This is a genomic window from Paenibacillus sp., from assembly GCF_035645195.1.
In the GTDB taxonomy this organism is placed as follows: Bacteria; Bacillota; Bacilli; order Paenibacillales; family YIM-B00363; genus Paenibacillus_AE.
In genome coordinates this window covers 227382-342724 of the sequence record NZ_DASQNA010000039.1, presented here as the reverse complement: position 1 = coordinate 342724, position 115343 = coordinate 227382, and the positions used below count along the sequence as shown (strand labels likewise).

Below are 115343 nucleotides of genomic sequence, written 5' to 3'. Positions count from 1 at the left end.
GCGCCCGGAACTCGGCCATCCACCGGCGGAGCACCGCAAGCGGAGCGCCTTCCATCGTCTCCGGCTCCGCCGCGCCCGCTTGATACCGCCGCGCGCCGTTCAGATCGCCGGACAGCCACTCCGCCGGTTCCGCCCCCACGAACGTATACCGGTCGTTCTTGCCGCTCTCCAGCACGATCGCCGCTTCGCCGGCTTCCGCCCACAGCCGCTCCCAGCTGCCGATGTCCGCGTCACCGATCTCGACGGTCTCGAGATACGGCAGACAATTGTATTGTTCGTTCCATTGTATCCATCGTTCGAACGCTATGTTCAATCCGCATCGCCGCCATTCTTTACCTATTGCCCAAGTATACTCCATTTCCCGCGCGAGTTCACGGCAAACCCGGGATTTTCACACAATTGCAACGGCAAAAACCGCCGAACCCGGAAGGTTCGGCGGCCGTCGAAAAGCGCAGCGATTATTGGTTTTCTTCGAAGTTGTACAGCGGCGTGCTCAGGTAACGCTCGCCGTTGCTCGGAACGACCGCGACGACGCGCTTGCCTTTGCCGAGCTTCTTCGCCACTTGCAGCGCCGCGAAGATCGCCGCGCCCGAAGAGATGCCTCCGAGGATGCCCTCTTCTTTCGCCACGCGGCGGGACGTAGCGAACGCGTCCTCGTTCTCGACCGTGATGACTTCGTTGTAGATTTCCGTGTTCAAGATTTGCGGCACGAAGCCCGCGCCGATGCCTTGAATTTTGTGCGGACCCGGCTTGCCGCCGGAGAGCACCGGGGATGCCGCCGGCTCGACCGCGACGATATGGATGCCCGGGAAATGCTCGCGGAGCACTTCGCCCGCGCCCGTGATCGTGCCGCCCGTGCCGATGCCCGAGACGAACGCGTCGAGCTGCCCGTCATGGGACTTGATCGCTTCGACGATTTCCGGCCCCGTCGTGCGGCGGTGAATGTCGACGTTGTTCAAGTTGTTGAACTGCTGCGGCATGAAGTAGCTCGGGTTTTCCGCTTGGAGCTCTTCGGCGCGCTTGATCGCGCCTTTCATGCCTTCCGGACCCGGCGTCAGCACGAGTTGGGCGCCGTACGCGCGGAGCAGGTTGCGGCGCTCCATGCTCATCGTTTCCGGCATAACGAGGATGGCCTTGTAGCCTTTGGCCGCGGCGACCATCGCGAGGCCGATGCCCGTGTTGCCGCTCGTCGGCTCGATGATCGTGTCGCCCGGCTTAATGCGGCCTTCGCGCTCGGCGGCTTCGATCATGTTGATCGCGATCCGGTCCTTTACGCTTGCGCCCGGGTTTTGGAACTCCAGCTTCACGTACACTTCCGCGCTGTCTTCCGGTACGACGCGATTCAATTTCACGAGGGGCGTGTCTCCGATGAGCTGGGTGATGTTCTGGACTAATTTGGCCATAATCGAATGAATCCTCCTTATATCCGACCCGCCCGACAACCGGCAGAGGATAATCCCGAGTAATTAGGTCGGTTTTTACTCCATCTTATCAATCGGTGGACAGAAAGTCAACTGCGTTATACTTTTCGAGCAGGCTCGATTCGACGTCGAACAGCGAGGGCGCCTGCGCCAGCGCGAGCTCGCGGCGCAAATCTCCCCGCACGTTGGAATCGTCCAGCGGGTCGATCGTCCGTCGGCCGAGCAGCGTCACGATGCGCCACTGCCCTTCCGGGGTCGGGAGCGGCGGACTGACGTCGCCGACCTGCATGTCGGCGAGCGCTTCCGCGACCTCTTCGGGAATGAACGGGTCGTTCTCCGACACCCAGCCGGAGTCGCCGCCGTTCGCCGCCGTCGCCTCGTCCACCGACAAGTCCTGCGCCAGCAGCGCAAAATCGACCCCTTCGCCAAGCTGCTCGAGCACCGTCGCTGCGCGCTCCCTGGATTCGACGACGATTTGCGCGTACCGGACGTCATGCGTCGGCGCGAATTCTTCCGGATGCGCTTCGATGTACGCCTCTACGTCCGCTTCGGTGACCGAAACGCCCGCGGTGGCGATCTTCTCCAGCATGAGCCGGTACAGCGCGTCGTCCCGAAGCGCCTGCTCCGATAAGCCCAACTGCTCCCGCATCACCTTATAAAACTCGGCCTCGTTCTCGTAGCCGACCTGCATGCGGCGCAGCTCCTCGTCGATCTCGGCCCGGGAGACGTCGATTCCCAGCGCTTGCGCCTCCAGACGGACGACGGTCCGTTTCAGCCATTGCTGAACGTATTCGCGGCCGAAAGCTTCCTGAAGCCCTGCAATGAACTCCTCCTCGAGCAGCGCGACGGATCCCGCTTGCGCGATTTTGCGCTCCGGCGATGCGGGCGCATCACTTCCGCCGCCGCCCCCGTCCGCCGTCCCCCCCGGTTCGGACGAATCTCCGCCGGGGGGCTGACCGCCGGCCAGCATCACCGCGAGCGCGACGACGGCCGCGGCCAACGCGCCGCAAAGTCCCCACAGCAGCTTTTCTCTCGACATCGCTCTCCCACCGCTTCTTTTATGCGTCCAGACGCTGTCGCAGCGTCGTCAATTCCGGCTTGTCGAAGCCGTACTTTTCGTTGCAGAAGTGGCACACGACTTCCGCCGCGCCTTCTCCTTCGATGATGGCGTCGAGTTCTTCTTTCCCTAACGACACAAGCGTGTTGCTCACCCGCTCCCTCGAGCAGAAGCATTGGAACCGAAGCTCCATCCGCTCCACCGAAGCCAGCTCGTCGACGAGCTCGCGCATCATATCCTCCGGGGTGAGACCCCGCTCGAGCATCGCTGTGACCGGCGGGATGTGCTGCAGCCGCTTCTCCAATTCGCCGATTTCCTCGTCCGACAGGCCGGGCAGCAGCTGTAAAATCAAGCCTCCGGCTTCTTTGACCGAGTAGTCGACGTCGACCAGCACGCCGAGCGATACCGCCGACGGCGTCTGTTCCGATTTCGCGAAATAATACGTGAAGTCCTCCGCGAGCTCGCCCGATACAATCGGGATGCTGCCGCGGTACGGCTCGCGAAGCCCCAAATCTTTGATGACGTAAATGAACCCTTCGGTGCCGACCGCGCCGGCCACATCCAGCTTGCCGAGGCTGTTGCTCGGCAGATGCGTCTGCGGATTGTCCGCGTACGCGCGCACTTCGCCTTTCGCGTTCGCGTCTGCGACGATTTGCCCGAGCGGGCCGTCGCCTTTCACTTGAATCGTGACCTTCTCTTCGCCCTTCAGCATGGCGCCCATCATCGCCGCAGCCGTCGCCGTGCGGCCGACCGCGGCCGTCGCCGTCGGGAACATATCGTGACGGCGGCGAATTTCCTCCACAACATCGGTCGTTCGCGCGGCGAACAGCCGCACTTTGCCGCCGAGGCCCGTCGCCCGGACCAAATAATCTTTCAAAATCGTTCTCTCCTTCCGCCGGCGACGCAGCGATGCCGCCCGTGCTAACCGACATTTCTTTCGTATATAATTTGCAATCCTTGCAGCGTTAATAACGGATTGACCGTGTCGATCGTCTTCGATTCGCCCGCGATCAGCTCCGCGAGCCCGCCCGTCGCCACGACGCGAGGCTTCGTGCCGAATTCCTCCCGAATGCGCCCGACGATGCCGTCTACCTGCCCGGCGAAGCCGAAAATGATGCCGGACTGCATCGACGAAACCGTCGTGCGCCCCACGGTGCTCTTCGGCCGCACGAGCTCGATCCGCGGCAGCTTCGCCGCCCGTTGATAGAGCGCTTCCGTCGAAATGCCGATGCCGGGCGCGATCGCGCCGCCGACGTAATCGCCCTTCTCATCAATATAACAAAAAGTGGTCGCCGTTCCAAAATCGACGATGATCAGCGGCGGGCCGTACAGCTGAATGCCCGCCACGGCGTTGACGATGCGGTCCGCCCCGACCTCGCGCGGGTTTTCGTAACGAATGTTAAGGCCCGTCTTGACGCCGGGGCCGACGAACAGCGGCGTCCGGCGCACGTATTTGCGGCAGGCTTGGTCGAGCGTGGCGTTGATGGGGGGAACGACAGAGGAAACGATGGCGCCTTCCACCTCGTTGACGCGGACGCCCGCATGCTGAAACAAGGTCATGATCATGATGCCGTACTCGTCGGCGGTCGACGACCGGTTCGTCGCCACCCGCCAATGATGCCGAAGCGTCTCTCGCTCGTACAAGCCCAAGACGATATTCGTATTGCCGACATCGACGACCAAGATCATGCGCGCACCTCTTTTTTCTCGCCCAAATCGAGCGATATGTCGAGCGCCTTAACCGAATGCGTGAGGCCGCCGACGGAGATGACGTCGACGCCCGTTTCCGCGATGGCGCGGACGGTCGACAGAGTGACGCCGCCCGACGCCTCGACGACGATGCGCGGCGACGCGCGGCGAATGCGCGACACCGCCTCCGTCATGCGGGCCGTGTCCATGTTGTCGAGCATGATAATGTCCGCGCCCGCTTCGATCGCCTGCTCGACCTGCTCAAGCGACTCCACTTCGACCTCGATCCGCATCGTATGCGGCGCGTAAGCGCGGGCGCGGGCGACCGCTTCCTTCACGCCGCCGGCCGCTTTGATATGATTGTCCTTCAGCATGACGGCGTCGAACAACGCGAACCGGTGATTGTGTCCGCCGCCGACGCGCACGGCGTATTTCTCGAGCTGGCGCATGCCCGGCGTCGTCTTCCGCGTATCGACGATGCGCGGCTTCGGCTCGACGCCTTCGACCGCGTCGACGAACGCGCGCGTCGCCGTCGCGATGCCGGACAGCCGCTGCAGCAGGTTGAGCGCGAGCCGCTCCCCGGACAAAATCGACAGCGTGCTCCCCTCCACTTCGAGCAGCACGTCGCCGACGGCGAGCGCCGCCCCTTCGCGGGCGACGCGCTTCACGGCGAGGGAGGCGTCCACCTCGGCGAACACGGCTTCCGCGACCGGGAGGCCCGCGGCGACGCCGGCTTGCTTGGCGTGAATGACCGCCCGGCTCCGGTGCCCCTCGGGCAAAATCGCGAGGCTCGAAATGTCGCCCGGGCCGATATCTTCGCGCAGCCAAGCTCTAATCTGTTCCTTCAGGTACGCCGGATCCAAATGCATCGTATCAGCCATGTTGTAAGCTCTCCTCCGCCAATCCGAAATCTCGGTGGTGCACGATGTGCTTTTTCCAAACGATATCGTCCCGCTCCGGGAAGTCCTCGCGATAGTGCGCGCCTCGGCTTTCCTCGCGGCGCAGCGCGGCTAGCATCGTAAGCAGGCCGACGGTCAGCAGGTTCGCGAATTCGTACTGCTCGCGCCCCGACAGCTTCGCGTAGAAGACGGGCGACTGCCGGCGAAGTTCCTCGAGCCCTTTCTTCAGCCCCTTCTCGTTCCGAACGAGGCCGGCGTAGCGGAGCATCAGCTTCTGGAGCTTCAGCCTTTTCTCGATGACCGGCTGCATTACCGGCTCCGTGCGGCCGAGCTCGACGTGGAACTCGGGCTCTCGATCGAGCGGCGGCAGGTCGCGGATGCGCTCCACGATGCGGCGGCCGAACACGATCGCCTCCGACAGCGAGTTGCTCGCGAGCCGGTTCGCCCCGTGAACGCCGGTGGACGACACCTCGCCGCAGGCGAACAGCCGGCGGACGCTCGTCTCGCCGTGCAGATCCGTCTTCACGCCGCCCATCATATAGTGCGCGGCCGGCGCGACCGGAATCCAGTCGCTCGACAGGTCTAGCCCGTACCGCAGGCAAAACTCGTAGATCGTCGGGAATCGCGCTTTGACGGTCTCCTGCGACTCATGCGTTAAATCCAAGTAGACGAACGTCGACTTCGTCTTGTCGATTTCGCTCACGATCGCCCGCGCGACGACGTCGCGCGGCGCGAGCTCGAGCTGCGGATGGTATTGATCCATGAACCGCTCGCCGCGGATGTTCCGCAGCACCGCCCCTTCCCCGCGCACCGCCTCCGAGATAAGGAAGCGCGGCGCGCCCGGGTACGTCAGCGCCGTCGGGTGGAACTGGACGAATTCGACGTCCTGGACGTACGCGCCGGCGCGGAACGCCATCGCGATGCCGTCGCCGGTCGCGAGCTCCGGATTCGTCGTGTAGCGGTACAGCTGACCCGCTCCGCCGGTGCACAGCACCGTCGCCTTCGCCGTCACCAGCACGAGCTCGCCGCCCGGGCGCTGCACGATGACGCCGACGCATTCCCCTTCGTCCGTGACGAGATCGATGCAGAAGTGATCGTCCCACACTTCGATCCATTCGTTCCGCCGCGTCTTCTCCGCCAGCGCGCGGACGATTTCCGCGCCCGTGGCGTCGCCCTGCGCGTGCAGAATGCGCCGCTGACTGTGCGCCCCCTCCATCGTAAGGGCGTATTCGCCGTCCTCCTCGCGGTCGAACTGCGTGCCGAAGCGGACGAGCTCCTGCACCCCGTTCGGCCCTTCGTGCACGAGCACGTCGACCGCCTCGGAGGAGCACAGCCCCGCCCCCGCAATCAGCGTGTCTTGGCGATGGTACAGCGGCGAGTCCTCGTCGGAGATGACCGCCGCGATGCCGCCCTGCGCGTAGCGCGTGTTGCTCTCGAGCAGCGATTTCTTCGCGATCATCATGACGCGCATCCCTGCGTCGGCCGCTTTCAAAGCGGTGTATAAACCGGCAATCCCCGAGCCGATGACGGCGACGTCCGTCTCGACTCGGGGTAAATTCGCGATATCAATATCGATTAACGTCCTAGGAATCATGCCTGAAGTCCTGCCTTCCCCAATGTCCGTCGGGTGCCGACACGGATTGTTATTTCACCAGCAGCATCCGTTCGAGCGCGAGGCGCGCTTTCTCCGCGACGTCCGGCGCGACGTAAATTTGCGGCTGCATCGTTTCGAGGCAGCGAACCAGCTTCTTGAGATTATTCACTTTCATGTTCGGACAGACCAAGTATTTCGAAGCGAAATGAAACACCTTGTCCGGGCTGTCCTTCCGAAGCTGATAGCCGGTGCCGTCTTCCGTCCCGACGATGAACTCTTTATGCTCCGATTTCTTGCAATAGTCGATGATCGCCGTCGTGCTGCCGACGAAATCGGCCATCTTCACGACTTCCGGCCGGCATTCCGGATGTACGACGAACTGCGCGTTCGGGTATTGGGCGCGCATCTCGGCGACGTCCTTCACCGTCAGCATGTCGTGCGTATTGCAGTACCCTTCCCAGATGATCATCTTCTTGTCCGTAAACTTCGAGACGTAGTCGCCCAAGTTTTTGTCCGGCACCCAGATGATCTCTTCCGCGTCGAGCGATTGAATGACCTTCACGGCGTTCGCCGACGTGCAGACGATGTCCGTCTCCGCCTTGATTTCCGCGGACGAGTTGATGTAAGTGACAACCTTCGCGTTCGGATGCTTCCGCTTCAGCTCGCGCAGCCCTTCGACGTTGACCATGTCGGCCATCGGGCAGCCGGCGCGCTCGTCCGGGATGAGCACCGTCTTGTTCGGGGCCAAAATTTTGGCGCTTTCGCCCATGAAATGAACGCCGCAAAACACGATCGTATCCGCATCGGTCTCCGCCGCCTTCTGCGCGAGCAGGAACGAGTCCCCTCGGAAATCGGCGACGTCCTGAATTTCGTCACGCTGATAATAATGGGCTAGAATGATAGCGTTGCGTTCCTTCTTCAACTGCTCCAGCCGTTCGCGAAGCTCCCGATTCTGCTCCTGCTTGCGCGCAAGGGCCAAAGCTTCCATGGTAGCCGCAGTCATGCGACCCACTCCCTTTCCCCTTCGGGTTCAAGTCGATCATTCAACGGATGAGTCCTGCCATTAGTTTGTGAAAAAAAGTACGATTATATGAAGAATACATAAACTTTCATAACGTGTCAATTGGTGAAAACCCGCGATACGGCGCGAAAAAGGCGCTGCGTCGACCGCAGCGCCTCCATCATTTACTTCTCTTCGTCATCCTTATCGACCGTCAGCTTCTTGGCGTCGTCATGCTCCGCCTGCTTGCCGATGTTGACGCGAATGTCGTCCGTCTTCGGCGCCGTCTCGGCGCCGGCCGATTCGCCGGCTTCCAGCGAGCCGCGCTTGATCAGCGCCTCGATTTGCTCGAGGTCGAGCGTCTCCTTCTCGAGCAGCGTCTGCGCGATCAAATGCACCTCGCGCTCGTGCTTCTGAAGAATCGCTTTGCCCTTCTCGTAGCACTCGTTGATCATCCGCTGCATCTCTTGGTCGATCTCGTACGCGATCTGGTCCGAGTAGTTCTGTTCGTGCCCGATGTCGCGGCCGAGGAACACTTGGCCCTGCGTCGTGCCGAACTGCATCGGCCCGAGCTTGCTCATGCCGTACTCGGTAATCATCGAGCGGATAATCGCCGTCGCGCGCTGGAAGTCGTTCGACGCGCCGGTGCCGATTTCGCCGATGTACAGCTCTTCGGAGATGCGGCCGCCGAGCAGCCCCGTCACCTTGTCGAGCAGCTCGCTCTTCGTCATCATGTACCGGTCTTCTTTCGGCAGCATCATCAGATAGCCGCCTGCGCGGCCCCGCGGAATGATCGTGACCTTATGCACCATGTCCGCGTTCTCGAGATGATAACCAATGATCGTATGACCGGCTTCGTGGTACGCGACGATCCGCTTCTCCCGCTCGGAGATGACGCGGCTCTTCTTTTCCGTACCGACGATGACGCGGTCGATCGCTTCCTCGATTTCGGCCATACCGATTTCCTTCTTGTTGCGGCGCGCGGCGATAAGCGCCGCTTCGTTCAGCAGGTTCTCGAGATCCGCGCCCGTAAACCCGGTCGTATATTTCGCGATGTGGTCGAGTTTGACATCTTTGGACAGCGGCTTGTTGCGCGCATGCACCTTGAGCACCGCTTCGCGTCCCTTCACGTCCGGACGGTCGACCGTAATCTGGCGGTCGAAGCGGCCCGGGCGCAGCAGCGCCGGGTCGAGAATGTCCGGACGGTTCGTCGCCGCGATGATGATGATGCCTTCGTTGACGCCGAAGCCGTCCATCTCGACGAGCAATTGGTTGAGCGTCTGCTCGCGCTCGTCATGCCCGCCGCCGAGGCCTGCGCCCCGCTGACGGCCGACGGCGTCGATCTCGTCGATGAAGATGATGCACGGCGCGTTCTTCTTCGCGTTCTCGAACAGGTCGCGCACGCGGGATGCGCCGACGCCGACGAACATTTCCACGAAGTCGGAGCCGCTGATGCTGAAGAACGGCACGCCCGCTTCCCCGGCGACCGCGCGCGCGAGGAGCGTTTTGCCGGTGCCCGGAGGCCCGTTCAGCAGCACGCCCTTCGGAATGCGGGCGCCCACGGCGGAAAACTTCCGCGGATCCTTAAGGAATTCGACGACCTCGACGAGTTCCTGCTTCTCCTCGTCGGCTCCCGCGACGTCCTCGAACGTGACCTTCTTCTTCTCTTCGTTATATAAGCGGGCGCGGCTTTTGCCGAAATTCATCACCTTGCCGCCGCCGCCCTGCGCTTGATTCATCAGAAAGAAGAACAGGATGAAAATGATGATGAACGGAACGATCCCGGTCAGGAACGCGACCCACAGCGGTTCGCCCTCTTGCGGCAAATGTTCCTCGACGACACCGCTTTCGCGGAGCATTTCCAGCACGTATTCATCCAAAGGAGCCCGCGTTTCGAAGGAGGGATCTTCCGGCGCTGCCCCCTTATATTTTCCTGTAATCAAGTAGGAAAATCGGTCCGCCCGGACGGTTACTTCGGCGATCTTCCCGTCGGCCAACGCCTGCCGGAACTCGCTGTAGTTCAGGGTGTCCTGCTGGTTGTTTTGGTTGCTGATGAAATGCACGATTCCGACGGTTACTAAGAAAATAATCAGATAAAATCCGGTGTTCCGGACGATCTTATTCATTCCCTACCTCCTCTCAGGCGTGAATCTATTGTATCATAGCCGAAACCCGCACAACAACAAAGCCGGGACCCGGCGTAAGCCCTTACCGCACGCCTGTTACGCATGGCTCGAATACACTTCTGGCTTCAACACGCCGACATAAGGCAGGTTCCGATATCTCTCCGCATAATCGAGGCCGTAGCCGACGATGAAGGCGTCCGGAATGAGGAAGCCCTTGTAGTCCGCCTCGAGCTCGACGGTCCGATGATGCGGTTTGTCGAACAGCGTCACGACCTTGACGGAATGCGCGTTCCGCCGCTCCAATACGTCGATGAGGTACGAAAGCGTCAGTCCGCTGTCGATGATATCCTCGACGATGAGCACGTCGCGGCCTTCGACCGGCGCGTCGAGATCCTTGATGATCTTCACGACGCCCGACGATTTGGTCGCTTTGCCGTACGACGACACCGCCATGAAGTCGACTTCCAGCTTGAGATCGATGTTTTTGACCAAATCGGCGATAAACAAGAAAGCCCCCTTCAGCACGCAGAGCACGAGCAAGTTTTTCCCGGCGTAATCCGCCGAGATTTGGCGGCCCAGTTCGGCCACCTTTTGCTGAATCTCTTGTTCGGTGAATAACACTTCCTGAATGTCGTTGTGCACGTTTGTCCTCCCGTCGGCGTTTGACCGTGGTAGTATAACTATCGTATGTAGGTGCTTCCGGAACCATAACCCGTCAGTCGAAAATGTTCCCCTGAACCCGCAGCTCCATGGCCAAGATGCGGACCGTCGATGCGGTCACCGCCCCCGCCTTGGCGCGCCGAAACCCCGGCACCCACAGCAGGTCCCCTTCGCGGGAGGTCACGACCGGCCACGCCTCGCGGAGGCGCCGCGGCAATTTCCCGTCGACGAACATATCTTTTACGGTTTTGGTCCCGTTTAAACCGAACGGCTCCATTCGGTCTCCCGCCCGGCGCGACCGCACGATCCACGGGGGCGCCAGCGCGTCCGCGTCGAACCATGCGGCGAACGGATCGCCGGACGGGGGCGGCTCGAACCGATCCGCGGGAAGCAGCCGCCATGCCAGCTCGCCGTTCACGCCCCCGAGCGCCAAACGGCCGTCTCGGGCGACGTCGATCGCGAACTCGAACGGACCGGCCGGCGCCGGCTCGTCCCGCGCCCACTCGAGCGCGTCGTACGATCTGCGAAAGACGGTGCGCCCGTCGAGCCGAAGCTCGAGCGTCGTCGGCGCGTCGGCGGCGATCGCCTCGCGCATCCGCTCGATTTTCGCGAAATCGACCGAGTCTTCATCCAAATAAAGACTATTTAATATTATTTTAATCATTCGCCTTTGTAAAGCGATATGCGCCGCCAGGAAGGCGTCCCGGCCGAGCCGGATCGAGCTTTCTCCGCGCTTCGCTTCCGCCCTGACGCGCTCCCGGGCCAAAGCGTCGAGCAGGTCGTCTTCGTCCGCCGTCAGCTCGGCGATGCGCCGCAGCGACTCGCCGGCGCCGGACCGAAACTTCATTATATAAGGAAGAAGGTCCAGCCGGACGACGTTCCGGAAATAATCTCTCGACGCGTTGGACGAATCGAATCGGGGCGACAATCCGTGCCGTTCGCAATACGAGGCGAGTTCGATTTTATTTATACGAAGCAAAGGCCGCACGAGTTTCATTCCGTCCACGACATTCGTGAAACGAATGCCGCCGAGCCCGCCCGGTCCCGTGCCGCGGAGCATTCGCATCAGCACGGTCTCCGCTTGATCGTCGGCATGGTGGCCGAGCGCCGCCGACGAGCCGCCCCATTCCGCGGCCGCCGACCGGAGCGCGGCCAGCCGCAGCGTCCGGGCCGCGGCCTGCTTATTGTTGCCGTGCGCGGCGAGAGCGGCGTATACGTCGACCCTCCGAACGAAACAGGGTAAGCCGAGCCGCTCGCACAACTCCCGCACGTACGCCTCCTCCGCGTCCGACTCGTCGCCGCGCAGGCCGTGATTGACGTGGACGGCCGCAAGCGCCCAATCGAAGCGCGGCGCGAGGGCATGCAGCAGATGAAGCAGCGCGACGGAATCGGGGCCGCCCGATACGGCCGCGACGAATCGTTCGCCGGGCGCAAACAACGCCCGCTCCCGAATCAGCCGTTCGACCCGCCGCGCCAATTCGTCTTCCCCCATCGCATCCGCCTCCTCCCGTTTACCCTCCGCTCATGCGCCAGACGACGCCGACGAACGCGGCGAGCGCCCCCGCGAACCACATCGCCGGCCACCGTTCCCCGGCTGCGGGGCCGCGGGCGGCGGCCGCCCGCCAATCGGCGAGCGCGCGCTCCGCGTCCGCGTAGCCGCCGCGCAGCATGCGGCGGAGCACATCCGCCGCGCCCGCCAACCGGGCGCATTCGCCCGGCAGCTCCAGCAGCTCTCGCGCTTTGTTCCTCCGCGTAGAACCCGCGATCGCCCGCAGGCGCCTTCCCATGCCTGCGGCCTCCAGCATCGTCACCGCGAAGGCGAACAAATCGTACGCCGGGTCCGCCTTCCGATGGCCGAGCTTCCAAAAACCGCGGTCGTACAGCTCCGTAAACTGCTTCACCGCTTGCCCGAACTTCGTCGCGCCGCCGAAATCGACGAGCCGGGCTTCGCCTCCCCGGGCGATCAGCACGTTCGCCGGTTTGACGTCTCCGAACGCCCATCCGGCCGCATGGAGCTCCCGCAAACGCGCGAGCAGCCGCTCGCCCCAGGCGAACAGTTCCTCCGGCGAAGCGGCGGCGCCCGCCGCCTCGCCGAGCGGCACGCCCGGCACGAACGACATCGCGTAAAACGGGAATTCGGCGCCGCGGCACGTCCCGTCGTCCGATAGCAGCAATTTCGGAGCGCTTTCGCCTACCGTCTGCAGCGCGTTGATTTCGGACTGGAGCGCATAGGCGTCGTTCCCGACTTTTAACGCACAATGGGAAGGCCCGAGCGGATCCCGCGCCAAATAGACGCTGCCGTTCGCACCTTCCCCAAGCCAACGCTCGATCGCAATCGTCCTTCCGCTCCACCGACCGACGACGCGATCCCCGGGCCGAAGCCGCATCGGCCTGCCGACGGCTTCAAACAACGTAATCGCCCCAAGCGGCCTCGTCGACGCGGCTCGGCTTCGTCCGTTCGCCGCCTTCGAACAGCGCCAGCGCTTCCATGATCGCCGGACCTGTAGGAGTGGTTCCTTTTACGTTTAATTTATATAGAATCTGCTCGATTTTTGCAAGTTCCGACGTCCATTCCGTGTCGATTTGTATACCGCCCGCGCGATTTCCCGGGAAATGGATAACGGCAAGCTCGCTGCGGCCTGATCTAGCTTGCATGCTGAGCATTAAGTCGTATGCGGCATCGCGAACGGCGTCGAATTTATGCTTCATGCTGGCGCTCGCGTCGATCAGCAGGGCGACCCGCAGCGGCGCTGTTTCCGTCCATTCGTCGACCGAGCGGACGACCTGAGCCCGCTTCTCCGGCGGCAGCGTCGCGAGCGACGCTGTCTCGTCCTTGAAGATCGTCTTCAGCTCGGCGTTGACGACCTGCTGGATCGTCGCCACGACCGTCTGCCGCGTCATCATTTGCATCGTGGAAGCCAGCTTCGCCGGCGACACGATTCGGTACATGCCGCCGCCCGCCTTGGCGATCGCCGCGATTTCTTTCTCGCCCCGCATGCCCTGCTCTTCCCGGTCGACGACGCCGATCACGTTGACGACGACCCCTCTGGCGTACGCCTCCGCCGCCGCCGTAATCGGGCTGATGCCTTCGTTCGAATTGCCGTCGGTAATGACTATGATTTGCTTCAAAACAAGACGCTCCCCTTCCGACCGTTTCTAGTACTAGTTTCAAGTTCCTAGTTCTAGCATTGACAGAAGAGGAGCGTTATAGACTCCAAACCTCGCAAAATCGTGCGTTCAGCTCACCGTCCTCGGCCGCTCGATCGTCGTTTGCCCGTGCCAGCGGAACGTCGACCACTCCGGGGTATACTTATCGATTTTCGCCACGATGACCGTCATGTCGTCCACCACTTCGCCGTCGTGGTGGCGAATGACCGTCTCCAGCAGCTTGTCCGCGATGTCCTGCGGCGTGCCGTCGCGCATATCCCCCAGCACCCGCTTCATCCACAGCTCTTTGTTGGCGGCGTGGCCCGGCGCGTCGTACACGCCGTCCGTCATCATGATCAGCAGGTCGCCCGGGAGGAGCTGCTGCATCACCAGATCGACCTCGATATCTTTCAGGATGCCGATCGGCAAATTGCTCGCCGTGATCGGAATGACTTCGTTGCCGCGTTTGATAAAGCTCGGCGTTGAGCCGATTTTCATGAACGTCGTCTTCGCGCTGTACAAGTCGATGATCGCGAGATCCACCGTCGCGTATATTTCCTCGGACGAGCGGAGCGTCAGCACCGAATTGACCGATTTGATCGCCAGCTGCTCGTCCATGCCCGATTGGAGGAGCTGCTGCAGGATGGACAGCGCGTCGCTGCTCTCGGCGCGCGCCCGCTCGCCGTTGCCCATGCCGTCGCTGACGGCCACCGCGAATTTGCCGTTCCCGAGCTCCATCGTCGCGAAGCTGTCGCCCGACAGCCATTCCCCGCCCTTGGCCGCGCAGGCGATGCCCGTTTCCACCTCGTATTCTTTCGCGGAGGAGAACAGCACCGTCGTCAATCCTTCGCCGGGATCGTCCCACCGCTCCTGGCGCACCGCGATCGTCTCCCCGAGCACGTCGGAGAGAAGCGGCGCGATCATTTTGCGGCATTCGTCGAACCCGCGCCCGAAGCCGTGCACGATCTCGATTTCCACGTTGCCTTCTTCCAAGGAAATAATGTCGAGCCGCTGTACCGTCAGCCCCATGTCTTCGAGCACTTGGGAAATTTGCTCCTCCTGCAGGAACAATCCCTGCCCTTCGCGGCGGATTTCCTTCACCAGATCGTCCATGACCTGAGACACGCCGAACAGCTGCTCCGATACGAGTTTGCGGCTCTCCTGAATTTGCCGCGTCCAATGGCGGTCGTGCCGGTATTGTTCATACTGCTTTTGCAAAATGGTCAGCACCCGGTCCGTCTTATGGCACGCCTGCCGCCACTCCATGCGAATATCGTCCTTCGTGAACTCGGGATTCGTCTCCACCTCCGTCATCATATCGGTCATATATTTGTAAGTTTTATAAAACCCCCCGTCCCAGCATGTCGTTCGTTTGAAGCACGTCACGCACGCTTCGCTCGTCACCGCGTTCACGAAATGGCTCATTTCCGCTTCGTGCTGCAGCAGTTGGTTTTTTTCCGTCAGCTGCCCGAAGCTCTTGGACAGCTGCTTGAACACTTCCGAAAATTGATTGACCCGGTTGGCCGTAATGTCGCGGATGCGCCGCGCATAATCGTGCTGCGACTTGGCGTGCTCCTGCGTGCCGGGCACATATTTGGCGATCGTCCGGATCATGCCCTTCGGCAGGAACAGGAACAGCGCGACCGCCGCCACCGATTCGTACGTCGATTGCAGCACCTGCGGAGCGTCCCCCGTGTACAGCGCCAGAATCGACGTGCCGAGCAGCATGCCGAAGCCGACCGCCATCTTGCCGCCCTCCTTCAGCAAGCCGGCCAGCATGCCCGCGAAGGCGAGCAGGCTGATCTGGTGGATCGCCGACATGTCGGCGAGGCTGAGAATGAGCCCGGTCACGACGCCGACCGCCGCGCCGATCGGAGCGCCCCCGACGAAGGCGAGCACGAGAATGAGGAACCGCGACAGCGCTTGATCGATCGAGACGGAACCGACTTCCCAGTGCACCGTTCCGGTCATCACGGAGGCGAGCAGAATGATGAGGCAAATGATTTCTTCGTGGCGGAGCTGGTAATTTTTCCGCGTCAGCGTGAACACCGGCAGCGCCTGGAGGAAGATAAGCGTCAGCACGCAGCTGAGCCCCGCCTCCACGGACGTCATCATAACCGCGTACCACGTCAAGTTCGATGCGACGATGTCCGTAAACAAGCCGACGGTGAACGCGGATAAGAAGACAAGCACTGGCGCATGCGATAGATCCGCTTTCTCATAACGCGCCAGCCCCTTGTGCAGCAGGCCGAACACGACGAGCTGCCCGGCGATCGTCCCGATCTGCAGATGCGGGGCGAAAGCGCTGCCCGCGAGCAGCGCGACCGCCGTCATGCGCGCCATCCCCGGCCGCAAATAGACGAGCGCCGCGAGGAACGCGAGCGCGAACGGCGCGAGCTCCCCGAAGATCGTCGCCCGTCCGAGCAGGAAGGCGACGAGCATCAACACGAACGCCCAACGCTTGCCTACCGCCGCTTGCACCAACCGGTTGTGCATGAACCACGTCTTCGCCGAACGGCGCCATCGGTCGGTCGCGCCCGCGGCGTCCCAGCCCAGGCGCTGCATTACGTTTCGCTTTTCCATGTTCGAAGCCACCCCTAATTCGTATTTCCTTCCGCAGGAGAAATGAGTGGTTTCATTATAGGAACAACTCTATTAAAAAGTTTGTCACAATGCGTTGGTAGGGTTCATTTTTTTTCCGACAAATCCGGCGGATCGCGCGGAGCCTTGGCAAGCGGGCGATTCGGCAGGATCGCCTCGGAAGGCGATCCCCGGTTGCCGTCGATTCGTATCGCCGCGCTGTCGTAAGATGATGTCGAACCGAACGGCATGCCGTCAGAAGCGCGGGTACGCGCGAAATGTTCAAGAAAAATAAAGGTATATTTTTCGGAAACGCAAAAAACCGCGAGGCCTGATCGGCCTCGCGGTTCGTCTTCGTAAGGCTGCGCTATCCGGGTCAGACGCGTTTCGCGCCGCGCCCTCCGCGCTTGCCTTCCGTATTCTTTTTAAGGGAGGAAATCCGTTCTTCGCTGTCCTTCAAGAAACGGGACATTTTGTCCTCGAAAGTCATGCGTCCGCCGCCCGAGAATCCTCCGCCTTGCCGGCGATCGCCGCCCCGGCCGCCGCCGAAGCCGCCTCTGCCGCCGCCGCCGTATCCGCCGCCTTCGCGCGGACCTTCGCGGTGGAAGCTCGGCCGCGGCGCCTCCGGAGGCTTATCGACGGCTTTCTTGATCGAAAGCCCGATTTTCCCGTCTTTGTCCACATTGATCACTTTCACCGTGACTACGTCTTCCAGCTTTAAGTGATCTTTGACGTCCTTGACGTAGCTGTCGGCGATTTCCGAAATGTGCACCAGACCGGTTACGCCTCCGGGCAGTTCGACGAAAGCGCCGAAATGGGTAATTCCCGTTACTTTCCCTTCCAGCTTAGCGCCAACTTCAATGGTTGACATAAAAGAACCTGTTCCTCCCTCGATGATCGCATAAATGGATTAGCTGAATTATACAGAATCCGCAAACTTTCGGCAATGGACATTATTCCGCCGGCGGTGCGAACACTTTGTCGCCCGGGCGAGACATGCCGAAATCTTTGCGTACTTTCTGCTCAATATATTCAGGATCTTGAAGACGGGTGACTTCCGCTTGGTACGCCTCGTTCTCGGCCTTCACCTGATCGAGCCGCTGCTGGAGCGCCCTCAGCTCCGCTCGCTTCTCGTTCATGGCGAACGTCTGGTCCCACATCGCCACGACGGCCCATAACGTAAAACCGCCGACGAGCGTTAGGAACAAGCGCCGCCTTCTGCGGGCGCCCTTCGTGATGTTCGGTTGTTTCGATCCGGAACCCGCTGCCGTCCCCGCTGCCATTGCCGTCAACCCCCTGCTACTTGCGTGTCGTCCATCGGCGGATGATCCGCCATCCCTCTGCGGCGCGCCGGGCCGCGGGAGCGAGCCAGCGATCTCCGCGCACCAGCTTGTACAATCGAACAACCAGCGGCCTTACCAGCCAGACCGCGATTTTCCACAGAGGATAGAGCAATTGTATCACAAGTTTTCCAAGGAAAATAGACAAGGCCGCTAAAAATCCTAAAACGGCGATACACAAACGGTACAGGCCGATGACCGGACGCACGACCAGAACATCGAACAGCCAAATCGAAAACCGGATCAGTCTGCGGACGAGCTCGATCGCCCTTTGGATCGCTTGTACAAAAAAACCGCTGAGCAGGGCGAAATACATCGAGATGCCGAGCAGGAGCGCGAGGAATACGTAAATGCGCACCTCGCCTCCGTTGCTGAGGTACAAGACGCGGAACACCGCGGCCGTGGCGACGGCCCAGTACAGGATGTCCAGCGGCGGAAGCATCCAGCGCGGGAACCGGAGTTCGCCGGACAGCACCCGGTATCCGTCGTACAACAGCCCGAGCGCCGCCCCGCTGAGCACCATGGCGGCCATCGTCAAAAATTGAACGCTGAGCGTCACTTGAACAGCTTCCCGAGAAAGCCTTTCGTTTTGTCCGGACCCGCGCCGTCCAAATACGCGAAGGCGTTGACGGTGCCTTCGATGGAAACGAGACCCTGCTCGAGGTTCAAGTTTTTGATATGTAAATTTTGCCCCTTAACGTTCAAATACCCCAGCTCGGTTTCCAGCATAAATTCTTCGCTGTCGAAGCTGTCGACGTTCAGCACGCCCGTCACTTCCAAGAGACGGCGATTCAGCAGTCGGACCTCTTGACGTTTATTCTTCCCATGCTCCACCATGGCATGTACCCCTCCCTTATATCCTTACCTTATGGGGGAAGGGGGCGTTTTAGAACAAGCCGCCGCGGGCCAACGGCAAAAAAAGCCGTCCCCGGTCGGAAACGATTCTCCGAACGGGGACGGCTTCGCGCAGGCGGGAAAGCGAGTTAGAACAGCCCCTCGCTCGCGTGCGATTCTTCTTTGATTACGGTATACATGCCGGCCGCTTCATCCTTGCGCGTCGTCTCGGCGAGCCGCTCGATGCGAACCGTGACGCTCTTCGAACCGAATCGTACGGTCACCTCGTCGCCGGGCTTCACGGTGCTGCTCGGCTTCGCCTCTTTCCCGTTGATCCAGACTCGCCCTTGGTCGGACACGTCCTTCGCGACGGTACGACGCTTGATGAGCCGGGAAACCTTCAGGAATTTGTCGAGGCGCATCTTACTTCACGGCTTCTTTGAGCTTGTTGCCCGCTTTGAACGCCGGAACCTTCGACTCCGGGATCGGGAGCGTCGCGCCGGTTTGCGGGTTGCGGCCTACGCGAGCGGAACGCTTGCGCGTTTCGAACGTGCCGAAGCCGATCAATTGAACCTTCTCGCCGGAGGACAACGCTTCGGTTACTTCGCCAAGGAAAGTGTTCAATACAGCTTCGACGTCTTTTTTCGTCAAGCCGCTTTTCTCGGAAATGCTGTTGATCAGATCCTGTTTGTTCATGCTTACGATTCCTCCTAATCGATCCAACGTGAAAAATATAGCAATAACTTTGTATGTATTCTCTCGGATGCTAAGAAAATCCTGCTTTGCGACCGAACATTTTCAGCGAATTCGCAAAATATTCACGCGCGGGAAAGCGGCTCAGCTCCTTTTGGCATCCTGCCAATAACGTTCCATCTCTACGATATCAGTTTGGTCAAAGGATTTGCCTCTTAAACGTAGCTGCTCCTCGATATATTGAAATCTATGAATAAATTTTCGATTGGTAGCCGAGAGCGCCTCGTCCGGATCGATCTTCAGGAACCGGGCCAGGTTGACGACGGCGAACAGCAGATCGCCCATTTCGTCGAGTGTCCGTTCCCCCCGCTCCGCCTCGGGCAGCGCCAGCGCCTCTTCGAACTCGCGCAGCTCCTCCGCGATTTTGCCGATGATTTCGGCTGCCGCGCTCCAGTCGAATCCGACCTTCGCCGCCTTCTTCTGCAGCGCGACCGCCCGCTGCATCGACGGCAGACCGGACGGGACGCCGTCGAGCAGCGATGCCGGAGGCTCCTCCCCCTTCGCCTTGCGCTCCTCGGCCTTCACGTCCTGCCACGTCGACAGCACGTCGTCGACGCCCCCGACCTTCGCGTCGCCGAAGACGTGCGGATGGCGGCGGACCATTTTCTCGGCCAGCCCCGCGATGACGTCGTACACGGTGAACGTGCCGGCTTCCTCCTCGATTTGCGCATGGAGCATAATTTGCAGCAGCACGTCGCCGAGCTCGTCGCGCAGCGCGTCCATGTCATCGTTATCGATCGTCTCGATCGCCTCGAACGTCTCTTCGATGAAATATTTGCGCAGCGATTTGTGGGTTTGCTCCCGATCCCAAGGACAGCCCTCCGGGCTGCGCAGCTTCGCGATGATCGCGTGGAGCCGCTCGAACGTCCGGTAATGGACGTCGTCCCGCTCCGTCGGCGGCACGTACACGAGCGACAAATTGCCGAAGCCGCGGTCGCGGTCGAGCTCGTACAGCGGTACGCGCTCGATGCGCTCTTCCCCGTCGACGCCGAGCGCATGGCCGACGACCACTTCGTAATCGTCGGGGTACCGCTCCATCAGACCGAGCTTCACGTCCGAGGCGACGAAGCCGTCGTACACCTGCGTGATGAGGATATGATTGTGCGGATTAAGCCGCGCCGGATGGAAATCGGTCCCGTCCGCGAGCTGGAAGCCGTCCGCCGGGTCGAAGCCGAGCGCGACGAACGCCCGGTCGAGGAAGCTCTCTCCGCCGAGGATGCGCAGCTCGACGCCCGCCTCGGGGCAGCGGCGCCGGAGCAGCGCGACGGTCGTCTCCGCGACCGACGGATGCCCGGGGACGGCGTAGACGAGCTCGTCCCCGCTAGAGGCGCGGCGCACGAGGTCGTCCGCGATCGCCGCGTACACGTCCGCGAATTGGCCGTGCTCTTCGTATACGTTGTCGTACGTTTCAAATCGAATGCCCTGCTCGCGCAGCCAAGCGACCACCGGGTGCTTCTCCGTGCGCAGCAGCAGCCTCTCGGCCGCGCGCACCGCTTCCCACGCGCCCAGCGTCAGCCCGTCCGGCCCGCCGGGGCCGAGCCCCGCCACCGTTATGCGTCCCGTCATATGGCTTGTCTCCCTCCGCTTGTCGTCCGTCTATTGTCCTTCTAGCATACCGTTTCTTGCGCGCACATTCAAAGCGGGCGCGAAGCGCGAAGCGCCGCGCCATTGAAAAAGGCTCCCGCAGTTCGCGCGAGCGATGCGCGCGTGCCGCTAGAGCCTTCGATTGGATGTTACTGTTCCATTTGTTTCGCCAGGAAGCCGGCCGCCGTTTCGGCCATTTTCACTTCCATCTGGCTCATCTTCGCGCCCTCCTGCTTCGACAGCAGGATGACCGAGCCGATCGGATCGCCGCCCGCGACGATCGGGGAGCAAACGAACGATGTATACGTTTCGCTCATGTCTTTACAGATTTCGTATTCGCCGGTCGTCGTTTCCGTCGACGTCTTCCGGCTCTCCATGCATTGTTCGACGATGGAGCCGATCTGCTTATCCATGTATTCTTTCTTCGGCGCCCCGGACACGGCGATGACCGTATCGCGGTCCGAGATCATCGTGATATGCCCCGTGCTTTCGCTGAGGGACTCGGCGTACTCCTTCGCGAAGTCGCCCAGCTCCCCGATCGGGGAATACTTTTTCAATATAACCTCTCCGTCGCGATCGACGAAAATCTCCAGCGGATCACCTTCGCGGATGCGCAGCGTTCGACGAATTTCTTTCGGGATGACAACCCTGCCGAGATCGTCGATTCTTCGCACGATGCCTGTTGCTTTCATGTGTATGCCCTCGCTTTCTTGAAGTTTAATTGCATTGAAGTCTACCCAGCGGATTCGAGGGGGTGATGGCCTTGAGTTATATTCGACAATAGTATTTGTCGCTAACGATTCACTTATGCACCAGATCTTAGACAATCCGTCCAACCGGATGGTAAAGGGACCGGCCCCGATTGTCATTAGGTTTGCCAGTGAATTGAAAGCAAAACAGGATGTTCATAAGAACATCCTGCCATATTATACAACGTTTGTAGAGCGTTGTACGTTGTCCTTCAAAACTTCTCGGTACGCTCCAAGAAATTTCTCCAGCTCGTGGAGCGCATCCTCCATCGGCAGGCCTTTTCGGTTCATATGGATGACGATCTGCTTGCCCGGGACGAGCTTCACCTTCCGCTCGAATCGGTTGCTGAGATCGAACAGCTTCTGGCCGTCGATGCGCTCGTTCTGCTCCGGCTGGAACGTCAGCACGAGGTCGTCGCCTTTGGCCGCGATCGACTCGATGCCGTATTCCGCGCCGTACACCTTGAGGCGGGCCACCGCGAGCAGCGTCTGCACCGGCAGCGGCATATCGCCGAACCGGTCGGTCAGCTCGTCGGCGAGCTCGTTCTCTTCGGCGAACGAACGGATCGCCGCCACCTTCTTGTACACCTCGATCTTTTGCGCGCTGTCGTAAATATACTCGCCCGGCAAATACGCATCCAGCGTCAACTCGATTTGCGTCGTCACCGGCTTCGGCGCGCGCTCGACCGCTTCGCCCGCCTCTCCGTCCAGCTCCAGCTTGCGCTGTTCGATTTCCTCGGCGAGCATCTGCGAGTACAGGTCGAAGCCGACGGACGCGATAAAGCCGTGCTGCTCGCCGCCGAGCAAATTGCCCGCGCCGCGGATGGCGAGGTCGCGCATCGCGATTTTGAAGCCGGAGCCGAGCTCCGTGAACTCCTTGATCGCCTGCAACCGCTTCTCCGCCACTTCGTTCAGCACCTTGTCGCGCTGGTACGTGAAGTACGCGTACGCGATCCGGTTCGACCGGCCGACGCGGCCGCGCAGCTGGTACAGCTGCGAGAGGCCCATCTTGTCGGCGTCGTGCACGATGAGCGTATTGACGTTCGGAATGTCGACGCCCGTCTCGATGATCGACGTGCTGACGAGCACGTCGTATTCGCCGTCCAGGAAGTCGAGAATCGTCTTCTCAAGCTCCTGCTCGGACATTTGCCCGTGTGCCGCAACGACGCGCGCTTCGGGCACCAAGGCATGAATCGAGTCCGCCATCTGCTGAATGCCTTGGACGCGGTTGTACAAGTAGTACACCTGCCCGCCGCGGGCGAGCTCGCGCTCGATCGCGTCCCGGACGAGGGCGCCGCTGTATTCGACGACATACGTCTGCACCGGGAACCGGTTTTCCGGCGGCGTCTCGATGACCGACAAGTCTCGGACGCCGAGCATCGACATATGCAGCGTTCGCGGAATCGGCGTCGCCGTCAGCGTCAGTACGTCGACGTTCAGGCGCAGCCGCTTCAGCTTCTCTTTGTGCGTGACGCCGAACCGCTGCTCCTCGTCGATGATGAGCAGCCCGAGCTCCTTGAACTTCACGTCCTGCGACAGCAGCCGGTGCGTGCCGATGACGACGTCGACCGTGCCGGCGGCGATGCCCTTGATCGTCTCGTTCTGCTCCTTCTTCGAGCGGAATCGACTCAGCACGCCGATGTTGAACGGGAAGCCGCCGAACCGCTCGCGGAACGTCTCGTAATGCTGCTGCGCGAGAATCGTCGTCGGCACGAGCACGGCGACCTGCTTGCCGTCCATCGCCGCCTTGAACGCCGCGCGGATGGCGACCTCGGTTTTGCCGTAGCCGACATCGCCGCACAGCAGCCGGTCCATCGGCCGCGGCCGCTCCATGTCCTTCTTGATCTCGTCGATCGCGCGCAGCTGGTCCGACGTCTCGTCATACGGGAACATCGCTTCGAATTCCTGCTGGTACGGCGTGTCTTTGCCGAAGGCGTGACCCGGCGTCGCCTGGCGCGCCGCGTACAGCTTGATCAGCTCGTCGGCGATATCTTTGACCGCCGAGCGCGCCTTCGACTTCGCCTTCGTCCAATCGCCGCCGCCGAGCTTGTAAATTTTCGGCTCTTTGCCTTCTTCGGCGCCGATATATTTCTGCACCATGTCGATCTGCTCGATCGGCACCGACAGCTTGTCGCCGCCGGCATACAAAATATGCAAATAGTCCTTGTGGACGCCGTCGATTTCGATCGTGCCGATGCCGACGTATTTGCCGATGCCGTGGTTGACGTGAACGACGTAATCGCCGACCTTCAGCTCGGTATAGCTCTTAATGCGCTCCGCGTTTTCGATTTTGCGCTCGACCTTGCGCACCTTCCGCTGCTTCGCGCTGAACATCTCGCCCTCGGTAATCACGACGAGGTGGACGGACGGCAGCTCGAAGCCGCTCTGCAGATTGCCTTCGATCATCGTCTGCTCGTCGATGCCGTAATCGGCGAGCACCCGCTTCATCCGGTCCATCCGATCTTTGCTGCCGGCGAGCATCATGACGGTCGTCTTCGACTTCGACCAACGCTCGACTTCGGCTTTCAGCACGTTCATCTGGCCGTGGAACTGCTGCATCGCGCGGCAGATGACGTTCACGATGTTTTGCGGCTGCGTGTTCGGAATTTGGCGCAGGAACAGCGACAAATAGACCGTCTGGAACGGCTTGTGGAAAAACAGCGACTCGTAGCTCTTCGACAGCGCGAAGCTCGGAATCGTCTTGCCCTCTTGGAGCAAATGGGTCGTCCACTCCGCCTCGTCCCGCTCCAGCTGCTTCGTCGTCTCGAGCAATCGGTTCGGCTCGTCGACGACGAGCAGCGCGTCCTTCGGCAAATAGTCGAGCAGCGTCTGCCGTTCCGGATAGAGCAGCGCGACGTACTTGTAGATGCCCGTAAACTGCGCGCCCTCGCGCAGCTTGACGAGATCCGAGCCGATCTCGTCGCGCAGCTTGTCTTTGACGGTGCGGTCCGTCGTCTTCTGCAGCTGCTGCTCGAGCAGCTCCTCCGCGGCGTGGGCCGCGGCCGCGAACCGGCGCGGCTCGGCGAACAGCTCGCGGCACGGCAGCAGCGTCACCCGGTCGAGCTTCTCCTTCGAGCGCTGGTCGACCGGGTCGAACAGGCGGATCGAGTCGATTTCGTCGTCGAACCATTCAATGCGGATCGCGAAATCGCCCGCAGCCGCCTTCGTCTCCGCGACGGCCGACGGGAACACGTCGACGATGCCTCCGCGCACGCTCATCTCGCCGCGCCCTTCGACGCGCTCGACGCGTTCGTAGCCGAGCTCGGCTAGCCGCTCGAGCAGCGCGTCGATCGGCATCGTGTCGCCGACGGCCGCCGTCACCGACGCATCCCGGAACGTCTCCTTCGGCACGAGCAAGCGGCGCACGCCGGCGAACGGCACGACCAAGACGCCTCGGAAACCGTTTGCGAGGCGGTACATCGTTTCGATGCGCTGCGAGACGAGCTCGGGGCTCGATACGGCCGCTTCCGTCGCGATCGATTCGTTGGCCGGGTACGTCAGCAGCTCGCCTGGCGGCACGCATTCTTCCAAATCTTCTATTAATTTCTGAGCGGAAAACATATTATGCGTCATGACGACGATCGGGCGCTGCAATTCGGCTTGCAGCGCCGCTATAAATACGCTTCTGGCGGATCCGGTGAGACCGGAAACCAGCTGTTCTTTCATCCCGGACTGGATCCCTTTCGTGACCGACACGAGATCGGGATCCGCTGCAAGAGCTTCTAATAAGCGTCTCATCTTGAGAGCATGGCCACCTCTTTTCCCGCAACCAAAAGAAGCCTAGGCTGACAAGCCAAGGCCGTTCCTGTATCGTCCCGACGCCGCAAGCCGCCTGCGGTCACTGCAGCGGGCTGGACAAGAGCGAAAGCTCCGGATGGGACTGGAGCGCTTCGCGGCAATAGTCGCATACAAGCTTGACGGTAACGTCGCCGCTTGAATTATACGTAATTATATCGCTGCGTTCTTCGGGGGTCAAGAAATGAAACCCAAGCTGCGCCTCCGTCACGTGATCGCCCGAAATTTCCCCGAGCGGCATGCGGCAGTGCTTGCAAATGTACCGTACGGCCATGAATTGCCGTCCTCCTCCCGTGATCTTGCTGATCCTAGTATCGCCACGGGAGCGCCGGTTCCATTCAAGCGCCGTTAAATTTCGCCATCGTCTTCTCGAACGAGTTCGTCAAACAAAACTGCATCGCGTCGGCCGCCTTCTTCACGGTCGTCTGCAGCGCCTCCTGCTCCTCCTTGCGGAACGTCGACAGCACGTAGTTCGAAATGTTCGTGCCGGGCGCCGGCCGCGAAATGCCCATGCGGATCCGGTGGAACTCGTCGGTGCCGAGATGCGCGATGATCGACTTAATGCCGTTATGTCCGCCCGGACTGCCTTTCATGCGCAGCCGGATCGAGCCGAGCTCCGTATCCATGTCGTCGTACACGACGACAAGATCGGCGGGATCGGGTTTATAAAAGTCCAAGAACGCGCGCACGCATTCTCCCGACAAATTCATGTATGTGAGCGGCTTAATCAAATAAACCTTCTCTCCGTCGACGCGCCCTTCGGCGACGACGCCTTTGCATTTCTGCTGGGCGGACGTCATGCCCCAGCGGGCGGCCGCCTCGTCCAGCGCCATCCACCCGATATTGTGGCGCGTATCCGCGTATTCCTTGCCCGGATTGCCGAGCCCGACGAACCATTTCATGTGCCTCACTCCCGTTGCCATTATACCGCGCCGCGCGCGTCAAAAGAAAGAGCCGCTCCCTCGCGCGGCTCAGCGCAAGGAAGCGGCCCGTTCCGGGCGCTCGCGGTTATTGCTCGGCGGCCACGACGCGCTCCTCCGTCTTCTCCGCCACGTCCTCGTCGCGGAGCTCGTCGGACGCCTCCGGCAGCTCCTTCTGCGGCGCCAGCACCGTCGCGAGGATGTCGTTCTCGTCGCTGCGAATTTCGACGCCGGCCGGCGCGATCAGATCGCGCACGTACAGATGCTCGCCGATCGCAAGGCGGCTCACGTCCGCTTCGATCGACGCCGGCATGTCGCTCGCGAGGCAGCGCACCTCGACGGAGGCGTTCATCACTTGGAGGATGCCGCCTTCCTCGACGCCTTGCGGCTCGCCCGCAAATTCGACGCGAACCGTCGCCTTGACGGGCTCGCTCATGTCGATTTGGTGGAAATCGACGTGAAGAATGCGGCCCAGCACCTTATCCCGCTGAATTTCGCCGATCATGACCGGCTGTTCGCCGTGCGCCGGCAAATTCAGTTTCAGAATGGCGCCCGCGCTGCCGCGCAGCAAGCCGTGCAGCGCCTTCTCCTCGATGTAGATCGGCTGAGACGCCACCTTCTTGCCGTAGACGACGCCCGGAATTTTGCCGCTCTCGCGGTTCGTGCGCCGGTCGGATTTCGTCTCGCCGCCGCGCGCCAGCACGGATACGGCCGTATCGTTCATCATCGAAAAAACCTCCTCTGAAACGGTAAGTACTAAAATTCATAGTACCTACTGTTCCCTGAGGAGGCTGTTTTCATTACGGGCGGCGCCGGGGACTTCCGCTTAATCCTCGAACAGCTTGCTGATCGACAGCTCCTCATGCACGCGGATGATCGCTTCGCCCATGAGCGGGGCGACCGACAGCGTGCGGAGCTTCGTGCAAGGTTCCGGATGGTTCACGGGAATCGTATTCGTGATGACGACCTCTTCGATCGGCGATTCTTCGAGCCGCTTCATCGCCGGTCCGGACAGGACGGCGTGCGTGCAGCACGCGTACACCGCCTTCGCGCCGGCTTTCTTCAGCGCATTGGCGCCGAGCGTAATCGTGCCGGCCGTGTCGATGATGTCGTCGATGACGATCGCCGTGCGGCCGCTCACTTCGCCGATGATGTTCATCACTTCGGCGACGTTCGGCTCCGGGCGGCGCTTGTCGATGATCGCGAGCGGCACGTTCAAATAGTCGGCCAGCTTCCGCGCGCGCACGACCCCGCCGTGGTCCGGCGAGACGACGACGACGTTGTCCAGCTTCTTCTCCTTGAAATAAGCGCCGAGAATCGGCACGCCGAGCAAATGGTCCACCGGGATATCGAAAAAGCCCTGAATTTGCGTCGCGTGCAAATCCATCGCGATGACGCGGTGCGCGCCGGCCGTCTCGATCAGATTGGCGACGAGCTTCGCCGTGATCGGATCGCGGGACCGCGCTTTCCGGTCCTGCCGCGCATACCCGTAGTACGGGATGACGACGTTAATGCTTTTCGCCGAAGCGCGCTTCAGCGCGTCCACCATGACGAGCAGCTCCATGAGGTGCTCGTTGACCGGCGCGCTCGTCGATTGAATGACGTAGACGTCGCTGCCGCGGACGCTCTCGTCGATGCGAATTTGAATTTCCCCGTCGCTGAAGCGGACCGACTCGGAGACGCCGAGCGGGATGCCGATATAATCAGCGATCTCCCGCGCGAGCTGCGGATTGGAATTGCAGGTGAACACCTTCAGCTTGGGATCCCGGTAAGACATCGATTTGCTCTCCTCCAGCTTGATCTAGTATCTTGATTAGTTTCGGTTTTTTTGCGCTTTTAAACGCGCCTTCAACGTCTTGGCGTATCCCTTTTTCGTCGTCTGGCGTTCCCTTGCGATCGCCATATCGTCCTCGCCCACGTCTTGCGTAATCGTGGAGCCGGCAACGACGAACGCGCCTTTGCCGATGTTGACCGGCGCGACCAAGTTAACGTTGCTGCCGACGAACGCCCCGTCCTCGATGACGGTTTCGAACTTCGAGAAGCCGTCGTAGTTGACCGTGATGGCGCCGCAGCCGATGTTGACGTCTTTGCCGACGCGCGCGTCGCCGACGTACGCGAGGTGCGACACTTTCGACCCGTCGTCGATCGTCGAGCTCTTGATCTCGACGAAGTCGCCGATCTTCACGTCCTTGCCGAGACGGGTGCCCGGACGCAGGTTGGCGAACGGTCCGACGGACGTCCGCTGTCCGACCGCCGCTTTATCCAGCACCGAATGCTTCACCGTCGCGCCGTCTTCGATCGTCGAATCGAGAATGTCGCTGTTCGGGCCGATCGCGCAGTCGGAGCCGATGCGCGTGCGCCCGCGCAGCGCGGTGCCCGGATAAATGACCGTGTCGCTTCCGATCGTCACGCCCGCGTCGATATACGTCGAAGCCGGATCGACGATCGTGACCCCTTCCGCTTGATGCCCGCGGTTGATGCGCAGCCGCATGAGCCGCTCCGCCTCCGACAGCGCGATCCGGTCGTTCACCCCGAACGCCTCGTCGGGGTCGCTCGTGCAGTAGCCTTGCACGATGTCGCCGGCCGAGCGGAATAATCCGATCACGTCCGTCAAATAATATTCGCCTTGCGCGTTGTCGTTCGTCACCTTGGCCAGCGCCTCGAACAGCTTCCGGTTGTCGAAGCAGTACGCGCCCGCGTTGATTTCCTGGATGCCGCGCTCTTCAAGGCTGCAGTCCTTCTCCTCCACGATGCGTTCGATCGTGCCGTCCGCGCCGCGGACGATGCGGCCGAGCCCCGTCGGGTTGCCGAATACGGCGGTCAGCAGCGTCGCGGCCGCTCCCGATTCCCGGTGCAGCTGAAGCATGCCCTGGATGGAACGCGCCGTCAGCAGCGGCGTGTCGCCGTAGACGACGACCGTGACGCCGTCCTCGCCGCCGAGCAGCGGCTCCGCGACGCGCACCGCGTGGCCCGTGCCGAGCTGCTGCGACTGCATCGCGTATTCGACCCGATCGCCGAGCGCCGAGCGCACCGCGTCGGCTCCATGGCCGACGACGACGACCTTGCGGCCGACGCCGGATCCGTCGAGCGCGTCGAGCACATGCTCCAGCATCGGCTTCCCGCACACCGGGTGCAGCACCTTATGCAGTTTCGATTTCATGCGTTTGCCAAGGCCCGCCGCCAAAATGACGCCCATCACGTTCATGTCCGAGCAAACTCCCCTTTCCCCGAAGGCCGCTGTATTTATAAATTATGGAAAGTCGATCATCGAAAAGTTCATCGATTCGATATGCCGCTATTTCGTCAAGTTCCGATTTCCCACATGAAATCATATCTCACTTTGTGCAAAAAGAAAAGAGAGGGCCGTCGGCCCCCCCCGTCATATCCGTTATTTACGCTCCTTCTTCGATCACGTCGTCCTCGGATGCCGCCCGGTCATACTCCGCAAGAACGGCAGCTTGGATCTTTTCCCGAGTGGTCGAAGAGATCGGATGAGCAATGTCCCGGAATTCACCGTCCGGCGTCCTTTTGCTCGGCATCGCGACGAACATTCCGTTGTTTCCGTCGATCACGCGGATGTCGTGAACGACGAATTCGTTGTCGATCGTAATGGATGCGATCGCTTTCATACGCCCTTCGCTGTTCACGCGGCGGAGTCTCACATCGGTAATTTGCACGTTAGGTCACCACCTTATCATTTTCGAAAAAAAGGACATGGTGTAATATTCCACACTTCTGAGCAAATTCCTTCCAATTTCTTGAGACTCCCTCACTTTTTTTTATAAATATTCAGAAAGCGTTATATAATTCGCAAATTTCTGCGAAACGCGTAAATTACGCCTCCGGCAGCGCCAGCACGAGTTCGATTTCGACGAGGGCGTCTTTCGGCAGCCGCGCGACTTCGACCGTTGTGCGGGCCGGCTTGTGGCCTTCGAACATCTCTTCGTAGACGGCGTTGAATTCCGCGAATCGGTTCATGTCCTTCAAATATACCGTCGCTTTGACGGCTTGCGCCAGCGTGACGCCGCACGCCGCGGCGACCGCTTTCAGGTTCCGGATGACTTGGCGCGTCTGCTCCGCCATGCCGCCTTCGACCATCACGCCTTCCGCGGTCAGCGGAATTTGGCCCGACGTGAAGACGAGGTTGCCGACGCGCATCGCCTGCACGTACGGTCCGATCGCCGCCGGGGCTTCCTTCGTGGAAATGACGACAGGATTCATTCGTTCGTTCCCTCCTCGAAATAGTTTCCGGGCACCATCAAAATTTCCCGCGTCTTCGGATCGACGCGCGCGAGCCGCGCGAGCGACACGTAGTCGTCCACCAGCAGCTCGTCCTCGCCGACGCCGCCCGCCTCGACGAGCACGCCGACGCCTTGCACCGTCGCCTCGAACTCCTGCAGCAAATCCATCATGCCGCGAACCGTGCCGCCCGCGCGCATGAAATCGTCGACGATCAGCACGTTGGACTTCGACTTCAGCGCCCTTCGCGCCAGCGTCATCGTATGGATTCGTTTGTTCGAGCCGGAGACGTAGTTGATGCTGACGGACGAACCTTCCGTCACCTTCGGGTCGCGCCGCACGATGACGACCGGGAGATTCAAATGCGCCGCGGTCGCGTAGGCGAGCGGGATGCCCTTGGTCTCTACCGTCATGACGACGTCGATCGGCCGGTCGCCGAAGACGGACGCGAACGTCCGCCCGATCTCGTTCATAATGGACGGCTGCCCCAAGATATCCGACATGAACAAATATCCGCCCGGCAGCAGCCGCTCCGGCTGCTCCAGCAAGCGGCATACGCCGTTCACCAGCTGCAGCGCCGCCTGCCGCGGCATCTTGGGCACGAATTTGACGCCGCCCGCCGCGCCGGCGAGCGTGTGCAGCTCCCCGATGCCTTCGGTTTCGAATACCTCTTTAATGATCGTCAAATCTTCACTGATCGACGATTTCGCCGAGCCGTACCGGTCCGCAAACACGGTCAAGGGTACGAGGACATGAGGTTTGGACAGCAAGTACTGCGTCATCTCCACGAGACGAGCGCTTCTTTTCAACTTTTTCACCTCTATCCCCCCTTGAACTTTCCAGAAAAACTAGCAAATTCCGAACATTATAATGAAAATATATCACTTATGTCCGTTTTTGTTCAAGAGGGGCCGGCAAAAGTCGCACGACGTGCACTTCGCGGCAAAATCCGCGCAGCCCGTTGTACACCCGCGCCAGCTTCGATTCCTTCTGGACGAGCGCGAATACGGTCGGTCCGCTGCCCGACATCAGCGCCCCGTCGGCGCCGAGGCGAAGCATCGCTTCCTTGATGTAGCGGACCTCCGGATGGAGAGAGATGGTGACGTCCTCGAGCACGTTGCCGAGCGACGCGCACACGCCGGCGAAGTCTCCCCGCTCGATCGCTTGAATCATCGCCTGCGTCTGCGGGCGCCGCTTGATCTCGTTCACGCGGAAGCGCCCGTAGACGTCCGCCGTCGACACGTTGATCGGCGGCTTCACGAGCACGACCCAGCACGGCGGCGGCGCCGGAATCGGCTCGAGCTTCTCGCCCCGCCCCCGCGCGATCGCGGTGCCGCCCGTCACGCAGAACGGCACGTCCGAGCCGAGCTCTTCGGCCATGAGGCGCAGCTCGTCGTCCGTGAGGCCCAGCCGCCACAGCCGGTTCAGCCCGCGGAGCGTCGCAGCCGCGTCGGTGCTTCCCCCGGCGAGCCCCGCGGATACGGGAATTCGCTTATCTAGGTGGATGTACACGCCCTTGTCGACCCCGCATCGGTCCTTGACGAGCTTGGCCGCCTGGAACGCCAAGTTTTTCTCGTCCAACGGAATGTAGCCGGCTTGGCTGGAAATGATGATCGTATCCCTCGGCAGCTCTTCCATCTCCAGGCGGTCGGCCAAGTCGACCATCGTCATGATCATTTCGACTTCGTGATACCCGTCTTCCCTTTTGCGCAGCACGTCCAAAGACAAATTGATCTTGGCGGGAGCCTTCTCGTAAATTTTCAACTGCGCCGTCACCGCCTTCCTGATTCTGCATACATGTCCATAAGTGTACCACATGAGCCGGGATGCAAAAAAGGAGCGGCGGGGACAAGCCCCGCCGCTCCTTCCGTAGGTTTGAATTCGTCGCCTTACGAGCGATAGCGCCCCGCCGCCGGCGAGCCCGTCGCCGCGGCGCTTTGCGCGTACGCGGGCATCGGCTGCGCTGGAGACGACGCCGGCATCGGCCCCGTCGGCCGCGCGTTCGCCGTCGAAGCGAACGCCGTCGGCTGCGCCGCAGGACGAGTCGCGACCGCCGTCCCGCCGCCCTGCCGAGCCTGCTCCGCAAGCGTCTTCTCGGCGATTTGGAGCGCCCGCTTGACCATGTTGCCGGCGTCCTTCGCGCGAATGCCGCCCCAGCCTTCCTTCTGCACCGTATCGTAGAAGCCTAAGTCTTTCGCCAGCTCGTATTTCAGCTCTTCGGACATGACGCCTCTTCTTCTCCGTGCCATCGGTTCACCGCCTCCCTCGTGTCGGAATGGATCGCTTCCGAATTGTCTTACCGCTAGTATGCGTCGGCGTTCGACCGGACATGCGGCGCGGGGGGCGGGAACGGCTGGCCGGGAAGCGAAAAAACGGCAAGGTCCGGGATGTCCGGGCCTTGCCGTTTTCAAAAAAGAAACCAACTTTGGCGGCTATGCTTGGATGTAGGTGATGCGAACTTGTCCATCGTTATCGCCGCGCACGGTCACCTCGACGGTTTCCGTTAAAATGTCGGCGTAACTATAAGAGACACGTTTGAAAGCGTTCTGTTCTTGGTCCAGTTTGACAATGAACACGGAAGGGTAGGTTTCCTCCAAAACACCGGTGCGTTCGATCGTTTTCCGACGACCGCCGTTCGCGCGAAGCGTGATTTGCTGGCCGACGTGAGCCTCAAGGCTCTTCTTGATTTCCAACAGCGCATTCTTGGCCATTGTCAACTACCACCTCTTTCCTTAGGTATTATACCCCAAAGAGGTGGTCCTTGTCAAATGGACGGAATATTATATCAGCGGTATTTACGAATTGTCAACGGATATGCGAAATTTTTTTACGATTCCGAGCCGATTCGGGGCAAACCCATCCGGAAGTTGCCTCGCGTCTCGATGCCGCCCATCCCCTTGAGGCCGCTGACCGTGTGCGTAATCATATCGTAAATGTTTACCGTTTCGCGGACGGGCGTGAACGCCGATTTCGCGGCGATATACACCGGATCGAGCGCATGGATCAAGATGCGCGCCGGAGAGCTCGCGAAATTCGCTCCCGCTTGGAGCAGCGCTTCGAAGTGCGATTGGCAGGCGCCGGCGACGATCGTCATCATGTCGCGGTTCCGCTCGTACGCGCGCGCGACGCGCACCGCCTGAACGAAGTGCATCGAATTTTTATAATTGCGGATGTTGTGCTTGTCGCCGTCGAACCGATGCTTCAGAATCGCGTCATGGCCCGTGATGACGACGATGTCCGGCTGTACGCGCGGGAGCAGCTTCGTCAGCGCGTCGGCCATCTCCTCTTCGCGAAGATGATATCCTTCCGCGGGAATTTGAAGCTCGTTGTATACGGCGATGCTCTTCTTCAAATACGTGCGGTCTCCGTCGAGGTGCAGGACGGTGCCGGGCACGTCGAAGTACGGCTCTGCGGCGGGCTTGACGCCGGGCAAATTCAGCCGGTTACGCGGAAAGAGGGATCCTCCCCGAAATTCTTCCTCCTCGGGTTCTTTCGCCTCCTCCAAATCGTCGAGCGGCGCGTCCGCCAAGAGCCGATACAGCACGCCTTTCAAGACGGCTTGCCGGCCCGTGATTTCTTGAATCCGAAACAAGACGTCTTTCCCGTACGATTTGCGGACGACATAGTCGCCAATCTTCATGTTCATCCCTCCTACGCTATCCTATGGCCAGCGTAGGCATTTGGTGCGTTTCGCACCGGTTCGGCGCCGTTATTCCGCAGTTCGTCGATCCGCGAGCCGATTGGCGATCGTCGCGAACTCGGCGAGCGACAACGTCTCCCCGCGCCGCTCCGGCGCGATGCCGCACGACTCTAAGAAGGCGCGGCAGTCGTCCTTACCGCCGGCGTCCGCGAAAAACCGCTGCTGCAGATTGTTGAGCAGCGTCTTCCGCCGCTGGGCGAACGCCGCCTGCACGACGTCGAAGAATAGCTTCTCGTCGACAACGTCGGCGGCGGGCTTGTCCCGCATCGTCAGCTTCGCGACCGCCGAATCGACGTTCGGCTGCGGGATGAAGACCGAATGCGGTACCTTCATGACGACTTCGGGCACGGCGTAATACTGCACCGCGACCGACAGGCTGCCATAATCCTTCGTGCCCGGCGCCGCCGCGAACCGGTCTGCGACCTCCTTCTGCACCATGACGACGATCGATTCGAGCGGCAGCCGCTCCTCGAGCAGCTTCATGACGATCGGCGTCGTGATGTAATACGGCAAGTTCGCCACGACGGAGACCGATTCCATGCCTTCGAATTGGTCGCGGAACAGCGCCGCCAAATCGACCTTCAGCACGTCCCCGTGGACGACCGTCACGTTATCGTAGCCGGCTAGAGAGTCCTGCAGCATCGGCAGCAAGCGCTGGTCGATTTCGATGGCGACGACGCGCCCGCTTTGCTGCGCGAGCCGCTCGGTCAAGGCGCCGATGCCCGGACCGATTTCCAGCACGCCCTTCTTCGGGCCGAGCCGTGCCGCAGCCGCGATGTTCCGCAAAATGTTGCCGTCGATGAGGAAATTTTGCCCCAAGCTTTTCTTGAAGGAAAACCCGTATTTCTGCAGCAGCTCTTTCGTCTTGCGCGGCGAGCCGATGCCTTCTTTATCCGACCGTTCGACGGCGTCCGTCCGTCCGGTCAACTCCGTCCGCTCCGTCATGAGCCGAGCCCCTTCCTTTCGTCCTCGGAATCGCCGCCGGCGCCCGCGGCCGCCGTGCAAGCGGCCAGCGCGGCCGCCACCTCGGCCCGCGAAATGCCGAACATGGCGCATCGCTTAAGGAACGTCTTCGCGTTCGCGTACCCGATGCGCAGCCTCCGTCCGACGAGCAGACGGCGGCGCGCGGCCCCCTCCGTGCCCGCCAAACCGGCGGCGTACAAATCGGGCCAGCCGAAGTCGGTGCCGACGGCTTCCGCCTCCGTCCGCACCGCGGCGAGCGCCTCGCGTATGGCCTCCGGCTTCGCGTTCTCGATGCCGATATCGTCGTTCAGCATCGCTTCCTCCTGCGCGAGGAAAGCGTGCTTGCAGCCCGGCACCTTGCTCGAGACGATCGAACGAATGCGCTCTCCCGCATGGTCCGGATCCGTTAAAATAATGACGCCCCGTTTCCGCTGGGCCAGCTCGATCCGCGCCAATACGTCCTTGCCGACGGCCGAGCCGCCCGTCTCGATCGTATCCGCGTCGACCGCCCGCTTCACGGCCGTCGTATCGTGTTTGCCTTCGACCACGATGACTTCCTTGATCATGTTCCGCGCTCCTCGCATCTTGTCCCCTGTATTGTACCCCGTTCGGCCCAAAGACAAAAGGGCCGCTTCTGATAAGCGACCCTTTCGCGCATCGGCGAGCCGAATGCGTCCGAGTTTAAATCGGCTTCTTCGGTCCGATGACATATACCGTATAACCTGATTTCGTACCGAATTTGCGGGCGTGCGACTCGCTATCAAAGTACACGTCAATCTTCTTGCCTTTGATTGCGCTGCCGCGATCCTCTGCCCGGCGGAAACCGATGCCGTCGATATATACCCACCATCCCATCGGGATGACGCTCGTATCGACCGCGATCGTCCGGCCTTCCGTGACGGTCGTGCCGGAGGCGGTAATGCCGTATCCTTTGTCGCCCTTCTGTTTCCCAGTCGACGCGGGACCGGCCGAATACGCCGTTAACGTGACGTTCTTCAGAACGCCCTTGACACCGAATGTCATGCCGTTCAGCGAAACCTGTTGGGTTTCGGCCGACAGCACCGCGATCGCGTTCGCGACCGGCTTAGGCTCGACCTTCGTTCCGACGGCTACGACCTTCGCAAGGCTTTCTTGCTCGACCGTCTTCTCCAACACCTGCTCGGAAACGAGGACGCCGTCTTCATATATTTTCTCGATCTTTTTAACAAGCACGCCCTCCTGGCCCTGTTGGACAACTTTCTCCTTGCCCTTGGGGAGCGTCTTGTCTTCTTTCTTCACCGTGTCGAACGGAAGCTTATGCTCCGTCTCCTCGACGACCCGCTGAACGCGGACGATTTGGACGGTTGCTTCCGCGGTCAGATGCTCCGTCAACGCCGGCTCGACCTTATCGAGCGGACCGAGCTCGATGCCGGCTTCCTTCAACACGTCCCCTACTCGCGAAGGGGTCGTGTATATGTCGACGGATTTGCCGTCTACTGCAACGTTCACTGCGAACGCACGCTCGATTTCCACCGCGGCGCCGTTCTTCAAATCCGCCTCGGGCGGCAGCGACAATTCGTCGTGCTCCCCGACTTCGATGCCTTGCTCCCTTAACACTTCTGCCACGCTCTCCGCCGTCGTCACGACTTCGATCGTCTGACCGTCGGCAATAATGGATACACGCTTCATCTGCGTGCCGTACACCATCGCCGAGAAAAGAAATCCCGTCGCAAGAATGCCTGCGACGATTGACACGAAAGCCTTCTTATGAGCGCGAGCCCATCGCCATGCGTAAGACATGCCGGACAGACTTTCCTCATGGGTCTCCTTTACAGGAAGTGCTCCCATTACACAGTCCTCCTTACATAGTCCCGCCTTGTACGTGAGTTGTCATCTCAGGTGCAAAGGTCGACGCGACTAATATTTTAGTGTGAGGCAATCGCTCCGCCGAAAAATAAAAAGCCGGACGAAGAGGACTCGTACCCGGCTTTTCGATGGTCGAAAAGAGTGCTTGATGCAAGCACGGACGATTGCCTCTCTCGTAACGCTTACGAGGTTAGCTGTCGGATTCGGACCGGAGAGTGGCCCTATCTCGAGCTCGGGCATGGCGCCCGGATCGAAAATTCACCCCTAGATGCCCCTTGCGGAAGCATCCGATGCGGTTCCCCCGTTTCCCCTGGCGACGCGCTTCTGGCGAAGCCCGTCGGGAAACTCAGCGATACTGGAAATATGTTGCAAATCTTTTTGCATTCGGTGTCTGTTAAGTATCATAAAGGGAGCAAGCCTTGATTGTAAAGTGCACGTAAACCTCCGAAATCGATGGATTCCGCCGAAAAACGGACAAAAGTGTCCGTTTCAGCAATGGAAGCCACCCCGAACGCGCCAATTTAACCTATTTATCCGCTTCTCTCCCCCTTTCTTGTTTGGGACGAAATACATTAGCCGCATTCGCGGTCGTTTGGGCGGCGAATTGCTCCAACGTCATGCCTTTGATCTCCGCCGCCGTCTCCGCCACCAAACGCACGTACCCGGTTTCGTTCCGTTTCCCTCGGTACGGATGAGGCGTCAGATATGGGGCATCGGTTTCCACTAACAGCCTTTCAATGGGAGTCCTTGCCAGCACTTCCTTCGGCTGTTTCGCGTTCTTGAACGTGACCGGTCCGCCGAAGGAAAGATAAAAATTCATGTCCAAACAAAGCTGCGCCGTTTCCCAGCTTCCCGAAAAACAGTGCATGACGCCCCCTACATCATATGCTTTCTCCTCGCGCAATATGGCAACGACATCGGCATGCGCGTCCCGATTATGGATGACGATCGGCATGCCGAGCTTCCGCGCGAGCCGGATTTGTTCGCGGAACGCGCGATGCTGCACGTCCTTCGGCGTCGTGTCCCAATAATAATCGAGGCCCATTTCGCCGAGAGCGACGACTTTCGGGTGCGTTCTCGCCAGATGCTCGATGTAATCCAAATCTTCGGGTTTGAAATCGTACGCGTCCTGCGGGTGCCAGCCGACGACCGCCTCGACGCAGTCGTACGTTTCCGCGAGCGCCAGCGTCGTCGGAATCGTCTCCCGGTTGCAGCCGATATTAATGATGCGCGTCACGCCGGCTTCGTTCGCGCGTCGAACGATGTCGTCTCGCTCTCCCTCGAAGCTTGGGTGGTCCAAATGTGTATGCGTATCCGTAATCATGCGGTTGTCATTCTCCTTTCAGCCATGCTTCAGTTTCCGCCGTAATGAACGGGCTGCCGGGCGTCAGCATCGGCTCCGGCATATAAATGTGATGCTTCCCCGACTGCGTGCCGCTGATCGAGCGGACGATGTCGGACACCTCGCTGATTTCGACAAGCGAACCGTCGCGTTTCAACAAATAAATCGGTTTTCGGTGCGTCGAGCTTCCCGAACGATATACATCGTACGACAAATCTTTCGGGAAATCGACTTGGAGGTAATACGCCGGGTCATAGCCTTCCCGCCGGATGGACTCCCGCAGCCGGTCGAGCAGCTCGTCGTTCAGCTCCGCGGGCGTCGCGTATTTGAACAGCTTGCGCTGCAAGAATCGGCGGCACAAGTCGGACAGCACGGGATCCGGTTCGTTCATCCACATCGCGAACGCCGTCTGGGCGAGCGCCTCGTCGAGCATCAAATAATGCTCCGTGTCCAGCGCGCCTTCGAACAGCCTTCGCAGCGGATCCGGAAGAAAGCGGAACGAACGCCCTTCTTCATATAATTGTTTCGCTCGCGTGAAGATATTGCGGAGGACGATTTCCGAACTGCGCGTGACGGGATGGAAATACACCTGCCAGTACATCTGGTAACGGGACATCAAGTAATCCTCTACCGCGTGCATGCCGCTTTCTTTCACGACGATTTGCTCCCGGTACGGCCGGAGCACGCGCAAAATGCGCTCGAGGTCGAACATGCCGTAGTTGACGCCCGTGCAGTACGCGTCGCGGAGCAAATAATCCATTCGGTCCGCGTCAAGCTGGCTGGAGACGAGCGACACGACGATCTCCTTCGGATAAGTCTTGCAGATCACGCTGGCGACGCGGTCCGGGAACGACGGGTCGACGCTTCGCAGCACTCGGTTCACTTCCGTGTCGCCTTGCACGATGCGGCATGTCCACTCCTCGTGATGCTCCCCGAACACCGTCTCGATCGAATGGGAGAACGGTCCGTGTCCGACGTCGTGCAGCAGCGCCGCGCACAAGCACAGCAGCCGCTCCTCTTCCGGCCAATCCTCGAACCGGTTTCGTTCGAACTGACTAATAATTTTGCGGGTAATTTCATAGACGCCTAGGGAATGAGAGAATCGGCTGTGCTCTGCCCCGTGGAACGTAAAATAGGAGGTTCCCAGCTGCCGAATGCGGCGAAGCCGCTGAAATTCGCGCGTGTTGATCAAATCCCAAATGACGGGCTCTTGAACATAAATGTACTTATGTACTGGATCCTTGAAAACTTTCTCCTCCGGCCAGGCGTTCATCTCCGTACCTCCTCGTTTCATCCCTCAATCGACAGATTTCGACATGCCTTTCTGAACTTCTTGTCGAATGACGGTGTCGAAAAATATGAATTTTTGTTGCAAGAAATCCTCAAAAACCTTATATTAACAAGGACTAATTGAAACGCGTCATTCTTCGTTGACTATTATGGGAATGCTTGGTATCATAGTAGCAAGTAAGAATTATGTCGAATTATGACGATTTTATTTTTCTACGATATTTTTTAAAGTTTGAGAGGAGTATGCTATATGATGAAATCCACGGGTATTGTCCGAAAGGTTGACGAATTGGGCCGAGTTGTCATTCCGATCGAACTCCGCAGAACGCTGGGCATCGGCGAAAAGGACGCTTTGGAAATTTACGTGGACGGCGAGCGCATCATGCTCAAGAAATACGAGCCCGCATGCATCTTCTGCGGCAATGCCGACAACGTCACGTATTTCAAAGGCAAAATTGTTTGCAACGAATGCTTAAAAGAAATGCCTACCCCTGTGACAAAATAAGAAAAATAGGTTATAATAGCTTTACCGAACTTGTTAATTCTAACCTTTTTATATCTCCTTATTGGCCTATGATTCGTTCCCGAATCATAGGCAATTTTTTTTGTCGATCATTCGTCGCGTCCGCCCTGGTGAATCGCATTGTACAGCTCCCTCTTCGGCACGCCCCGATCCGTCGCGGCCAGCTTGAGAGCTTCCTTATGCGTTACTCCGTCGCGCTCTTCGTACGCGGCTACGTGTTCGGCCGGACTAAGGTCCGCCCACCACGCCGCCGCCGGCTCCTCGTCCGCGCCCGAATCGGCGGCTCCTTCGACGAGCACGCAATACTCGCCCAGCGGCCCGGTCTCCTCCACGTGGCGCAGGCAACTCGCGAGCGTCCCCCTCGCGAATTCCTCGTACCGCTTCGTCAGCTCCCGCGCCAGAACGCAGCGGCGGTCGCCCCACGCTTCTAGCATGAGCCGCAGCGTCGCGACGACTCGATGCGGCGCCTCGTAGAAAATCATGGTCGCCGGATGACGCGACCAACGGGCAAGCTCCGCCGCCGCCTTCTTCTTCTCGCGCGGCAGGAAGCCGACGAACGTGAACCGGTCCGTCGGCAGTCCGGACGCGATCAGCGCCGTCAACGCCGCGTTCGGGCCGGGAATCGGCACGACCGGGATGCCCCGTTCGATCGCCGCCGCCGCGACGTCGGCGCCCGGATCGGAAATCGCGGGCAGCCCCGCGTCGCTCACGAGCGCTACCGTTTCGCCGGCGAGCAGCTTCTCGATCAGCGACTCCCCGCTCTTCTCTTTATTATGTTCATGGTACGATACGAGTCGTCCGGGGATGTCGAAATGCGTCAGCAGCTTTCTTGTCTGCCGCGTATCCTCTGCCGCGATCCAATTCGCTTCCTTTAAAATACGCACCGCCCGAACCGACATGTCGTCCAAATTGCCGATCGGCGTTCCGACTAAATAGAGCGTACCGTACGCTGTTAGATCCCCGTCTTTGAAACTGCGCTGCACCCGCGCGTCCTGCTCCGAACTCGGCATGCCGTTTCCTCTCCTTCCTTATGTAGCTTGTCCGTCGTCCAACTGCCGTTTCCTGCCATAAAAGACATCGAGAAGCTCCTGCGTATACGTCCCGTCCTCCTCGTGCACGAACAGCGGCGGCAGCAGCCGCAGCTCCGGCTTGCCGTCCTTCAGCGCTTCGACGAGCACGATGTTCGCCTCCTGGCCGCGCTTCGGGTGAACGAAGCGCATCCGCTTCGGCTCGAGCCGAACGGCCCGGAATTCGCTGACGATGTCCGCCAGCCGCGACGGTCTGTGCACCATCGCCACCTTCCCGCCCGATTTGACGAGACGCGCGGACGCAGCCGCCACATCCGCCAGCGTCGCATGGATCTCGTGCCTGGCGGCGGCGATATAAGGGTTCTCTTTATGCTCCCCGGACGACGCCGGCAAATACGGCGGATTGACGGTGACGAGATCGAAGGCGCCATGCCCCGCCGTCTCGTGATACGTCTTCAAATCGCCGAGATCGATGCGCACGCGGCCTTCCAGACCGTTCAGCGCCACGTTCCGCTGCGCCATGTCGGCGAGCCGGGGCTGAATTTCGACCCCCGCCACGAAGGCGTTCGTCCGCGTCGTCAGCAGCAGCGGGATGACCCCGTTGCCGGTACATAAATCGACGATCGCGCCTCTCGGCGGAACCGAGCAAAATCGAGCGAGCAAGACGGCGTCCAACGAAAAGCTGAACACCTCGTCGCTCTGAATGATTTTCAAATCCTGCGTCAGTAAATCGTCCAGCCTCTCTCCCGGCTGCAGCATTACGCGTTCCGTCTCCATTACGCCATTCCTTCCTCCTCGCCCTCGAGTCGGCAAAATCGCAAAAAACCGCAGGCGCTTTACGTCCTACGGTTCTTCCGTTACTTATGAAAGAAAGATAAACAAAACAAGCAGTCGCCTTCCGTCCGAAGGTGTCCGTAGTACACATTGCAAATATGAAACCCTTCGTTATACAGCCGAGCCAAATTGTCGTAGCCTTCTCCGACGGAGCCGGACACGTCGCTCGACTGCGGGGGTTCCTGCGCCGGCGAAGGCGGGGCGGCGGCCGGTTCGTCCTCCGCCGCGCCGTTCTCTTTGCGCAGTATTTTGCGCAGCTGGCGATTTTCTATGCTGAGCCGCTTGTTCTCTTCGAGCAGCAGCACGATTTGCTTGCGAAGACCCGTCAATTCGGCGCCAAGCTTCGCGAACGATTCTTCCAAATGCGTCACTTGGTCGTACAGCTCTTTTCTCTCCTCCACCGTTCCACCCCTGGAATACGACAACCCTTACGCTTCTTGCTCCACGACGTCGTCAAGCGGAAATTCGTTCACTCGGTTGCCGGCTTCCGCTACCCGAACGCTGACCGTTCTCGCATTCGGGTTAATGCTGACGACGACGCCCGCTCCGAGCGACGTGATGACGCGCGCTCCGACCGACGGGAGATCCTGCTTCACGCTTTCGTAGTTGTCATGTTCGAATTTCAAGCAGCACATCAGTCTTCCGCACAGCCCCGAAATTTTCGTCGGGTTGAGCGATAAATTTTGATCTTTGGCCATCTTGATCGACACGGGCTCGAAATCGCCCAGCCAAGAGGAGCAACATAAGATGCGTCCGCACGGACCGAGTCCGCCGAGCAGCTTCGCCTCGTCGCGGACGCCGATTTGGCGCAGTTCGATACGCGTCCGGAACACGCCGGCCAAATCCTTCACGAGTTCGCGAAAGTCGACCCGGCCTTCCGCCGTAAAGTAAAAGATCACTTTATTGCGGTCGAACGTATATTCGACGTCGACGAGCTTCATCTTCAGCCCGTGCTCGCGAATTTTCCCGACGCAGATGTCGAACGCGTTCCGCGCGGCCGCCTTGTTGTCGTCGACGACCTTAGCGTCGTTGTGATCGGCGATGCGGATGACCCGCTTGAGCGGCAGCACGACGTCGGATTCGCGGACCGTTTTGCGCCCGATCACGACTTTACCGTATTCCACGCCGCGCGCCGTTTCCACGATGACGTTCTCGTGGTCTTCGACCGGCAGGTCGCTCGGATCGAAGTAATATATTTTGCCCGCTTTTTTGAAGCGGACGCCTACGACTTGGTAAGTCTCCATCATGTCCCTCCTTGCAACGCATATAAAAACCGTTCAAGGACAAGCTGGGGGTTTGCATGCGCGCGAAGGCGACGCTTGGCCCTCAGCGCTTCGTCCATGACCGCCACCCAATGCTGGGCGGGCTTCGACACGGCTTGCTTCGCATGAAACTCCAATTGATCTATGAACACGACCGAATCGGTCTGTTTCCGTTGCAGCAAAATCATATCCTTGCACCAAAGCGCGAATAGATCGAACAACGTATCGAGGTGCTCCGAAGTTTCGCCCTTTCCGGCGATCGCCTGTCCGGCCAGCATGGCCGCGGCAAAGCCGCGCGAAGACTCCTTAGCCAATTGTAACACTGCGTTTCTGATTTCTGCAAACCAATTTAATTGGATAAGCTCACGGGCGGAGTCCAGGCCCGATGCGAGGCGCACCGCCGGCTTTACGAGCGCCGGAGGCAGCCCTTCCTCGAGCAGCGCCCGCTCCATCGTCTCCGGCGGAAGCGGCAGGAAGACGAGCCGCTGCGCGCGGGAAAGAATCGTCGGCAGCAGCGCCTGCGCATTCTCCGTCAGCAGCAGCGCCACCGTCGCGGACGTCGGCTCTTCCAAAAATTTCAGCAGCGCGTTCGCCGCCTGCGGCGTGAGCCGTTCCGCTTCTTCTATTATATATACGCGCGGGTTTTCGCCCGTCGTCTTATATGCGAATTGCTTCTGCAAATCTCGAATTTGGTCGATCTTGACCGCCGCGCCTTCCGTATCGATGCGGATGACGTCCTGATGGTTGCCGCCCGCGATCTTACGGCATTCCGCGCAAACGCCGCAAGCGTCCCCGCCGCCTTCGCGGCAGTGCAGCGCCTGCGCCAGCGTCAATGCGGTCGCTCTGCGTCCCGTCCCTCTCGGGCCTTCGAACACATAGGCATGCGACAGGGTGCCGGCGCGCAGCGCGGATTGCAGCAGCGACTTCACCCGGTCCTGACCGGGAATATCACGAAATGGCATGTCCTGCGCTCGCTCCTAAAAAAACAAATTGATCAGCAGGCCTCGGATCTCGCCGACTTTGCCGAGCAGCTCGATCCGTCCCTGCTCGGTTGTCAGCAGCTCGTCCGCCATCGAAATCAGCGTACGGTCGATTTCATCAAGCAGCTGGTAGCGCTTCGTCCGGCCGCGGCGGTCCCAGCCTCTCGTTTCTTTGATGCCGACGCCTTTGCGCACCGTATCCTCCAGAAACCTCTGTACCATATGCTTGTATTCGCGCAGCTCTCTGACCGTCATCGAGCGGGCGAGCCGCTCGCCTTGCTGCGCGATGCGCTCCATCCGCCTCGACAGCTCGTCCTGCGCAACCGCTTCCCGCTCTTCCCGCAGAAAACCGGAGAACGGGCGAGAGGACGCCGAGGAGCCAAGAGCCCCTTCGTTGCGAAGGGGCTCCTTGCCGAACGAACGGATGCCGGGATTAATTTTCACGTGTATCCGCCCCCGTGTCCGATTGGTTCGTGTATTAGAAATGTTCGAATCGCTCTACCGGCATAATAAACACGGCCGCGCCGCCGACTTGCACCTCTACCGGGAACGGAATGTAGGAATCCGTCGTTCCGCCCATCGGCGTAACCGGGGTGACCAGTTGATCCCGAACCTTGCAATTCGCCTTGATGACCTCGAGCACGTCCTGCACCCGATCGTCTTCGATGCCGATCATGAACGTCGTGTTCCCCGCGCGCAGAAAGCCGCCGGTGCTGGCCATCTTCGTGGCGCGGATCCCCTCTTTGATCAATGCGTTCGACAGGCGGTTGCTGTCCTTGTCTTGCACGACTGCGATCACCAATTTCATCCTAATTCCTCCTCTGAGCGAATTCGTTCGGCGCGCGTCCGCCGAGCCTCCATGTTAACGCTTAGCAAGCAGTCGATCGCAATCCGCTTCGATGATCGCCGCGATGTCGTCCACGCCTTGGTTCGCGTCGACCCGCAGCACGCGGTGCGGCTCGTTGTTCGCTATCAGCAGGAATCCCTCTCTTACCCGTTCGTGATACGCGCTCTCTTTTTGTTCGATTCGATCCAGCGCCGCCCCTCCGGCCGCGCCGGCCCGCCGCAGCAACCTCTCCCGGCTGACGCTGACGGGAACGTCGAGCAAATACGTTCGGTCGGGCCGAAGGCCGCCGGTCGCGAACCGGTTAATGTCCGCCACCGTCTCCGGCTTCATGCCGAGTCCGTACCCTTGATACGCGATGCTCGCGTCGACGAATCGATCGCATACGACGATGTTTCCGGCTTCGAGCGCCGGCACGATGACTTCGCGCACGTGCTGCGCCCGGGACGCCGCGTACAGCAGCACTTCCGTGTGGTCTTCCATTTCCTTATGATCCGGAGACAAAATCAGCTCCCGGATCCGATCGCCGATCGGCGTGCCTCCCGGCTCCCTCGTGACGACGACTTCCTCGCCTTTCGCTTGCAGCCGCTCGACGAGCCTTCGCATTTGCGTCGTTTTGCCGGACCCGTCGGGTCCTTCGAATGTAATAAACAAGCCTTTCACTTGCAGGCTCCTAACATAGTATATTGCCTAGCTGTCAAATGGGTTCCTCCGTACGCGCAGCATTCGCAGCGTATGGTCCTTCGGCCCCTGTACCGCCGCGCCTTGTTCCCTTAACCGAAGCAGCGTCTCCGCCGCCTCGCGCGTGATCGTCTCGCCCGGGTACAGCAGCGGAATGCCCGGCGGATACGGTACGACCATCTCCGCGCTCGCCATTCCGACGGCATCCTCCAATCGGACTTCGACGACGTCGGCCGCGGCGGACGGCGAATTCTTGCCCCCTGCGTCGAAAAAGACGGGTATGGACGAAGAAATCGGCCCCCATGTGTATCTATTCGAGGAAAACGTCGCGTTTTCCTTCTTTTTCGCCGGATTTCGCAAATCAATTTCATCCAGCGCCGCGAGCAGCGCCGACATGTCTTCCGCCCGCGTCGCCGCGCTGCACGCGAGAACGACATGCCGCTCCGTGGCCATTTCCGTGTAGATGCCGAGCTCCGCCAACCGGTCCAGCAGCGCGTAACCGGACAAGGCGCCCGCCCGGTCGCTCAGCAGCGGCTTCATCGGATCGTCGGTGCGCAGCGAGGCGAACCGGCGATGTTGCGGCCGCAGCGCCTCGTGCAGCTCCTCGATCGCCCGCAGCGCGCCCTCGAACGCCTCGGCGCCTCGGACGTGGAGCTCCCGGCGTGCCCAATCTAGGGATGCAAGGATCGGGTAGGACGGACTGGAGCTCTGGAGCATGCGCAGCAGCGCCTCGATCCGCTCCGCCGGCAGCCGGTCGCCCCTTACGTGCAGCATCGCCCCCATCGTCAGCGCTTGAAGCATTTTGTGCGTCGATTGGATGACGACGTCGGCCCCCTGACGCAGCGCCGAGTTCGGGAACGCCGGGTGCATGCCGAAATGCGCGCCGTGCGCTTCGTCGACGATGAGCGGCTTCCCCCGCGCATGCGCCGCTTCGGCGATGGCGGCGATGTCGACCGCGTACCCGTAATAGTTCGGACTCGTGACGAACACCGCCTTCGCCTCGGGATGCTCGTCCAACGCACGAGCCACCCCCGCAGCCGACGGGCCGCGGGCAAGCCCCGTGCTTTCGTCGATGTCCGGCGGCACGAACGACGCTCCGGCGCCGCGCAGCATCAGCGCATGGATCGCCGATTTATGCGCGTCCCGCTGCATGACGATCAGCTCCCCCGGCCCGACGGCCGCCTGAATCGCCGCCAAATTGCCCGCCGTGCTGCCGCCGACGAGGAAATACGTCCGGTCCGCCCCGAAACAGTCCGCGGCGAGCCGCTGCGCTTCCGCGATCGCCCCCACGGGCGCATGCAGATCGTCCAAGCCCGGCAGCTCCGTCGCGTCATAGGCGCCTATCGCCTCCAGCCACGCCACAGCGGACGTCTCCGCCGCGAAAGCGGCTCCGGCCTTATGTCCAGGCACATGGAACGACGCCTTCCTCCCCGCCGCATACGCTTGCAGCGCTTCAACGATCGGCGCCCGATACGCACTTGCCTCGTCCATCCATCGATCTCCCTCTCTGAAACTCGTGCTTCTATCTTACCTTGTCCCCGTGCGAAAAAAAAGCCGCCCGATTCATGCCCGGGAGGCTCCTTTTTATGGGATATAGTCCGCATCGGTCAGGCGTCTTTTTTATACCAAACCCGTTTCATCTGCATAATGAAGAACGGGTACTTTTCGTCCTTCACGTCCGTCCGTACCATCTCCTGCTCGCAGTCCGCGCAGATGAATTGTCCGCAAATATGAATGCCTTCGGCTCGCGTTTGTTCGCAAATGATACAGGTGCAGGACATCGGCAGCTCTTCGGGTTGCAGCGCACTCATGGGCAGCTCACCTTTCCTTTTTTACTCCCAGTATTGCCTTTCATCCAAATCTCTAAACTTTTTTTTCGCAACTTTGCTATAATTGAGAATCGACAGGGCGTCAAGGCCCTTTAATTTCCTATATCATATGTGGGAGCGGCAAGCGAAGTGCATGAACCGCACCGCACAAGCGGAGGCAGCCGAGGTGCAGACGCAAACCGATAAAATCATCTATCAATACAAGCTATTAAAAAAAATTCGACGCCGTGCGCCGATTGCCCTGCTGTACGCCGGACTCCCGCTCGTTTGGCTGTCCGCCGCGTACGTCTGGGACGGACTCGTTCCTGTGGCGTTCTCCGTCCTCGCCCTTGGGCTATGGCAAGCGGTCTATTGTGTCGTGACCAAGCTGCTGCTGGCGCGCGAAAACGAAAGCGGCGCGGACACCTCACGGTACGGGTGGAGCCGGTCGTGGCCTTGGTACGGCTATTTGCCGACCGCCACCATCTCGTTCCGCCAGTTTCGCTCGATTCAGCTGCATTTGTTCGTCGTAGGCTTCCTCATCTCGGGCGTCTTCGCCGTTTGGCTGCCTCCTGTGTCAGCCGCGTCGTTGGCCGTTCTGCATAGCTGGTGGATGCTGCCCCGTATACTGCTCATTTCGTCTCTACAACGCTCCGCGGCCTCGGGCAGCCTGCTGACGCTGGGGGCGTCGGACGCGTCGCTGTACGCGCCCTGATCCTGTTCAACTCTCGTACGATTGGCTAGCCCACGTCCCTAACCGCACTATATCTGCGCCCTTTTACCTTAACAGCACAAGTACTGTGCTGGTTGTGGAGCCGCACCGCTGTCTCGCGACCCGTTACCGATCAATCCCGACTCACTAACGCTATTCCGCTCTGCCCAACCACACGAAGTTTGTGCTCTTTTCCCTGAACCGCACTAATTTTGTGCTGTTAGCAGAGCGCTTCGCTACCCCATGACCTGTTACTGCCGAATCCCGGCTCACTAACGCATTTCGCTCCACACCAACCGTACAAAATCTGCGCTCTTTTGCCTTAACAGCATAAATATTGTGCTGTTGATTGAGCGTTGCGCTGTCGCTGGCCCCGTAACCGCCGACTTCCAGCTCACTAACGCATTCCGTTCCTCCCCAACCGCACAACGTTTGCGCTCTTTTCCCTGAACCGCACAAAATTTGTGCTGTTGCCAGAGCGCTTCGCTGCCCCATGACCTGTTACTGCCGAATCCCGACTCACTAACGCATTTCGCTCCACACCAACCGCACAACGTTTGCGCTCTTTTCCCCGAACCGTACTAATTTTGTGCTATCTGTAGAGCGATGCGCGGTCGCAGGCCCCGTATCCTCCGAATTCCGGCTCACTAATGCATTCCGCTCCCCTTCAACTGCACAAAGTATGCACGCTTTTCTCTGAACCGCACTAATTTTGTTCCGTCGGTGGAGCGATGTGCTTCCGCTGGCCTCGTAACCGCCGACTTCCGGCTCACTAACGCATTTCGCTCCACACCAACCGCACAAAATCTGCGCTCTTTTGCCTTAACAGCATAAATATTGTGCTGTTGATGGAGCGTTGCGCTACCGCTGGCCCCGTAACCGCCGACTTCCGACTCACTAACGCATTCCGTTCCTCCCCAACCGCACAACGTTTGCGCTCTTTTCCCTGAACCGCACAAAATTTGTGCCGTCGCCAGCTTCGCGCAACATCATCGATGCAAATCTCACTCCGCCTAAAGCGCAAAACGGCATCAGACGCAAAAAAGAGCCGATCGGGCGAACCCGATCGACTCTTCTTATGTGTAACGAATTACTTTTGGATCGTTGCAACGGCGCCAGCGCCAACCGTACGGCCGCCTTCGCGGATAGCGAAACGCGTACCTTCTTCGATAGCGATCGGAGCGATGAGCTCAACCGTTACCGTGATGTTGTCGCCAGGCATAACCATCTCCGTGCCTTCCGGCAGGTTGATGATGCCCGTAACGTCCGTCGTACGGAAGTAGAATTGCGGACGGTAGCCCGTGAAGAAAGGCTTGTGACGGCCGCCTTCTTCTTTCGTCAGGACGTAGATTTGAGCCGTGAAGTTCGTGTGCGGCTTAACGGAACCCGTCTTCGCCAAAACTTGACCGCGCTCGATGTCTTTACGGTCAACACCGCGGAGCAGTGCGCCGATGTTGTCGCCCGCTTGTGCGGAGTCGAGCAACTTACGGAACATTTCAACGCCCGTAACGACCGTCTTGCGAGTTTCTTCGGCGAGACCGATGATCTCGACTTCGTCGCCGACTTTAACCACACCACGCTCTACGCGGCCCGTAGCAACCGTACCGCGGCCCGTGATCGTGAATACGTCCTCGACCGGCATAAGGAACGGCTTGTCCGTATCGCGCTCCGGCGTCGGGATGTACGTGTCGATTTGCTCGAACAGCTCGATGATTTTTTGAGCCCACTCGCCGTCCGGGTTTTGCAGCGCTTCGCGCGCGGAACCGCGGATGATCGGCGTGTCGTCGCCCGGGAATTCGTACTCGGACAGCAGGTCGCGGATTTCCATCTCGACGAGCTCGAGCAATTCTTCGTCTTCAACCATGTCGCACTTGTTCATGAATACGACGATGTACGGTACGCCTACCTGACGGGAGAGCAGGATGTGCTCGCGCGTTTGCGGCATTGGGCCGTCAGCTGCGGATACGACGAGGATTGCGCCGTCCATCTGTGCAGCACCCGTGATCATGTTCTTAACGTAGTCGGCGTGTCCTGGGCAGTCAACGTGAGCGTAGTGACGGTTCGGCGTCTCGTACTCAACGTGTGCCGTCGAGATCGTGATACCGCGCTCGCGCTCTTCCGGAGCTTTGTCGATTTGGTCGAATGCTACAGCGTTACCGCCGTACTTCTTCGACAATACCGTCGTGATTGCTGCCGTCAGCGTCGTTTTACCGTGGTCGACGTGACCGATCGTGCCGATGTTAACGTGCGGCTTATTACGTTCGAATTTTGCCTTTGCCATTAGTGAAATTTCCTCCTTAGAGAAAAATTAGTATAATTAGGCGCCCTTCTTCGAGATGATCTCATCTGCGATAGATTTAGGCACTTCCTCATAATGGGAGAGTTCCATCGCGAACACGCCGCGACCTTGCGTACGAGAGCGAAGCGTAGTCGAGTAACCGAACATCTCGGAGAGCGGAACCTTCGCACGGATGATCTGAGCGCCGGCACGGTTGTCCATGCCTTCGATCCGACCGCGGCGGGAGTTCAGGTCGCCCATAACGTCGCCCATGTACTCTTCCGGAACGGTAACTTCGACTTTCATGATCGGCTCGAGAAGAACCGGCTTACACTTGTCTTTCGCCGCTTTGAGCGCCATAGAGCCGGCAATTTTGAACGCCATCTCGTTGGAGTCGACGTCGTGGTACGAACCGTCGACGATCGTCGCCTTGATATCTACGAGCGGGAAGCCGGCCAATACGCCGTTCTTCATCGACTCTTCGATACCGTTTTGTACTGCAGGAATATATTCACGCGGTACAACACCGCCGACGATCTTGTTTTCGAACACGAATCCGGAGCCAGCTTCGAGCGGTTCGAATTCGATCCAGCAATGGCCGTATTGGCCGCGACCGCCGGACTGACGTACGAACTTGCCTTCGACTTTCGCCGGTTGGCGGAACGTTTCGCGGTAAGCAACCTGCGGCTTGCCGACGTTCGTTTCCACCTTGAATTCGCGCTTCATGCGGTCGACGATGATCTCGAGATGGAGCTCGCCCATACCCTGGATGATCGTCTGGCCCGTTTCTTCGTCCGTGTAGTAACGGAACGTCGGGTCTTCCTCGGCCAGCTTCGTCAAAGCGACGCCCATCTTGTCTTGGTCCGCTTTGGACTTCGGCTCTACCGCGATGGAGATAACCGGGTCCGGGAAGTTCATCGACTCGAGGATAACCGGGTTTTTCTCGTCGCACAGCGTGTCGCCCGTGATCGTATCCTTGAGGCCTACTGCTGCGGCGATGTCGCCTGCGTATACCTCTTGGATCTCTTCGCGGGAGTTCGCGTGCATCTGAAGAATCCGGCCGATCCGCTCGCGCTTGCCCTTCGTTGCGTTCAACACGTACGAACCGGAGTTGAGAATACCGGAGTATACGCGGAAGAACGTAAGCTTACCGACATACGGGTCCGTCATGATCTTGAACGCGAGCGCGGAGAACGGCTCGTTGTCGGCCGATTTCCGAACGACTTCCGTACCGTCTTCGAGAACGCCGCGGATATCCGGAACGTCCGTCGGAGCCGGCAAGTAGTCGATAACCGCGTCGAGCATCGGTTGTACGCCCTTGTTCTTGTAGGAAGAACCTGCGATGACCGGGAAGATTTTTACTCCTACCGTGCCTTTACGCAGAGCGACCTTCAGCTCGTCGACGGAAATTTCTTCGCCTTCGAGGTACTTCATCGTCAGTTCTTCGTCGAGTTCGGCGATCTTTTCGATCAATTGGCTGCGAAGCTCTTCGGCTTGTGCTTGATACTCCGAAGGAATTTCGCTCAATTGCTCCAAGCTGCCCATATCGTCCGTGAAGCGGTAAGCGACGTTACCGATCAAGTCGATATAACCGACGTAGTCCGCTTCAGCGCCCATAGGAAGTTGAATCGGAACTGCGTTCGCGCCGAGACGGTCTCTCATCGATTGGACTGCCCCGAGGAAGTCCGCGCCGATGATGTCCATCTTGTTCACGTACGCGATCCGCGGAACGCCGTAGCGATCCGCTTGACGCCATACGGTTTCGGATTGCGGCTCTACGCCTTCCTTGGCGGAGAACACCGCTACCGCGCCGTCGAGCACGCGCAGGGAACGCTCAACCTCGACTGTGAAGTCTACGTGTCCGGGCGTGTCGATAATGTTGACGCGATGGCCCTTCCATTGCGCCGTCGTAGCAGCCGACGTGATCGTGATGCCGCGCTCTTGTTCTTGTTCCATCCAGTCCATCGTTGCGGCGCCTTCGTGAACCTCGCCGATCTTATGGACGCGTCCGGTAAAGTAAAGAATGCGCTCGGTCGTCGTCGTCTTGCCTGCGTCGATGTGGGCCATAATGCCGATGTTGCGCGTGTTCTGCAAAGAGAACGCTCTTGGCATTCGCTTGCTCTCCCTTCTATCCAAACCTCTTGTGGTTTATTACCAACGGTAGTGGGCGAACGCTTTGTTCGCTTCGGCCATTTTGTGCGTATCTTCGCGCTTCTTGACCGACGCGCCCGTGTTGTTGCTTGCGTCGATGATTTCGGCTGCAAGGCGCTCCGTCATCGTCTTCTCGCCGCGGTTGCGAGCGTAGTTGACCAACCAACGAAGACCAAGCGACGTACGGCGCTCCGGCTTCACTTCGATCGGCACCTGGTAGTTCGCGCCGCCGACGCGGCGTGCTTTGACCTCGAGCACCGGCATGATGTTCTTGATCGCAGCCTCGAATACTTCCATCGGCTCGTTACCCGTACGTTGACGAATCAGTTCGAACGCGTCGTACAGAATCGTCTGAGCGACGCCGCGCTTACCGTCGATCATGATACGGTTGATAAGACGAGTGACCAACTTGCTGTTATAAATCGGATCCGGAAGCACATCGCGCTTCGGAACAGGACCTTTACGTGGCATAGTTATCCCCCTTTCCCAATCGGTTCATACTTAGTATAGGTTTTAGAGATCGGCGAGCCTGCGACTTGCTCGATCTCGGATCTTGCTCTCCCGCTGAACGCGGGCTGACTTGATATTACTTCTTCGCTTTCGGACGCTTCGTGCCGTACTTGGAACGAGCTTGCATCCGGTTGTTAACGCCGGCCGTATCGAGCGCGCCGCGAACGATGTGGTAACGGACACCCGGAAGGTCCTTAACACGGCCGCCGCGAACGAGAACGACGCTGTGCTCTTGCAAGTTGTGGCCGATCCCGCCGATGTAGGCAGTAACTTCGACGCGGTTCGTAAGGCGTACACGAGCGTATTTCCGGAGAGCCGAGTTCGGCTTCTTCGGCGTCATCGTGCCGACACGCGTGCAGACGCCGCGCTTTTGCGGTGCGCTCAGGTCCGTCTCTTCGCGTCTCAGAGCGTTGAAGCCCTTCTGAAGCGCCGGGGACTTGGACTTGACGACCTTCGCTTTGCGTCCTTTGCGTACGAGTTGGTTAATCGTTGGCATGTATGTTGCACCTCCTTCAATAACGTTTGTAAACCAATTTTTAAGTCCACAGATCCAGGTGAGTCATTTGTGAACAAAGAGAATGTTTTTGTCTTCGGAATCCCGGACAAAAACATGGTTTCACTCATTCACTATAGCAGCCATCGCCGCGCCGACTTCGATTCCGCAAGCTTTACCTAACAGCTTCATAGAATCGACGTACGCCACTTCGACGCCCATCTTCTTCGCCAGCGAAACAATCTTGCTCGTCAGCTTTGGATCTGCGTCTTTCGCCACAAACACTTTGGCGGCTGCGCCTAGCTCCACCGCTTTCGTCGTTTGCTTCGTGCCGATGCGCAGTTGTCTTCCACGCAGTTCTTCATCATAAGACATTGTTGAAATATCCTCCAAAGAACAGCTCGCATGAGACCAATTCTTTTTGGCACACTGTAACATATTATCACCGGGCTGCCGCCCGTGTCAAGAAGGAAATCATTGAGACCGATTCGAGCGGATCGCGCCCGCCGAAACCGCGGAAGCGGAGCGGCGGACGCGCCTCGAATCGCTATCGATTACTCGACGGCTACCGGCTGTTCGGATACGGCATCCGTGCCTTCTTCCGGCGCCGCGTTCGGGTCGACGACCCGAATGCCGCGGTAACGGGACATCCCCGTACCCGCCGGAATGAGCTTGCCGATAATGACGTTCTCTTTCAAACCGAGCAGCTGGTCGACTTTGCCCTTGATGGCGGCGTCCGTCAAGACGCGCGTCGTCTCTTGGAACGAAGCGGCCGAGAGGAACGAGTCCGTCTCGAGAGACGCCTTCGTGATCCCGAGCAGGACGGGACGCGCGACGGCCGGCTCTTTGTCCGCCATGAGCGCGACGCGGTTCGCCTCTTCGTATTCGTGGATGTCCACGAACGAGCCTGGCAGCAGCGTCGTGTCGCCCGCGTCGACGATGCGGATTTTCCGCAGCATCTGGCGGATCATAACTTCGACGTGCTTGTCGTTGATTTCTACGCCCTGGTTACGATATACGCGCTGGACTTCCTGCAGGATGTAGTTCTGCACCCCGCGGATACCTTTGATGCGCAGCATTTCTTTCGGGTCGATGGAACCGTCCGTCAGCTCGTCGCCCGCTTCGATCTGTTGACCGACCGTGACGCGGATACGCGAACCGTACGTGACGGAATACGTTCTGGATTCCGCTTCGCCGGCGACTTCGATCTCGCGGCGGTCTTTCGCTTCGCGGATCTCCTTCACGACGCCGTCGATTTCGGAAATGATCGCTTGGCCTTTCGGGTTCCGAGCTTCGAAGAGCTCCTGAATCCGCGGCAAACCTTGCGTGATGTCGTCGCCCGCGACGCCGCCCGTGTGGAACGTACGCATCGTGAGCTGCGTTCCCGGCTCGCCGATCGATTGCGCCGCGATGATGCCGACCGCTTCACCGATTTCGACGAACGCGCCGGTCGCGAGGTTACGGCCGTAGCACTTCTTGCAGACGCCGTGACGCGTGCGGCAAGAGAGCACCGAACGGATTTGCAGTTTCTCGACGCCCGCCGCGATAATCGCGTTCGCTTCCGCGTCGCGGATCAGCTGGTTGCGCGCGACGATGACTTCGCCCGTCTCCGGATGGCGCACCGTCTCGAAAGCGTAGCGGCCTTCGATCCGGTCGTACAAGTCCTCGATGACTTCTTTGCCGTCTTGGATTTTGCCGACGACGAAGCCTTTGTCCGTACCGCAATCTTCTTCGCGGACGATGACGTCCTGCGCCACGTCGACGAGGCGGCGGGTCAGGTAACCGGAGTCCGCCGTCCGAAGCGCCGTATCCGCGAGACCTTTCCGCGCGCCGTGCGTCGAGATGAAGTACTCGAGGACGGTGAGGCCTTCGCGGAAGTTCGACTTGATCGGCAACTCGATGATCCGGCCGGACGGGTTCGCCATGAGGCCCCGCATGCCGCCGAGCTGCGTAATCTGCGACTTGTTGCCGCGCGCTTTGGAGTCGACCATCATCGAGATCGAGTTGAACTTGTCGAGCGACTTCATCAAGATGTCCGTCAGCTCGTCTTTCGCCTTCGACCAGATCGAGATGACGCGGTCGTAACGCTCTTCGTCCGTAATGAGACCACGGCGGTATTGGTTCGTAACGACGCGGACTTTCTCTTCGGACTCGGCCAGAATGCGAGCCTTCTCCTGCGGCACGGTTACGTCGGACACGGCGATCGTGATGCCCGCGCGCGTCGAATACGTGAAGCCGAGCTGCTTGATGTTGTCGAGAATGATCGACGTCTGCGTCGTATGGTATTTACGGAAGCATTCCGCGATAATCGCCCCGAGATAGTCTTTGCCGACGGCGCCCTTGAACTGCGCGTTCATGATGAGCTCGCGAACGTTGGCGCCCTTCTCCATGATGAAGTAGTGATCCGCCACGCCGTTCAGGAGATTCGCCTTCGTCGGTTCGTTGATATACGGGAAGTCTTCCGGGAAAATCTCGTTGAAAATAATTTTGCCCACGTTCGTAATGAGCAGAGCTTTCTCCTGCTCTTCCGTGAAAGACGTCTTCTTCAGCGCCTTGACCGGGATGGCGACGCGCGCATGGAGCGCTACCGCGCCGCGCTGGTACGCGGACACGACTTCGTTCACGTCGCGGAAAATATAGCCCGTGCCCTGCGTCTCCGGATTGTCGAGGGTCAGATAGTACGAGCCCAAGACCATGTCCTGAGACGGCGTAACGACCGGCTTGCCGTCCTTCGGGTTCAAGATGTTGCCCGACGCGAGCATCAGGATGCGCGCTTCGGCTTGCGCCTCGGCGGACAGCGGCACGTGGACGGCCATCTGGTCGCCGTCGAAGTCGGCGTTGTACGCCGTACATACGAGCGGGTGCAGCTTGATCGCGCGGCCTTCGACGAGAATCGGCTCGAACGCTTGGATGCCGAGACGGTGCAGCGTCGGCGCGCGGTTCAGGAGCACCGGATGCTCTTTGATGACTTCTTCGAGAACGTCCCATACTTCCGGGGATACGCGCTCGACTTTGCGCTTCGCGCTCTTGATGTTGTGCGCGAGCCCTTTGTTGACGAGTTCCTTCATGACGAACGGCTTGAAGAGCTCGAGCGCCATTTCCTTCGGCAAACCGCACTGGTACATCTTAAGCGACGGACCAACGACGATAACCGAACGGCCGGAGTAGTCGACGCGCTTGCCGAGCAGGTTTTGACGGAAGCGTCCTTGCTTGCCCTTCAGCATGTGCGACAGCGACTTGAGCGGGCGGTTGCCCGGGCCCGTCACCGGACGGCCGCGGCGGCCGTTGTCGATGAGCGCGTCGACGGCTTCTTGGAGCATGCGCTTCTCGTTCTGTACGATAATGTCCGGAGCGCCGAGATCGAGCAGACGCTTCAGACGGTTGTTCCGGTTAATGACGCGGCGGTACAGATCGTTCAGGTCGGACGTCGCGAAACGGCCGCCGTCGAGCTGCACCATCGGACGAAGCTCCGGCGGAATGACCGGCAGGACGTCCATGATCATCCAGTCCGGCTGGTTGCCGGAATTGCGGAACGCTTCAAGCACTTCGAGGCGCTTGATCGCGCGGTTGCGGCGCTGGCCTTGCGCGGTTTTCAACTCTTCCTTCAGCGCATCGACTTCTTTGGAGAGATCGATGTCTTGGAGAAGTTTCTTCACCGCTTCGGCGCCCATGCCCGCTTGGAACGCGTAGCCGTACTTCTCGCGGTAGCTGCGATATTCCTTCTCGGAAAGAAGCTGCTTCTTCTCGAGCGGCGTATCGCCCGGATCCGTTACGACATAGGAAGCGAAGTAAATGATTTCCTCGAGCGAGCGAGGAGACATGTCGAGCGCGAGACCCATGCGGCTCGGGATGCCTTTGAAGTACCAGATGTGCGAGACCGGAGCGGCGAGCTCGATGTGGCCCATCCGTTCGCGGCGCACCTTCTGGCGCGTGACTTCGACGCCGCAGCGATCGCAGACGACGCCTTTGTAACGAACGCGTTTATATTTGCCGCAGTGACATTCCCAGTCTTTCTGCGGTCCGAAGATTTTCTCGCAAAACAAGCCTTCCTTCTCCGGTTTCAACGTCCGATAGTTGATCGTCTCCGGCTTCTTCACTTCGCCGCGCGACCACGAGCGGATTTTGTCCGGGGAGGCAAGCCCGATCTTCATAAACTCAAAGTTGTTGACATCCATCAAGGAGCAACCCTCCCTGCAATTGTTATCGATCTATGGACCGGACGGCCGCGGCGAACCGCGGCCTGCTCCGGCTTACGGAACGGAATCCGGGGCGGCTTACTCGATGCCGACTTCGGATCCTTCGAGATTGAGGTTCAGCTTGTCGTTGGACACGTCTTCGTCGTCGTCGAATTCTTTCATTTCGATCTCTTCTTCGTTCTCCGACAAAATCTTCACGTCCATGCCTAAGCTTTGGAGCTCCTTGATCAACACTTTGAACGACTCCGGCACGCCCGGTTCCGGCACGTTCTCGCCCTTGACGATCGACTCGTACGTCTTCACGCGGCCGACGACGTCGTCGGACTTGACCGTCAGGATCTCTTGCAGCGTATACGCCGCGCCGTACGCCTCGAGCGCCCACACTTCCATCTCGCCGAAGCGCTGGCCGCCGAATTGCGCTTTACCGCCCAGCGGCTGCTGCGTAACGAGGGAGTACGGTCCCGTGGAACGCGCATGGATTTTGTCGTCGACCATGTGCGCCAGCTTGATCATGTACATGACGCCGACCGTTACTTCGCGTTCGAACATCTCGCCCGTGCGGCCGTCGTACAGTCTCGTCTTGCCGTTGCGCTGCATGCCGGCTTCTTCCATCGTATCGAACACGTCGTATTCGCGCGCGCCGTCGAATACCGGCGTCGCGACATGAATGCCGAGGTGCTTCGCGGCCATGCCGAGGTGAACCTCGAGCACCTGACCGATGTTCATCCGGGAAGGAACGCCCAGCGGGTTGAGCACGACTTCGACCGGCGTGCCGTCCGGCAGGAACGGCATATCTTCTTCCGGCAGAATGCGCGCGATAACCCCTTTGTTGCCGTGACGGCCAGCCATCTTGTCGCCCTCGGAAATTTTCCGCTTCTGCGCGATGTACACGCGGACGAGCTGGTTGACGCCCGGCGGCAGTTCGTCGCCGTTCTCGCGCGTGAACACCTTCACGTCGACGACGATGCCGTCGGTGCCGTGCGGCACGCGGAGCGACGTATCGCGAACTTCGCGCGCCTTCTCGCCGAAGATCGCGTGGAGGAGACGCTCTTCCGCCGTCAGTTCCGTTACGCCCTTCGGCGTCACTTTGCCGACGAGGATGTCGCCCGCGCCGATTTCCGCGCCGACGCGGATAATGCCGCGCTCATCCAAGTTCTTGAGCGCGTCTTCGCCGACGTTCGGGATGTCGCGCGTAATTTCTTCCGGTCCGAGCTTCGTGTCGCGCGCTTCGGACTCGTATTCTTCGATATGGATCGAGGTGTACACGTCTTCCTTCACGAGCTTCTCGCTCAGGAGGATGGCGTCCTCGTAGTTGTAGCCTTCCCACGTCATGAACGCGACGACGACGTTGCGGCCGAGCGCCAATTCGCCCATTTCCGTGGACGGACCGTCCGCCAGAATGTCGCCCGCCTTCACGATGTCGCCTTTGCGAACGAGAGGACGCTGGTTGATGCACGTGCCTTGGTTGGAACGGATGAACTTGTGAAGCTTATACTTCACGAGATCGCCGTTCACGAGGCGGCCGTCCACCGTCTCTTGGCGGCGGAGCCAAATCTCGTTCGCGGTCGCCCGCTCGATGACGCCGTCGAATTTCGAGACGACGCACACGCCGGAGTCTTTCGCCGCTTTGTGCTCGAGACCCGTGCCGACGAACGGCGCCTTCGGGATGAGCAGAGGCACCGCTTGCCGCTGCATGTTCGAACCCATGAGCGCGCGGTTCGAGTCGTCGTTCTCGAGGAACGGAATGAGCGCCGTCGCGACGGACACGACCTGCTTCGGCGAGACGTCCATATAATCGACGCGGTCCTTCGGCAAGATAAGGTGTTCGTCTTTGTAGCGGACGATGAGCGAGTCGTTCTTGAACGAACCGTCGTCGTTAATCTCTTCGTTCGCCTGGGCGATGACATAGTTGTCTTCTTCGTCCGCCGTCATATATTGAATCTGATCGGTTACTTTGCACGTCTTCGGATCGACCCAGCGGTACGGCGTCTCGATGAAGCCGTATTCGTTGATCCGGGCGAACGTCGACAAAGAGTTGATCAGACCGATGTTCGGACCTTCCGGCGTCTCGATCGGGCACATCCGGCCATAGTGCGAGTGGTGAACGTCACGCACTTCGAAGCCGGCGCGCTCCCGCGTCAGACCGCCAGGACCGAGCGCGGACAGACGGCGCTTATGCGTCAATTCCGCCAGCGGGTTCGTCTGGTCCATGAACTGCGACAGCTGGGAGCTGCCGAAGAACTCCTTGATCGACGCGATGACCGGACGGATGTTGATCAACGCTTGCGGCGTGATCACGTTCGCGTCCTGAATCGACATCCGTTCGCGCACGACGCGCTCCATCCGGGAGAGGCCGATGCGGAACTGGTTCTGCAGCAGCTCGCCGACCGAACGCAGACGGCGGTTGCCGAGATGGTCGATGTCGTCCGTGCTGCCTACGCCGTAGAGCAGGTTCACGAAGTAGTTGATCGACGCGATGATGTCCGACGGCGTGATGTTCTTCACGTTCTTGTCGACCTGCGCGTTGCCGATCACTTTGACGACCTTCGCGTCTTCCGCCGGCGAGAAGATCGAAATCGTCTGCAGCGGAATCGAATCGTCTTCGGTGAGGCTTTGCGCGACGCGGTATTCGTTCAAGCCGATGCCCTTCTCGATGTACGGAAGCACCTTGTCGAGCAGGCGGCGGTCGAGCATTTGGCCCGCTTCGGCGATGATTTCGCCCGTTTCGAAGTCGATCAACGTCTCGGCGAGGCGCTGATTGAACAAGCGGTTCTTGATGTGAAGCTTTTTATTGATCTTATAACGGCCTACGTTCGCGAGATCGTACCGCTTCGGATCGAAGAAGCGAGCGATGAGCAGGTTGCGCGCGTTCTCGAGCGTCGGCGGCTCTCCCGGACGGAGACGTTCGTAAATTTCGATAAGCGCCTTCTCCGTAGAGTCGGTGTTGTCTTTCTCCAGCGTGTTGCGAATATACTCGTTGTCGCCGAGCAGATCGATGATTTCGGCGTCCGTGCCGAAACCGAGCGCGCGCAAAAGCACCGTCACCGGAATTTTCCGCGTGCGGTCGATCCGGACGTAGATGATGTCCTTCATATCCGTCTCGAGTTCGAGCCATGCGCCGCGGTTCGGGATGACGGTCGCGGTGTAGCTCTTCTTGCCGTTCTTGTCCAACTTCTTACTGAAGTAAACGCTAGGACTGCGCACGAGCTGGCTGACGATAACCCGTTCCGCGCCGTTGATAATGAACGTGCCCGTCTCGGTCATCAGCGGGAAGTCGCCCATGAACACTTCCTGTTCTTTCACTTCGCCCGTTTCCTTATTGATAAGGCGAACCTTCACGCGAAGAGGCGCCGCGTACGTGACGTCGCGCTCCTTCGATTCGTCGACCGAATACTTCGGTTCCCCGAGGCTGTAGTCGATGAATTCCAAAGCCAGATTTCCCGTAAAGTCTTGGATCGGCGAGATGTCCTGCAGCAGCTCTCGCAATCCGGTTTCCAAGAAACTCTCGTACGATTTCTGTTGGATCTCGATGAGGTTCGGGATTTCCAATACTTCCTTGATGCGAGCGTAGCTTCTACGTTCACGACGACCGAGTTGCACCACATGTCCTGCCAACTTACGTTCACCCCTCATGTCTACTGGACTGCCCAACGCGTTGCGAACAGCGCAAAAGAAGCAAAATTGAAACAAGAGGCGCCGAACAAAAAGCGTCTCTTATGATTAACGAAATGGGAAAAGAGAAAAAAAGAGCCCCGCCGCGAAGAACCCTTCGACTCGATCTACTTGAAAGAAGTAGGGAAAACTAAGCGGTAGCTGTAAATTTCCATATCATTTATCGTAGTCGGAAATCTTTGGCAATATACGTCAAAACGGAAAAAAACGAGGAAATTTTGTTTCGTAACGCGATGTCAAAAAAACTCTTGACATTTTCGTGCAATAAAGACAGTATAGGCATTTTAATGCTGACATTCTCTAATGCTACCATAACGAAGTTTCGAAGTCAACAAAAAGGCGTTGACAAATCGTCAATTTTGTTTTATGGCTTTAAAGATACGGTACCCCTTGTCTTTCGCGACTTCACGTACCTCGCCAAAGGTTTCCTCCAACTTCGCAAAGGCCGATGGCGCCCCTTGTTTCTTCTGAATGACGATCCACAGCGCGCCTCCCGGGCGCAGCCGCTCGAACGCCCCCTCGAAAATGCTGTGCACGATCGACTTCCCCGCGCGAATCGGCGGATTCGTCAAAATCGCATCGAACGTCTCGCCTGGCGCGAGCGCTTCGTACCGGTCGCTCAGCATGATCCGAACGTTCTTAATGCCAAGCCGCTCCGCATTTTCCTTCGCGGTCGCGACGGCGCGCTCGTTCACGTCGAGCATCGTGACCGTCCCTTCGCTCGCCAGCATGGCGGCGGTCAAACCGATCGGCCCGTACCCGCAGCCGACGTCCAGCACCTTCGCATCTTTCGGAAACTCCATCGTTTCGATCAACAGCCTGCTTCCGAAGTCGACTTCCCGTTTGGAAAAGACGCCCGCCTCGGTGACGAAGCTGTACGATTTGCCGCGCAGCGTCGCTTGAATCGTTTGGCGATTCGACGCCGTCGTCGGTTGTTTCGAATAATAATGTTCGTTCATTTCGGCAGGCACCCTCCCTAACGATTCGTGCTTCACCTTGAAGCAAAACCCCCTGCGAGCGCGATTTGCGTTCGCAAGGGGTTTTCAGCCGTAAGGCTTGCTATTACTTCACTTCTACCGAAGCGCCAGCTTCTTCGAGCTGAGCTTTGATCTTGTCTGCATCTTCTTTGGAGATCTTTTCTTTGATCGGCTTCGGAGCGTTGTCGACGAGTTCTTTCGCTTCTTTCAAGCCGAGGCCCGTGATTTCGCGAACGACTTTGATAACGTTGATCTTCGAAGCGCCTGCGCTTGCGAGGATTACGTCGAATTCCGTTTGCTCAGCTGCTGCTTCTGCTGCTGCGCCGCCGCCAGCCATTACCATCGGAGCTGCTGCCGTTACGCCGAATTCTTCTTCGATTGCTTTTACGAGATCGTTCAGTTCAAGAACGGTCATGCCCTTAATGGCTTCAATGATTTGCTCTTTGCTCATTTGGATAACCCTCCAATTATTTTATTAAAATTATGCTTGTTCTTTCTGCTCTCCGACCGCTTTAACCGCAAGCGCGAAGTTGCGCATCGGCGCTTGAAGCACGCTGAGGAGCATGGACAAGAGGCCTTCGCGGGACGGCAGATCTGCCAGCGCCTTGATTTGCGCCGCGTCGACGACTTTGCCTTCGACGACGCCCGCTTTCACTTTCAAGTTTTCGTTCTTCTTCGCGAAGTTGCTCAGGATTTTCGCCGGGGCGATGATATCCGAGCTGAACGCGATCGCAGACGGACCTGTCAGGTGAGCGTCGAGCTCCGTCAGTTCCGTTGCTGCCGTCGCACGGCGAGTGAGCGTGTTCTTGATGACTTGGAACTCGACGCCCGCTTCGCGAAGCTGCTTGCGCAGTTCGGTCACTTGAGCGACCGTAAGGCCGCGGTAGTCGGCAACGACCGTGCACGCGCTGTTGCGGAGCTTATCCGCCACTTCGCTCACGAGCTGCTGCTTTTCCGCCAACACTTTAGCGTTAGGCATAGGGACACCTCCTGTAAGAATGGGTTTGCTTTAGCAGGCAACAAACGAGAACAGCCTCCGTAGACACGAAGGCTGCATGACGACTTTCGGACGCGACGCGGCCACAAGGCCGCCATCGCGCGCTCGAGTCTTATCATAACACCTCGGCAGGAGATTAAGCCGGAGGTCCGGCGCCTGCTGTCTACGGTTGGTTTATTCAAGTTTAGAATGCCGGTGAAGTACGGTCTAACCCGCTTGTGCGGTATCGATTAGCGATACGTTTGCGTGTTGACGCGAGCGCTCGGGCCCATCGTGGACGAAACCGCGATGTTTTTCAGATACACGCCTTTCGCGGAAGCCGGCTTCGCGCGGTTCAACGCATCTACCAGCGCGCGGAGGTTTGCAACGAGCTTGTCGGCATCGAACGAAACTTTGCCGATCGGCGCGTGAATTTGACCCGCGCGGTCGAGGCGATACTCGATCTTACCTGCTTTGATTTCTTGAACGGCTTTCGCTACGTCGAACGTAACGGTGCCCGCTTTCGGGTTCGGCATGAGGCCTTTGCCGCCAAGAATCCGGCCCAGCTTGCCGACTTCGCTCATCATGTCCGGCGTAGCTACGCAGACGTCAAAGTCGAACCAGCCTTGCTGGATGCGGTTGATCATGTCTTGGTCGCCGACGAAATCGGCGCCTGCCGCTTCGGCTTCGCGCGCTTTGTCGCCTTTCGCGAATACGAGAACGCGCTTCGTCTTACCCGTACCGTGCGGGAGTACGACGACGCCGCGGACGGCTTGGTCTTGCTTCTTCGGGTCTACGCCCAGGCGTACTGCGACTTCGACCGTTTCGTCGAATTTCGCTTTCGCCGTTTGCTTTACGAGTTCGATCGCTTGTTCCGGATCGTACAACGTTTCTTTGTCAATCAGCTTCGCAGCTTCTTGATATTTCTTTCCTGGCATGTTGTTATCCTCCTAGAGTGGTGATAGCGGAATGTCCTCCCACTGTTCGGGAACGCATCAGTCTTCGATGACGATTCCCATGCTGCGAGCCGTGCCTTCGACCATCTTCATCGCCGCGTCGACGGACGCCGCGTTCAGGTCGGGCATTTTTTGCTCGGCGATTTGGCGCACTTTCTCGCGCTTAACCGTAGCGACTTTCTTCTTGTTCGGCTCGCCCGAACCTTTCTCGATGCCTGCGGCGACGCGCAGAAGAACTGCAGCCGGCGGCGTCTTCGTTTCGAACGTGAACGAACGGTCTTCGAAAACCGTAATCACGACCGGGATGATCAAACCTGCTTGATCTTGCGTGCGCGCATTGAATTCTTTACAGAACGCCATGATGTTGACGCCCGCTTGACCGAGCGCAGGACCGATTGGCGGCGCCGGGTTGGCTTTGCCTGCAGGAACCTGCAATTTGACCATTTTGATGACCTTTTTTGCCATGTGTGTTACACCTCCTTCAAAAAGTGTGGTGAAACGGGCCGCAAAACCCTCCCACAGGCAACGTCAACGCTGCCACGAGTGTCGGATAAGGGGACGGATAATCCGCTCCGTTATATCTTCTCCACCTGAGTGTAGTCGAGCTCAAGCGGCGTTTCTCTACCGAACATGTTGACGTGGACCTTCAGCTTCCCTTTGTCGGTCAGAATCTCTTCGATCGAACCGACAAAATTCGCGAACGGACCCACTTTTACGCGAACGGACTCTTTCAATTCGAAATCGTGCGTTTCGCGCGGCGCTTCTTCCATGCCCATATGCTTTAATATCGCTTCCGCCTCTTCAGGCATTAACGGTATCGGCTTAGAGCCGGAACCGGTAGAGCCGACGAACCCCGTCACTCCAGGAGTGTTTCGCACGACATACCACGAGTCGTCGGTCTGGATCATCTCCACCATGACGTACCCCGGGTACACCTTGCGCGTCACCGTCTTCCGTTTGCCGTCCTTCGTAATGACTTCGTCTTCCGTCGGAACGAGCACGCGGAAAATTTTGTCCTGCATCTCCATCGATTCGACGCGTTTCTCGAGGTTGGCTTTCACCTTGTTCTCATACCCCGAGTACGTGTGAACGACGTACCATCTTTTCTCCATGCTCGGAGTCGATTTCTCCATCATCTTCGGGTCACCACCGGGATCGATTAGTTATTCCAAAATCGCGCGGATTACGTTGGAAATCCCGAAGTCCAGAACGTAGAAATAGATCGTCACGAACACGCAGGCGAACAGGACGACGAGCGTGTAACTGATCAGTTCTTTCCGGGTCGGCCATTTCACTTTCTTCAGTTCGGCCCATGCCTCGCCGAAGAACGAGAAGGTAGACCCGAAGCTTTGCTTCAAGCGAGCTAAGAAAGCCACTAGAGCACCTCCAGAATTACCGCGTTTCGCGATGGGCCGTATGGGAATTGCAATACGGGCAGAATTTCTTCAACTCGATGCGGTCCGGATGAGAGCGCTTGTTCTTGCTTGTCGTGTAGTTCCGCTGCTTGCAGCTCGTGCAAGCCAATGTAACGATTACCCGCATGTGGAACACCTCCTGGACTAGCCTTCTAAACAGAAGCGTAATATTTCGGAACCTCTCGCGGTTTGCCCGCATAAAGGCTCACAACAAAAAAAGCAGCATATTTTTTGGGCTACCTGAACTACTTTATCACAGGGGGTTTCCCGTGTCAAGAAAATTGATTGACACGCTGCGAGCAGCCGGCTTCGGACGCGATCCGCGATGGTTCCAGTATCGGCAAAAGTCGCCGCGAATAAACCGGAATTTAACAAATCGCGTCGTCGTTTCTCCCTCAAACGAAAACGGACCTCGGCGACGCCTGGTCCGTTTCAGTAACTGATGTTGCGCACTTCCAAATAACGTTCAAGCTTCCGCTTGACGCGCTGCAGCGCGTTGTCGATCGATTTCACGTGTCGGTCGAGATCGACCGCGATTTCTTGGTACGACCGCCCGTCGAGATACAGCATTAACACCCGACGCTCCAAGTCGCTCAAAATTTCGCCCATCTTATCTTCCAAGCCGCTGAACTCTTCCTGATTGATGATGAGTTCTTCGGGGTCGGACATTTTCGAGCCGCAAATGACGTCCAGCAGCGTGCGATCGGAATCTTCGTCGTAGATCGGTTTATCCAAGGAAACGTAGGAATTCAGGGGGATGTGCTTTTGGCGCGTCGCGGTTTTGATCGCCGTGATGATCTGCCGGGTAATGCACAGCTCGGCGAACGCCTTGAACGACGCAAGCTTGTCCCCGCGAAAATCGCGGATGGATTTGTACAACCCGATCATGCCTTCTTGAACGATATCTTCCCGATCGGCCCCGATCAAAAAGTAGGACCGCGCCTTCGCTCGCACGAAGTTGCGGTACTTATTGATCAAATGCTCCAGGGCCTCGCTGCTTCCGCCGCGAACCGCCTCGACCACATCTTCGTCTGGAATCAGTTCATACTCGGACTTGGCTGACGCTCTGAAGTCGACGCTCACTACTATCCCTCCGGCCCGCTTAGAGCAGCCATCACAATACCGCTCGAAAGTTAAGACAAGTATACATGATGGTTTCGAGAACCGTCAACCTTCCAAATCCCGAGAACCCTTTATTTTACTGGCCTTTTCGCCATTTCTCGAACTTCTCCCGAAGGTCTCCGCTAAGGTGCTTGTCGAAGGTGTTCCGCTCGGACAACGGTTTTTCCTGCACGCGGGCGGACACCTCTTTCTGGCTTTCTCTCACTTTGACGAGCAATTCTCTCGCGGATACGCGCAGCGCGCCGCTGCCGAAAGCGACGTTCTGCTCGGTGAAATCGGATGTGGCGACGTAGATTTGGCGGCGCCGGCGCGTCAGCTGCTTGACGAGCCGCTCGATGCATTCGTCCGCCGTTTCCTTCTCCTTGGTATAATGCACCTCTACCTTGCGGAGGTTGTATTGACGGCCTAAGCCGGGAACATTATAAGCGTCGAATACGATAATGCATTTCATGCCGGAGTAACCTTGGTAGTCCGCGATCGCGTCGATCAGCAGATCCCGGGCTTCGTCCAGCCGATCGTCGCGCAGCTCGCGCAGCTGCGGCCACGCGCCGATGACGTTGTACCCGTCGACGATGAGAACGTCATCCATTCGTCCCGCGTCCCGCGGCCGCGGCGCCGAGCGCGCGGCGTTGGCGCACCGCCTCGTACAGCAGCAAGGACGCGGCGACCGACGCGTTGAGCGAGTTGATCCGCCCGAACATCGGCACCTTGACGAGGAAGTCGCACCGCTCCCGCACGAGTCTGCCGAGCCCTTTGCCCTCGTTGCCGATGACGATGGCGAGCGGCATCTTCAGATCGGTCCCGTACACGTCGCGCTCGGCGGAGCCGTCCGCTCCGGCGATCCAGACGCCGCGCTCCTTCAGCTCGTCGATCGTCTGCGCGAGGTTCGTCACGCGCGCAACCGGCACGTGCTCGATCGCGCCGGCGGACGTCTTGGCGACGGTCGCGGTCAGCCCCGCGGAGCGGCGCTTCGGCACGATGACGCCGTGCGCGCCCGCGCAGTCGACGGTTCGAAGGATCGAGCCGAGGTTGTGCGGATCCTCGATTTCGTCGAGCAGCACGAACAGCGGCGGCTCGCCGGACGCCTCGGCGGCCGCGAACAGATCTTCCAGCTCCGCGTACGCCCGCTCGGCGACCATCGCCACGATGCCTTGATGGCGGACGCCGACGGCCGCCTGGTCGAGCTTGCGCTTGTCGACCTGCTGCGTCACGATGCCGGCCGCCTTCGCCTCGGCGAGCACCGGGCCGATGCCCTGCGCCCCTTCGCCGAACATGATCTTATGAATCGTTCGCCCCGACCGGATCGCCTCGAGCACCGGGTGGCGTCCGGCAATAATTTCTTCACTCATCTGAATTCCTTCCTTCCCCAGCCTTCGCATCCGGCGCGAGATCCATCGCGAGGCGCAGCAGCGCTTCGAGCCGCTCGTAGCGGCGCGTCAAATACAAGTAGCCGATCAAACATTCGAAGCCGGTGCTGTGCCTGTAATCGAGCACGTCCGTATTTTTCGGCGCGGCGTGCGATTTCGCGTTGCGGCCTCGCCGCAGCATGTCCCGCTCTTCGTCGGTCAGCTCCGGCTCGATCCGCCGGACCGCCTGCGCCTGCGCCTTCGCGGAGACGAAGCGCGTTGCCTCGCGGTGCAGCTGGTTCGGGCGGCGGCTCGGCCGCGACAGCACGTACTGCCTCACGAACAGGTCGTACACCGCGTCGCCGAGGTACGCCAGCGCGAGCGGGCTGACGAGATGCGGCGGCTCCGGCGGCGCGAAAAATTGAAATCCTGCAAGGTCGTTTATCAACGGCGTTCGCCCTACTTTCGTTTCCAACGGATCCCCTGCGGCGTGTCCTCGAGCACGATGCCCTGCGCGGCCAGCAGGTCGCGGATTTCGTCCGCGCGCGCGAAATTGCGCGCCTTGCGCGCTTCGGTGCGCTCGGCGATGAGGCGCTCGATCTCTTCGTCGAGCAAATCTTCGCCCTCTTCCGTCAGTATGCCCAAGATCGCGTCCATTTCTTGAAACAGCTCATCGATTCGGCCGAGCAGCTTCGCGCTCGCGGTTCCGCCGGCGATTGCCGCGTTCGCCTCCGACACGAGCTCGAACACCGCGGTGATCGCGTCCGGCGTATTGAAGTCGTCGCTCATTTTCGCGTGGAACATGTCGCGGATCGCCTCGACGCGCGCAAGCGCCTCCGCTTCGCCCGCCGCTTCGCCGTCCGCATCCGCGGGAACGCTTTTCAAAGCGTGCTTCAGGTTCGACCGCGAATTGGCGATGCGCGTCAGGCCGTTCTGCGCCTGCTCGAGCCCTTCGTCCGTGAAATTGAGCGGGTTCCGGTAATGCGTCGACAGCATGAGGAAGCGGATCGCTTCCGGCTTATGCCGGCTCGCCAGCTCGCGCGCGTTGACGACGTTGCCGAGCGACTTCGACATTTTCTCGTCGTTCAAATTCAGGAACGCGTTGTGCATCCAGTAGCGCGCGAACGGCTTGCCCGTCGCCGCCTCGGACTGGGCGATTTCGCATTCGTGGTGCGGGAATGTGAGGTCCATGCCGCCGCCGTGGATGTCGATCGTGTCGCCCAAATACTTGCGCGCCATCGCGGAGCATTCGATGTGCCAGCCCGGGCGCCCTTCGCCCCACGGGGACGGCCAGCTGATTTCGCCCGGCTTCGCCGCCTTCCACAGCACGAAGTCGAGCGGCGACTCCTTGCGCTCGTCGACCGCGACGCGCGTGCCGAACTGCAGCTCCTCGAGGTTCTGATGCGACAGCTTGCCGTACTCCGGGAACTTCTCCGTGCGGAAGTAGACGTCGCCGCCGCTTTCGTACGCGAAGCCCCGCTCGACGAGCTCCGCGATGAAGGCGATGATCTCGTCCATGTTTTCGGTCACGCGCGGGTGGAGCGTCGCCGGCGACACTTTCAACGACTGCGAATCTTGGATGAAGTCGGCGATGTTGCGCTCGGCGAGCTCCGGCACGCTCGTGCCCGTCTCCTCCGCGCGGCGGATCAGCTTGTCGTCGACGTCGGTGAAGTTGACGGCGTACGTCACCTCGTAGAACCGCTGCAGGTAGCGGCGCACGACGTCGAAGAAAATGAGCGGGCGCGCGTTGCCGATATGGATGAGATCGTAAACCGTCGGACCGCAGACGTACATCGTTACGCGGCCGGGGACGAGCGGCTCGAACTTTTCCTTGCGCCGCGTCATCGTATTGTAGATGTGAATCGTCGGTACGTTCGTAGTCATAGTCTTCTTAACTCCTTCTCGATTTCAAACATGTTCGCGTTCCGGCTTCGCTGCGGCGGCTCCGATGGATTCGCGGGCTTCGGCCTCGCGCCGCTTCCGCTCCTCGGCCAGCTCCGCCCTCAGCCGTTCCACTTCCGCCCGCAGCTCGGCGACCTCGGCCGTCACCTGCCGGTGCAGCTCGAGCACCGGATCCGGGATATTGCCGTGGTCGAGCTTATCCTTCACCTTCTGCCCGTTGACGCGCACGACGCGCCCCGGGATGCCGACGACCGTGCTGTACGGCGGCACCTCCTGCAGCACGACGGCGTTCGCTCCAATGCGCGAATAATCGCCGACGGTGAACGAGCCGAGCACCTTCGCGCCGGAGGCGACGACGACGTTGCTGCCGATCGTCGGGTGGCGCTTGCCTTTCTCCTTCCCGGTGCCTCCGAGCGTGACGCCCTGATACAGCACCACGTCGTCGCCGATCTCGCATGTTTCGCCGATGACGACGCCCATGCCGTGGTCGATGAACAAGCGCCTCCCGATTCGGGCCCCGGGATGGATTTCGATGCCGGTGAAAAACCGGCTCACCTGCGAAATGAGGCGCGCGAGGCCGAACCACCGCCTCTTGTACAAAGCGTGGGCCACGCGGTGCGCCCAAATGGCATGCACGCCGGAGTACGTCAGCACGACCTCCAGCACGCTGCGGGCCGCGGGATCGTTATCGAAGACGGCTTCGATATCGGAGCGCATCGTTTGCAGCCAATTGAATCGTTTCCCCATGGCGTATCGACCCCCTGTCTCAAAGTAAATGCGGATGCAAAAAACGCCCCCGCAGCCGCAATTCGGCTGCAGAGGCGTCGGTAACATTCCTACGCGGTTCCACTCTGCTTCGGGTCGAGATTGTTTCGCGTCTCGACCGCTCTTGGGCGGTTTCGTAACGGGGACCACCCGGACGCGCCTACCGGGATCGGTTCGGCGGTCGGCTCGCAGGCGCACTTCGATCGGGGCGATTCGGACGGATTTCAGCGAGACCGTCCTCTCTGGGGAACCGCGGGCCGACGTACTTCTCCTGTTCGCAGCCTTTCATGATGTTTCCAGTATATCGAGTGCCGTGCCGTTTGACAACTCCCTCGGCAGTCCCCGGCGGAACTCGCCGCGGATCGAAAAGCGTGTCAGGCGCAAGCGCAGCCAACCATCGCGCGTCCCCGCAGCCCGTTTACAAACGCGCTTCCAAGCGGGCCAGCACCGTTTCTTTGCCGAGCAGCCACAGCGTCTGATTCAAGTCTCTGCCGTGCGTCTGCCCGGTGAGCGCCGCGCGGATCGGCATGAACAGCTGCTTGCCTTTGAAGCCTGTCTCCGTTTGCACCGTCTTGAGCATCGCCTTCACGGCGTCGGCCGAATACGCCTCATCCGGCGTCGCCTTCACTTGCTCCGCGAACGCGCGCAGCACCGTCGGCACCTGCTCCTCGGCCAGCACGGCCGCCGCTTCTTCCTCGACCGTCGGCGTCTCCTCGAAGAACATCGCCGACAGCTCGACGATTTCCGCGGCGTACCGCAGCTGCTCGAGATACAGCGCTACGAGCGCCGTCACCCACTCGCGCTTCTCCGGCGTCAGCTCGGCCGGAATGCGGCCCGCCTTGACCAGATGCGGAATCGCGAGATCGACGACGCGATCGAGCTCCGCCGCGCGCAGGTAGTGATTGTTCATCCAATTCAGCTTCTCCGTGTCGAACACGGCGCCGCTCTTCGAGATGCGGTCGAGGCCGAACTGCGCGATAAGCTCGTCTTTGCTGAAAATCTCCTGCTCTCCGCCCGGCGACCAGCCGAGCAGCGCGATGAAGTTCGTGATCGCTTCCGGCAAGTAGCCGAGCTCGCGATACTGCTCGATGAACTGGATGATCGATTCGTCGCGCTTGCTCATCTTCTTGCGGTCTTGGTTCAAAATGAGCGGCAGATGGCCGAACTTCGGCGGCTCCGCGCCGATCGCGGCGTACACCATCAGCTGGCGCGGCGTGTTCGACAAGTGCTCCTCGCCGCGGATGACGTGGGTGATGCGCATCAAATGATCGTCGATGACGACCGCGAAATTGTACGTCGGCACGCCGTCCGGGCGAACCATGATCCAATCGCCGATGTCGCTCGATTGGAATTCGACGCGGCCCCGGATTTCGTCCTCGACGACGTACGTCGCGTCCGCCGGCACGCGGAACCGGATCGTCGGCTTGCGCCCTTCCGCGCGGTACGCCGCTTCCTGCTCCGCCGTCAGCGTGCGGCAGCGGCCGCTGTAGCGCGGCATTTCGCCCCGCGCTTCCTGCGCTTCGCGCTCCGCGTCGAGCTCCGCCTCGGTGCAGTAGCAGTAATACGCATGGCCGCCTGCAATGAGCTTGTCCGCGTATTCTTTATAAATCGGAAGACGCTCCAGCTGGCGGTACGGACCGTACGGGCCGCCCACGTCGACGCTCTCGTTCCACTCCAGCCCAAGCCACTTCAGCCCGTTCAGCTGGCTGTCGATGCCCGTCTCCACGTGCCGCGACTGGTCGGTGTCCTCGATGCGGATGATGAATTCCCCGCCCTTGTTCCGGGCGTACAAATAACTGAATAATGCCGTACGCGCCCCGCCGATGTGCAGATGCCCCGTCGGGCTCGGCGCGTAACGCGTGCGTACCGTAACGTTGCCGGCCATGATCCACGCCTCCGAATGTTCGTATCGTATCGAAAATAAGTGCAGTTGCTTGCTTCTATCCTACTATAATAGCGGCTGCGGCGAAGGTTGCAAGCGCGCGTTCGCCGCAGCCCTTCGCGCCCTCGCCCCGGGCGTTTCGCCGCGGGCGATTACGCGCGCACGAGCAGCACGACCGCCTGCGCGGCGATGCCCTCTTCCCGGCCGGTGAAGCCGAGCTTCTCCGACGTCGTCGCCTTGACGTTCACCTGCTCCGGCTCCGCCTCTAGCGCCTTCGCGATGTTGCGAACCATCGCTTCGATATGCGGCGCCATCTTCGGCCGCTGCGCGATGACGGTGCAGTCCGCGTTGCCCAGCTTGTAGCCGCGCGCCTTCGCGAGGCTCCACACGTGCTCGAGCAGCTTGACGCTGTCCGCGTCCTTGAACGCCGGATCGGTGTCCGGGAAATGCTTGCCGATGTCGCCGAGCCCGAGCGCCCCGAGCACCGCGTCCGCCACGGCGTGCAGCAGCACGTCCGCGTCGGAATGCCCGAGCAGCCCTTTCTCGAACGGAATGTCCACGCCGCCGATGATGCATTTGCGCCCTTCCGCGAACGCGTGCACGTCGAAACCTTGTCCTACCCGAATCATCGTTTCTCCCCCGCCTTTCTCCGCCGCCGCAGAAGGGTTCGCACTCGCGCGCTCCCGCTCCCCCGGCGTCAAACCTTCCGCCTTCCGCTCCTCCAGCATCCGTTCCACGGCCCCGAGATCCTCCGGCGTCGTCACCTTGACGTTCCGGTAATCTCCTTCCGCGATGCGCACGCGCACGCCGAGCCGCTCCACGAGCATCGCGTCGTCCGTGCCGAGGAAGCCCTCCTCCGCCGCGCGGCGATGCGCCTCGAGCAGCAAATCAACGCGAAAAGCTTGTGGGGTCTGGACCGCCCACAAGCTGCTGCGCTCCGGCGTCCCGACGACGAATCCGCCGCGGTCGACCGCCTTGATCGTATCCTTCACCGGCACCCCGGGCACGGACGCCCCGGTGTCCGCCGCCGCCGCGAGGCTGCGGTCGATGACGTCCGGCGTCACGAGCGGACGCGCGCCGTCGTGCACGAGCACCCACGCCGCGTCCGGCCGCCGCGCGAGCAGCGCCTCGACGCCGCGCAGCACCGAATGCTGCCGCTCGGCGCCGCCCGCGACGACCGCGACGACCTTGCGCGCCCCGCATTCCGCGGCCAGCCGTTCGCCGAACGGTTCGTCGCCCGCGCCGACGACGAGCACGACCGCGTCGACCGACGCGGCCCGCTCGAACGCCTCCAGCGCATGCGCCACGATCGGCTTGCCGCCGACCGGTATGTATTGCTTGCTGACCGCCGCGTTCATCCGCTTGCCGACGCCCGCGGCGACGATAACGGCTCCCGTCGTCGCCATAACCTAACCCCTTACGTAACCTTCATTCCGTCTATGATACCACAAGCGACGGAACGATTTCGAGCGGGCCGGGCGATCCTGCCGTTCCGGCCGTCAGCCGTCCGGCGAACGCGGAGCCGCGAACCGCGCGTCGGAGACGTCCCGCCCTTACTGCGCCTTCTCCAGCAGCTTCGGCTTCGCGAAAATCATCCGTCCCGCCGACGTCTGCAGCACGCTCGTCACGAGCACCTCCAGGTGCATGCCGATGTAATCGCGCCCGCCTTCGACGACGATCATCGTGCCGTCGTCGAGGTAAGCGACGCCTTGGCCGTGCTCCTTGCCGTCCTTGATCACTTGAACCATGATTTCTTCGCCCGGCAGCACGACCGGCTTGACCGCGTTGGCGAGATCGTTGATGTTAAGCACCGACACGCCTTGCAGCTCGCACACCTTGTTCAAGTTAAAGTCGTTCGTCACCACTTTGCCCCGCAGCGCCTTCGCCAGCTTGACGAGCTTGCTGTCCACTTCGGATACGTCGTCGTAGTCCCCTTCGTAGATCAGCACCTTCACGTCGAGCTCCTTCTGAATTTTGTTCAGAATGTCCAGTCCGCGGCGCCCGCGGTTGCGCTTGAGCAAATCCGAGGAGTCCGCGATATGCTGCAGCTCCTCCAGCACGAATTCCGGAATGACCAGCGTGCCTTCCAGGAAGCCCGTCTTGCAAATGTCGGCGATGCGCCCGTCGATGATGACGCTCGTATCGAGGATTTTATGCTCCTCCACCCGCCTCGTATCCTCCGGCGGCTTCGCCGTCCGGAACCCGCCGATCCAGCCGGCGATCTCCTCCCGCTTCGCGAGCGCGTACCGCGCCCCGAGGACGCCGAGCCCGATCGACGCGAGCGCGGCCAGCCACGGCGCCAACGCGCCGAACGCCCGGAACGCGGGATACAGCAGCGCCGAAACGATCAAACCGACAATCAACCCGGCGACGCCCGCCGCCGCCTCCGCCGCCGGCATCGCCGACAGCCGCTCCTCCGCTTTCCGCAGCGCGATGCTCCCGAACCGGGTCGTCAGGGAATAGCCGTAATAGAAAAGAATAGCAAACGCGACTGCCATGCCGTAGCCTTGGCCTTCCACCGAGCCGAACGCGACGCCCGGAACGAAGTACCCTAAAAAGTCGTGCTGAAACGCATCCGAAATCCGATAGCCGACAAAGCCGCCGATCGCCGCCGCCGCATAACGGATCATGTTGTTCCGCATCACGTGCTCACCTCCTTCAAAGTGTCCTTACAAGTATGGTCCACTTTTTGGAAGGTTAATCCGGGAACACAAAAAAACCGCCCCGGCCGCGTACGGCATAGGACGGTCCCGATTCGGCCCGTTCGGTAAGTTCAATCTTGCTTCGGTTCGTTCGAATCCGCCCCGTCCCGCGAACGGCGCCCGCCGAACCGGAGCAGCTTCGTTTTCCGGCCGCGCCGCGCCAGCAGCGGACGCTGCCCCCGGACCGCGCGCACCCGCCGGCCGGCCGCCTTCGCGATCACCTCGACGTTCTTCCGGAGGCCGAACAGCGCGTACAGCAGCAGCGGAATGAAGAGCAGCTTGGACGCCCAGCCGGGATGAAGCACCGCGACCGACGCCGCGCCGATAATGATGAACGGCGTAATCCAGACGACCCGCTTGGAGAGGCCCAGCTGCTTAAAGTTCGGGTACTTGACCGTGCTGACCATCAAGAACGACAGCGCCAGCGAGGACAGCACCATCACCCAAATCGGGATGTCGTCCGCGAACAGCGCCAGCGTGCACAGCACCCCGCCCGCCGCCGGAATGGGCAGCCCGAGGAAGTAACCGGGCAAGCCGGCGCTGACGTTGTACCGGGCGAGCCGCAGCGCCCCGCAAATCGGGAACAGCGCCGTCACGATCCACCCGAGCGCCTCGTGCAGCCCTTGGAACGCCGCCACGTACATGACGAAGGCCGGCGCGACCCCGAACGAGATAACGTCGGACAGCGAATCGAGCTCCTTCCCGAATTCGCTCTGCGCGTTCAAGGCGCGGGCGACCCGGCCGTCCAGGCCGTCGAGCAGCATCGCGATGATGACCAGAATGGAGGCCATGTCGGAGCGCTCGTTGAACACCATGATGATGGCCAATATCCCTAAAAATAAATTCCCGACCGTGAACCAGTTCGGAAGTTGCTTCAAACCCATCGGCTACACACCTCTGCCCTATATGATACCCGAAATGCTCGCCGATACCGTTGCTCCCTAAATATGCCGGTCGACAAGCACCTGCTCCCGGATCCGCTTCAAACCGTCCTTGATCGTCCGGGCGCGCACCTCGCCGATGCCGTCCACTTCGTCGAGCTCCTCGATCGTCGCCGCCAATACCCGCGGCAGCTGCCCGAACTGCTCGACCAAATTGGCGATGATCAGCGTCGGCAGCCGAGGGATTTTGCTCAGCATCCGAAACCCGCGGGGCGACAAGGACTCCTCCATCATCGCGGTCGTGTTCGGGTAGCCGAGCATCCGCACGATATGGTAATCCTCCAGCAGCTCGTCGTCCGGCGCGCGCATGAGGTTCGCGAGCGCGTCGCGCAGCTTCTCCTCCGCCGGCTCTCGCATGTAATCTTTCAGCAGCAAATACGTTTCGTCCTCGACGCCGGTGACCAGCTCCTCGAGCTGCATCGAGATGAGCCGGCCTTCGTTGCCGAGCTCGTTAATGTACCGGTTGATTTCCGCTTTGATGCGCAGCACCATCTCGGCGCGCTGCAGGGCGTTGATCACGTCGTGAAGCGTCACCATTTCCTCGAATTCGGAAGCCGACAAATTCGTCAGCGCCTGCTCGAGCACCGCTTTATATTTCTCCAGCGTCTGAATGGCTTGGTTCGCCTTCGTCAGAATGACGCCCATATCCTTAAGCGCGTATCGCAGATGCCCCTGATACAAGGTGATCACGTTGCGGCGCTGCGAGATCGACACGACGAGCTTGCCCGTCTGCTTCGCGACGCGCTCCGCCGTCCGGTGCCGAATGCCGGTTTCCGACGACGAGATCGACGAGTCCGGGATCAGCTGCGTGTTGGCGAACAAAATGCGCTTTAAATCTTCGCTTAATATGATCGCGCCGTCCATCTTCGCCAGCTCGTACAAATAATTGGGCGAGAAATCGCAATTAATGGAAAACCCGCCGTCCACGAGATCCATTACTTCCGGCGAATAGCCGCAGACGATTAAACCGCCGGTTTTCGCGCGCAGCACGTTCTCGAGCCCTTCCCGGAACGGCGTGCCGGGCGCCACGAGCTGAAGCAGTCCGCTCATGATTTCTGGCGCGTGTTCTTCCTTGACCATGGGTACCCTCCTGACGATGCGGACGATCGATCGCACAAATCCTTACTAACTATTGTATATAAAAAACTCCCGAGTTTGCACTCGGATTTCATTTTTTATGCGCAAGCGCGAAATTCCGCGCCGCACGCGGCGGACCGCGGCGGTCACGGCAGCAAAATTTGCAGCGCCTCGGCGACCGTGCCGACGGGCACGACCTCGATGCCGCGCGGCGGCGTCCACTGCTTCAGGCTCTTCTCCGGCACGACGACGCGGCGGAAGCCGAGCTTGAGCGCCTCGTTGACGCGCTGGTCGAGCCGGGAGACGCCGCGCACTTCGCCGGTCAGGCCGACTTCGCCGAAGACGACGTCTTCGGGGCGCGTCGGCCGGTCGCGGAAGCTGGACGCGAGCGCGACGGCGATGCCGAGATCGGCGGCCGGCTCGTCCAGCTTGACGCCGCCGGCGACGTTCAGATACGCGTCGTGCGTCTGCATATGGAGGCCGACGCGCTTCTCCAGCACGGCGATGATAAGGTTGAGACGATTGTAATCGACGCCGGTCGCCATCCGCCGCGGCGACGGGAAGTTCGTCGCCGAGACGAGCGCTTGGAGCTCGACGAGCACCGGCCGCGTCCCTTCCATGGAGGCGACGACCGTCGAGCCGGCGACGCCGAGCGGCCGCTCGGACAGAAACAGCTCCGACGGATTTTTCACCTCGGTCAGGCCGTTCTCGATCATCTCGAAAATGCCGATTTCGTTCGTCGAGCCGAACCGGTTTTTCACCGCGCGCAGCATGCGGTACGTGTTGTGGCGCTCGCCCTCGAAGTAGAGCACCGTGTCCACCATGTGCTCGAGCAGCCGCGGGCCGGCGATCGCGCCCTCCTTCGTCACGTGGCCGACGAGAAGCGTCGCGACGCCGCGCTGCTTGGCGATGCGCATGAACAGGCTGGTGCATTCCCGCACCTGCGACACGCTGCCCGGCGCCGACGCGACGCCGGGCTGGTACATCGTCTGAATCGAGTCGACGATGAGCACGTCCGGGCGCACCTCGTCGAGCGCCTCGAAAATATAGTCCGTGTTCGTCTCGCTCAGCACGAACAGCGTCGGCGCCTCGGCGCCGAGCCGCTCGGCGCGCATCTTGATCTGCCGGGACGATTCCTCCCCCGTCGCGTACAGCACCCGCCGGCCTTCGCGGGCAAGCGCGTGCGACGTCTGCAGCAGCAGCGTCGACTTGCCGATGCCGGGATCGCCCCCGACGAGGATGAGCGAGCCCGGCACGAGGCCGCCGCCGAGCACGCGGTTCAGCTCCCCGCTGCCCGCGTCGATGCGCGGCTCCTGCGCGCTGACGATGTCGGCGATGCGCCGCGGGCGCTCCCGCGACGCCGACGCCCCGGGGATGGCCACCCCCGGCGTCTTGACGACGGTTTCGATTTCTTCCACGAATGTATTCCAAGCGTGGCAGCCCGGGCATTTGCCGAGCCACTTGGGCGATTCCGCCCCGCATTCCTGACAGACGAATTTCGTTTTGCTTTTAGCCATATCGCGTTCCTTCTCCGTTGTGCGTAGGACGCCGCGGCTTGGCGGCGAATCCTTTCTCTCTACTCTACCTCATTCGAGCCGCAGGCGGAATGCAAATCGCGCGAAAATCTCGGAAAAAACGAAAAACGCCCCCGATTCCGGGTGAGCACCGGACGCGAGGGGCGCGGTCATTTGCGCATGAGCAAGTAGAGAAAATACGGCGCGCCGATCAATGCCGCGATGATGCCCGCCGGCAGTCCGTCCGGATCGGCGAGGTTGCGTCCGATCGTATCCGCGAGCAGCAGCAGGAAGGCGCCGATCAGCAGCGACGCCGGCAGCAGGAGACGATGCCGGGGACCGACCAAGCCGCGCGCGATATGCGGCGCCATGAGGCCGACGAACGCGATGCCCCCCGTCACCGACACGGCGGCGGAAGCTAAGGCGACCGCCGCGAGCAGCAGCGAAGCGCGTTCCTTCCGGACGTCGACGCCGATGCCGACGGCCGACGGCTCGCTTAAGGCGAGCAGGTCGAGGCGGCGCGCTTTGTACAGCGCATACGGGACGAGCGCCAGCAGCCAAGGCGCGACCGCCGCCGCGTACAGCCAGTCCGCCCCCCAGACGCCGCCGGCCAGCCACTTGGCGATAAATTCGGCCTTCGCCCGCTCCGAAGCGGAGATGAGGACGACCATCAGCCCGGAAAGCGCCATGGAGAGCCCGACGCCCGACAGGACGAGCTTGACGGGATGGAGACCGTCCCGCCGCGTGTACGCGAAGGCGTATACGGCGGCGGCGGTCGACAGCCCGCCGGCGAAAGCGACGAGCGGGATCGCGAAGGCGAACGCGCGCGCGTCGATCGGGACGAATAAATAGAAGACGGCGATGGCCGCGCCCGCGCCGGCGTTGATGCCGAGAATGCCCGGGTCGGCGAGATCGTTGCGCGCGACGCCCTGCAGCAGCGCGCCGGACAGCGCGAGCGCCGCGCCGGCCAGGACGGTGATCGCGATGCGCGGCAGCCTGACGGAGAAGAGCACGAACTCTTCCTTGAACGTGCCGCGGCCGAGCAGCGTCGGCAGCAGCCGGTCGTACGACAAGGACGAGTAGCCGAGTCCCGCGCCGACGACCGCCGTTATGCCGATGAGCGCGAGCAGCGCGGCGAGGAGCAGGCGCTGCTTGCGGATCAGTTCGCGAGAGATCATGCGAACGCTCTCCCCCCTCTGCGGACGATGAAGAAGAAGAACGGCACGCCGAGGATGGCGACGACGGCCGCTACGGGCGTTTCGAACGGCGCGTGCACCGTGCGCGCGGCCGTGTCGGCGGCCGCCATCAGCGCCGCGCCGCCGATCGCCGACATCGGCAGGACGAGCCGATAATCGGTGCCGACGACGGCCCGGGCGAGATGCGGCACCATCAAGCCCGCGAAGGCGAGGCTGCCGGCGAGCGCCACGGAAGCGCCGGCGAGCAGCACGACGACCGCCGACAGCGCCGCTTTCACCCAGGCGGTGCGCTGGCCGAGACCGACCGCGACCTCTTCGCTAAGACTCAGGATCGTGAGCTGCTTAGAGAACAGCATCGCGGCGGCGAGTCCCGCGGCGATGGCGGGACCGACGACGGCGAGCTGGTCCCACGTCGCGCCGATGAAGCCGCCCGCCGTCCACATGGAGACGTTCTTCGAAATGCGGAACATCAGTCCGACGGCATCCGCCAAGGCGTATAGGAACGCAGAGACGGCCGCGCCGGCGAGCACGATGCGAACGGGCGAATACCCGCCTCGGCGCAGCGCGCCGACGCCGAACACCAGCAGGCTGCCGACGCCGGCGCCCGCGAAGCAGACGAGCATCAGCCCGAACGAGCCGGCCTGCGGCAGGAACGCGATAGCGAACGCAAGCGCCGCGTTCGCCCCGGCCGTCAAGCCGAGCAAGCCCGGGTCGGCCAGCGGATTGCGCGTCATGCCCTGCATGATCGCGCCCGCCGTCGCCAGCGCCGCGCCGACGACGAGAGCGGCGGCGACGCGCGGCATCCGGATGTCGCGGAGGATGGCGGCGTTCGCGCCCGCCTCGTGCGGGGCCGCGAGCGCCGCCCACACGTCGCGCAGTCCGATGTCCGCGGCGCCGGACAGCAGCGCCGTCAGCGTCGCGCAAGCGAGAAGGACGAGGCCCGAGATCCAGATTAGCGTGCGCTTGGCCATATCATTCTCCTAAAAACTTCGATTCGAAAAATGCCAACTGGAATTCCAACGTCAGCGGGTCGTTGAAATAAAATTCGCTGGCGTTGACCTCGAACGCGCGGCCGTTCTGCACGGCGGGGATCGTTCGGTACGTCTCCGTTTCCATGAAGGAATTGTCCGCCTGCGCGTATTTGCTGACGATCAAGTAGTCGCCGGCGAAGTCCGGCAGCGCCTCGAGGGAGAGCGCATACCAGCCCGCCGCCAGCGCCGCTTCCTTCACTTTCTCCGGCATGCCCAGTTTCATTTCTTGATACAAAATTTCGGTGCCGCGCCCCCAGTTGTCGCCGAACACGTACAGCTGCTTGTCGTAGCTTTCGATGACGGAGACGGTCGCGTCGGCCCCGATTTCGGCCTTGATTCGCTCCCCGGTGTGCTGCGCGCGCGCTTTGAAATCGTCGACCCACGCCTTCGCTTCGGCTTCCTTGTTCAGCAGCTTCCCGATTTCGAGATGCTGCGTCAAATAATCGACCTTCCCGTATGTATACGTCACCGTCGGCGCGATTTGGCTCAGCTTGTCGACGTTCTTAATGTTGGATAGACCGATAATGAGGTCGGGTTCCAGCTCGATGATTTTCTCCAAGCTTTCGTCGGACACTTCCTCCGCGTTCTTCAACCCTTCCGCGAATCTCGGATTGTTTTTCGACCAGCTGTCCGCGCCGACGACGTCGACGCCGAGCGCCATGACGTTGCCCGCGAACGACGACAGCACGACGACGCGCTGCGGATTCGCCGGCACCTCGACGGGGCCGTTCTCCGATTGGTACGTGATCGTGCCTCCGTCCGTCGCTTCGGCCGCCAGAGCGGCTCCTTCCGTATTCGCGCCTTCCGCGCCCGTCCCTTCGGCAGCCGCGGCGCCGGTCTCCTCCGCCGGCTGCCCTCCGCAGGCGCTAATGAACAGCGACAGCGCGAACAGCGGGATCCATAGTTTTCTCATCATGTTCCGTCTCTCCCTTGAGTAAATTGTAAGTGATCACCATCGGCGCGCCCGTGCGCGGATCGGCGCCGATGTCCGCATCGACGCGAAACACGTGCCTCAGCACGCTGCGCTGCATAATGTCGGCCGGCCGGCCCGCTTTGACGACAGTCCCGTCCTTCATCGCGATCATATAGTCGGAATACCGCGCCGCTTGATTCAAGTCGTGCAGCACCATGATGATCGTCCGCCGCTCTTCCTCGTTCAACCGCCGAAGCAGCTCCAGCACTTCCAGTTGATGCGCCATATCGAGGTACGTGGTCGGCTCGTCAAGGAAAATCATGTCGGTTTCTTGAGCCAACGCCATCGCGATCCACGCGCGCTGCCGCTGACCGCCGGACAGCGCGTCGACCGGCCGACTTTTAAGCTCGATCGTGCCGGTGGCGCGAAGCGCCTGATCGATAACCTCTATATCTCGTTTCGTCAGCCGGCCGAAGCCCTGCTGATGCGGGTGCCGTCCGTAGGATACAAGCTCGCCCACCGTCAGCCCGCTCGCAGCCTCCGGCGTCTGCGGCAATATCGCGAGCTTTCTCGCGAGCTGTTTCGTGTTTTCGGACGTAATGCTCTTCCCGTCCAGCACGATCGCGCCGGACTGGGGTTTCACGATGCGCGTCATCGCTTTGAGCAGCGTCGATTTTCCGCAGCCGTTCGGACCGACGATCGTCGTGACGCTGCGGTCGGGTATGCGCACGCTCAAATCTTTCACGATCAATCGATCGCCGTACCCGACGTTGATCGACTCGGTGTGCAGTCGGCTGAACATGCCCCCACCTCCACTCGTTTTATCCGATAATGAGAATCAGTCTCACTGTTAAAAAACTATAAATCGCCCTTTTTAATCTTGTCAAGATGTATTTTTCGTCTTGAAAAGGAAGGCAATCCCGGGTATGATTTACTGAGAATGATAATCATTAACGTCGTTTTTGGGGAGGCAAAGCGCGTTGGAGCGTGAGGATCTATATGACGTGACGATCGTCGGGGGCGGGCCTGCAGGCTTGTATTCCGCGTTCTACAGCGGCCTTCGGGGGATGAAGACGAAGCTGATCGAATACCAACCGCGGCTGGGCGGCAAAATTCACATTTATCCCGAGAAAATGATTTGGGACGTCGGCGGCTTGACGCCGACCCCTGGCGCGAAGCTGATCGAGCAGCTCGTCGCGCAGGGGCTGACGTTCGACCCGACGGTCGTCTTGAACGAACGCGTCGTCTCGATGTCGCGCGACGATCGCGGGCGATTCGTCCTGCGCGCAGCCTCTGGCGCCGTCCACTGGTCCAAAACGGTCATCGTCGCGATCGGCAGCGGCATCCTAAACCCGCAAAAGCTCGATATCGAAGGAGCCGAACGGTTCGAGGTGTCGAATTTGCACTACACGGTGAAATCGCTGAAGCAGTTTAAGGGGAAGCGCGTCATCGTTTCGGGGGGCGGAAACACGGCGGTGGATTGGGCCAACGAGCTGCTGCCCGTGGCGAAGCAAGTGTATGTGACGCATCGGAAGGAGGCGCTGTCCGGGCACGAAGCTCAGGTGGCGCAGCTGTTGAACAGCTCGGCGGTCTGCTATTTTCACACGTCGATCACGAAGCTGATCGCGAACGCGAATCATGACGCGATCGAGCGCGTGGAGCTGACGAACCGCCTCACCGGGGAGACGACGCTCCTCGATGTGGACGAGGTCGTCATCAACCACGGCTACGAGCGGGACGCGTCGCTGCTCGACAACAGCGACTTAAACGTCGCGCGCGCCGACGGCTATTATATCGACGGCAGCGCGCGCGGCGAATCGTCCGTGCCGGGGCTGTTCGCCGCCGGCGACATTCTGGCGCATCCCGGCAAGGTGCATTTGATCGCAGGCGCGTTCCAGGATGCAGCGAACGCCGTCAATCAGGCGAAGCTGTTCATCGAGCCGGACGCGCCCAAGGCGGGCATGGTGTCGTCCCATAACGAGGCGTTCAAGGAGCGCAACCGTCAGCTGGTGCGCCAGTGGATCGGTTAGCTTCGAGCCTGCGGCATCCAGATGCGATAGCGGCCGCTTAACGCCAGCATCGCGAAGAAATACAAGCAATTATCGTAGTATCGCCGATCGCCCTGCCGAAGAGGCGTGTTCCAGAGCCGCTCGACGCAGGAGCGCGCGTGCGGGCTGTCCGCCGCGAGCGACGCCATCGCGTTCGTCGCGAGCAGCCCGACCGGATGAAGAGCAGGCTCGTCGAACGGCTCGCCCGCGATCGTGTAGCGGCGGTAATCCGCCGGCTCCTTGTCCGCGAAGAACGCCTGAATCCGATTGACGATGGCGCGGAGCCGCTCGTCGATGCCGAACCACTCGGCGTCGAGCCCGATGTTGGCCGCGACGCGGTACGAATCGCTGAAGAAATGGCCGTACCCGCGTTCGTCGTTCGGCCGGCCGTCGTAATGCGCGTACTCCGGAGCGAGGCCCGTAACGGGGTGGCAGGCGATCGTCAAATAGTCCCGGCTCGCCGCCGCCGCTTCCTTCCAGAACTTGCGGTCGTCCGGATCGGCCCACAGCGCGAACAACTCGTAGAAGTGCGGCAGATGATACGAAGGATCCGAAAAATCGCAGTTCGGAATAAACTTGATCAGCTTGTTGCCCGGGTCCCACATCGGCTGTCCGACGCCGTCCTCGCCCTTATGCAGGCAGGTGCGCAAGAGCTCGCGCGCCTGCGCGCCGTAATCGAACGGCGGCTCCCGATCCCCCCAGCGATGCGAAGCGAAGAAGAGCGCCATCGCGAAATATTCTTCGCCGTCCGGCGCCGGGCCGTTCGAGTTGCGCCGCCCGTCGGGGAGACAGGACCAGGCGAAATAGCCGGCGTTCTCCCCTTCCGTCATGTACATATACGTGCGGGTCCATTTCCAAATGCGGTCGAAGACGTCCCGTCGGTCCATCTGCACGGCCATCATCATGCCGTACGACATCCCTTCCGTGCGCACGTCCAAATTGCCCGTGTCGAGCAGGTAGCCCATATCGTCGCCCGCCGGATAGTAGATGCGCGTATGCTCGTTTCCCTCGAACAACCCTTCCCAAGCCTCTTGAAGCCGCGCATCGATCTCTTCCTCGGCGTACCCGAGCTCCGCAAACACGTTTCGATACATTCCCTTGGCCAACGCTCCTTCTCGCATAGCCGTCCTCCTCACCGCGATGCTCCCCCCGCGCCCGAACCGCGCTTCGCCGCCTCCGCCAACGCGGCGACCCGTTCGAACGACCGCTTCGGCCGATGCCGCGCATCGAACAGGAGCGGCCAGTTCGTCCGCCCGCGCACCGGGAAATCGTGCAGCCACGTGTAATCGTCCGCAGCGCCCCAGAACGTAACCGAATCGATCGCCTCGCGGTACTCGAGGAAGACGCGGAAGAACGATTCATACCGCTCCTCCTGCAAGGCGAGCATGTCGTCCGTCGGTTCGGCGAGGTCCGTACGGCGGTCGTCGAACGCGAACATCGAGACGTCCATCTCCGTGATGTGCAGCCGGAGGCCGAGCGACGCATACCGCTCGATCGCCCGGCGAATGTCGTCCAGCGGCGGATCGTACAAATTCCAATGCGCCTGCAGCCCGACGCCGTGAATCGGCGTTCCCGCTTCCACGAGCGACTTCACGAGCGCGTAGATGCGCTCCCGCTTCGCCGGGTGCGATTCGTTATAGTCGTTGTAAAACAACAACGCCTTCGGGTCGGCCTCATGGGCGAATTCGAACGCCTTCGCGATATACGACGGGCCGACGACGTCGAGCCATTTGGTCGCGCGAAGCGCATCCTGCCCCGCGTCGTCCACCGCCTCGTTCACGACGTCCCAGCAATACACGTCCCCGGCAAATCTTTTGACGACCGTTCGGATGTGCGACCGCAGGCGGGCGAGCGCCGCCTCTTTGGCCGCCTTGCCGCCGCGGCCGTCCTCGAAAAACCAATCCGGCGTCTGGTTGTGCCACACGAGCGTGTGCCCGCGCATGCGCAGCCCGTTCGCCCGGGCGAACGCAACGATCGCGTCCGCCTCCTCGAACGTGTATCGCTCTTCCTCCGGATGGACGCGCTCCGGCTTCATTTCGTTCTCCGCCGTAATGCTGTTATATTGGGCGGCGATCAGCTCGCCCGCCGAGCGAATCGTCCTCGCGTTCACCGCCGCCCCGATGTCGAAGAAGCCTCGGTACGCCTCCCGCAGCGTTTGGTTCATGCCTATCGCTCCTCTCCGATTATCCTTTGACGCCGCCGACCATCATGCCTTTGACGAAATATTTTTGCAGGAACGGATATACCAGAATGATCGGGACCGAGGCGACGATCGTCATCGTCGCGCGCACGGCGACCGGCGTGACGGCGTTGGCCAATTGGTTGTCCGCGTTCGCGAACGCGTCGATCGCCGATTTGGCCGACATCGACGAATTCGAGTTTTGCAGTATTTTCTGCAGCTCGTACTGCAGCGTGCTCCACTCTGGATACGACGAGTTAAACAGGAAGACGTCGAACCAGGAGTTCCATTGGTACACCGCCGTAAACAACGCGACGGTCGCGAGCACGGGCACGCACAGCGGCAGCACGATGTAGACGAAGTTCGTGAACTCCCCCGCGCCGTCGATCCGGGCGGATTCCAAGATGCTCTCCGGCAGCCCGTCGATCGCGGACCGGATAATGATGAGATTGAACACCCCGACGAGTCCCGGAATGACGTACACCCAGAACGTCCCGATCATGCCGAGCTCGCGGATGAGCAAGAAGTTCGGAATCAAACCTCCGTCGAAATACATCGTCATGATGAAGGCGATCGTCACGAATTTGCGCAGCACGTATTCCGGGCGGCTGATCGTGTACGCGACCATGGCCGAGCAGAAGACGGTCAGCACCGTGCCTAGAATCGTGCGCAGCGCCGAGATCATCGTGGAGTGCAGGACGGCGGCGTCGCGGAACACGTAAATGTAGTTGTTCCATGTAAATTCCCGCGGCCACAAATGGATGCCGCCCCGCACCGTGTCGCTCGCCTGGTTGAGCGAAATCGCGATCGTGTTCACGAACGGGTACAACGTTACGATCATCAGCAGCACTAGCAGCGTGTAATTGACGGCGTCGAACACCCGGTCCTCCAGCGATTGATGCCGCCGGTACGATTTGCGCTTCTGCGGCTTCGGCGGAACCGCGGTCGTTTGCATGCCGATCCCTCCTTCAGAACAATCTGGATTCGCCCATCCGCTTCGCGAGATGGTTGGCCGAGAACACGAGCGCGAAGCTGACGACGGTCTTGAAGATGCCCGCGGCCACGCCGAGCGAGAAGTTGCCTTGCGCGATGCCGTATTTCAAAACGAAGATATCGATCACTTCGGAATATTCGACGTTCATGCCGTTGCCGAGCAAATATTGCGGCTCGAAGCCGGCTTGCAGCAAGTAGCCGATCTGCATAATGAGCAGCACGATGACCACGGGCTTGATGCCTGGCAGCGTCACGTACCACATCCGTTGGAACCGCCCCGCCCCGTCGATCTCCGCCGCTTCGTACTGCGCCGGGTCGATCATCGTCATCGCCGCCAGGTACACGATCGTGTTCCATCCGACGTCCTTCCATACCGAGGCGGCGCCGAAAATGCCCCAGAAATATTCGCCGACGCCGAGGAACAAAATTTCGTTCCCTTTCTCCACGAAGCCTAACGCGACCAACAATTGATTGATGATGCCGTCGGGCGAAAGCGTCTGCTGCACGATGCTGGCGGCCACGACCCAAGACAAGAAGTGCGGCAAATAGCTGACCGTCTGCGTGACGCGTTTGAACACGACGCTGCGCACCTCGTTCAGCATAAGCGCGAGCGTAATCGCCGTCGTAAACCCGAGCACGAGGTTGATCGCGCTCATTGCGATCGTGTTGCGGAGGACGGTCAGGAAATTGTCGTCCGAGAACAAAAACCGAAAGTGCTGGAACCCGACCCACTGCTGGTCGAAGAAGCCTTTGGCCGGCCGATACTTCTGGAAAGCGATCGTCCAGCCCCACAGCGGCAAATATTTAAACACGAACAGCCATACGAGGAACGGAACCGACATCAGCACGAGCGTTCGCTGCTGCGCCAGCTTCCGGAAAAACCCCGCCGGTTTCCCCGGGACCGCGGGCGGCGGCGACGCGAGAGGCGCGTTCTCCATCCATTTCTCTCTCCTTCCGCCAGAACCGGGCGAAAAGGCCGGCCGCTGCGCGCGTAGCGTGCCCCCGGCCGGCCTCTCGTCACCGATGCGCTTATTTTTTGTTGAGCTCGATCAGCTTGCGGATCTCTTCCGTCATCCACTTCTCGTAGGCTGCCGTATCGAGCTTGCCCATTTCGTTCGTGTATTCGGTCCAGACCGCCTCGAAGTCGTTCGGATTGGACAGCACCAGCTTCGGGAAATATTTTTTCGTCAGCTCTTCCTTCTTCGTTTCCCAAATTTGCTGCGGGGAGCCCTGCTCTTTCGGAATCGCCCATGCCGGGTACCACGGCCGCTCGTCCGGCGGAGCGAACAGCTCGGAATACGTTTTGACGCCGTATTTTTCGAGGAACTTTTTATCCGCGTCCGTAAGGCTCATCTGGAATACTTCCGGCTGCACGCCCGGCTGCACGGCGTTGCCGTCCGACAACGACGAACCGTTGCCCCATTGCGGCCAGTTCCAGGAATAATATTTGAAGCCGAACGTTTCGTTGAACGACTCGTCGATTTTGGCGATTTGCTCCGCCGTGCGGTACATGCGTCCGTTCGCGTCCACCTCGTACGTTTCGCCTTTGATGCCCCAGCTGCGCAAAATTTGATTTTCTTCCTTGAGCAAGTTGTCGAAGTATTGGATGATGCGCACCGGATCTTCGGCGCTGACCGTAATGCCGATGCCGCGGTTTTTCACGAAGCCCGGCGGATCGAGATACTGGTCCTTCCGGCCGTCGAATGTGACCGGCAGCGGGAAGTAACGGAATCCGTCCTTCGACGGATCGGCCTTCGCGGCGTCCGCCAGCACCATCGACGCGTTCTGCGTTTGCCAGCCGTAGTCGAAATACCCGAGCACTTTCCCCGACGTCAGCTTCGCCAAGTATTGGTCATAGTTGTCTACGAATGAGGACTTGTCGAACATGCCCTTCGCGTTGATTTCGTTCAGCTTCTGCAGCCACCGCTTCGTCGAGTCCGATGCCGCGTACGTCTTCGCTTCGAACGTGTTCATATCGACGATGACGTTGCCGTCGTTCGGATACCCTTCGAGGTGCATCGGCGGGTTCGTCGTCGCGAAGAAGCGCCAGTCGTGCGTCAGCGCCACGAAGCCGGTCAAATCCTCTTCCGGATGCTTCGCGATGTAGTCTTCAATCAGCTTGAAGTAATCGTCGAGCTTCGTGATTTTCGGGAAACCCGCTTCCTCGAGAACGCGGCGCTGCACCCAGAACGCCCCCTGCATAATGGACGGATCCGGGATGAACTCGTTCACGACGTTCGAGAACGGGAGGAAGTAGATGTTGCCGTCCGGCGCTTTCATCTGTTCCATATACGGGCCGTACACTTTCTGAATGTTCGGGCCATGCTCCTCGATCAGATCGTTCAGCGGGATGAACCCGCCCGCATCGATGACTTTGTCGATCGCCGCGTCCGGAATGAGCACGTCCGGGTAGTCGTTGGATGCGATCATCGTGCCGATTTTCGTATTGAGGTCGCCGACCAAATGCTCGATTTTAAAGTTGACGCCGGTTTGGTCCTCGAGCATTTTCCCGATCGTCGTTTCGTTCGTGTTAATGTCCCTGGCCGCCGCGGCCGCGTTGAAGTAGGTGAACGTCACTTTCTCCTTCGCCGCCGGCTGCTCGGCCGCCGTCTCGGTGCCGGTCGTGCCGGCGTTGTCGTTGTTCGCAGGTTGTTCGTTCGCGGCGCCGCCCCCGCCCGAACAGCCGATCACCGCGGACAGCATCGCGGCGGAAGCCGCCCCGATCCACCACTTTCTGGAGTTCATGATGCGATAACCCCTTTCGGAAACATATTGTTGTAAGCACTTTCGTTATAAAATGGGGTCGGCGGCTTGATTACCCGGCAAACTTTAGGTTTTCCTTTCAAAACATTAGCGATTGCCCCGGCGTCCTTATCGGCCGGCGCGAACGCGTCAGGCGCTCTCGCTGCTCGGAGCGCCGGCGTCCTTCACGTCCGGCACCCGGATGCGGATCGTCGTTCCTTCGCCCGGCGCGCTGGCGATGTCGAACTCGGCTTCGCCTTCGAAATACATCATCAAGCGGTAATAAACGTTCTTCATGCCGATGTTCTCGCCCATCCGATTCTCCCGATCGCCGTCCTTCCACGACTCCTGCACGCGCTTCAGCGCGTCCGGCGCGATGCCGACGCCGTTGTCCCGCACCGTAAAATACAGAAATCCGTCCCGCGCTTCCGCGCGCACGTCGATGCAGCCTCCGCTCTTCAGCGGTTCGATCCCGTGAATGCTGGCGTTCTCGACGAGCGGCTGGAGCATCATTTTCGGAATCATCCGGTCCGCCGCGGCTTCGTCGACATAGAGGTTGTAATTCAGCTTGTCCCCGAATCGGTACTTTTGGATTTCCAGAAAGCAGAGCACCAGATCCATCTCCTCTTTGATGGTGACCCAGTCCTTGCCCCATTCGAGCGATTTGCGGAACATTTTGGCCATGTTGTGGATAATGCGCGCCGTCTCCTCTTCGCCTTTCATCAGGCTTCTCATCCGAATCGTCGACAGCGAATTGAACAGAAAGTGCGGATTGATTTGGCTTTGCAAAGCATGCAGCTGCGACTGCCGCCGCTTCAGCTCCAAATCTTTGCGCTGGATGTCGGCGACGTACACCTCGTCGATCAGCCGTTTGATCTGCATCGTCATCCGGTTGAACTCCATCGTCAGCTGCCCGATCTCGTCGCGATCCCCTGCGCTCGGCACCGTTTCGAACGAACCGTTCTTCACCTTCTTCATATGCCGCAGCACGCGGACCATCCGGGTGTTGAACGACCTCGTAATGAGCAGAATGATCAGCGTCGGCACGACGATGTTCGGAATCGCGAGATAGATGACGAAGTCGCGCGAGTTGCGCACGGCTTCGAGCACCTCCTGCTCCGACACCGCGAGGACGAGGCGGAGCGATTTCAAATATTCGTTGCTGTACGTTTCTTCGAACAGCATCGCGTCGCTCGGCAGCATCTCCGCGCGGAACGCCGCCTCCCGGAACCGCCACTCCACCGTTTCGTCGCTCGTATATTGAATGACCCCGCGGTCGTCGAGCAAATAGACGTCTCCCTCGAACGAGGCGGAGGCGAAAATTTGCCGAATCGCTTCCGAATGCAGGTCGATCTTGACGATTTTGCGGATGACGCTCTGACCCGCGTAATAGTTCAACTCCCTTACGACGCTGTAAATGTTCTCGTAGCCGAAAACGCCGAATTCGTCGCTCCGCACGATAAGCGGCGTATACGAATTCGGCATGGCGGCCAGCTTCTGATACCACGCGGACTGCATCACCGCGGGCGTCAGCGGCAGCACGTATCCGCCCGGCAGCACGGTGTCGTTGTCCGTGTAAATGGTAATTCCTTTGATCGCTTTGTGGACGGGGGCGTATTTGTTCAGCAGAAAAAAAATGTCCGAGTGATATTTGTCGACATATTGGCTGGCGTTCGCGTACTGCGTCTCGAGCGCCTCGTTGAGGAAGTAGTCCGTGTTGAGCACCGAAGCGATGCCGACCGCCACGTCGATTTGATCGCGAAATTCGGTCTTCGCCTTCTCGAGCGAAATCGAGATGTCGTTCATTTTCTGCTTCTTCACGTTGCTCGTCGTCACATGGTAGAAAATCAAGTTCGTCAGCACGATCGGGATCAGCACGCAGAGGAAATACAAAATCAGCATCTTATCCCGCAGCTTGACGTTGTTGAGGCTCATTTTCGGCATGGGTCCCCGCTCCGCGTCGTTATTTGCCGATGATCGAGGCCCGATATTCGGTCGGCGTTTTGCCCTCGACTTTCTCGAACTGCGCGACGAAATAATCCGCGTTCGTGAAGCCGACTCGGTCCGCGATCTCGTACACCCGCAGTTCCGTTTGGCGCAGCAGCTTCTTCGCCTCCTGCACCCGGTACTGCAGCAAAAATTCGTTGAAATACATCCCGTACGCCTTCTTGAACAGCTGCCCGAGGTAGACCGGATTCATGTAAAATTTCGCCGCGATCGACTTTAAGCTGATATTTTCGCGATAGTGCGCTTCGATATATTGCTTGATTTTATGGATGCCGCCTTTGCCGAACGTCTTGCGCCGCTCCGCGATGCAGCCCGCGCTCTCCGCGACGAATTCGCGGAACAGCTCGCGCAGCCGCGCCAGCGTCATCGGCCGCTTCAATGCCTGCAGCAGCTTCGGCAGCGACGCCAGCGCTTGTTCGTCGCCGCCCATCTGCTGCACCGTCCGGACGAGGCCCATCGCGCAGCGGGCGAGCGACGTGCCGACCGCGTCGGGCGCGAACCGCTGCTCGCGGAACGCTTCGAAGATGCGCGAAGACGCCTCTTCCATGCGGGCGGCGTCGAATTCCTCCACCGCCTCCAGCAGCCGATGGATCAGCGTTTCCTCGAGCTCAACGTATCGGATCGGCACGGCGGCCGCGTCATCGAACGTCGCCGTCCGCCCGTCGGGCAGCGCGAACTTGCGCAGCCGGGCTTCGTTCGCCGTGCGGAACGACTCCTTCACTTGGTCCAGTCGATTCGCCGCCGCGCCGGCGTACACCGTCACCGCCCCGTCCGTCGCGGCGGACAAACGCCTCTGCAGCCCCCGGAGGAAACGGTCGCACTCGGCCTTGTCCCCGAGCCGGGGCCCCGCGGCCACGAAGCCGAAAACGCCGCGCTGCTGCTCGTGCAGCAGCACGGCGGGATAGCCCGCATATTCGGCGATGCGCCGCGCCAGCGTCTCTTTCGTCTCCAGATGGCGCCGGAACGACTCCGCTTCTTCGGCATCGTACGGCGCATCGTTCACCTCCACGATGCAGTAGCGCAGCTCCTGGCCTTCGACGATGCCCATCGCCACCGCCAGCTCGAGCAGCAGCGGCGCATCCGCTCGGCCGGCCAGCAGCTCTTCGAACTTCGTCTCGTTCGATCTGATGTCGCGGGCGGCGGTCAGCCGCAGCTGATCGACGAGCCGGTCCAGCGTGCCCGTCAGCTCTTCCTTGTCGATCGGCTTCAAAATAAAGTCCTGCACGCCGAACCGCACCGCCTGCTGCGCGTATGTAAAGTCGTTGTAACCGCTAACAATTATGAACAGGGGTTCCTGCAGATCGCGCTCCTTCACCTCGCGGATCAAATCCAAGCCGTCCAGCACCGGCATGCGGATGTCGGTCACGACGAGCTCCGGCCGATCCTTCTCGATCCGCTCGAGCGCCTCCTCCCCGTTATCCGCTTCGAGGACCGTGTCGAAACCGTACGCCCGCCAGTCGATAAACTGCCTCAAGCCCTGTCTCGCGAACACCTCGTCGTCGACCAACAGCACCTTGCACACCGTCCATCCCCCCAACCATTCGATTTTTGGGAATTCGTCTCCGCCATGCAATCTTTGGATGGTTTCCATTATATTTGAGTTTCTAGGTCTTGCCTACTAGCGTTTGGCAAACGCTTACAGACCCCTTTGTACCATTATAATCCAGGAACGGCCCCGCATCACCCGGCCCACCTTAGAGGTTCCTTTGAAAACTATAGATTCACGAGGGGCGGCCGCCGCGGCGGCTCGAAACAGTGAGAGTTTCCGCAGGAAAAGGCCTGCCGGGAATAAAATTCCCGACAGGCCTTGCCCGCGCGTTCCGATTAGCAGCAACCCGCCGCCGCGCGGCGTTCCTCTTCGCAGCATGCTTCCGCGTCAGCTTTGTTTTTGTTTGCAGCTTCGTCGCAGCACGCCTCAACGCCCACTTTGTTCGCGGCCTCGTCGCAGCACGCCTCGACGCCCGCTTTGTTCGCAGCCTCGTCGCAGCATGCTTCCGCCGCGGACGCCTCCCCGCCTTCCTTCACCTCTTCGATCACGATCCCGCAGCAATTTTCCTTCTCCTTCTTTTTCCCGAACATACAAACTCCTCCTTGTGTTTAGATTGATATATATGAACCGCACGCCGGCCGGCCGCGGGGTCATATCCAGTAAAACAGCAGTCCCGACAGCGTCGCCATCGACATGACCGACGCCACGAAGGCGACGACGAGCCGGCGGTGGAAAATGGCGTTCAGCATCGCCAGCTCCGGCAAGCTCGCTCCCGCGGAGCTGATCATGAGCGCCATGACCGGCGCCAGCGCCATTCCTTTGGCTACCAGCATGTGGGAGATCGGGATCATCGACGACAGCCGGATGTACAGCGGGATGCCGACGGCCGCCGCGAGCGGCACGAGCCACCACTGCTCGCCGGACAAATGCGCCGCGACCCACTCGCTCGGGACGGCGCCGTGAATGACCGCCCCGATCGCCGCGCCGAGCAGCAAATACGGGTACACCGTCTTCATCAGCTGCATCGTTTCGGCCCAGGCGCCGCGAACGTCGAGCCCCCGCACGCCCGGCGCCGCGCCGCCTTTGACGATGACGCGCTTGACCGCCGACTCGAAGCCGAGCGCTTCGAGCGCGAATCCGATCGCCGCCGACAGAACCGCCGTCGCCGCCGTGTACAGCGCCGCGGCCTTCCAGCCGAGCATCGCCGTCATCACCGTCAGGATCGTCGGGTCGAGCACGGGAGATGCGAATAGGAACGTCATGACGATGCCGAAACGAAACTTTTTGTTCAGCATGCCGACGACCATTGGAATCGTAGAGCACGAGCAGAACGGCGTCACGAACGCAAGCGCCAGCGCCGTCAGCGCGCCGACCGCCGGATGGGAACGGCCGATGGCGCGTTCCATTCGTTCGTACGGCAGGACCCCCTGCAGCAAATTCATGACGAACGAAATGGCGAGAAACAGTGCCGTCAGCTCCAGCGCGATCTCGAGGAAACTTAAGCCGATTTGCTGCCATACCTCCATGTTGTTACCCCTCCACTAAAACAAAATAATTTGATTTATTAATCAAAAAAAATTGATGTTTTGTATGTAGAAAGGCGTCCGGGGCCGCGCCCGGCACGCCGTCAGCAGCAGCCGTTCGGCCGGAACACGCAGCACAGCTGCTCGGACAGCAAGCCGTTGATTTCGGCCGAATCGAGCTCGTAATAGCTCCACGTGCCCTGCGTTTCCCTGCGAATGAGACCGGCATCGTGCAAAATTTTCAAGTGATACGACAGCTTCGATTGCGCCATCCCCACCAGCTCGCTGAGATCGCAGACGCACACCTTGCCGCGCGTCGTCAGCACGTGCATGATTTGCAGCCGCTTCTTATCCGCGAGCGCTTTGAACTTTTGTTCGTACGTTTCGAAGAACGATTCGTCCGGCAGGTCGGCGCCGTTCGATTGTGGCAAAACCGGGATTTCGAATTTCATGGCTGAGCGCCCTCTCCATCAAATTTTCTTGATGAACACATCATACTGCGAATTTCCAAAACTTGCAATAGGTAAATCAAATATTTTTGATTAAATGTCCGAAGCGAGGAGGCGCCGCTCATTTCAGCCTCATCAGCCGCGGCGGCAGCCCGAGCTCGCGCTTTACTTTGCGCCACCACAGCAGCTGCTCCTCCAAGTCGTCGATCAGCTCGTCTACCTCCTCGCGAAGGCGCTCGCGCCGCTCGACCGGAAGCGTCCGCGCCTCCCTCACCGCCTGATCGGTCCAATGCGACCGCTTCGGCACGGCGCGCCGCATGCGCGCGAACCGCTCCTCGACCGTGCGGGACGCCGTCGCCTGCCGCCCGCCAGGGGCTCGGCTCGGCCGCCTCGCCTCCTCGAACGCGAGCAGCTTGCCGGCGGCTTCCTCCGCCGTCCGCGCGACGGCCAGCGGATCGCCGGCGGCGTACGCCGTCCATGTCCCGGCTCGGACGTTCCGCGCGAGCTGCCCGATGCACCGTTTTTTGCCGGAAACCGTCGCGTATACGTAATAGGTTTCCCTGTTCGGCCCGCTCTCGGCTCGGTCCAGTTCGAAATCCATCGTTGCTCCACGCTCCGCCATGTCGTCTTGTTATCTCAGTATTGCCAACGACAAGGCGCTCAATCGTCCTCCCGGTCTTTTCCCTTTCCTTTGCCCCGCTCCTTCCGCTCTTCTTTCTCTTCTTCCCATTCATCGTCCTTCTCTTCGTCTTCTCGCTCGTCGTCGTCCCCGCCGCGGGATCCCCACTCTTTTTTCCCTCGCTTCTCTTCCTTCCGCCCCTCTTTCTTTTCCTCCTTCTCCTCGCGCTTCTCTTCCTCCCGATACCCCGGCGGCGGAACGAACGCCGTCGGCGTCTCGTCCGCGAGAGAGCGCTGCATGATTTCGCGGAAGACTGCAGCAGCGGCAGCGCTCGACGCCGTCAAATAATGCTCCCGGTCCGTTCGATCGAAGCCGATCCAGACCGCTCCGGTCAGCGCGGGCGTGTACCCGGCGAACCACAAATCTTTCACGCCGTCGACGCCGGCGAACTCCGCCGTATCGGGCAGCTGCGTCGTGCCCGTCTTGCCCGCCGTCGGCCAGCCCGGCACGGCGCCCTGCCGCCCCGTCCCTTCGGCGACGGCATGCTGAAGCAGCAGCGTCAGCGTGTACGCGTGGTTCGCGTCCATGACGCGTTCCGCTTCGCCGTCGTGCCGCGCGACGACCTCGCCGTCATGCGTCGCGATCTCCCGGATCGCGTGGGAGCGGCGCAGCTCGCCGTTCGCCGCGAACGCCGAGAACGCCTGCGCCATCTGCAGCGGCGACACGCCCTCGGACAAGCCGCCGAGCGCGATGCTTAAGTTACGGTCGCCGTCCGGCAGCGCGATGCCGAGCTTCTCGGCGAAGGCGCGCCCGCGCTCGACGCCGATCTGGTCGAGCAGCCATACGGCCGGCACGTTCCACGACTGCCGAACCGCCTCCGCCAGCGTCACGACGCCGCGATACCCGCCGTCCCAGTTCGCCGGGCGGTAGCCGCCGAAGTCGACCGGTCCGTCGTACAAGAACGAATTCGGCGTGTAGCCCGCCTCCAGCGCGGGGCCGTACACCGCGATCGGCTTGAACGCGGAGCCCGGCTGCCGCTTCAGCTGGGTAGCGCGGTTGAACGCTCGGTACGCGTCGGACCGCTCGCGCGAGCCGATCAGCGCCCGAATGCCGCCGGTGCTCTGGTCGACGAACGCGGCGCCGCTCTCCGCCTTCGCGCCGTTCGGCGCGTCCGGGAACATCGCCGGATCCGCATACACAGCGGCGGCCGCTTCCTGCACGCCGCGGTCCATCTCCGTCGCGATCACGTAGCCCCCCGCCATCAGCTCCCGCTCCGTCATGCCGTACCGCTCCTCGGCCTCCCGAAGGACGGCGTCGATATAGGACGCGAACGCCGCCTGCCGCTCCCGCTCCGCCGCCTCCACGCTGACGCCGTGCAGCGCGAGCGGCGCCGCCAGCGCCGCTTCCAGCTCCTCGCTCGTGATCATGCCCTGCTCCGCCATCAGCCGCAGCGTAATGTTCCGCCTCTCCAGCGCCCCCTCGGGGTTGTCGACCGGCGAATAGCGCGACGGCGCCTTCGGCAGTCCGGCGAGCAGCGCCGCTTCCGGGAGCGTCAGCTCGGACACGTCCTTCCCGAAGTACGTCCGGCTCGCCGCCTGCACGCCCCAAGCGCCCTCGCCGAAATAAATGGAGTTGAGGTACCGCTCCAGCACTTCCTGCTTATCGTACGACATGTCGATTTTGAGCGCGTACGCCGCTTCCTTCAGCTTCCGCTCGATGCTTTTGTCCGGCGTCAAGAACGCCGTCTTCGCGAGCTGCTGCGTAATCGTGCTCGCGCCTTCCGCGTATTCCCCCTGCCGCAAGTCCACGTACAGCGCCCTCGCGATCGACCGGACGTCCACGCCGGGATGTTCATAATATCGCCGGTCCTCGACCGCCACGATCGCCTGGAGCAGCACGTCCGGCATCCGCTCGATCGACGCCGGCTCGAATTTGCGCACGGACAACCGGTAGATCTCTTCCCCGTCCCGATCCAAAATGACGGTCGGCTGCGCCAAAGGCTCCCCCAGCTTCGACACGTCGAGCGACGTGACATAGGACGCCGCCGTCAAAAACAACAAAGCGGCCGAAAGCGCAGCCGCCCCCAGCCCCCATGTAATCAAGCGCCTCGTGTTCTTTTTCATTCCGTTAACCCTCTCTCGCTTGCTTTCGTTCCCATAACGTTCGAGAACGGGGGGCGATTTCAGGGTGTCAAGGGTAAAAGCGCACGGGCGCTCGCCGTCTGGTAAATCGAGGACTTCACTTGCCGGTCCGACCCTTTTGTAAAGAAAAACCGCAATGCGTAAGTTACTCGCATTGCGGTCATTACTACTGACGAAAGCTATCTGTGGATTCCCACTTCCAAAAACTTGCATCCCGTTAATTTGGATTCTTCTATTCTGTTCCTGACCGATTCGGATACGAAGACCGGAATTTCATCTCCTAATAATTTGAATATGTTCGCATCCCCGATGGCTCCCTCAAGCAGCGTATACTTTTTCACAGACAACACTCTGATATTATTGGCTTCGAAGAAGGTATGATCAGAATGGTCCAAGTCCAGCGCATCTACTACTTTCGTTACATTAACGACATAATAGATCACGGTTTGCCGGGTCTGAGTTTCCACAAGTTTTACGGGCAAAAATTCGACCTGTCCTTCAGCCGTCTGTTGGATGGCCGTCTTAAATGCCTCGGAAACGAGAAACCATCCCATATCGTTGGCGAGGTAATCCGTCAATACCGACCCATCCGCTGCATTGTACTCAAAGGTCACATTCTCGTTCCAATGAACCGCGGGCTTCCCTTTAAGCACGTCAAACTTTTGAATGCCTTGTAAATCGGCAATGGTACAAACGACATCCTCGTTCGATGAAAAGTCCGTCATTAATTTATAATACTTCACCCTTCAGCCTCCCACGAAGATTCGGTTCCTCTGCAGTAAAGCGGCACGTTCATACTATTACTTCTTAGCTTCCCAGTAAGCCTTATACATCATTTCTGGATTGCTTCTAATTTCTCCTTTTAACCCTTCGAATAGTTGCAAAAAGACGTCCTTGTCCCCTGCGGCAACCTCATCAAATCTTTGTAGATTGTCTAAAATATATTGATGGTATGCATCGGGATGTCTGCCCTGATGAGGGAGATACTCTTTATTCCACTTTTCATCAAGCTTTAATCCGTATTTTGTTACTATCTTTTCCATTTGTGCGGTGAACTTTTTACTTTTATTGGTTACATAATGGTGGAGCTGTATCGGCTTTTTCAGATGGACATTTCGTGTTAGTTTAAATCTGCTTCCAACCAAGTCTACCGCCGCTTCAACAAGCATGCCCGGAACAGCTTCTTGTTCCAATTCATACTGCCCTTGGAATATCGCCACAAGTTTTTCCGTAGCCCATGCTGCGTTCCCGTCGGTGTTGTAGTCCGGGTTCCCATTCGTTTTCGTCGCTAGGCTGAATAGCCATTTGAACGTATTATTGGCATCGTTCTCGGCTTCGGGGAAAAACTGTCTCGCTTCAGTACCGAGTTTGGACCTTATCGCCCAAAACGCTTCGCTGCCGCTGCCGACCTTTCTCGCATACTCTATGTTTGCTCTTGCAATGTCACCGCTTCTAGTCAGTCCGCTTGGGTCTGTATAGATCAGCGGGTTATTCTCCACGTACGCATAAGGGTTCTGACTTTGCGGATTCCACATATCCCCCTTATACAAATCCTCGCTTATGAATCGCGCGATTTCCGGCTGATAATACCGAGCGCGCGCGTAGGTCAGTCCGCTGTGGAAATCGTAACCCAATCCTGTGTATCCGAACAGATTATCCGGTCCAGGCCAGTTCGCGTCGAACTTCTTCGCGTCGAGCGGGATGCCGAACTCATCGTAATGGTACCGTGCCGATACGCGGCCGTCTTGCTCGATCAAACCGATCGCGCTGCCGAGCGCATCGGACAAATACCACAGCGTCTTTGGCGTAACCCCTGGTTCGGCTCCTCCGGATCCCGGAGTCGGTTCCCAACCATTGGTCGCGTCGTACGCAGGGAGGTAGGTGTATGACACACGTTCTCCGCCGGCGCCGTACACGAACGTTTCCTTCCATTTGGCCGGATCGGCCTCGGTAATTTGGATCGGTTCCGGAAGCGCTAGGCTGACATCGTTCGTATAGTGGAACTCCCAATGCTTTTTCTTATACTGCATTTCCCAGCCGTCGCGCGGTCCGAAAGGATGTTCCGTCGGGTATTCGCCGTCGACCGGATCGCATTTTTTCGAAAGCCCCGGCGGGACAAAGCCCGGCGGCACGACGCGGCCGCACTTGTCGCTCTTTCCGGTTTCGTTCCCATTACCGTTGCCATTGCCATTGCCATTGCCGTTACCGTTACCGTTGCCGTTGCCAGGTCCATTCCCGTTGCCATTCGGACCGTGGTTCAAATCCAGTATCATCGACACGCGGTTGCCGTCGCCATCGTACCCGTAGCGGGAAATATCGCCGCGCTCGTTCGTATGTTTCACGAGGCGATTCGCCCCGTTCCACACATACTGGTCAAGCACTTCCGGCACAGCCGCCTCAAGGGAAGACAAGGAGGCGAACGGGTCGGGCTCCCCGTATACGTTCGTCACGACCGCATCCCCGTAAACGGAAGCCGTCACGGACCATGTCGGTACGGTCTGCCCGACAACACCGACGGTCTGCAGCAGATTGCCGCGCAAGTCATACGTATATTCTTTATAGTCGGGACCGTTTTGCCAACGGACGAGCTGATCGCCCGCGTTATACACGTATTCCTCCAGGTCGAACAGATCGCCCCACGCCGTCGATTTGGACAATCGATTGCCGACTTTATCGTACGTATACGACGTCGCGATGAGCGACCCGGGGGCGCCATCATTGTACTTATTCACAGCGGTGAGCTGATTCAGCGCATCGTACGCGTATTCGGACACGACGCGGGTGGATCCGGCATCGTCTTCATCGTCCGAATCCTCGATCCGCTCCATCTTCGTCCGGTTGCCGACCGGATCATACTCGTAAATCAATCGCTCGACGGCCTGGCCGTATTGATTCCGATGCGTCAGTTCCAGCAGTTGTCCCAGCGCATCGTAAGCGTAGGCGGTTACGGCGCCGGAAGGCAGCGACTTCGTTGTCAGCAGCCCGCGCGCGTCGTAGGTATACGAGGTGCGGCGTCCTTGCGTGTCGACGACCCCTACAATCCGATCAAGCAGGTCGACCTCGTACGTAACGACGCTGCCGTCCGGATACGTCATGCTCGCGCGTTGGCCGTTCGGCGTCCAGCCGTACTGAATCGTCTGTCCGCGTCCGTCCGTCACGCCCGTCAATCGGGACAACGCGTCATACGTATATGTCGTCGTTCCCGACGCATCGGCCATCGACGTTCTGCGACCGACCTTATCGTACGCATACGATACGGTTTCCCCGTCCGGATACGCAATGCCGGTCAGCCGGTTGGCGAGGTCGTAGCTGTACCTTGTCGTCGTTGCATCCGGATGCGTCACCGACGTGACGTTGCCCATGCCGTCGTACAGCAACGACGTGACTTTGCCGAGCGGATCGATTTGGGATTTCAGCCGGCTGAGTAGATCATACTCATATACGGTAGCTCGTCCTTCGGCGTCCGTCTTGGTTTTCAAGTTGCCCGCGGCATCGTAGGTATACAGCGTCGCATCGCCCTTCGCGTTGACGACCGCCGTTAAGCGACCGAGCGCGTCGTATCGATATTGGGTTACGCCGCCCTTCGCGTCTTTCACCGACGTAATCTGGTCCATTGCGTCGTAACTGAACTCCGTCATCGCGCCCAGGGCATCAATTATCGATGTCACGCGCCCCGCCGCATCGTACGTGTAAGATGTTGCCGCGCCGCTTTCATCGCGTGCGACGGTAACGCGGCCGAGCGCGTCGCGTTCCATCGTCGCCCGATGTCCGAGCGGATCGACAGTCGCGACGAGCAAGCCGCGGTCGTCGTATTCCATCGTCCATACGGCGCCGGTCGGACGCTTCACGCTCGTCAAGCGTCCCGCCTTGTCGTAGCCGTATTCGGTCGTCTGTTCGAGCGCGTCGGTCAGCTTCGTTAATTGGCCGGCTGCATCGTAGGAATAGGAAGTCACGCCGCCGTAATGATCCTTCTCGCTGATCAACCGCCCGAGAGAGTCATATCCGAACTCGGTGACGCCGCCCTCCGGGTCGGTAACCTTCACCGGCAGATTGCGAGCATCATAGGCAATCTCGGTACGTCCTTGACGCGGATCGATGATCGCGGTTACATTGCCGTTGCCGTCGTACTCGTAATCCGTCACGTTGCCTTCCGCGTCGCGCAGCCAATCCACCCGATCGGCGTTGTCGTAGATGAATTCCGTCACCGCGCCGTTCGGCTCGACAATCTTGGTCCGATTGCCTGCCGCATCGTACTCGTACGTCGTGACATTGCCGTACGGATCGGTTACCGACACGAGCCGGTCGAACGCGTCGTACCGATACCCGTAGCCTTCCTGTTCGCGGTTGACGACCGTTGTCAAATTACTGTTCTTATCGTAACCGAACATATCCTTGTAGCCTAGCGCATTGATTCGCTCAACGACCCGATCCCGCGGATCATACACGACCTCGTCTCGACTTCCGAGCGGATCAACGACTGCCGTCACGCGGTGGAACGCATCGCGGATGAATTCCCGGGTATAGCCTTCCGGATCCTTCACGAAACGAACGAATCCTTCGTCGTCGTTGGTCATTTCCGTTCGTTCGCCTTCGCCGTTAATCATCGCGACCGGAAGACCTCGCGCGTCCCGTTCGATCGTCGAGACGCGGCCGAGCGGATCCGTTATCGACACAAGGTTTCCTCGCTCGTCATAGCCCAAAGCGGTTCTGTTCCCGAGCGCATCGACGATTTCCGTCGGTTGGCTCCAAGCGTTATACTGCAGCGTCGTGGCATGGCCCAGGGGATCTGCGGCATACGTCAAATTGCCGAACGCGTCGTATCCGAACGTCCAGGCGTTGCCGTTGCGATCCGTCTTCGCGATCAAATTGTCGTTCGCATCGTACTCGAACCGCTCTACGGTGCCATCGGGATAATGGACGGCAGTCTGACGAAAGCGATCGTCGAACTCGTAAACCTTCTTTCGCCCTAGCGGGTCGAAGGCTTCCGTCTTGCCCTCTTCCGGCAAATACGTCATGCGCGCTTCCCCGCCCGAGAAGTCCTTCTGATACACCACGCGGCCGTTCGCATCGTATTCGTTGACCAGCGTGCCGCTCTCGTTCGGGTTCGTAATACTCGTCATCTGATGCAAACTGTCGTAGGTATAGCGGATCGTTGCGCCGTCGGGCAGCTTCATCGCAAGCAAATCGTGCGTCAGCGCATCATACTCGTACGACACCGTGCGCCCCGCGTGGTCGGTGACCGACGCGATCTTACCTGCGCTTCCGTATGCGAATGACAGGCTCGCCCCGACCGTATCGACCCGCTTTAGCACGGAGCCTTCGTACGACAAGTTTGCGACGTTGCCGTTGTTGTCCGTGATGCGATACAGTGCGCCGTCCTCCCGGAATGCGTACGTCCACAGCTGCGGCGTCTTCATTTCATACGTGCCGTCGGTTAGCTGTTTCAGCGTATTGTAGGTGCCTGCCGGCGTTCGGTACTCGCCGCTGCTTGTTCTTTCATACACAAAGTTAGCCCCATCGGGAGTCAATACCGTCATCGCGTTCGCGCCTTGCCGCACGATCCGCCATTCGAAGGAATGATGCCAGCCGACGCCGACCGCTCCATCATACTTGTCTCGGCTGTGGTACGTCAGTTTCCACTCCAGCGGCATGATCGCCGCAAGAGATAAGTTAGTATGGGAAAAAATAAAGTCCCCGGTCGCCAAATTAATTGGGTCCCAGAAAAGCGGTTTTGGGTAATCGGCCCGATTCGCAATTTTTTCGTATGTCAAATCCTCTAAATCTTCTTCCGTGATGTTGCCCGCCAATGCCGGATCTTGAATAATCAAATTCCAACCTTTGTCGATCGGCCCCGCGCAGCGCTGATCTCCGGTGCATACGTTGACCTCGATGCCGTTATCGGTCGCGATCCGCTCCGCGCCCGCGATCATCGCAGGCACGTTTTCCGCTTTGTAGTAGTATCCTGCCAGCGCCTCCCAGTTCACGTCCCAAGCCGGGGCAACGTACCGCAGCACCTTCACGGGAATAGAAACGCCGGATATGTTTTTATCGGGTTGCTGCGGATGAAAGAAAGGGTTCGTCGCAGCCCGTTCCGCCGTCGCCGTAATCGAGGCGGTCTCGTAAGATCTGAGCGGGACGGCGATTTCCCATTCTCGGATATACTGCTCCGGACGATTGTCGTCGCGGAGCGGAAAGTTCGTGAAATAGTTGTCGATCGACACGGGCTCGTCGCGCCATTCCGGCTTGAGCGCCCATTGTAAATGTTTGTCGTCCGGCATTTTGCCGTATGGAATTTCCACCGTGTATGTGGGCGACGGTCCTGGACTCGGCACCTGTTCGTATCCGTCCCGCATCATGTAATCGATGCGAACCGTCACTTTCGTCCCATGCTCCGCTATGCCGCGGATCCTGTGCACCCCGCTGCCGTTCGCGTCAAGGCTCGGCACGACGTGCACGAAGGCCGGCGCCGGAGGCTTCGGGTTATCCACGCTTACCTCGGTGAAGCCGAAATATTCCGGCGCTCCGCTCGGCACAACGCATACGGTATAGCTTCCGTCCAGCAAGGGCTTCCCGTCGACGTTGCCGTTCCATACGAACAACTCCGTCTCGCCGGGGAACCCGGGTGCTTTCGACCCGACGGAACCGCGCGACACCATCGTATGCGTCGGAGGGTATACCATATTGCCCTCTTCGTCCTCGTACGGCTCTCCCCGTTGTTCCGGAGGGATTTCTTCTACTTCGCATGCCTCGATCGACGATGTGTGCGGTTTGACGCCGTAGTTCCACGTAATGTTGGCGTTCCCGCCATAAACGGTAACCAGCTTCGCCGGCGCTACGCCGACCGTCGTTGCCGCCAGCGCTTTGCCGGGCCCCAACCCGGGGAAGATCGGCACGCCGGGAAGTACGAGCGACGCAATGAGCAAAATACTGATCGCTTGGCGCCACATGAGGCGGCCCGTTCGATGCATGGCAAAGAATGTCCTCATTCTTTCACACCCCTTCTACAAGTCGCCCGCCACCCGGAGCAGGCGGTACATGACCGTCGCCGCCTCGGCGCGGGTAGACGACGCATGCGGCAAGAACTTGCCGTCCCTGCCTTGGATCAACCCGAGCGCTGCAGCCGTCGCAGCGGAAGTTCTCGCCCAGTCGCTGATCGCCGACGCGTCGTCGAAAGGCAAATGCGATTCGCGCTCCGATATCGGCCGCTGCCGTTCCAGCGCCCGCACGAGCATCGCCACCATCTGCTCCCGCGTCAAGGCGCTTTCCGGATCAAATGTGCCGTTCGACCCTTGCACGATTCCGGCGCGAGCGGCGGCATTGACCCAAGGAGCCGCCCAGTGCGAGGCGGCGACGTCGGTGAACGACTGGCCCCCGTCCGTCTCCGGCTCAATGCCCATTGCGCCAAGCAGCATTTTCGTAAACTGCGCTCGCGTCAGCGTCGCGTCCGGCGCGAACCGAGTCGCTTCCATACCGTTCACGATTTCTAACGCAGCCAATATTTCGACGGGACGTTCCGCCCAGTGTCCGACCGTATCGGAGAAGGCGACGTCGTAGACGAATGCCGCGTATGTGCCGGACCTCGTGAGCGATGCTCGAATTTCGAATGTTTCGGCATCCGCCGTTCCGCCGATCCGCTTCCACTCTTTGGCCTCCGCTTCCCATCTATAAATCGACATCTTTTCCCGCTCTTCCTCCGACCAGCGCAGCCCGTCGAACTTGAGCGCCAACTCCGCAGGCTTGTCCTTCGGCAGCGTTCGCCCGTCCAAATCGACACGCCACGCGAGGGTCGCCCCGCGTTTCACCCCGAGCTCGGTCTTCGCTTCGTTCGGCGCTTGTATAACGGCATCCATTTCGAAGCGAGCCTCGACCTCCGATTCCAGAGCACCGGCCGGAATAACCAGCCGGGCCGTTCCGTCCTTCGACGTAAGCACAGCCCCCATCGGTCCCGCCCGCACCGGCGACGCCTCCGCCTTCCGTTCCGTTGTCGCGGACAGCGAATCGCGGTCCCTGCTCTCGCCTTCGGTCCTCTCGGCAGGAGCGGGTGCCGACATTTCCAGCGAACGCGCCACCAGCCGCCCATCGGCCGCCTTCATAATCAGACGGTCTCCCGCGAAAGACACCGTATGAATGACATGATCCCCGCGCGCAACTTCATAGGTTTGTTTCGCCGTCAGATCGACGCCCGTTAGTCGGGGCGTTCCGGCATTCCACTCCACCCAAGCCGCATGTCCGTCGCCGAGGTACAGATTCGGGTACTCCACTTCCTTTTTCGACTTTGTCGTCAAGTCGACCGGCGCGGCGCCCGCATCGCTTGGATCCAGGAGGACATACTTGGTGCGGTTGTCGAGATCGCTTTCCTTCCATAGCACCTGCTTTCCGTTATAAGTCAACTCGGCAGGATACAAGTGATATGGAAGATCTACTAAACTCTTCGTTTCCCCGGTTATCAAGTGATGCAAGGCGATATCTCCGTCGCCGGTAATAAAAGCGATATTTCCGTTCACGACCGTAGGCTTGGTACCAAGACCGAGCGGCGTTTCCTTCCTTGCCGATAAATCGTAAGCGTACATCTCGCCCTTCCACGTCTGATACCATGCGACATGATCCCCCGACACGCTGAGGCCGACGTGCGGCGCAATGACCGAAGACAACTTTACTTCCTCTTGCGAATTCATATAATACGCGAGCACATCCCACATCCCCGAACCGGAACCCAGATACTTCTTGTCGATCCATACGACGACGACCTCGCCCGACGAGGTGACCGTCACGCGCGGCAAATCCTTCATGGACGGGTAGTTTGTAACTTGTTTCTCCACCCCGGTGGATAAATTCCGATAGAAAATATTTTGGCGTCCCTTTCCGTCCTCCTCGTACCACACCATGTGCTCGCCCGAGATGTACGTGCCTTCCCCCGCCTTGCTCGCGACCGGCTCGTCCGTAACCGCGAACGAAGTGTCCGCGTACGCGACGAAAGCGGCGCCCCCACACACTGCCGTTAAACACAAGCCAATCGCGAACCTTCGTGCGAACTTCGGCAACAACCTTCTACCCATGTCTTCCTCTCTCCCCTGCCTTGCAAAAATAAAAAGCTCCCGAGGCCATGGTCAGGCGCTCAGGAGCGTAGATAAGCAGAAAGCGGCTACGACATTGTTCCTTGAGCAACCTGGCGATCTTTTCCCTGCTCGGGCAGGGAGGAAGACCCATGGCTTTGCGTCATCGTCTTTCGACGATTTTGCCTTTGTTCCAAAAGAACTACGAAAATTGTAGCTTTCGGCAATAGAATAGTGGAAAACTTTGCCGTAATCAATTAAAAATTTCATAATTTTGGCGATTTTTGCTCCTTCGGTCATGCAACCAATGTCCTCGGGAGCATCGGTGGACGCCATCTGCAAACAAAAAAGCCCCGAAGCCGGAGCGGCTTCAAGGCCCTTCATATCCTTCTTTACTTCTGCGTAACCTCGCTGTGCACCGTCAGCTCGCCGTCCTTCTCGTCGATGAGGACGGTGTCGCCTTTCTTGATCGTGCCGCGGAGCAGCTCCTCCGACAGGCGATCCTCGATGTGCTTTTGGATCGCGCGGCGCAACGGACGCGCGCCGTACGTCGGGTCGTAGCCTTCCTTCGCGAGAAACTTCTTCGCCGAGTCCGTCAGCGAGAAGTCGATCTCCTGCTGCTTCAGGCGCTTCCGCAGCTCTTCGGACATGAGCGAGACGATTTGGGCGATGTGCGTTTCGTCGAGCGGGTGGAACACGATCGCTTCGTCGATCCGGTTCAGGAACTCCGGACGGAAGCTCTTCTTGAGCTCGCCGAGCACCTTCTCGCGCATCGCTTCGTATTGGTTCTTCGTCTGCGCTGCCGCGTCGCCGGCCGTGAAGCCGAGCGTCGCGCCTTTCTTGATCGTATCCGCGCCGACGTTCGACGTCATGATGATCAAGGTGTTGCGGAAGTCGACCGTGCGGCCTTTGGAGTCCGTCAGCCGTCCGTCTTCCAGCACCTGAAGCAGGATGTTGAACACTTCCGGATGCGCCTTCTCGATTTCGTCGAGCAGGACGACGCTGTACGGCTTCCGGCGCACCTTCTCCGTCAGCTGGCCGCCTTCTTCGTAACCGACGTATCCCGGAGGCGCCCCTACGAGACGGGACGTGGAGTGCTTCTCCATGTACTCCGACATGTCGATGCGGATGACGGCGTTCTCGTCGCCGAACATCGCTTCCGCGAGCGCGCGGGCGAGCTCCGTTTTGCCGACGCCCGTCGGGCCGAGGAAGATGAAGGAGCCCATCGGGCGCTTCGGATCCTTAAGGCCTGCGCGGGAGCGGCGGACGGCGCGGGAGATCGACTTGACCGCTTCGTCTTGGCCGATGACGCGGTTATGCAGGATCTCTTCCATTTTCAGCAGGCGTTCGGTTTCTTCTTCGGCGAGCTTGACGACCGGAATGCCGGTCCAGCTCGCGACGACCTGGGCGATATCGTCCGGCGTCACTTCGGAGTCCGTGCGGCCTTGCTTCTCTTTCCACTCGTTCTTCGTTTCCTCGAGCTCGTCGCGCAGCTTCTGCTCCGTGTCGCGGAGCGCGGCCGCCTTCTCGAACTCTTGGCTCTGCACCGCGGCGTCCTTCTCCTTGCGGATGTCTTCGAGACGCGATTCGAGCTGCTTCAAATTCGGCGGAACCGTGTACGTGCGCAGGCGCACCTTCGAGCCCGCCTCGTCGATCAGGTCGATCGCCTTGTCCGGCAAGAACCGGTCGCTGATATAGCGATCGGACAAGCGCACCGCTTGCTCGAGCGCCTCGTCCGTAATTTTCACGCGGTGATGCGCTTCGTACCGGTCGCGCAGGCCGCGGAGGATCAGGATCGCTTCGTCCACCGTCGGCTCGTCGACCGTGATCGGCTGGAAGCGGCGCTCGAGCGCGGCGTCCTTCTCGATGTACTTGCGGTACTCGTCGAGCGTCGTCGCGCCGATGCACTGCAGCTCGCCGCGCGCCAGCGCCGGCTTCAGGATGTTCGACGCGTCGATCGCGCCTTCCGCGCCGCCCGCGCCGATGAGCGTGTGCAGCTCGTCGATGAACAGGATGATGTTGCCCGCTTGGCGGATCTCATCCATGATTTTCTTCAGGCGATCTTCGAATTCGCCGCGGTATTTCGTGCCCGCCACGACGGAGCCCATATCGAGCGTCATGACGCGCTTGTCGCGCAGCGTCTCCGGAATTTCGTTCGCCACGATGCGCTGGGCGAGACCTTCCGCGACGGCCGTCTTGCCGACGCCCGGCTCGCCGATGAGCACCGGATTGTTTTTCGTCCGGCGGCTGAGCACCTGGATGACGCGCTCGATTTCTTTCGCGCGGCCGATGACCGGGTCGAGGTTGCCTTCCTTCGCGACCGCCGTCAAATCGCGCGCCAGGGAATCGAGCGTCGGCGTGTTGACGTTCGCCGGCGTGCCGCTGTGGCTGCCGGACGACGCTTCGCTGCTGCCGAGCAGCTGCAGCACCTGCTGGCGCGCCTTGTTCAGGCTGACGCCGAGGTTGTTCAGCACGCGCGCCGCCACGCCCTCGCCCTCGCGGATGAGACCGAGCAGAATATGTTCCGTGCCGACGTACGTATGCCCCAGCTTGCGCGCTTCGTCCATCGACAGTTCAATAACCTTCTTCGCGCGAGGCGTATATGCGATATTGGTAGGCTGCTCCTGGCCGCGGCCGATGAGCGCCTCCACTTCGTCCTGAATTTTCTCGAGACCGAGGCCGAGACCGATCAGCGCCTTGGCGGCGATGCCGTCTCCTTCGCGAATGAGCCCGAGCAGGATGTGCTCCGTCCCGATATTGTTATGGCCTAACCGTACCGCTTCTTCTTGCGCCAGCGCGAGCACCTTCTGCGCACGTTCCGTAAAACGTCCAAACATCATAAATATACACCTCCAAGAAGGATGAAAATCCAAGGGATGGTTTCGATCAGGATCGATGCGCAAGCCGCTCCCGGAACAGCCGCGCGCGGTGCAAGTCCCTCTCTTCGGGACTGAGCGCCCGCCCGTAATGCTGCTGCAAGTACCCGGGCTGCGTCATGACGAGCAGCTCGTTCATCACGTTCGGCTTGAGCCCCTCGATGATGCCGAGGTCGACCCCGAGGCGTACGTCGGATAACCGCTGCGCCGCCTCCTTCGAATCGATAACTTCAGCATAACACAAAATGCCAAAAGAGCGACGGATTCGATCCGTTAATTTCACGCGCGATTCGTTCATGAGCTTCTGGCGGGACGCCTTCTCGTGCTCGATGATTTGCCGCGCGACGCCGTGCAGATTGTCGATGATTTCCTCTTCGGTCTGCCCGAGCGTAATTTGGTTGGAGATTTGAAAAATATTCCCCATGACCTCGCTGCCTTCCCCGTACAGCCCCCGAACCGCGAGACCGACCTGCTGGATCGCCTGCAAAATGCGGTTCATCTGCTGCGTCATGACGAGCGCGGGGAGATGCATCATGACCGAGGCGCGAATGCCGGTGCCGACGTTCGTCGGGCAGCTCGTCAAGTAGCCGTATTTCTCGTCGTACGCGTAGTCGACCGTCGCTTCGAAAATATCGTCGATCTTCTCGGCGACCTCCCAAGCTTCTTTCAGTTGAAAGCCCGGGTACAGCACTTGGATGCGCAAATGGTCTTCCTCGTTCACCATGATGCTGATCGCTTCGTTGTCGCTCAGGATGACGGCGCCGTTGCGCGCCTCGTTCGCGAGGTTCGGCGAGATGAGATGCTTCTCGACGAGCACCCGCTTCTCGAGCTCGTTCATCCCGGTGAGCGTCAGCAGATCAAAGCTCCCGACGTTGTTCAGCCGCTCCCCGGTCAGCACCTGCGACACCCGGTTCAGCACCTCGGCCGACTGCTGGTTCGTCGCCAGCATCGGGAACGGTTCGTTGCTGACGTTCCGAGCGATGCGAATGCGGCTGGAGATTACGATATCCGAATCGGGTCCGTCCGCCTGCATCCAACCGCTCAACGCGTGTTCCGTATATCTGCTCATGCCGTGGCTCCTTCCCGCTAGTTGGCCGCCTGCTTCTCGAGCTCGCGGATTTGATCGCGCAGCTTCGCGGCCGCTTCGAACTCCTCCTGCTCCACCTTCTGCGCCAGCTCCCGCTTCAGCTGATCGATCTGCCGGCGCAGCTGCACCTGCTTGCCGACCCGCTTCGGCACTTTGCCGACGTGCACCGTATTGCCGTGCACTCGCTTGAGCAGCGGCGTCAAGCGGTCCTGGAAATGCTTATAGCACTCCCCGCAGCCGAAGCGGCCGATTTTGCCGAACTGCGCGTACGTCATGCCGCAGAAATCGCATCGCGGCTGCGCCGCCTTCTGGGCCGCGCCGGCTTTGCCGCTCGGGTCCAGCTCCATGAGGCCGGAGAGCAGGTTATGGATCGAAAATCCGCCCGCCGTGCCGGGGATGAGTTCGCCTTTTTCCCGCGCGCACGTTTCGCAGAAATGAAACTCCGTCTTGTCGCCGTTCACAATTTTCGTAAAATGCAACGTAGCGGGACGCTTCCCGCATTCTTGACAGAGCATTCCGGTCGTCCCCTTTCGTGGTCGAGGGTGGTTACTTCGTGAGAAGGGCCACAAGCATCGCCTTCAGCAGCCGCGCCCGCGCTTCGTCCCGCTGCGGCAGCTTCAGCGCGATCGTATCCCGATGCACCGCCGCCCGCAGCATATTCGCTTCCCGGCACGACACCAGCTTCGCCTCTTCCAGCCGGTAAATTAACCCTTCCGCGGCCTGCTGGTCGATCTGCGCGCCGATCGTTCGGGACACGTGCACGTGAATTTCCTCGTGCACGGGAAGATCGACCTTCTGGATGCGAATATAGCCGCCGCCGCCGCGTTTGCTCTCGACGAGGTAGCCCTTGTCGAGCGTGAAGCGCGTGCTGATGACGTAGTTGATCTGCGAAGGCACGCACTGGAACTGCTCGGCCAGCTCGTTCCGCTGCAGCTCGATGATGCCGTCGGGGCTTTCCTGCAGCAGCTGCTTCAAATATTGTTCGATCATGTCGGACGTATTCCGCATGATGTGGCCTCCATCTTCGAGTGCGCCGAAGTCAACACGGCGCTCTCCCTTGCGTTGACTTTGACTTTCTTTGACTTTAATTACATTATAGCCAATATTTTTACGATTGCAAGTGCCTCGAAGCTGCCGGCGCGTCAGGAGTAAATTTGCCCCTAGTTGAACCCCGCCTTCGGTTTTGACAAAAAAAGCTCTATCCAACAGTATGTACAAAAAAGCCCTCTATAACATTGTTTGGAGATCCTAAATCGAAAATATTTTTCGTTGCGCGAAGGCCGCCGCGCCTGCGAAACGACAAAAAAACTGGTCGAATCCCTGTCTCCCGAAACGAAGACATGGACGACCAGCTTTTCGCAGTCATCAAAATCCGATCAGCGCGCCGCCGTCGACCGGCAGTACGACGCCGTTAACGAATTTCGCGGCGGGCGAAGCAAGGTAAACGCCTGCCCAGCCGATATCCTCCGGCTTGCCGAACGTCCCCATCGGCGTGCGTTTCAAAATTCTCGATGCGCGTTCTTCATCGCCGGCCAGCGCTTTATGCAGCATCGGCGTTTCGATCCAGCCCGGCGCGATGGCGTTTACGCGAATGCCGTGAGGGGAAACCTCGCTCGCCAACGACCGCACCATGCCGAGGTACGCCGATTTGGCCGCCGAATAGGCAATAATGTTCGGCATGCCGATGAAGGACGACATCGATGCCTGAAAAATGATGCTGCCTTTTTTCCGAACTTTCATCCCTGGTACGACTGCCCTTGTTAAAGCGAGCGCGCCCATTACGTGCACCTGAAAAATATTCATGAACTCCTCGTCGGACGTCTCTTCGACCGGCTTCTTCAAATGATTGCCCGCGTTGTTGACGAGCACGCTGATCGGGCCCGTTCGCTCTTCGAGCTCCCGCACGAATTGCGCGCTTCGACTCGTATCGGTAATATCGAACGACTCGTACCGGAAGTTCGGTCCCAGTTCTTCCGCGATCAATTGCACCTCTTGCGCAGGCTTCCTTCCGATTGCGATCACCTCTGCGCCCGCTTCCACGAAGCAAGCGGACATAGCCAAGCCGATCCCTGTAGCGCCGCCCGAAATGAGCGCACGCTCCCCTGCCAATGTAAATGGATTCATCATCGTCCCTCACCTTTCGCACGCGGCATTCGATTGTTGATACTTGTACGGTATGTAATATTCCTTGTGGCCCAGCTGCTCGGACTTCGTAAGCGTTCCGCCGCAAACGTCGACGACCAGTTGCTCCAATTCCAAGGTCAATTCATCCATCGTTTTGTCCCCGGTGAGCGCAGGCCAAGCGCCGAAGTCGATATCTTCCTGCATCATTCGGTGCGTCTGCTGGTTCCCGGTGATTTTGATGACCGGCGCCACCGCGCTGCCTACGACCGTCCCTCGACCGGTCACCATGAACAACAAATGCGCACCGGTCGACGCCAGCGCGGTCAAGCCTTCGTTATCGTTCGGATTCGTGTACCCATATTGCATCCAGTGCGGATCCGGCGTACTGTCGAGCAGCCACAGCCCGTTGTGCGGAGGCCTTTGCGACACCTTGATCACGCCTTCGATCGGCCTGCTTCCGCTTTTGATCACGGCCCCCATGCTCTTTTCCTCGATCGTCGTCAAGCCGCCGGCGAAATTGCCTGGCGAGACGGAATATTGCTTGACGCTTCTGCAATAGTCCATCATTTTGTCATAGGCGAAAGCAAGCTGCCGTTTCGCCGCATCGGTCCTTCCCCGCCCGACGAGAACGTCCCGCAGCCCGATCGCCTCGACGATTTCTTCGAAAATCGCGCTGCCGCCATCGTCTACAAGACGGTCGAAAAATCGTCCCACCACCACATTGCCTGCAAGCCCCGACGTAAAGTCCGAACCGCCGCATTCCGCGCCGATGATCAGATCCGAAACATCCATCGGAACTTCGACGGTATCCTGCTTCAGCCGTTCCGCCAGGTCCTCCACATGTTTAATGCCTGCTTCGATCGACGAGCGGGTGCCGCCGGTTTGCTGGATAAGAATCGAACATGCCGGCTTGCCCGCTTCCTCCGCTTTCTCCGCAAGCAGCTTCGCTTGGATGTACTCGCAGCCCAGCCCGATGGTCAGAACCGCCCCCACATTCGGATGCCGGATCATGGCGAGCAGCATGCGAACCGCATAGTCGTTATCCGTACAGCCGGGAAATCCGATCACATCGACATCCGGTTCGCGATACCGGTAATGCTGCCCAACCTCCTTCGCCACGAACGAGGCGCACTCCACCGTATAGATGACTAGAATTTTATTGCGAATACCCTTCGAGCCGTCCTTGCGCAAGTACCCTTTCCAGCTTTGCGGTTTGTACAACGCTTCCACCTCGCTATTCATAAGGCGTATCGGTCGGAGCGCCAGTTTCCGGATCCAGCGTCGACGATCGCTCGTCGAACGCGCTCCTGCAGTTATGCAGGTGCACCCACTCCCCCGGCGCTATGGGTTTGGTCGCAATCCCGATGCTAACTCCGTATTTCACGACAGGCTCTCCGGCCTCGATGGGCTTTACGGCGATTTTATGCCCTTTCGGAATGTCCGCAGCGATCGTAATCTGTTCCAGCTCGGACTGTCCCGTGATGCGCACGACTCCGGGCTCCAACGCCTGCAGGGAGGTACATACATTGTCGTTTCGGTCGATTTGGAAAGCGATGGAAGAGTTCAAAATTTGTCACTTCCTTAATAGAGCAAATCTACGAGCAAGAGCGAAATTTGCGGAACGAACGTGATCAACAGCAAGGCGACAAGCAGCGCAAGCCAGAACGGCAGCACGGCCCGAATAAAGTCCTCGATTCTCGTTTTCGTAATTGAACATGTGGTAAGCATGACCGTTCCCATCGGCGGCGTCAGCGTTCCTATCGAGAGATTCATTATCAGCATAATGCCGAAATGAACCG

105 protein-coding genes, 3 pseudogenes, 2 riboswitches and 2 other annotated features (2 of these 112 cut by a window edge) are annotated in these 115343 nt (G+C 60.1%); of the genes and pseudogenes, 3 read left to right on the top strand and 105 right to left on the bottom strand.

Annotated elements, in window-relative coordinates; translation table 11 throughout:
- The 40 genes and pseudogenes from VE009_RS22080 to VE009_RS21880 form a co-directional block, all read right to left on the bottom strand.
- On the bottom strand, nt 1-313 hold the beginning of the coding sequence (locus tag VE009_RS22080) for an anthranilate synthase component I family protein (protein WP_325011453.1). It extends 1214 nt beyond the left edge of the window; only the first 313 of its 1527 coding nucleotides appear in the window; its start codon is at nt 311-313; the stop codon falls past the left edge of the window.
- Between the two features lie 145 nt (nt 314-458).
- On the bottom strand, nt 459-1403 hold the full coding sequence (cysK, locus tag VE009_RS22075) for a cysteine synthase A (protein WP_325011451.1): 945 nt from the start codon (nt 1401-1403) through the stop codon (nt 459-461).
- An 88-nt stretch (nt 1404-1491) separates the two neighbouring features.
- On the bottom strand, nt 1492-2460 hold the full coding sequence (locus VE009_RS22070; RefSeq protein WP_325011449.1) for a foldase protein PrsA: 969 nt from the start codon (nt 2458-2460) through the stop codon (nt 1492-1494).
- A gap of 19 nt (nt 2461-2479) precedes the next feature.
- Nucleotides 2480-3355 carry an Hsp33 family molecular chaperone HslO gene (gene hslO / locus VE009_RS22065; protein ID WP_325011447.1) on the bottom strand — a complete coding sequence of 292 codons (876 nt, stop codon included), beginning with the start codon at nt 3353-3355 and terminating at the stop codon, nt 2480-2482.
- Nucleotides 3356-3399: 44 nt separating this feature from the next.
- Nucleotides 3400-4167 carry a type III pantothenate kinase gene (locus VE009_RS22060; protein WP_325011445.1) on the bottom strand — a complete coding sequence of 256 codons (768 nt, stop codon included), beginning with the start codon at nt 4165-4167 and terminating at the stop codon, nt 3400-3402.
- Nucleotides 4164-5048: a carboxylating nicotinate-nucleotide diphosphorylase gene (nadC, locus tag VE009_RS22055; RefSeq protein WP_325011443.1), complete on the bottom strand. Its 885-nt coding sequence runs from the start codon at nt 5046-5048 to the stop codon at nt 4164-4166. The genes VE009_RS22060 and nadC overlap by 4 nt, the downstream gene beginning before the upstream one ends.
- The gene (gene nadB, locus VE009_RS22050) at nt 5041-6660 is read right to left on the bottom strand and encodes an L-aspartate oxidase (RefSeq protein WP_325011442.1); all 1620 of its coding nucleotides are present in this window, start codon (nt 6658-6660) and stop codon (nt 5041-5043) included. The genes nadC and nadB overlap by 8 nt, the downstream gene beginning before the upstream one ends.
- 49 nt (nt 6661-6709) lie before the next feature.
- The gene (gene nadA, locus VE009_RS22045; RefSeq protein ID WP_325011477.1) at nt 6710-7648 is read right to left on the bottom strand and encodes a quinolinate synthase NadA; all 939 of its coding nucleotides are present in this window, start codon (nt 7646-7648) and stop codon (nt 6710-6712) included.
- A gap of 197 nt (nt 7649-7845) precedes the next feature.
- Nucleotides 7846-9786 carry an ATP-dependent zinc metalloprotease FtsH gene (gene ftsH, locus VE009_RS22040; protein ID WP_325011440.1) on the bottom strand — a complete coding sequence of 647 codons (1941 nt, stop codon included), beginning with the start codon at nt 9784-9786 and terminating at the stop codon, nt 7846-7848.
- Between the two features lie 96 nt (nt 9787-9882).
- Entirely contained in the window at nt 9883-10428 is a 546-nt protein-coding gene (gene hpt / locus VE009_RS22035; RefSeq protein WP_325011438.1) for a hypoxanthine phosphoribosyltransferase, read from the bottom strand.
- Between the two features lie 73 nt (nt 10429-10501).
- Nucleotides 10502-11938: a tRNA lysidine(34) synthetase TilS gene (gene tilS / locus VE009_RS22030; protein ID WP_325011436.1), complete on the bottom strand. Its 1437-nt coding sequence runs from the start codon at nt 11936-11938 to the stop codon at nt 10502-10504.
- Between the two features lie 19 nt (nt 11939-11957).
- Nucleotides 11958-12857 carry a protein kinase domain-containing protein gene (locus VE009_RS22025; protein ID WP_325011434.1) on the bottom strand — a complete coding sequence of 300 codons (900 nt, stop codon included), beginning with the start codon at nt 12855-12857 and terminating at the stop codon, nt 11958-11960.
- Nucleotides 12850-13584, bottom strand: a pseudogene (locus VE009_RS22020) (VWA domain-containing protein); the annotation flags it as partial. The gene VE009_RS22025 and the pseudogene VE009_RS22020, both read right to left, overlap by 8 nt.
- A 99-nt stretch (nt 13585-13683) precedes the next feature.
- Nucleotides 13684-16176 (bottom strand): stage II sporulation protein E, encoded by a 2493-nt coding sequence (spoIIE, locus tag VE009_RS22010; RefSeq protein ID WP_325011432.1) that lies wholly within the window; start codon nt 16174-16176, stop codon nt 13684-13686.
- Nucleotides 16177-16549: 373 nt separating this feature from the next.
- Complete coding sequence (locus tag VE009_RS22005; protein ID WP_325011431.1) at nt 16550-17044, bottom strand: S1 domain-containing RNA-binding protein; 495 nt, start codon at nt 17042-17044, stop codon at nt 16550-16552.
- 82 nt (nt 17045-17126) lie between these two features.
- A complete protein-coding gene (locus tag VE009_RS22000; RefSeq protein ID WP_325011429.1) occupies nt 17127-17456 on the bottom strand; it encodes a septum formation initiator family protein in 330 nt (109 codons plus the stop codon).
- A 16-nt stretch (nt 17457-17472) separates the two neighbouring features.
- Nucleotides 17473-18072 carry a spore cortex biosynthesis protein YabQ gene (yabQ, locus tag VE009_RS21995; RefSeq protein ID WP_325011427.1) on the bottom strand — a complete coding sequence of 200 codons (600 nt, stop codon included), beginning with the start codon at nt 18070-18072 and terminating at the stop codon, nt 17473-17475.
- Nucleotides 18069-18350: a sporulation protein YabP gene (yabP, locus tag VE009_RS21990; protein ID WP_325011425.1), complete on the bottom strand. Its 282-nt coding sequence runs from the start codon at nt 18348-18350 to the stop codon at nt 18069-18071. Before yabP ends, yabQ begins: the two co-directional genes overlap by 4 nt.
- Nucleotides 18351-18496: 146 nt before the next feature.
- A complete protein-coding gene (locus VE009_RS21985; RefSeq protein ID WP_325011423.1) occupies nt 18497-18769 on the bottom strand; it encodes an RNA-binding S4 domain-containing protein in 273 nt (90 codons plus the stop codon).
- A gap of 1 nt (nt 18770) precedes the next feature.
- Nucleotides 18771-19043 (bottom strand): HU family DNA-binding protein, encoded by a 273-nt coding sequence (locus tag VE009_RS21980; protein ID WP_325011421.1) that lies wholly within the window; start codon nt 19041-19043, stop codon nt 18771-18773.
- Between the two features lie 141 nt (nt 19044-19184).
- Entirely contained in the window at nt 19185-20666 is a 1482-nt protein-coding gene (mazG, locus tag VE009_RS21975) for a nucleoside triphosphate pyrophosphohydrolase (protein WP_325011419.1), read from the bottom strand.
- A gap of 167 nt (nt 20667-20833) precedes the next feature.
- Nucleotides 20834-21376, bottom strand: a complete 543-nt coding sequence (spoVT, locus tag VE009_RS21970; RefSeq protein ID WP_325011417.1) for a stage V sporulation protein T — start codon at nt 21374-21376, stop codon at nt 20834-20836.
- A gap of 234 nt (nt 21377-21610) precedes the next feature.
- Nucleotides 21611-25171 (bottom strand): transcription-repair coupling factor, encoded by a 3561-nt coding sequence (gene mfd, locus VE009_RS21965; RefSeq protein ID WP_325011415.1) that lies wholly within the window; start codon nt 25169-25171, stop codon nt 21611-21613.
- 100 nt (nt 25172-25271) lie between these two features.
- On the bottom strand, nt 25272-25502 hold the full coding sequence (locus VE009_RS21960) for an anti-sigma-F factor Fin family protein (RefSeq protein WP_325011413.1): 231 nt from the start codon (nt 25500-25502) through the stop codon (nt 25272-25274).
- 64 nt (nt 25503-25566) lie between these two features.
- Entirely contained in the window at nt 25567-26130 is a 564-nt protein-coding gene (pth, locus tag VE009_RS21955; protein ID WP_325011410.1) for an aminoacyl-tRNA hydrolase, read from the bottom strand.
- Nucleotides 26131-26236: 106 nt separating this feature from the next.
- Entirely contained in the window at nt 26237-26875 is a 639-nt protein-coding gene (locus VE009_RS21950) for a 50S ribosomal protein L25 (RefSeq protein WP_325011408.1), read from the bottom strand.
- Between the two features lie 99 nt (nt 26876-26974).
- Nucleotides 26975-27925 (bottom strand): ribose-phosphate diphosphokinase, encoded by a 951-nt coding sequence (locus VE009_RS21945; RefSeq protein WP_325011406.1) that lies wholly within the window; start codon nt 27923-27925, stop codon nt 26975-26977.
- Between the two features lie 36 nt (nt 27926-27961).
- Nucleotides 27962-29353, bottom strand: a complete 1392-nt coding sequence (gene glmU / locus VE009_RS21940) for a bifunctional UDP-N-acetylglucosamine diphosphorylase/glucosamine-1-phosphate N-acetyltransferase GlmU (protein WP_325011404.1) — start codon at nt 29351-29353, stop codon at nt 27962-27964.
- Nucleotides 29354-29540: 187 nt separating this feature from the next.
- Nucleotides 29541-29825 (bottom strand): septation regulator SpoVG, encoded by a 285-nt coding sequence (spoVG, locus tag VE009_RS21935; RefSeq protein ID WP_325011402.1) that lies wholly within the window; start codon nt 29823-29825, stop codon nt 29541-29543.
- Between the two features lie 157 nt (nt 29826-29982).
- Nucleotides 29983-30369 (bottom strand): Rid family detoxifying hydrolase, encoded by a 387-nt coding sequence (locus tag VE009_RS21930; RefSeq protein ID WP_325011400.1) that lies wholly within the window; start codon nt 30367-30369, stop codon nt 29983-29985.
- Nucleotides 30366-31205: a pur operon repressor gene (gene purR / locus VE009_RS21925; RefSeq protein ID WP_325011399.1), complete on the bottom strand. Its 840-nt coding sequence runs from the start codon at nt 31203-31205 to the stop codon at nt 30366-30368. Before purR ends, VE009_RS21930 begins: the two co-directional genes overlap by 4 nt.
- 67 nt (nt 31206-31272) lie before the next feature.
- Nucleotides 31273-32151: a 4-(cytidine 5'-diphospho)-2-C-methyl-D-erythritol kinase gene (gene ispE / locus VE009_RS21920; RefSeq protein ID WP_325011475.1), complete on the bottom strand. Its 879-nt coding sequence runs from the start codon at nt 32149-32151 to the stop codon at nt 31273-31275.
- Between the two features lie 311 nt (nt 32152-32462).
- A pseudogene (locus VE009_RS21915) lies at nt 32463-32636 on the bottom strand (small, acid-soluble spore protein, alpha/beta type); the annotation flags it as partial.
- Nucleotides 32637-32819: 183 nt separating this feature from the next.
- Nucleotides 32820-33098, bottom strand: coding sequence for a biofilm formation stimulator Veg (gene veg / locus VE009_RS21910; protein WP_325011397.1), 279 nt, complete (start codon nt 33096-33098; stop codon nt 32820-32822).
- Between the two features lie 116 nt (nt 33099-33214).
- Nucleotides 33215-34027, bottom strand: a complete 813-nt coding sequence (locus VE009_RS21905; protein ID WP_325011395.1) for a sporulation peptidase YabG — start codon at nt 34025-34027, stop codon at nt 33215-33217.
- 69 nt (nt 34028-34096) lie between these two features.
- A complete protein-coding gene (gene rsmA / locus VE009_RS21900) occupies nt 34097-35032 on the bottom strand; it encodes a 16S rRNA (adenine(1518)-N(6)/adenine(1519)-N(6))-dimethyltransferase RsmA (protein ID WP_325011393.1) in 936 nt (311 codons plus the stop codon).
- On the bottom strand, nt 35029-35616 hold the full coding sequence (gene rnmV, locus VE009_RS21895) for a ribonuclease M5 (protein WP_325011391.1): 588 nt from the start codon (nt 35614-35616) through the stop codon (nt 35029-35031). Before rnmV ends, rsmA begins: the two co-directional genes overlap by 4 nt.
- A gap of 115 nt (nt 35617-35731) precedes the next feature.
- Entirely contained in the window at nt 35732-36784 is a 1053-nt protein-coding gene (locus VE009_RS21890; protein ID WP_325011388.1) for a ubiquitin-like domain-containing protein, read from the bottom strand.
- 274 nt (nt 36785-37058) lie between these two features.
- Nucleotides 37059-37257: riboswitch (cyclic di-AMP (ydaO/yuaA leader) on the bottom strand.
- 164 nt (nt 37258-37421) lie between these two features.
- Nucleotides 37422-38219 carry a TatD family hydrolase gene (locus VE009_RS21885; protein WP_325011386.1) on the bottom strand — a complete coding sequence of 266 codons (798 nt, stop codon included), beginning with the start codon at nt 38217-38219 and terminating at the stop codon, nt 37422-37424.
- Between the two features lie 7 nt (nt 38220-38226).
- The gene (locus VE009_RS21880) at nt 38227-39510 is read right to left on the bottom strand and encodes an HD domain-containing protein (RefSeq protein ID WP_325011383.1); all 1284 of its coding nucleotides are present in this window, start codon (nt 39508-39510) and stop codon (nt 38227-38229) included.
- A gap of 267 nt (nt 39511-39777) precedes the next feature.
- Between VE009_RS21880 and VE009_RS21875 the strand changes: the two genes are divergently transcribed.
- Nucleotides 39778-40032, top strand: a complete 255-nt coding sequence (locus VE009_RS21875) for an AbrB/MazE/SpoVT family DNA-binding domain-containing protein (RefSeq protein ID WP_138197968.1) — start codon at nt 39778-39780, stop codon at nt 40030-40032.
- A gap of 107 nt (nt 40033-40139) precedes the next feature.
- Here VE009_RS21875 and rsmI read toward each other — a convergent pair whose 3' ends face one another.
- From rsmI to VE009_RS21825, 10 genes are all read right to left on the bottom strand, one after another.
- Nucleotides 40140-41060, bottom strand: coding sequence for a 16S rRNA (cytidine(1402)-2'-O)-methyltransferase (rsmI, locus tag VE009_RS21870; protein WP_325011381.1), 921 nt, complete (start codon nt 41058-41060; stop codon nt 40140-40142).
- 18 nt (nt 41061-41078) lie between these two features.
- Nucleotides 41079-41855, bottom strand: coding sequence for a tRNA1(Val) (adenine(37)-N6)-methyltransferase (locus VE009_RS21865; RefSeq protein ID WP_325011379.1), 777 nt, complete (start codon nt 41853-41855; stop codon nt 41079-41081).
- Between the two features lie 80 nt (nt 41856-41935).
- Nucleotides 41936-42313 carry a DNA replication initiation control protein YabA gene (locus VE009_RS21860; protein WP_325011377.1) on the bottom strand — a complete coding sequence of 126 codons (378 nt, stop codon included), beginning with the start codon at nt 42311-42313 and terminating at the stop codon, nt 41936-41938.
- A gap of 27 nt (nt 42314-42340) precedes the next feature.
- Entirely contained in the window at nt 42341-43156 is an 816-nt protein-coding gene (locus tag VE009_RS21855; protein ID WP_325011375.1) for a stage 0 sporulation family protein, read from the bottom strand.
- Nucleotides 43156-44136: a DNA polymerase III subunit delta' gene (gene holB, locus VE009_RS21850; RefSeq protein ID WP_325011373.1), complete on the bottom strand. Its 981-nt coding sequence runs from the start codon at nt 44134-44136 to the stop codon at nt 43156-43158. Before holB ends, VE009_RS21855 begins: the two co-directional genes overlap by 1 nt.
- 15 nt (nt 44137-44151) lie before the next feature.
- Nucleotides 44152-44598 carry a YaaR family protein gene (locus VE009_RS21845; protein WP_325011371.1) on the bottom strand — a complete coding sequence of 149 codons (447 nt, stop codon included), beginning with the start codon at nt 44596-44598 and terminating at the stop codon, nt 44152-44154.
- A 34-nt stretch (nt 44599-44632) separates the two neighbouring features.
- Nucleotides 44633-44962, bottom strand: coding sequence for a cyclic-di-AMP receptor (locus VE009_RS21840; RefSeq protein WP_324892236.1), 330 nt, complete (start codon nt 44960-44962; stop codon nt 44633-44635).
- Nucleotides 44963-45016: 54 nt separating this feature from the next.
- A complete protein-coding gene (gene tmk / locus VE009_RS21835) occupies nt 45017-45661 on the bottom strand; it encodes a dTMP kinase (protein WP_325011370.1) in 645 nt (214 codons plus the stop codon).
- A gap of 27 nt (nt 45662-45688) precedes the next feature.
- Nucleotides 45689-47170: an aminotransferase class I/II-fold pyridoxal phosphate-dependent enzyme gene (locus tag VE009_RS21830; protein ID WP_325011369.1), complete on the bottom strand. Its 1482-nt coding sequence runs from the start codon at nt 47168-47170 to the stop codon at nt 45689-45691.
- A 116-nt stretch (nt 47171-47286) separates the two neighbouring features.
- The gene (locus VE009_RS21825; protein ID WP_325011367.1) at nt 47287-47490 is read right to left on the bottom strand and encodes a sigma factor G inhibitor Gin; all 204 of its coding nucleotides are present in this window, start codon (nt 47488-47490) and stop codon (nt 47287-47289) included.
- Between the two features lie 151 nt (nt 47491-47641).
- Here VE009_RS21825 and VE009_RS21820 point away from each other — a divergent pair, with 151 nt between their 5' ends.
- Complete coding sequence (locus tag VE009_RS21820) at nt 47642-48202, top strand: hypothetical protein (protein ID WP_325011365.1); 561 nt, start codon at nt 47642-47644, stop codon at nt 48200-48202.
- A gap of 1087 nt (nt 48203-49289) precedes the next feature.
- Here VE009_RS21820 and tuf read toward each other — a convergent pair.
- The 32 genes and pseudogenes from tuf to VE009_RS21660 form a co-directional block, all read right to left on the bottom strand.
- Nucleotides 49290-50480, bottom strand: a complete 1191-nt coding sequence (tuf, locus tag VE009_RS21815) for an elongation factor Tu (protein WP_325011363.1) — start codon at nt 50478-50480, stop codon at nt 49290-49292.
- A 36-nt stretch (nt 50481-50516) separates the two neighbouring features.
- Nucleotides 50517-52589 carry an elongation factor G gene (fusA, locus tag VE009_RS21810; RefSeq protein WP_325011361.1) on the bottom strand — a complete coding sequence of 691 codons (2073 nt, stop codon included), beginning with the start codon at nt 52587-52589 and terminating at the stop codon, nt 50517-50519.
- 39 nt (nt 52590-52628) lie between these two features.
- On the bottom strand, nt 52629-53099 hold the full coding sequence (rpsG, locus tag VE009_RS21805) for a 30S ribosomal protein S7 (RefSeq protein WP_325011359.1): 471 nt from the start codon (nt 53097-53099) through the stop codon (nt 52629-52631).
- Nucleotides 53100-53214: 115 nt separating this feature from the next.
- Entirely contained in the window at nt 53215-53634 is a 420-nt protein-coding gene (rpsL, locus tag VE009_RS21800) for a 30S ribosomal protein S12 (RefSeq protein WP_199616573.1), read from the bottom strand.
- A 120-nt stretch (nt 53635-53754) separates the two neighbouring features.
- Nucleotides 53755-54006 (bottom strand): ribosomal L7Ae/L30e/S12e/Gadd45 family protein, encoded by a 252-nt coding sequence (locus tag VE009_RS21795; RefSeq protein WP_325011355.1) that lies wholly within the window; start codon nt 54004-54006, stop codon nt 53755-53757.
- A 179-nt stretch (nt 54007-54185) separates the two neighbouring features.
- A complete protein-coding gene (rpoC, locus tag VE009_RS21790) occupies nt 54186-57809 on the bottom strand; it encodes a DNA-directed RNA polymerase subunit beta' (protein ID WP_325011353.1) in 3624 nt (1207 codons plus the stop codon).
- A gap of 96 nt (nt 57810-57905) precedes the next feature.
- Nucleotides 57906-61442, bottom strand: a complete 3537-nt coding sequence (rpoB, locus tag VE009_RS21785; protein WP_325011351.1) for a DNA-directed RNA polymerase subunit beta — start codon at nt 61440-61442, stop codon at nt 57906-57908.
- 410 nt (nt 61443-61852) lie between these two features.
- Nucleotides 61853-62458: a class I SAM-dependent methyltransferase gene (locus tag VE009_RS21780; RefSeq protein ID WP_325011349.1), complete on the bottom strand. Its 606-nt coding sequence runs from the start codon at nt 62456-62458 to the stop codon at nt 61853-61855.
- A 103-nt stretch (nt 62459-62561) separates the two neighbouring features.
- Nucleotides 62562-62927 carry a 50S ribosomal protein L7/L12 gene (rplL, locus tag VE009_RS21775; RefSeq protein ID WP_325011347.1) on the bottom strand — a complete coding sequence of 122 codons (366 nt, stop codon included), beginning with the start codon at nt 62925-62927 and terminating at the stop codon, nt 62562-62564.
- A 30-nt stretch (nt 62928-62957) separates the two neighbouring features.
- Nucleotides 62958-63455: a 50S ribosomal protein L10 gene (gene rplJ, locus VE009_RS21770; protein ID WP_325011345.1), complete on the bottom strand. Its 498-nt coding sequence runs from the start codon at nt 63453-63455 to the stop codon at nt 62958-62960.
- 36 nt (nt 63456-63491) lie between these two features.
- Nucleotides 63492-63660: a sequence feature (ribosomal protein L10 leader region), on the bottom strand.
- 43 nt (nt 63661-63703) lie between these two features.
- Complete coding sequence (gene rplA / locus VE009_RS21765; protein WP_325011343.1) at nt 63704-64390, bottom strand: 50S ribosomal protein L1; 687 nt, start codon at nt 64388-64390, stop codon at nt 63704-63706.
- Nucleotides 64391-64447: 57 nt separating this feature from the next.
- Nucleotides 64448-64873: a 50S ribosomal protein L11 gene (rplK, locus tag VE009_RS21760; protein WP_325011341.1), complete on the bottom strand. Its 426-nt coding sequence runs from the start codon at nt 64871-64873 to the stop codon at nt 64448-64450.
- Nucleotides 64874-64983: 110 nt separating this feature from the next.
- On the bottom strand, nt 64984-65520 hold the full coding sequence (nusG, locus tag VE009_RS21755; protein WP_325011339.1) for a transcription termination/antitermination protein NusG: 537 nt from the start codon (nt 65518-65520) through the stop codon (nt 64984-64986).
- Nucleotides 65521-65571: 51 nt separating this feature from the next.
- Nucleotides 65572-65784 (bottom strand): preprotein translocase subunit SecE, encoded by a 213-nt coding sequence (gene secE, locus VE009_RS21750; protein WP_325011337.1) that lies wholly within the window; start codon nt 65782-65784, stop codon nt 65572-65574.
- Between the two features lie 16 nt (nt 65785-65800).
- On the bottom strand, nt 65801-65950 hold the full coding sequence (gene rpmG / locus VE009_RS21745) for a 50S ribosomal protein L33 (RefSeq protein ID WP_138198084.1): 150 nt from the start codon (nt 65948-65950) through the stop codon (nt 65801-65803).
- Between the two features lie 305 nt (nt 65951-66255).
- On the bottom strand, nt 66256-66906 hold the full coding sequence (sigH, locus tag VE009_RS21740) for an RNA polymerase sporulation sigma factor SigH (RefSeq protein ID WP_325011335.1): 651 nt from the start codon (nt 66904-66906) through the stop codon (nt 66256-66258).
- Nucleotides 66907-67021: 115 nt separating this feature from the next.
- Complete coding sequence (locus VE009_RS21735) at nt 67022-67534, bottom strand: NYN domain-containing protein (protein WP_325011333.1); 513 nt, start codon at nt 67532-67534, stop codon at nt 67022-67024.
- A complete protein-coding gene (gene rlmB / locus VE009_RS21730; RefSeq protein WP_325011331.1) occupies nt 67527-68294 on the bottom strand; it encodes a 23S rRNA (guanosine(2251)-2'-O)-methyltransferase RlmB in 768 nt (255 codons plus the stop codon). The genes VE009_RS21735 and rlmB overlap by 8 nt, the downstream gene beginning before the upstream one ends.
- Nucleotides 68287-68766: a Mini-ribonuclease 3 gene (locus tag VE009_RS21725; protein ID WP_325011329.1), complete on the bottom strand. Its 480-nt coding sequence runs from the start codon at nt 68764-68766 to the stop codon at nt 68287-68289. The genes rlmB and VE009_RS21725 overlap by 8 nt, the downstream gene beginning before the upstream one ends.
- Complete coding sequence (gene cysS, locus VE009_RS21720) at nt 68751-70175, bottom strand: cysteine--tRNA ligase (RefSeq protein ID WP_325011327.1); 1425 nt, start codon at nt 70173-70175, stop codon at nt 68751-68753. The genes VE009_RS21725 and cysS overlap by 16 nt, the downstream gene beginning before the upstream one ends.
- Before the next feature lie 24 nt (nt 70176-70199).
- On the bottom strand, nt 70200-70940 hold the full coding sequence (epsC, locus tag VE009_RS21715) for a serine O-acetyltransferase EpsC (RefSeq protein WP_325011325.1): 741 nt from the start codon (nt 70938-70940) through the stop codon (nt 70200-70202).
- Between the two features lie 67 nt (nt 70941-71007).
- Nucleotides 71008-71246: a binding site (T-box leader), on the bottom strand.
- A 130-nt stretch (nt 71247-71376) separates the two neighbouring features.
- Nucleotides 71377-72843 carry a glutamate--tRNA ligase gene (gltX, locus tag VE009_RS21710; protein ID WP_325011323.1) on the bottom strand — a complete coding sequence of 489 codons (1467 nt, stop codon included), beginning with the start codon at nt 72841-72843 and terminating at the stop codon, nt 71377-71379.
- A 149-nt stretch (nt 72844-72992) separates the two neighbouring features.
- Nucleotides 72993-73469, bottom strand: a complete 477-nt coding sequence (gene ispF / locus VE009_RS21705) for a 2-C-methyl-D-erythritol 2,4-cyclodiphosphate synthase (protein ID WP_325011474.1) — start codon at nt 73467-73469, stop codon at nt 72993-72995.
- 102 nt (nt 73470-73571) lie between these two features.
- Nucleotides 73572-74246 (bottom strand): annotated as a pseudogene (ispD, locus tag VE009_RS21700) (2-C-methyl-D-erythritol 4-phosphate cytidylyltransferase); the annotation flags it as partial.
- 147 nt (nt 74247-74393) lie between these two features.
- Complete coding sequence (locus tag VE009_RS21695; protein ID WP_325011473.1) at nt 74394-75482, bottom strand: PIN/TRAM domain-containing protein; 1089 nt, start codon at nt 75480-75482, stop codon at nt 74394-74396.
- Nucleotides 75483-75613: 131 nt separating this feature from the next.
- Nucleotides 75614-76426 carry a CDP-diacylglycerol--serine O-phosphatidyltransferase gene (gene pssA / locus VE009_RS21690; protein WP_325011321.1) on the bottom strand — a complete coding sequence of 271 codons (813 nt, stop codon included), beginning with the start codon at nt 76424-76426 and terminating at the stop codon, nt 75614-75616.
- 57 nt (nt 76427-76483) lie between these two features.
- The gene (disA, locus tag VE009_RS21685; RefSeq protein WP_325011319.1) at nt 76484-77563 is read right to left on the bottom strand and encodes a DNA integrity scanning diadenylate cyclase DisA; all 1080 of its coding nucleotides are present in this window, start codon (nt 77561-77563) and stop codon (nt 76484-76486) included.
- 143 nt (nt 77564-77706) lie between these two features.
- Nucleotides 77707-79077 (bottom strand): DNA repair protein RadA, encoded by a 1371-nt coding sequence (gene radA / locus VE009_RS21680; RefSeq protein ID WP_325011317.1) that lies wholly within the window; start codon nt 79075-79077, stop codon nt 77707-77709.
- A 167-nt stretch (nt 79078-79244) separates the two neighbouring features.
- Nucleotides 79245-80252 (bottom strand): iron ABC transporter permease, encoded by a 1008-nt coding sequence (locus VE009_RS21675; protein ID WP_325011315.1) that lies wholly within the window; start codon nt 80250-80252, stop codon nt 79245-79247.
- On the bottom strand, nt 80249-81241 hold the full coding sequence (locus VE009_RS21670) for an iron ABC transporter permease (RefSeq protein ID WP_325011313.1): 993 nt from the start codon (nt 81239-81241) through the stop codon (nt 80249-80251). Before VE009_RS21670 ends, VE009_RS21675 begins: the two co-directional genes overlap by 4 nt.
- Before the next feature lies 1 nt (nt 81242).
- Nucleotides 81243-82214, bottom strand: coding sequence for an iron-hydroxamate ABC transporter substrate-binding protein (locus VE009_RS21665; RefSeq protein ID WP_325011472.1), 972 nt, complete (start codon nt 82212-82214; stop codon nt 81243-81245).
- Nucleotides 82168-83016: an ABC transporter ATP-binding protein gene (locus VE009_RS21660; RefSeq protein WP_325011311.1), complete on the bottom strand. Its 849-nt coding sequence runs from the start codon at nt 83014-83016 to the stop codon at nt 82168-82170. The genes VE009_RS21665 and VE009_RS21660 overlap by 47 nt, the downstream gene beginning before the upstream one ends.
- Before the next feature lie 178 nt (nt 83017-83194).
- Here VE009_RS21660 and VE009_RS21655 point away from each other — a divergent pair, with 178 nt between their 5' ends.
- The gene (locus tag VE009_RS21655) at nt 83195-84244 is read left to right on the top strand and encodes an NAD(P)/FAD-dependent oxidoreductase (RefSeq protein ID WP_325011309.1); all 1050 of its coding nucleotides are present in this window, start codon (nt 83195-83197) and stop codon (nt 84242-84244) included.
- Here the strand turns inward: VE009_RS21655 and VE009_RS21650 are convergent.
- From VE009_RS21650 to VE009_RS21540, 23 genes are all read right to left on the bottom strand, one after another.
- Nucleotides 84241-85383 carry a glycosyl hydrolase family 8 gene (locus VE009_RS21650; protein WP_325011307.1) on the bottom strand — a complete coding sequence of 381 codons (1143 nt, stop codon included), beginning with the start codon at nt 85381-85383 and terminating at the stop codon, nt 84241-84243. The genes VE009_RS21655 and VE009_RS21650 overlap by 4 nt on opposite strands.
- A gap of 11 nt (nt 85384-85394) precedes the next feature.
- Nucleotides 85395-86426, bottom strand: a complete 1032-nt coding sequence (locus VE009_RS21645; protein WP_325011305.1) for an endo-1,4-beta-xylanase — start codon at nt 86424-86426, stop codon at nt 85395-85397.
- Between the two features lie 19 nt (nt 86427-86445).
- A complete protein-coding gene (locus VE009_RS21640) occupies nt 86446-87396 on the bottom strand; it encodes a carbohydrate ABC transporter permease (RefSeq protein ID WP_325011303.1) in 951 nt (316 codons plus the stop codon).
- Between the two features lie 13 nt (nt 87397-87409).
- The gene (locus tag VE009_RS21635) at nt 87410-88372 is read right to left on the bottom strand and encodes an ABC transporter permease (protein ID WP_325011301.1); all 963 of its coding nucleotides are present in this window, start codon (nt 88370-88372) and stop codon (nt 87410-87412) included.
- A 91-nt stretch (nt 88373-88463) separates the two neighbouring features.
- The gene (locus VE009_RS21630; protein WP_325011299.1) at nt 88464-90179 is read right to left on the bottom strand and encodes an ABC transporter substrate-binding protein; all 1716 of its coding nucleotides are present in this window, start codon (nt 90177-90179) and stop codon (nt 88464-88466) included.
- A 147-nt stretch (nt 90180-90326) separates the two neighbouring features.
- Complete coding sequence (locus VE009_RS21625) at nt 90327-92120, bottom strand: sensor histidine kinase (protein ID WP_325011297.1); 1794 nt, start codon at nt 92118-92120, stop codon at nt 90327-90329.
- Nucleotides 92121-92139: 19 nt separating this feature from the next.
- A complete protein-coding gene (locus tag VE009_RS21620; RefSeq protein WP_325011295.1) occupies nt 92140-93705 on the bottom strand; it encodes a response regulator transcription factor in 1566 nt (521 codons plus the stop codon).
- A gap of 302 nt (nt 93706-94007) precedes the next feature.
- Nucleotides 94008-94262 carry a hypothetical protein gene (locus tag VE009_RS21615; protein WP_325011293.1) on the bottom strand — a complete coding sequence of 85 codons (255 nt, stop codon included), beginning with the start codon at nt 94260-94262 and terminating at the stop codon, nt 94008-94010.
- A 60-nt stretch (nt 94263-94322) separates the two neighbouring features.
- Nucleotides 94323-95198 carry a permease gene (locus tag VE009_RS21610; RefSeq protein WP_325011291.1) on the bottom strand — a complete coding sequence of 292 codons (876 nt, stop codon included), beginning with the start codon at nt 95196-95198 and terminating at the stop codon, nt 94323-94325.
- Nucleotides 95199-95299: 101 nt separating this feature from the next.
- Nucleotides 95300-95647: a metalloregulator ArsR/SmtB family transcription factor gene (locus VE009_RS21605; RefSeq protein WP_325011289.1), complete on the bottom strand. Its 348-nt coding sequence runs from the start codon at nt 95645-95647 to the stop codon at nt 95300-95302.
- A 118-nt stretch (nt 95648-95765) separates the two neighbouring features.
- Nucleotides 95766-96245: a hypothetical protein gene (locus tag VE009_RS21600; RefSeq protein WP_325011287.1), complete on the bottom strand. Its 480-nt coding sequence runs from the start codon at nt 96243-96245 to the stop codon at nt 95766-95768.
- A gap of 59 nt (nt 96246-96304) precedes the next feature.
- Entirely contained in the window at nt 96305-98386 is a 2082-nt protein-coding gene (locus VE009_RS21595; protein ID WP_325011285.1) for a PBP1A family penicillin-binding protein, read from the bottom strand.
- Nucleotides 98387-98583: 197 nt separating this feature from the next.
- Nucleotides 98584-99147, bottom strand: a complete 564-nt coding sequence (locus tag VE009_RS21590; RefSeq protein WP_325011283.1) for an imm11 family protein — start codon at nt 99145-99147, stop codon at nt 98584-98586.
- Between the two features lie 57 nt (nt 99148-99204).
- Nucleotides 99205-105390, bottom strand: coding sequence for a DUF6531 domain-containing protein (locus tag VE009_RS21585; protein WP_325011281.1), 6186 nt, complete (start codon nt 105388-105390; stop codon nt 99205-99207).
- Nucleotides 105391-105405: 15 nt separating this feature from the next.
- Complete coding sequence (locus VE009_RS21580; RefSeq protein WP_325011279.1) at nt 105406-107460, bottom strand: S-layer homology domain-containing protein; 2055 nt, start codon at nt 107458-107460, stop codon at nt 105406-105408.
- A gap of 101 nt (nt 107461-107561) precedes the next feature.
- A riboswitch (cyclic di-GMP riboswitch) is annotated at nt 107562-107654 on the bottom strand.
- A 195-nt stretch (nt 107655-107849) separates the two neighbouring features.
- Nucleotides 107850-110297 carry an ATP-dependent Clp protease ATP-binding subunit gene (locus VE009_RS21575; protein WP_325011277.1) on the bottom strand — a complete coding sequence of 816 codons (2448 nt, stop codon included), beginning with the start codon at nt 110295-110297 and terminating at the stop codon, nt 107850-107852.
- A gap of 46 nt (nt 110298-110343) precedes the next feature.
- The gene (locus VE009_RS21570; protein ID WP_325011275.1) at nt 110344-111402 is read right to left on the bottom strand and encodes a protein arginine kinase; all 1059 of its coding nucleotides are present in this window, start codon (nt 111400-111402) and stop codon (nt 110344-110346) included.
- Between the two features lie 17 nt (nt 111403-111419).
- Complete coding sequence (locus VE009_RS21565; protein WP_325011273.1) at nt 111420-111935, bottom strand: UvrB/UvrC motif-containing protein; 516 nt, start codon at nt 111933-111935, stop codon at nt 111420-111422.
- A gap of 31 nt (nt 111936-111966) precedes the next feature.
- Nucleotides 111967-112428 (bottom strand): CtsR family transcriptional regulator, encoded by a 462-nt coding sequence (locus VE009_RS21560; protein ID WP_325011271.1) that lies wholly within the window; start codon nt 112426-112428, stop codon nt 111967-111969.
- A gap of 357 nt (nt 112429-112785) precedes the next feature.
- Complete coding sequence (locus tag VE009_RS21555; RefSeq protein WP_325011269.1) at nt 112786-113547, bottom strand: SDR family NAD(P)-dependent oxidoreductase; 762 nt, start codon at nt 113545-113547, stop codon at nt 112786-112788.
- 6 nt (nt 113548-113553) lie between these two features.
- Nucleotides 113554-114765 carry a UxaA family hydrolase gene (locus tag VE009_RS21550; RefSeq protein WP_325011267.1) on the bottom strand — a complete coding sequence of 404 codons (1212 nt, stop codon included), beginning with the start codon at nt 114763-114765 and terminating at the stop codon, nt 113554-113556.
- A 13-nt stretch (nt 114766-114778) separates the two neighbouring features.
- Nucleotides 114779-115111: a UxaA family hydrolase gene (locus VE009_RS21545; RefSeq protein WP_325011265.1), complete on the bottom strand. Its 333-nt coding sequence runs from the start codon at nt 115109-115111 to the stop codon at nt 114779-114781.
- 14 nt (nt 115112-115125) lie between these two features.
- Nucleotides 115126-115343, bottom strand: the 3' end of a protein-coding gene (locus tag VE009_RS21540) for a TRAP transporter large permease (RefSeq protein WP_325011263.1). It continues 1069 nt past the right edge of the window; only the last 218 of its 1287 coding nucleotides appear in the window; its start codon lies beyond the right edge, outside the window; its stop codon occupies nt 115126-115128.

Coding starts and splice junctions, on each gene's coding strand:
- cysK (WP_325011451.1), bottom strand. CDS start 1,403: ATGGCCAAATTAGTCCAGAACATCACCCAGCTCATCGGAGACACGCCC.
- VE009_RS22070 (WP_325011449.1), bottom strand. CDS start 2,460: ATGTCGAGAGAAAAGCTGCTGTGGGGACTTTGCGGCGCGTTGGCCGCG.
- VE009_RS22060 (WP_325011445.1), bottom strand. CDS start 4,167: ATGATCTTGGTCGTCGATGTCGGCAATACGAATATCGTCTTGGGCTTG.
- nadC (WP_325011443.1), bottom strand. CDS start 5,048: ATGGCTGATACGATGCATTTGGATCCGGCGTACCTGAAGGAACAGATT.
- nadB (WP_325011442.1), bottom strand. CDS start 6,660: ATGATTCCTAGGACGTTAATCGATATTGATATCGCGAATTTACCCCGA.
- nadA (WP_325011477.1), bottom strand. CDS start 7,648: ATGGAAGCTTTGGCCCTTGCGCGCAAGCAGGAGCAGAATCGGGAGCTT.
- ftsH (WP_325011440.1), bottom strand. CDS start 9,786: ATGAATAAGATCGTCCGGAACACCGGATTTTATCTGATTATTTTCTTA.
- tilS (WP_325011436.1), bottom strand. CDS start 11,938: ATGGGGGAAGACGAATTGGCGCGGCGGGTCGAACGGCTGATTCGGGAG.
- spoIIE (WP_325011432.1), bottom strand. CDS start 16,176: ATGGAAAAGCGAAACGTAATGCAGCGCCTGGGCTGGGACGCCGCGGGC.
- VE009_RS22005 (WP_325011431.1), bottom strand. CDS start 17,044: ATGTCAACCATTGAAGTTGGCGCTAAGCTGGAAGGGAAAGTAACGGGA.
- VE009_RS22000 (WP_325011429.1), bottom strand. CDS start 17,456: ATGGCAGCGGGGACGGCAGCGGGTTCCGGATCGAAACAACCGAACATC.
- yabP (WP_325011425.1), bottom strand. CDS start 18,350: ATGGTGGAGCATGGGAAGAATAAACGTCAAGAGGTCCGACTGCTGAAT.
- VE009_RS21985 (WP_325011423.1), bottom strand. CDS start 18,769: ATGCGCCTCGACAAATTCCTGAAGGTTTCCCGGCTCATCAAGCGTCGT.
- VE009_RS21980 (WP_325011421.1), bottom strand. CDS start 19,043: ATGAACAAACAGGATCTGATCAACAGCATTTCCGAGAAAAGCGGCTTG.
- mazG (WP_325011419.1), bottom strand. CDS start 20,666: ATGACGGGACGCATAACGGTGGCGGGGCTCGGCCCCGGCGGGCCGGAC.
- spoVT (WP_325011417.1), bottom strand. CDS start 21,376: ATGAAAGCAACAGGCATCGTGCGAAGAATCGACGATCTCGGCAGGGTT.
- mfd (WP_325011415.1), bottom strand. CDS start 25,171: ATGAGACGCTTATTAGAAGCTCTTGCAGCGGATCCCGATCTCGTGTCG.
- VE009_RS21960 (WP_325011413.1), bottom strand. CDS start 25,502: ATGGCCGTACGGTACATTTGCAAGCACTGCCGCATGCCGCTCGGGGAA.
- pth (WP_325011410.1), bottom strand. CDS start 26,130: ATGAAATGGTTCGTCGGGCTCGGCAATCCGGGCAAGGAATACGCGGAT.
- VE009_RS21950 (WP_325011408.1), bottom strand. CDS start 26,875: ATGATGAACGATACGGCCGTATCCGTGCTGGCGCGCGGCGGCGAGACG.
- VE009_RS21945 (WP_325011406.1), bottom strand. CDS start 27,925: ATGTCTTACCGGGATCCCAAGCTGAAGGTGTTCACCTGCAATTCCAAT.
- glmU (WP_325011404.1), bottom strand. CDS start 29,353: ATGAACGTGATGGGCGTCATTTTGGCGGCGGGCCTTGGCAAACGCATG.
- VE009_RS21930 (WP_325011400.1), bottom strand. CDS start 30,369: ATGAATCCTGTCGTCATTTCCACGAAGGAAGCCCCGGCGGCGATCGGA.
- veg (WP_325011397.1), bottom strand. CDS start 33,098: ATGGCCAAGAATGCGCTGTTGGAAATCAAGAAGAGCCTTGAGGCTCAC.
- VE009_RS21905 (WP_325011395.1), bottom strand. CDS start 34,027: ATGAAGATTGGCGACTATGTCGTCCGCAAATCGTACGGGAAAGACGTC.
- rsmA (WP_325011393.1), bottom strand. CDS start 35,032: ATGACGGAGCGGACGGAGTTGACCGGACGGACGGACGCCGTCGAACGG.
- rnmV (WP_325011391.1), bottom strand. CDS start 35,616: ATGATCAAGGAAGTCATCGTGGTCGAAGGCAAACACGATACGACGGCC.
- VE009_RS21885 (WP_325011386.1), bottom strand. CDS start 38,219: ATGATTACGGATACGCATACACATTTGGACCACCCAAGCTTCGAGGGA.
- VE009_RS21880 (WP_325011383.1), bottom strand. CDS start 39,510: ATGAACGCCTGGCCGGAGGAGAAAGTTTTCAAGGATCCAGTACATAAG.
- VE009_RS21875 (WP_138197968.1), top strand. CDS start 39,778: ATGATGAAATCCACGGGTATTGTCCGAAAGGTTGACGAATTGGGCCGA.
- rsmI (WP_325011381.1), bottom strand. CDS start 41,060: ATGCCGAGTTCGGAGCAGGACGCGCGGGTGCAGCGCAGTTTCAAAGAC.
- VE009_RS21865 (WP_325011379.1), bottom strand. CDS start 41,855: ATGGAGACGGAACGCGTAATGCTGCAGCCGGGAGAGAGGCTGGACGAT.
- VE009_RS21855 (WP_325011375.1), bottom strand. CDS start 43,156: ATGGAGACTTACCAAGTCGTAGGCGTCCGCTTCAAAAAAGCGGGCAAA.
- holB (WP_325011373.1), bottom strand. CDS start 44,136: ATGCCATTTCGTGATATTCCCGGTCAGGACCGGGTGAAGTCGCTGCTG.
- VE009_RS21840 (WP_324892236.1), bottom strand. CDS start 44,962: ATGAAATTGGTGATCGCAGTCGTGCAAGACAAGGACAGCAACCGCCTG.
- VE009_RS21830 (WP_325011369.1), bottom strand. CDS start 47,170: ATGGACGAGGCAAGTGCGTATCGGGCGCCGATCGTTGAAGCGCTGCAA.
- VE009_RS21825 (WP_325011367.1), bottom strand. CDS start 47,490: ATGAGTGCGCTGCAACCCGAAGAGCTGCCGATGTCCTGCACCTGTATC.
- VE009_RS21820 (WP_325011365.1), top strand. CDS start 47,642: ATGAACCGCACCGCACAAGCGGAGGCAGCCGAGGTGCAGACGCAAACC.
- tuf (WP_325011363.1), bottom strand. CDS start 50,480: ATGGCAAAGGCAAAATTCGAACGTAATAAGCCGCACGTTAACATCGGC.
- fusA (WP_325011361.1), bottom strand. CDS start 52,589: ATGCCAAGAGCGTTCTCTTTGCAGAACACGCGCAACATCGGCATTATG.
- rpsG (WP_325011359.1), bottom strand. CDS start 53,099: ATGCCACGTAAAGGTCCTGTTCCGAAGCGCGATGTGCTTCCGGATCCG.
- rpsL (WP_199616573.1), bottom strand. CDS start 53,634: ATGCCAACGATTAACCAACTCGTACGCAAAGGACGCAAAGCGAAGGTC.
- VE009_RS21795 (WP_325011355.1), bottom strand. CDS start 54,006: ATGTCTTATGATGAAGAACTGCGTGGAAGACAACTGCGCATCGGCACG.
- VE009_RS21780 (WP_325011349.1), bottom strand. CDS start 62,458: ATGAACGAACATTATTATTCGAAACAACCGACGACGGCGTCGAATCGC.
- rplL (WP_325011347.1), bottom strand. CDS start 62,927: ATGAGCAAAGAGCAAATCATTGAAGCCATTAAGGGCATGACCGTTCTT.
- rplJ (WP_325011345.1), bottom strand. CDS start 63,455: ATGCCTAACGCTAAAGTGTTGGCGGAAAAGCAGCAGCTCGTGAGCGAA.
- rplA (WP_325011343.1), bottom strand. CDS start 64,390: ATGCCAGGAAAGAAATATCAAGAAGCTGCGAAGCTGATTGACAAAGAA.
- rplK (WP_325011341.1), bottom strand. CDS start 64,873: ATGGCAAAAAAGGTCATCAAAATGGTCAAATTGCAGGTTCCTGCAGGC.
- nusG (WP_325011339.1), bottom strand. CDS start 65,520: ATGGAGAAAAGATGGTACGTCGTTCACACGTACTCGGGGTATGAGAAC.
- rpmG (WP_138198084.1), bottom strand. CDS start 65,950: ATGCGGGTAATCGTTACATTGGCTTGCACGAGCTGCAAGCAGCGGAAC.
- VE009_RS21735 (WP_325011333.1), bottom strand. CDS start 67,534: ATGGATGACGTTCTCATCGTCGACGGGTACAACGTCATCGGCGCGTGG.
- rlmB (WP_325011331.1), bottom strand. CDS start 68,294: ATGAGTGAAGAAATTATTGCCGGACGCCACCCGGTGCTCGAGGCGATC.
- cysS (WP_325011327.1), bottom strand. CDS start 70,175: ATGACTACGAACGTACCGACGATTCACATCTACAATACGATGACGCGG.
- epsC (WP_325011325.1), bottom strand. CDS start 70,940: ATGGGGAAACGATTCAATTGGCTGCAAACGATGCGCTCCGATATCGAA.
- gltX (WP_325011323.1), bottom strand. CDS start 72,843: ATGGCCGGCAACGTTACGGTACGCACGCGTTACGCGCCGAGCCCGACG.
- ispF (WP_325011474.1), bottom strand. CDS start 73,469: ATGATTCGGGTAGGACAAGGTTTCGACGTGCACGCGTTCGCGGAAGGG.
- VE009_RS21695 (WP_325011473.1), bottom strand. CDS start 75,482: ATGCGGAACAACATGATCCGTTATGCGGCGGCGGCGATCGGCGGCTTT.
- pssA (WP_325011321.1), bottom strand. CDS start 76,426: ATGGGTTTGAAGCAACTTCCGAACTGGTTCACGGTCGGGAATTTATTT.
- disA (WP_325011319.1), bottom strand. CDS start 77,563: ATGGTCAAGGAAGAACACGCGCCAGAAATCATGAGCGGACTGCTTCAG.
- radA (WP_325011317.1), bottom strand. CDS start 79,077: ATGGCTAAAAGCAAAACGAAATTCGTCTGTCAGGAATGCGGGGCGGAA.
- VE009_RS21675 (WP_325011315.1), bottom strand. CDS start 80,252: ATGATCTCTCGCGAACTGATCCGCAAGCAGCGCCTGCTCCTCGCCGCG.
- VE009_RS21670 (WP_325011313.1), bottom strand. CDS start 81,241: ATGGCCAAGCGCACGCTAATCTGGATCTCGGGCCTCGTCCTTCTCGCT.
- VE009_RS21665 (WP_325011472.1), bottom strand. CDS start 82,214: ATGAGAAAACTATGGATCCCGCTGTTCGCGCTGTCGCTGTTCATTAGC.
- VE009_RS21660 (WP_325011311.1), bottom strand. CDS start 83,016: ATGTTCAGCCGACTGCACACCGAGTCGATCAACGTCGGGTACGGCGAT.
- VE009_RS21650 (WP_325011307.1), bottom strand. CDS start 85,383: ATGCGAGAAGGAGCGTTGGCCAAGGGAATGTATCGAAACGTGTTTGCG.
- VE009_RS21645 (WP_325011305.1), bottom strand. CDS start 86,426: ATGAACCAAACGCTGCGGGAGGCGTACCGAGGCTTCTTCGACATCGGG.
- VE009_RS21640 (WP_325011303.1), bottom strand. CDS start 87,396: ATGCAAACGACCGCGGTTCCGCCGAAGCCGCAGAAGCGCAAATCGTAC.
- VE009_RS21635 (WP_325011301.1), bottom strand. CDS start 88,372: ATGGAGAACGCGCCTCTCGCGTCGCCGCCGCCCGCGGTCCCGGGGAAA.
- VE009_RS21630 (WP_325011299.1), bottom strand. CDS start 90,179: ATGAACTCCAGAAAGTGGTGGATCGGGGCGGCTTCCGCCGCGATGCTG.
- VE009_RS21625 (WP_325011297.1), bottom strand. CDS start 92,120: ATGCCGAAAATGAGCCTCAACAACGTCAAGCTGCGGGATAAGATGCTG.
- VE009_RS21615 (WP_325011293.1), bottom strand. CDS start 94,262: ATGTTCGGGAAAAAGAAGGAGAAGGAAAATTGCTGCGGGATCGTGATC.
- VE009_RS21610 (WP_325011291.1), bottom strand. CDS start 95,198: ATGGAGGTATGGCAGCAAATCGGCTTAAGTTTCCTCGAGATCGCGCTG.
- VE009_RS21605 (WP_325011289.1), bottom strand. CDS start 95,647: ATGAAATTCGAAATCCCGGTTTTGCCACAATCGAACGGCGCCGACCTG.
- VE009_RS21600 (WP_325011287.1), bottom strand. CDS start 96,245: ATGGATTTCGAACTGGACCGAGCCGAGAGCGGGCCGAACAGGGAAACC.
- VE009_RS21595 (WP_325011285.1), bottom strand. CDS start 98,386: ATGAAAAAGAACACGAGGCGCTTGATTACATGGGGGCTGGGGGCGGCT.
- VE009_RS21585 (WP_325011281.1), bottom strand. CDS start 105,390: ATGAGGACATTCTTTGCCATGCATCGAACGGGCCGCCTCATGTGGCGC.
- VE009_RS21580 (WP_325011279.1), bottom strand. CDS start 107,460: ATGGGTAGAAGGTTGTTGCCGAAGTTCGCACGAAGGTTCGCGATTGGC.
- VE009_RS21575 (WP_325011277.1), bottom strand. CDS start 110,297: ATGATGTTTGGACGTTTTACGGAACGTGCGCAGAAGGTGCTCGCGCTG.
- VE009_RS21570 (WP_325011275.1), bottom strand. CDS start 111,402: ATGAGCAGATATACGGAACACGCGTTGAGCGGTTGGATGCAGGCGGAC.
- VE009_RS21565 (WP_325011273.1), bottom strand. CDS start 111,935: ATGCTCTGTCAAGAATGCGGGAAGCGTCCCGCTACGTTGCATTTTACG.
- VE009_RS21560 (WP_325011271.1), bottom strand. CDS start 112,428: ATGCGGAATACGTCCGACATGATCGAACAATATTTGAAGCAGCTGCTG.
- VE009_RS21555 (WP_325011269.1), bottom strand. CDS start 113,547: ATGATGAATCCATTTACATTGGCAGGGGAGCGTGCGCTCATTTCGGGC.